At 65.7% G+C, this 113,889-nt stretch carries 101 protein-coding genes, 1 tRNA gene and 1 other RNA gene (2 of these 103 running past the window's edge); 67 read left to right on the top strand and 36 right to left on the bottom strand.

Features of this window, described 5'->3' with window-relative positions; genetic code table 11:
- From argB to ATF69_RS04390, 23 genes are all read left to right on the top strand, one after another.
- Positions 1 to 524, top strand: the 3' portion of a protein-coding gene (gene argB / locus ATF69_RS04500; protein WP_056059422.1) for an acetylglutamate kinase. The gene continues 367 nt to the left of window position 1, outside the view; 524 of the gene's 891 nt are visible here — the last part of the coding sequence; its start codon lies off the left edge, out of view; its stop codon occupies positions 522 to 524.
- Positions 525 to 541: 17 nt separating this feature from the next.
- Positions 542 to 1,234 (top strand): response regulator transcription factor, encoded by a 693-nt coding sequence (locus ATF69_RS04495; RefSeq protein WP_056059420.1) that lies wholly within the window; start codon positions 542 to 544, stop codon positions 1,232 to 1,234.
- Positions 1,235 to 1,311: 77 nt separating this feature from the next.
- Positions 1,312 to 2,763, top strand: coding sequence for a sensor histidine kinase (locus ATF69_RS04490; RefSeq protein WP_056745383.1), 1,452 nt, complete (start codon positions 1,312 to 1,314; stop codon positions 2,761 to 2,763).
- 207 nt (positions 2,764 to 2,970) lie between these two features.
- Positions 2,971 to 3,633: a nucleoid occlusion factor SlmA gene (gene slmA / locus ATF69_RS04485; protein WP_146870017.1), complete on the top strand. Its 663-nt coding sequence runs from the start codon at positions 2,971 to 2,973 to the stop codon at positions 3,631 to 3,633.
- 149 nt (positions 3,634 to 3,782) lie between these two features.
- A complete protein-coding gene (locus tag ATF69_RS04480; RefSeq protein ID WP_146870016.1) occupies positions 3,783 to 4,511 on the top strand; it encodes a TetR/AcrR family transcriptional regulator in 729 nt (242 codons plus the stop codon).
- 4 nt (positions 4,512 to 4,515) lie between these two features.
- The gene (locus tag ATF69_RS04475) at positions 4,516 to 6,312 is read left to right on the top strand and encodes an acyl-CoA dehydrogenase C-terminal domain-containing protein (protein WP_116748879.1); all 1,797 of its coding nucleotides are present in this window, start codon (positions 4,516 to 4,518) and stop codon (positions 6,310 to 6,312) included.
- A 45-nt stretch (positions 6,313 to 6,357) separates the two neighbouring features.
- Entirely contained in the window at positions 6,358 to 6,795 is a 438-nt protein-coding gene (locus tag ATF69_RS04470; RefSeq protein WP_056059410.1) for a DUF2147 domain-containing protein, read from the top strand.
- A gap of 66 nt (positions 6,796 to 6,861) precedes the next feature.
- A complete protein-coding gene (locus tag ATF69_RS04465; RefSeq protein ID WP_146870015.1) occupies positions 6,862 to 9,264 on the top strand; it encodes a 3-hydroxyacyl-CoA dehydrogenase/enoyl-CoA hydratase family protein in 2,403 nt (800 codons plus the stop codon).
- A 31-nt stretch (positions 9,265 to 9,295) separates the two neighbouring features.
- A complete protein-coding gene (locus ATF69_RS04460; protein ID WP_146870014.1) occupies positions 9,296 to 9,805 on the top strand; it encodes a DUF4442 domain-containing protein in 510 nt (169 codons plus the stop codon).
- A gap of 12 nt (positions 9,806 to 9,817) precedes the next feature.
- The gene (locus ATF69_RS04455) at positions 9,818 to 11,017 is read left to right on the top strand and encodes an acetyl-CoA C-acyltransferase (RefSeq protein WP_116748882.1); all 1,200 of its coding nucleotides are present in this window, start codon (positions 9,818 to 9,820) and stop codon (positions 11,015 to 11,017) included.
- Between the two features lie 217 nt (positions 11,018 to 11,234).
- Complete coding sequence (locus ATF69_RS04450) at positions 11,235 to 12,125, top strand: alpha/beta hydrolase family protein (RefSeq protein WP_146870013.1); 891 nt, start codon at positions 11,235 to 11,237, stop codon at positions 12,123 to 12,125.
- Between the two features lie 27 nt (positions 12,126 to 12,152).
- On the top strand, positions 12,153 to 13,025 hold the full coding sequence (locus ATF69_RS04445; RefSeq protein ID WP_146870012.1) for an acyl-CoA thioesterase: 873 nt from the start codon (positions 12,153 to 12,155) through the stop codon (positions 13,023 to 13,025).
- A 74-nt stretch (positions 13,026 to 13,099) separates the two neighbouring features.
- Positions 13,100 to 13,876: an enoyl-CoA hydratase gene (locus tag ATF69_RS04440; RefSeq protein ID WP_146870011.1), complete on the top strand. Its 777-nt coding sequence runs from the start codon at positions 13,100 to 13,102 to the stop codon at positions 13,874 to 13,876.
- Positions 13,877 to 14,878: 1,002 nt separating this feature from the next.
- The gene (locus tag ATF69_RS04435) at positions 14,879 to 15,616 is read left to right on the top strand and encodes a TetR/AcrR family transcriptional regulator (protein WP_146870010.1); all 738 of its coding nucleotides are present in this window, start codon (positions 14,879 to 14,881) and stop codon (positions 15,614 to 15,616) included.
- A 28-nt stretch (positions 15,617 to 15,644) separates the two neighbouring features.
- Complete coding sequence (locus ATF69_RS04430; protein ID WP_146870009.1) at positions 15,645 to 16,574, top strand: SDR family oxidoreductase; 930 nt, start codon at positions 15,645 to 15,647, stop codon at positions 16,572 to 16,574.
- Positions 16,571 to 18,184: an acyl-CoA carboxylase subunit beta gene (locus tag ATF69_RS04425; RefSeq protein WP_146870008.1), complete on the top strand. Its 1,614-nt coding sequence runs from the start codon at positions 16,571 to 16,573 to the stop codon at positions 18,182 to 18,184. The genes ATF69_RS04430 and ATF69_RS04425 overlap by 4 nt, the downstream gene beginning before the upstream one ends.
- A gap of 23 nt (positions 18,185 to 18,207) precedes the next feature.
- On the top strand, positions 18,208 to 19,338 hold the full coding sequence (locus ATF69_RS04420; RefSeq protein ID WP_146870007.1) for a DNA alkylation repair protein: 1,131 nt from the start codon (positions 18,208 to 18,210) through the stop codon (positions 19,336 to 19,338).
- 53 nt (positions 19,339 to 19,391) lie between these two features.
- On the top strand, positions 19,392 to 20,570 hold the full coding sequence (locus ATF69_RS04415; RefSeq protein ID WP_146870006.1) for an acyl-CoA dehydrogenase family protein: 1,179 nt from the start codon (positions 19,392 to 19,394) through the stop codon (positions 20,568 to 20,570).
- A 1-nt stretch (position 20,571) separates the two neighbouring features.
- Positions 20,572 to 21,381, top strand: coding sequence for an enoyl-CoA hydratase/isomerase family protein (locus ATF69_RS04410; protein ID WP_146870005.1), 810 nt, complete (start codon positions 20,572 to 20,574; stop codon positions 21,379 to 21,381).
- A gap of 109 nt (positions 21,382 to 21,490) precedes the next feature.
- Positions 21,491 to 23,425, top strand: coding sequence for an ATP-binding protein (locus ATF69_RS04405; RefSeq protein ID WP_146870004.1), 1,935 nt, complete (start codon positions 21,491 to 21,493; stop codon positions 23,423 to 23,425).
- Positions 23,422 to 24,594, top strand: a complete 1,173-nt coding sequence (locus tag ATF69_RS04400) for an acyl-CoA dehydrogenase family protein (protein ID WP_146870003.1) — start codon at positions 23,422 to 23,424, stop codon at positions 24,592 to 24,594. The genes ATF69_RS04405 and ATF69_RS04400 overlap by 4 nt, the downstream gene beginning before the upstream one ends.
- 14 nt (positions 24,595 to 24,608) lie before the next feature.
- Positions 24,609 to 25,496: a beta-keto acid cleavage family enzyme gene (locus tag ATF69_RS04395; RefSeq protein ID WP_146870002.1), complete on the top strand. Its 888-nt coding sequence runs from the start codon at positions 24,609 to 24,611 to the stop codon at positions 25,494 to 25,496.
- A gap of 250 nt (positions 25,497 to 25,746) precedes the next feature.
- Positions 25,747 to 26,382 carry a LysE family translocator gene (locus ATF69_RS04390; protein WP_146870001.1) on the top strand — a complete coding sequence of 212 codons (636 nt, stop codon included), beginning with the start codon at positions 25,747 to 25,749 and terminating at the stop codon, positions 26,380 to 26,382.
- Between the two features lie 97 nt (positions 26,383 to 26,479).
- On the opposite strand, the gene ATF69_RS04385 is transcribed toward ATF69_RS04390, so the two are convergent.
- Positions 26,480 to 28,651, bottom strand: a complete 2,172-nt coding sequence (locus ATF69_RS04385) for a 3-hydroxyacyl-CoA dehydrogenase NAD-binding domain-containing protein (RefSeq protein WP_146870000.1) — start codon at positions 28,649 to 28,651, stop codon at positions 26,480 to 26,482.
- A gap of 23 nt (positions 28,652 to 28,674) precedes the next feature.
- Positions 28,675 to 29,880, bottom strand: coding sequence for an acetyl-CoA C-acetyltransferase (locus tag ATF69_RS04380; RefSeq protein ID WP_146869999.1), 1,206 nt, complete (start codon positions 29,878 to 29,880; stop codon positions 28,675 to 28,677).
- A gap of 146 nt (positions 29,881 to 30,026) precedes the next feature.
- Here ATF69_RS04380 and ATF69_RS04375 point away from each other — a divergent pair, with 146 nt between their 5' ends.
- On the top strand, positions 30,027 to 30,329 hold the full coding sequence (locus tag ATF69_RS04375; RefSeq protein ID WP_225581100.1) for a hypothetical protein: 303 nt from the start codon (positions 30,027 to 30,029) through the stop codon (positions 30,327 to 30,329).
- Between the two features lie 72 nt (positions 30,330 to 30,401).
- Here the strand turns inward: ATF69_RS04375 and ATF69_RS04370 are convergent, their stop codons facing one another.
- The 7 genes from ATF69_RS04370 to ATF69_RS04340 all read right to left on the bottom strand — a co-directional run bounded on the left by ATF69_RS04370 (position 30,402) and on the right by ATF69_RS04340 (position 38,466).
- Positions 30,402 to 31,565, bottom strand: coding sequence for an acyl-CoA dehydrogenase family protein (locus tag ATF69_RS04370; RefSeq protein WP_146869998.1), 1,164 nt, complete (start codon positions 31,563 to 31,565; stop codon positions 30,402 to 30,404).
- 127 nt (positions 31,566 to 31,692) lie between these two features.
- The gene (locus tag ATF69_RS04365; protein WP_057229165.1) at positions 31,693 to 32,859 is read right to left on the bottom strand and encodes an ABC transporter substrate-binding protein; all 1,167 of its coding nucleotides are present in this window, start codon (positions 32,857 to 32,859) and stop codon (positions 31,693 to 31,695) included.
- A 119-nt stretch (positions 32,860 to 32,978) separates the two neighbouring features.
- Positions 32,979 to 34,835, bottom strand: a complete 1,857-nt coding sequence (locus ATF69_RS04360) for an AMP-dependent synthetase/ligase (protein WP_146869997.1) — start codon at positions 34,833 to 34,835, stop codon at positions 32,979 to 32,981.
- A 6-nt stretch (positions 34,836 to 34,841) separates the two neighbouring features.
- Positions 34,842 to 35,660 (bottom strand): ABC transporter ATP-binding protein, encoded by an 819-nt coding sequence (locus ATF69_RS04355; RefSeq protein ID WP_116748900.1) that lies wholly within the window; start codon positions 35,658 to 35,660, stop codon positions 34,842 to 34,844.
- Entirely contained in the window at positions 35,657 to 36,496 is an 840-nt protein-coding gene (locus ATF69_RS04350) for an ABC transporter ATP-binding protein (RefSeq protein WP_146869996.1), read from the bottom strand. The genes ATF69_RS04355 and ATF69_RS04350 overlap by 4 nt, the downstream gene beginning before the upstream one ends.
- Before the next feature lie 14 nt (positions 36,497 to 36,510).
- Positions 36,511 to 37,587, bottom strand: a complete 1,077-nt coding sequence (locus tag ATF69_RS04345; RefSeq protein ID WP_146869995.1) for a branched-chain amino acid ABC transporter permease — start codon at positions 37,585 to 37,587, stop codon at positions 36,511 to 36,513.
- 3 nt (positions 37,588 to 37,590) lie between these two features.
- Entirely contained in the window at positions 37,591 to 38,466 is an 876-nt protein-coding gene (locus ATF69_RS04340) for a branched-chain amino acid ABC transporter permease (protein ID WP_146869994.1), read from the bottom strand.
- Between the two features lie 291 nt (positions 38,467 to 38,757).
- Between ATF69_RS04340 and ATF69_RS04335 the strand changes: the two genes are divergently transcribed.
- From ATF69_RS04335 to ATF69_RS04325, 3 genes are all read left to right on the top strand, one after another.
- Positions 38,758 to 39,555: a crotonase/enoyl-CoA hydratase family protein gene (locus tag ATF69_RS04335; protein WP_146869993.1), complete on the top strand. Its 798-nt coding sequence runs from the start codon at positions 38,758 to 38,760 to the stop codon at positions 39,553 to 39,555.
- 105 nt (positions 39,556 to 39,660) lie between these two features.
- Positions 39,661 to 40,146, top strand: a complete 486-nt coding sequence (locus tag ATF69_RS04330; protein WP_056059361.1) for a thioesterase family protein — start codon at positions 39,661 to 39,663, stop codon at positions 40,144 to 40,146.
- Between the two features lie 150 nt (positions 40,147 to 40,296).
- The gene (locus tag ATF69_RS04325; protein ID WP_146869992.1) at positions 40,297 to 40,854 is read left to right on the top strand and encodes a bactofilin family protein; all 558 of its coding nucleotides are present in this window, start codon (positions 40,297 to 40,299) and stop codon (positions 40,852 to 40,854) included.
- 60 nt (positions 40,855 to 40,914) lie between these two features.
- Here ATF69_RS04325 and ATF69_RS04320 read toward each other — a convergent pair whose 3' ends face one another.
- Entirely contained in the window at positions 40,915 to 41,337 is a 423-nt protein-coding gene (locus ATF69_RS04320) for an acyl-CoA thioesterase (protein ID WP_015012492.1), read from the bottom strand.
- A 127-nt stretch (positions 41,338 to 41,464) separates the two neighbouring features.
- Between ATF69_RS04320 and ATF69_RS04315 the strand changes: the two genes are divergently transcribed.
- The 3 genes from ATF69_RS04315 to ATF69_RS04305 all read left to right on the top strand — a co-directional run bounded on the left by ATF69_RS04315 (position 41,465) and on the right by ATF69_RS04305 (position 44,703).
- Positions 41,465 to 43,321, top strand: coding sequence for an ABCB family ABC transporter ATP-binding protein/permease (locus ATF69_RS04315; protein WP_146869991.1), 1,857 nt, complete (start codon positions 41,465 to 41,467; stop codon positions 43,319 to 43,321).
- A gap of 43 nt (positions 43,322 to 43,364) precedes the next feature.
- The gene (locus ATF69_RS04310; protein WP_146869990.1) at positions 43,365 to 44,297 is read left to right on the top strand and encodes a 2-hydroxyacid dehydrogenase; all 933 of its coding nucleotides are present in this window, start codon (positions 43,365 to 43,367) and stop codon (positions 44,295 to 44,297) included.
- A 73-nt stretch (positions 44,298 to 44,370) separates the two neighbouring features.
- The gene (locus ATF69_RS04305) at positions 44,371 to 44,703 is read left to right on the top strand and encodes a nucleotide pyrophosphohydrolase (protein WP_146869989.1); all 333 of its coding nucleotides are present in this window, start codon (positions 44,371 to 44,373) and stop codon (positions 44,701 to 44,703) included.
- Between the two features lie 177 nt (positions 44,704 to 44,880).
- Here the strand turns inward: ATF69_RS04305 and ATF69_RS04300 are convergent, their stop codons facing one another.
- The 3 genes from ATF69_RS04300 to ATF69_RS04290 are packed head-to-tail and all read right to left on the bottom strand — an operon-like array spanning position 44,881 to position 47,815.
- On the bottom strand, positions 44,881 to 45,918 hold the full coding sequence (locus tag ATF69_RS04300) for a DctP family TRAP transporter solute-binding subunit (RefSeq protein ID WP_099731254.1): 1,038 nt from the start codon (positions 45,916 to 45,918) through the stop codon (positions 44,881 to 44,883).
- Positions 45,919 to 45,956: 38 nt separating this feature from the next.
- On the bottom strand, positions 45,957 to 47,255 hold the full coding sequence (locus ATF69_RS04295) for a TRAP transporter large permease (RefSeq protein ID WP_056745317.1): 1,299 nt from the start codon (positions 47,253 to 47,255) through the stop codon (positions 45,957 to 45,959).
- Complete coding sequence (locus tag ATF69_RS04290; protein WP_056745316.1) at positions 47,252 to 47,815, bottom strand: TRAP transporter small permease; 564 nt, start codon at positions 47,813 to 47,815, stop codon at positions 47,252 to 47,254. The genes ATF69_RS04295 and ATF69_RS04290 overlap by 4 nt, the downstream gene beginning before the upstream one ends.
- Positions 47,816 to 48,032: 217 nt before the next feature.
- Here ATF69_RS04290 and ATF69_RS04285 point away from each other — a divergent pair, with 217 nt between their 5' ends.
- The 6 genes from ATF69_RS04285 to ATF69_RS04260 all read left to right on the top strand — a co-directional run bounded on the left by ATF69_RS04285 (position 48,033) and on the right by ATF69_RS04260 (position 53,372).
- A complete protein-coding gene (locus ATF69_RS04285) occupies positions 48,033 to 48,965 on the top strand; it encodes a LysR family transcriptional regulator (RefSeq protein WP_056745314.1) in 933 nt (310 codons plus the stop codon).
- Positions 48,966 to 49,146: 181 nt separating this feature from the next.
- On the top strand, positions 49,147 to 50,043 hold the full coding sequence (locus ATF69_RS04280) for an amino acid ABC transporter substrate-binding protein (RefSeq protein WP_099731252.1): 897 nt from the start codon (positions 49,147 to 49,149) through the stop codon (positions 50,041 to 50,043).
- 117 nt (positions 50,044 to 50,160) lie between these two features.
- Entirely contained in the window at positions 50,161 to 51,060 is a 900-nt protein-coding gene (locus ATF69_RS04275; protein ID WP_056059342.1) for an amino acid ABC transporter substrate-binding protein, read from the top strand.
- A gap of 108 nt (positions 51,061 to 51,168) precedes the next feature.
- The gene (locus tag ATF69_RS04270; RefSeq protein ID WP_146869988.1) at positions 51,169 to 51,927 is read left to right on the top strand and encodes an amino acid ABC transporter permease; all 759 of its coding nucleotides are present in this window, start codon (positions 51,169 to 51,171) and stop codon (positions 51,925 to 51,927) included.
- Between the two features lies 1 nt (position 51,928).
- Positions 51,929 to 52,594 carry an amino acid ABC transporter permease gene (locus tag ATF69_RS04265; RefSeq protein WP_056059987.1) on the top strand — a complete coding sequence of 222 codons (666 nt, stop codon included), beginning with the start codon at positions 51,929 to 51,931 and terminating at the stop codon, positions 52,592 to 52,594.
- 40 nt (positions 52,595 to 52,634) lie between these two features.
- Complete coding sequence (locus tag ATF69_RS04260) at positions 52,635 to 53,372, top strand: amino acid ABC transporter ATP-binding protein (RefSeq protein ID WP_056059339.1); 738 nt, start codon at positions 52,635 to 52,637, stop codon at positions 53,370 to 53,372.
- A gap of 108 nt (positions 53,373 to 53,480) precedes the next feature.
- Here the strand turns inward: ATF69_RS04260 and ATF69_RS04255 are convergent, their stop codons facing one another.
- Entirely contained in the window at positions 53,481 to 54,401 is a 921-nt protein-coding gene (locus tag ATF69_RS04255; protein ID WP_146869987.1) for a MurR/RpiR family transcriptional regulator, read from the bottom strand.
- Positions 54,402 to 54,500: 99 nt separating this feature from the next.
- Here ATF69_RS04255 and ATF69_RS04250 point away from each other — a divergent pair, with 99 nt between their 5' ends.
- The 6 genes from ATF69_RS04250 to ATF69_RS04225 all read left to right on the top strand — a co-directional run bounded on the left by ATF69_RS04250 (position 54,501) and on the right by ATF69_RS04225 (position 61,513).
- Positions 54,501 to 55,682: a M20 family metallopeptidase gene (locus tag ATF69_RS04250; RefSeq protein WP_056059337.1), complete on the top strand. Its 1,182-nt coding sequence runs from the start codon at positions 54,501 to 54,503 to the stop codon at positions 55,680 to 55,682.
- A gap of 43 nt (positions 55,683 to 55,725) precedes the next feature.
- A complete protein-coding gene (locus tag ATF69_RS04245) occupies positions 55,726 to 56,715 on the top strand; it encodes a Bug family tripartite tricarboxylate transporter substrate binding protein (RefSeq protein WP_146869986.1) in 990 nt (329 codons plus the stop codon).
- Positions 56,716 to 56,845: 130 nt separating this feature from the next.
- Positions 56,846 to 57,886 (top strand): dihydroorotase, encoded by a 1,041-nt coding sequence (gene pyrC, locus ATF69_RS04240; protein ID WP_146869985.1) that lies wholly within the window; start codon positions 56,846 to 56,848, stop codon positions 57,884 to 57,886.
- On the top strand, positions 57,871 to 58,644 hold the full coding sequence (locus tag ATF69_RS04235) for a DUF3025 domain-containing protein (RefSeq protein ID WP_146869984.1): 774 nt from the start codon (positions 57,871 to 57,873) through the stop codon (positions 58,642 to 58,644). Before pyrC ends, ATF69_RS04235 begins: the two co-directional genes overlap by 16 nt.
- Positions 58,645 to 58,830: 186 nt before the next feature.
- Complete coding sequence (gene htpX / locus ATF69_RS04230; protein WP_056745306.1) at positions 58,831 to 59,709, top strand: protease HtpX; 879 nt, start codon at positions 58,831 to 58,833, stop codon at positions 59,707 to 59,709.
- A gap of 229 nt (positions 59,710 to 59,938) precedes the next feature.
- Positions 59,939 to 61,513: a methyl-accepting chemotaxis protein gene (locus ATF69_RS04225; RefSeq protein WP_146869983.1), complete on the top strand. Its 1,575-nt coding sequence runs from the start codon at positions 59,939 to 59,941 to the stop codon at positions 61,511 to 61,513.
- A 182-nt stretch (positions 61,514 to 61,695) separates the two neighbouring features.
- On the opposite strand, the gene ATF69_RS04220 is transcribed toward ATF69_RS04225, so the two are convergent.
- Positions 61,696 to 62,760 (bottom strand): GlxA family transcriptional regulator, encoded by a 1,065-nt coding sequence (locus ATF69_RS04220; protein WP_146869982.1) that lies wholly within the window; start codon positions 62,758 to 62,760, stop codon positions 61,696 to 61,698.
- A gap of 123 nt (positions 62,761 to 62,883) precedes the next feature.
- Between ATF69_RS04220 and ATF69_RS04215 the strand changes: the two genes are divergently transcribed.
- On the top strand, positions 62,884 to 64,227 hold the full coding sequence (locus ATF69_RS04215) for an amidohydrolase (RefSeq protein ID WP_099731246.1): 1,344 nt from the start codon (positions 62,884 to 62,886) through the stop codon (positions 64,225 to 64,227).
- 34 nt (positions 64,228 to 64,261) lie between these two features.
- Here ATF69_RS04215 and ATF69_RS04210 read toward each other — a convergent pair whose 3' ends face one another.
- The 10 genes from ATF69_RS04210 to ATF69_RS04165 all read right to left on the bottom strand — a co-directional run bounded on the left by ATF69_RS04210 (position 64,262) and on the right by ATF69_RS04165 (position 75,160).
- Positions 64,262 to 65,980 carry an NAD(P)/FAD-dependent oxidoreductase gene (locus ATF69_RS04210; RefSeq protein ID WP_146869981.1) on the bottom strand — a complete coding sequence of 573 codons (1,719 nt, stop codon included), beginning with the start codon at positions 65,978 to 65,980 and terminating at the stop codon, positions 64,262 to 64,264.
- Positions 65,981 to 66,166: 186 nt separating this feature from the next.
- Complete coding sequence (locus tag ATF69_RS04205; RefSeq protein WP_146869980.1) at positions 66,167 to 67,237, bottom strand: putative bifunctional lysylphosphatidylglycerol flippase/synthetase; 1,071 nt, start codon at positions 67,235 to 67,237, stop codon at positions 66,167 to 66,169.
- Positions 67,238 to 67,254: 17 nt separating this feature from the next.
- Positions 67,255 to 68,493 (bottom strand): cardiolipin synthase ClsB, encoded by a 1,239-nt coding sequence (gene clsB, locus ATF69_RS04200; RefSeq protein WP_146869979.1) that lies wholly within the window; start codon positions 68,491 to 68,493, stop codon positions 67,255 to 67,257.
- Positions 68,490 to 69,263, bottom strand: a complete 774-nt coding sequence (locus tag ATF69_RS04195; protein ID WP_056059311.1) for an endonuclease/exonuclease/phosphatase family protein — start codon at positions 69,261 to 69,263, stop codon at positions 68,490 to 68,492. The genes clsB and ATF69_RS04195 overlap by 4 nt, the downstream gene beginning before the upstream one ends.
- A 187-nt stretch (positions 69,264 to 69,450) precedes the next feature.
- Complete coding sequence (gene cysK, locus ATF69_RS04190) at positions 69,451 to 70,368, bottom strand: cysteine synthase A (RefSeq protein WP_056059308.1); 918 nt, start codon at positions 70,366 to 70,368, stop codon at positions 69,451 to 69,453.
- 125 nt (positions 70,369 to 70,493) lie between these two features.
- The gene (gene rtcA, locus ATF69_RS04185) at positions 70,494 to 71,573 is read right to left on the bottom strand and encodes an RNA 3'-terminal phosphate cyclase (protein ID WP_244303646.1); all 1,080 of its coding nucleotides are present in this window, start codon (positions 71,571 to 71,573) and stop codon (positions 70,494 to 70,496) included.
- Positions 71,558 to 72,781 carry an RtcB family protein gene (locus ATF69_RS04180; RefSeq protein WP_146869978.1) on the bottom strand — a complete coding sequence of 408 codons (1,224 nt, stop codon included), beginning with the start codon at positions 72,779 to 72,781 and terminating at the stop codon, positions 71,558 to 71,560. Before ATF69_RS04180 ends, rtcA begins: the two co-directional genes overlap by 16 nt.
- A gap of 54 nt (positions 72,782 to 72,835) precedes the next feature.
- Positions 72,836 to 73,648: a hypothetical protein gene (locus ATF69_RS04175; protein WP_146869977.1), complete on the bottom strand. Its 813-nt coding sequence runs from the start codon at positions 73,646 to 73,648 to the stop codon at positions 72,836 to 72,838.
- Between the two features lie 9 nt (positions 73,649 to 73,657).
- Positions 73,658 to 74,791 carry a slipin family protein gene (locus ATF69_RS04170; protein WP_146870707.1) on the bottom strand — a complete coding sequence of 378 codons (1,134 nt, stop codon included), beginning with the start codon at positions 74,789 to 74,791 and terminating at the stop codon, positions 73,658 to 73,660.
- 296 nt (positions 74,792 to 75,087) lie between these two features.
- Positions 75,088 to 75,160: transfer RNA gene (locus tag ATF69_RS04165), tRNA-OTHER, on the bottom strand.
- 343 nt (positions 75,161 to 75,503) lie between these two features.
- Here ATF69_RS04165 and rtcR point away from each other — a divergent pair.
- Both rtcR and rnpB read left to right on the top strand, forming a co-directional pair.
- Positions 75,504 to 77,138, top strand: coding sequence for an RNA repair transcriptional activator RtcR (gene rtcR / locus ATF69_RS04160; protein WP_146869976.1), 1,635 nt, complete (start codon positions 75,504 to 75,506; stop codon positions 77,136 to 77,138).
- Positions 77,139 to 77,148: 10 nt separating this feature from the next.
- Positions 77,149 to 77,488, top strand: an RNA gene (gene rnpB, locus ATF69_RS04155) — RNase P RNA component class A.
- A gap of 66 nt (positions 77,489 to 77,554) precedes the next feature.
- Here the strand turns inward: rnpB and ATF69_RS04150 are convergent.
- The 6 genes from ATF69_RS04150 to ATF69_RS04125 form a co-directional block, all read right to left on the bottom strand.
- Positions 77,555 to 78,778 (bottom strand): M48 family metallopeptidase, encoded by a 1,224-nt coding sequence (locus tag ATF69_RS04150; protein ID WP_146869975.1) that lies wholly within the window; start codon positions 78,776 to 78,778, stop codon positions 77,555 to 77,557.
- Between the two features lie 2 nt (positions 78,779 to 78,780).
- Positions 78,781 to 80,046: a YjgN family protein gene (locus tag ATF69_RS04145; RefSeq protein WP_244303645.1), complete on the bottom strand. Its 1,266-nt coding sequence runs from the start codon at positions 80,044 to 80,046 to the stop codon at positions 78,781 to 78,783.
- A gap of 335 nt (positions 80,047 to 80,381) precedes the next feature.
- Entirely contained in the window at positions 80,382 to 81,176 is a 795-nt protein-coding gene (locus ATF69_RS04140; RefSeq protein ID WP_146869974.1) for an rRNA pseudouridine synthase, read from the bottom strand.
- Between the two features lie 31 nt (positions 81,177 to 81,207).
- On the bottom strand, positions 81,208 to 82,905 hold the full coding sequence (locus ATF69_RS04135) for an MBL fold metallo-hydrolase (RefSeq protein ID WP_146869973.1): 1,698 nt from the start codon (positions 82,903 to 82,905) through the stop codon (positions 81,208 to 81,210).
- Between the two features lie 80 nt (positions 82,906 to 82,985).
- Positions 82,986 to 83,738 (bottom strand): maleate cis-trans isomerase family protein, encoded by a 753-nt coding sequence (locus tag ATF69_RS04130; RefSeq protein WP_056059285.1) that lies wholly within the window; start codon positions 83,736 to 83,738, stop codon positions 82,986 to 82,988.
- Between the two features lie 92 nt (positions 83,739 to 83,830).
- Positions 83,831 to 84,793: a Bug family tripartite tricarboxylate transporter substrate binding protein gene (locus ATF69_RS04125; RefSeq protein WP_146869972.1), complete on the bottom strand. Its 963-nt coding sequence runs from the start codon at positions 84,791 to 84,793 to the stop codon at positions 83,831 to 83,833.
- 98 nt (positions 84,794 to 84,891) lie between these two features.
- On the opposite strand from ATF69_RS04125, the gene ATF69_RS04120 reads away from it, so the two are divergent.
- Positions 84,892 to 85,761: a LysR substrate-binding domain-containing protein gene (locus ATF69_RS04120; RefSeq protein WP_056059282.1), complete on the top strand. Its 870-nt coding sequence runs from the start codon at positions 84,892 to 84,894 to the stop codon at positions 85,759 to 85,761.
- A 7-nt stretch (positions 85,762 to 85,768) separates the two neighbouring features.
- On the opposite strand, the gene ATF69_RS04115 is transcribed toward ATF69_RS04120, so the two are convergent.
- Positions 85,769 to 86,971, bottom strand: coding sequence for an MFS transporter (locus ATF69_RS04115; protein WP_146869971.1), 1,203 nt, complete (start codon positions 86,969 to 86,971; stop codon positions 85,769 to 85,771).
- Positions 86,972 to 87,095: 124 nt separating this feature from the next.
- Between ATF69_RS04115 and ATF69_RS04110 the strand changes: the two genes are divergently transcribed.
- Positions 87,096 to 87,980, top strand: a complete 885-nt coding sequence (locus ATF69_RS04110) for a LysR family transcriptional regulator (RefSeq protein WP_146869970.1) — start codon at positions 87,096 to 87,098, stop codon at positions 87,978 to 87,980.
- Positions 87,981 to 88,005: 25 nt separating this feature from the next.
- On the opposite strand, the gene ATF69_RS04105 is transcribed toward ATF69_RS04110, so the two are convergent.
- Positions 88,006 to 88,203, bottom strand: coding sequence for a hypothetical protein (locus ATF69_RS04105; RefSeq protein WP_146869969.1), 198 nt, complete (start codon positions 88,201 to 88,203; stop codon positions 88,006 to 88,008).
- 120 nt (positions 88,204 to 88,323) lie between these two features.
- On the bottom strand, positions 88,324 to 89,028 hold the full coding sequence (locus ATF69_RS04100; protein ID WP_146869968.1) for a glutathione S-transferase N-terminal domain-containing protein: 705 nt from the start codon (positions 89,026 to 89,028) through the stop codon (positions 88,324 to 88,326).
- 95 nt (positions 89,029 to 89,123) lie between these two features.
- Here ATF69_RS04100 and dapF point away from each other — a divergent pair, with 95 nt between their 5' ends.
- The 4 genes from dapF (at position 89,124) to lepB (ending at position 92,512) form a co-directional block, all read left to right on the top strand.
- A complete protein-coding gene (gene dapF / locus ATF69_RS04095) occupies positions 89,124 to 90,005 on the top strand; it encodes a diaminopimelate epimerase (protein ID WP_146869967.1) in 882 nt (293 codons plus the stop codon).
- A complete protein-coding gene (locus ATF69_RS04090; RefSeq protein WP_056059265.1) occupies positions 90,002 to 90,691 on the top strand; it encodes a DUF484 family protein in 690 nt (229 codons plus the stop codon). The genes dapF and ATF69_RS04090 overlap by 4 nt, the downstream gene beginning before the upstream one ends.
- A 56-nt stretch (positions 90,692 to 90,747) precedes the next feature.
- The gene (locus ATF69_RS04085) at positions 90,748 to 91,725 is read left to right on the top strand and encodes a tyrosine recombinase XerC (RefSeq protein WP_146869966.1); all 978 of its coding nucleotides are present in this window, start codon (positions 90,748 to 90,750) and stop codon (positions 91,723 to 91,725) included.
- A gap of 118 nt (positions 91,726 to 91,843) precedes the next feature.
- Entirely contained in the window at positions 91,844 to 92,512 is a 669-nt protein-coding gene (gene lepB, locus ATF69_RS04080; protein ID WP_082522360.1) for a signal peptidase I, read from the top strand.
- Positions 92,513 to 92,559: 47 nt separating this feature from the next.
- Here lepB and ATF69_RS04075 read toward each other — a convergent pair whose 3' ends face one another.
- Together ATF69_RS04075 and ATF69_RS04070 are read right to left on the bottom strand one after the other, a co-directional pair.
- Positions 92,560 to 94,221, bottom strand: coding sequence for a methyl-accepting chemotaxis protein (locus ATF69_RS04075; protein ID WP_146869965.1), 1,662 nt, complete (start codon positions 94,219 to 94,221; stop codon positions 92,560 to 92,562).
- Between the two features lie 32 nt (positions 94,222 to 94,253).
- Positions 94,254 to 94,781, bottom strand: a complete 528-nt coding sequence (locus ATF69_RS04070; RefSeq protein WP_099731229.1) for a chemotaxis protein CheW — start codon at positions 94,779 to 94,781, stop codon at positions 94,254 to 94,256.
- A 228-nt stretch (positions 94,782 to 95,009) separates the two neighbouring features.
- Between ATF69_RS04070 and ATF69_RS04065 the strand changes: the two genes are divergently transcribed.
- From ATF69_RS04065 to murG, 16 genes are all read left to right on the top strand, one after another.
- Positions 95,010 to 96,245 carry a class I SAM-dependent rRNA methyltransferase gene (locus ATF69_RS04065; protein ID WP_099731228.1) on the top strand — a complete coding sequence of 412 codons (1,236 nt, stop codon included), beginning with the start codon at positions 95,010 to 95,012 and terminating at the stop codon, positions 96,243 to 96,245.
- Positions 96,246 to 96,357: 112 nt separating this feature from the next.
- Positions 96,358 to 97,419, top strand: a complete 1,062-nt coding sequence (locus ATF69_RS04060) for a CobW family GTP-binding protein (RefSeq protein ID WP_146869964.1) — start codon at positions 96,358 to 96,360, stop codon at positions 97,417 to 97,419.
- 197 nt (positions 97,420 to 97,616) lie between these two features.
- Positions 97,617 to 98,414, top strand: coding sequence for an RNA polymerase-binding protein DksA (dksA, locus tag ATF69_RS04055; protein ID WP_082564985.1), 798 nt, complete (start codon positions 97,617 to 97,619; stop codon positions 98,412 to 98,414).
- Between the two features lie 47 nt (positions 98,415 to 98,461).
- A complete protein-coding gene (locus ATF69_RS04050) occupies positions 98,462 to 100,201 on the top strand; it encodes an STAS domain-containing protein (RefSeq protein WP_056059240.1) in 1,740 nt (579 codons plus the stop codon).
- 157 nt (positions 100,202 to 100,358) lie between these two features.
- The gene (gene hslV / locus ATF69_RS04045) at positions 100,359 to 100,925 is read left to right on the top strand and encodes an ATP-dependent protease subunit HslV (protein WP_056059237.1); all 567 of its coding nucleotides are present in this window, start codon (positions 100,359 to 100,361) and stop codon (positions 100,923 to 100,925) included.
- A gap of 132 nt (positions 100,926 to 101,057) precedes the next feature.
- Complete coding sequence (hslU, locus tag ATF69_RS04040) at positions 101,058 to 102,383, top strand: ATP-dependent protease ATPase subunit HslU (RefSeq protein WP_146869963.1); 1,326 nt, start codon at positions 101,058 to 101,060, stop codon at positions 102,381 to 102,383.
- Between the two features lie 252 nt (positions 102,384 to 102,635).
- The gene (gene mraZ, locus ATF69_RS04035; RefSeq protein WP_015012546.1) at positions 102,636 to 103,064 is read left to right on the top strand and encodes a division/cell wall cluster transcriptional repressor MraZ; all 429 of its coding nucleotides are present in this window, start codon (positions 102,636 to 102,638) and stop codon (positions 103,062 to 103,064) included.
- An 8-nt stretch (positions 103,065 to 103,072) separates the two neighbouring features.
- The gene (gene rsmH / locus ATF69_RS04030) at positions 103,073 to 103,999 is read left to right on the top strand and encodes a 16S rRNA (cytosine(1402)-N(4))-methyltransferase RsmH (RefSeq protein WP_146869962.1); all 927 of its coding nucleotides are present in this window, start codon (positions 103,073 to 103,075) and stop codon (positions 103,997 to 103,999) included.
- Position 104,000: 1 nt separating this feature from the next.
- On the top strand, positions 104,001 to 104,330 hold the full coding sequence (ftsL, locus tag ATF69_RS04025; RefSeq protein ID WP_121941978.1) for a cell division protein FtsL: 330 nt from the start codon (positions 104,001 to 104,003) through the stop codon (positions 104,328 to 104,330).
- Positions 104,327 to 106,072, top strand: coding sequence for a peptidoglycan D,D-transpeptidase FtsI family protein (locus ATF69_RS04020; protein ID WP_116748936.1), 1,746 nt, complete (start codon positions 104,327 to 104,329; stop codon positions 106,070 to 106,072). The genes ftsL and ATF69_RS04020 overlap by 4 nt, the downstream gene beginning before the upstream one ends.
- A complete protein-coding gene (locus ATF69_RS04015) occupies positions 106,072 to 107,586 on the top strand; it encodes a UDP-N-acetylmuramoyl-L-alanyl-D-glutamate--2,6-diaminopimelate ligase (protein WP_146869961.1) in 1,515 nt (504 codons plus the stop codon). The genes ATF69_RS04020 and ATF69_RS04015 overlap by 1 nt, the downstream gene beginning before the upstream one ends.
- The gene (locus ATF69_RS04010; protein ID WP_146869960.1) at positions 107,577 to 109,055 is read left to right on the top strand and encodes a UDP-N-acetylmuramoyl-tripeptide--D-alanyl-D-alanine ligase; all 1,479 of its coding nucleotides are present in this window, start codon (positions 107,577 to 107,579) and stop codon (positions 109,053 to 109,055) included. Before ATF69_RS04015 ends, ATF69_RS04010 begins: the two co-directional genes overlap by 10 nt.
- Before the next feature lie 39 nt (positions 109,056 to 109,094).
- Positions 109,095 to 110,273 (top strand): phospho-N-acetylmuramoyl-pentapeptide-transferase, encoded by a 1,179-nt coding sequence (mraY, locus tag ATF69_RS04005; RefSeq protein ID WP_015012552.1) that lies wholly within the window; start codon positions 109,095 to 109,097, stop codon positions 110,271 to 110,273.
- Positions 110,270 to 112,246 (top strand): UDP-N-acetylmuramoyl-L-alanine--D-glutamate ligase, encoded by a 1,977-nt coding sequence (gene murD, locus ATF69_RS04000; protein WP_425291760.1) that lies wholly within the window; start codon positions 110,270 to 110,272, stop codon positions 112,244 to 112,246. The genes mraY and murD overlap by 4 nt, the downstream gene beginning before the upstream one ends.
- The gene (gene ftsW / locus ATF69_RS03995) at positions 112,243 to 113,511 is read left to right on the top strand and encodes a putative lipid II flippase FtsW (protein ID WP_056059212.1); all 1,269 of its coding nucleotides are present in this window, start codon (positions 112,243 to 112,245) and stop codon (positions 113,509 to 113,511) included. Before murD ends, ftsW begins: the two co-directional genes overlap by 4 nt.
- Positions 113,508 to 113,889, top strand: the start of a protein-coding gene (murG, locus tag ATF69_RS03990) for an undecaprenyldiphospho-muramoylpentapeptide beta-N-acetylglucosaminyltransferase (protein ID WP_146869959.1). 689 nt of this gene lie beyond the right edge of the window; only the first 382 of its 1,071 coding nucleotides appear in the window; the start codon lies at positions 113,508 to 113,510; its stop codon lies off the right edge, out of view. The genes ftsW and murG overlap by 4 nt, the downstream gene beginning before the upstream one ends.

Genomic DNA, 113,889 nt, shown 5'->3' with positions numbered 1-113,889 from the left:
AGGCCGTGGGCTTGACCGGCCGTGACGGCGGCATGATTCGCGCACAAAAGCTCAAGATGGTGGACAGCAAGGATCCCACCATCGAACACGACGTGGGCCAGGTGGGTGACATCGTTTCCATCGACCCCAGCGTGGTGAAGGCGCTGCAAGACGATGCGTTCATTCCCGTCATCAGCCCGATTGGCTTTGGCGAGAACAACGAAAGCTACAACATCAATGCGGATGTGGTGGCCAGCAAACTGGCCACGGTGTTGCAGGCTGAAAAACTGATGCTGCTGACCAACACCCCCGGTGTGCTCGACAAGGCCGGCAACCTGTTGACCGACCTGACAGCCCGCCGCATCGACGAGCTGTTTGCCGACGGCACTATCTCGGGCGGCATGCTGCCCAAGATTGCCGGTGCGCTGGATGCCGCCAAGGCGGGTGTAAATGCGGTGCACATCATTGACGGGCGTGTGCCCCATGCCATGCTGCTGGAGATCCTGACTGACCAGGCCTACGGCACCATGATCCGCTCTCACTGACCCAGCGTGAGGTCTCCATGCGTCTGCTGTTGGTCGAAGACGATGTGATGGTGGCCAGCGGCATCAAGCTGGGGCTCACCGATGCGGGTTATGCGGTGGACTGGGTGGGCAGTGGCGAGCGGGCCGAAGAGGTGCTGCGCGCCGAGTCGTTTGATGCAGCCATCATCGACATCGGGTTGCCCGCCATGGACGGCCTGGAGCTGACACGCCGCCTGCGCCGCCCTGACATGGCAAGCCCCGCGATGCCAGTTTTGATCCTGACGGCGCGTGACGCTCTGCATGACCGGGTGCAGGGGCTGGATCTGGGGGCGGATGACTACATGGTCAAGCCGTTCGAGCTGCCCGAGCTGCTGGCGCGCCTGCGTGCGCTGTTGCGCCGTTCCCAGGCCGCGACCACGGCCGTGCTGAGTTTTGGCCCGCTGGAGCTGGACACGGCCGGGCGCCGGGCCAGCATGCGCACACCGGCTGGAGAGCAGGTCATCGAACTGGGCCCGCGCGAGTGGACGGTGCTCGAATACCTGCTCATCAACGCCCCCAAGCCTGCTAGCAAAGACAAGCTGCTGCAAGCGCTGACGGGGTGGGACAAGGAGATCACCCCCAACGCGGTGGAGGTGTATGTCTCGCGCTTGCGAGGCAAGCTGGAACCCCACGGTGTGGCGCTGCGGTCCATACGGGGCTTTGGCTACCGGCTCGAACTGCAGGCAACCTGAGCAGGTGTTTTCCGCGCCCAGTTCGCCGCCTCGCCATGCTTTGGAAAAACTCCTCCCGGCGGCCCGGCCTGCGCGCCATGACATCAGACCTGCGCACCCGGCTGCTGCTGATGCTGGTACTGCCCCTGTGTGTGCTGGTGCTGGCGGGGGTCTGGCTGGACTACCGGTCGGCCGATGAGGCAGCTGGCCAGCACGACCAGCGTCTGGTGCGGCTGCTGCCCGCGCTGGCCGATTCGGTGCTGGCGCCGCCCATCCACGACAACGACCCACCGCTGCTGCTGCTGGCGCCGCCCATCGAAGAGTTTTTGCGCCAGAACGCGGGCTTTGCGGCCTACAGCGTGCGCGATACCTCGGGGCGCCTGTTGCTCGGAGAGGGCTGGGTACACGGCGCCGTGCCCACCACACAGGCCCCGGAGTTCCACAGCGTGGAGTTCGGCGGCGTGACGTACCGGGTGGCGGCGCAACGCGGGCGCACGGGGGCGGGCGAACTGGTCGTGGCCCTCGCCGACGGGTCGGACCCTCGCCAGAAATGGGCGCAGCAACTGCTCCTCAGGGTGTTGTTGCCCAACCTCGTATTGCTGATTGCCGCGGGTTTTGCGATCCATTGGGCGGTGCGGCAGGCCTTCAAACCCCTGGTGGGGCTTGCGGAGGCGGTGGAGCGCCGCTCTCCCCGCGATCTCAGTCCCATCGACGAGGCCGCCTCGCCCGACGAGGTGCGGCCCTTGGTGCACTCGCTCAACCGCCTGTTTGCGCTGGTCAACGCACAGGCCGAAGGGCAGCGGCGTTTTGTGGCCGACGCGGCGCACCAGTTGCGCACGCCGCTGGCGGGCTTGCAGGCCCAGGTGGAGGCCTGGGCCATGATGGCCAAGGCGGCAGCGCCGCCACGCACGTCTTTCCCGGATTTCGACCGAAAAATGCCGCTAGCGCATGAAGATCGTGCACAAGGCGCTATTGTTTTGGGAGCGGATCAAATCGAGAAGCTGCGCAACGCCACGCGCCGCACCTCGCAGCTGGCGCACCAGCTGCTGGCGTTGTCTCGCGCGGACGCCCGCAGCCTGGACGCGCAGCCGCCGCAGCGGGTTGACCTCAAGGATCTGTGCGAGTCGCTGCTGGAAACATTTTTGGACGCAGCAACCGGCAAGGGCCTGGACCTCGGGCTCGATGTCCAGCTGGTGCATGTGACAGGCCATGGCTGGCTGCTGCGCGAGCTGCTGTCCAACCTGGTGGACAACGCCATCAAATACACACCTGCGGGGGGCGTGGTGACCATCCGCTGCGGACTGCGCCAGGGGCGCGCGGGCCCGCCCCGGCCCTACGTGGAGGTGGAGGACGACGGCCCTGGCGTGCCGGAGTCTGAGCGTACGCGCGTGTTGCAGCGGTTCTACCGCGTGCCCGGCGCGGGAGGCGAGGGCACGGGCCTGGGCCTGGCCATTGCGGACGAGATTGCCCGGGTACACCGTGCCGCACTGACGCTGGGCACGGGCCCCCAGGGGCGCGGGCTGCTGGTGACGGTGGTGTTTCCGCTGTAGTCGTGCGGGGTCCCCGGGCCGTCCGGACCGACAAGGGGCCTGTGCGAGAATCATTTCCACACACGATTGACTTGTGCAAACAGGTGGCGGCCACGCCCCTCCTGGCTGCGGCAAGATGTGACATCGTGATCCACGCCCTGCCGTGATCCGACCATGCCCAGTGGCATGCGCACCGGGAGCAGGGCCCCACCGGAGTCCCTGTCCTGCATGTCTGAAATCTCGCCCCTCCCCGAGCCTGCCAGTACCGCCGAAGCGGGTGATGTTGCGGCTGCACGCAAGCGGCCCAAGCCCGGGGAACGGCGCGTCCAGATCCTGCAGGCCCTGGCCGCTATGCTGGAGCAGCCTGGGGCCGAGCGCATCACCACTGCCGCACTGGCCGCGCGCCTGTCGGTCAGCGAGGCGGCGCTGTACCGTCATTTCGCCAGCAAGGCGCAAATGTTCGAGGGCTTGATCGATTTCATCGAGCAGTCGGTGTTCACACTGGTGCAGCAGATCACGGGGCGCGACGTGCCTGACCCCACACAGCCTGCCGACATGGGCGCGCGCCAGGCGGCGCGCATCGTGGCGCTGGTGCTGCAGTTTGGCGAGCGCAACCCGGGCATGGTGCGGGTCATGGTGGGCGACGCACTGGTGTTCGAGCACGAGCGCTTGCAGCAGCGCATGAACCAGTTCTTTGACCGCATCGAATCCACCCTGCGCCAGTGTCTGCGTGCTAGCACCGCCGCATCCAGCACGCCCACAGTCGATGCCCAGGTGGCGGCCAGCGTGTTGACGGCCTTTGTGGTCGGGCGCCTGCAGTGCTACGCCCGCTCGGGGTTTCGGCGCCAGCCCACCGAGCACCTGGAAGCCAGCCTTGCGCTGATGTTGTAGCGGTCCGCGTTGTTGAGGCGGCGCATCACGGCGGGGGTGGCGCGGCTGCAACGGGTGGTTTGGATGGGTCTCCCTATTTTTTCCGGGGGCTTGGGGGCTGCAGGGAATTTGCTGCAGAATAGAACGAACGTTCGTTTTTATTCGTGCCTATGTCCTCCATCCCCGAATCCCGCCAGGTCACCCGCATCCCGCGCGCTCGCAGTGGTACCGGCCGTGCCTTGCAAAAAGGCCAGCAGACCAAGGCGGCCATCGTCGAGGCCGCGCTGGGCCTGGCCACGCACATCGGGCTGGAAGGCCTGTCCATCGGGGCGCTGGCAGACGTCACCGGCATGAGCAAGTCGGGCGTTTTCGCCCACTTTGGCTCCCGCGAAGAGCTGCAGATCTCCGTCATCCGCGAATACCACACCCGCTTCGAACAGGAAGTGTTCTACCCCGCCATGTCCGCCCCCCGTGGCGTGGCGCGTTTGTCGGCGCTGTTCGACAACTGGATGAAGCGCACCTCCATCGAAATCGACTCGGGCTGCATTTACATCAGCGGCGCGGTCGAGTTCGATGACCGTACCGGCCCCGTGCGCGATGCGCTGGCCAGTTCGGTGCTGACCTGGCATGCCGCCATGCGCCGCGCCATCGAGCAGTGCAAGGAACTGGGCGAGCTGCGTGCCGACACCAAGGAAGAGCAGATGCTCTTCGAGATCCACGGCCTGATCCTCGCGCTGCACTACGAGGCGCGGTTCCTGCAGACCCCGGGCTCCATCGACCGGGCTGTCGTGGGCTTTCACAACATTCTGGCGCGTTACAGCGCGCCGACAGTGGCAGCCAAGGCACCCACAGTGGCGCGCCGCAAAGTTTCCAACCAAACCACCACATCCAAGGAGTAAACCCATGCCTACCTATACGCCGCCCCTGCGCGACATGCAATTCGTCATGCACGAAGTGCTCAAGGTCAGTGATGAATTCAAGGCGATGCCACCCCACGCCGAAGTGGATGTGGACACCATCAATGCCGTGATCGAAGAGGCCGGCAAGTTTGCTGCCGAAGTCGCCTTCCCGCTCAACATCAGCGGCGACACCGAAGGCTGCGTGCTGAACAAGACCACGCACGAAGTGAAGACCCCCACCGGCTTCAAGGACGCCTATGCTAAGTACGTCGAGGGTGGCTGGGCGGCGCTGAGCTGCGACCCCACCTACGGCGGCCAGGGCCTGCCCTTCGTGCTGAACCAGTGCCTGTACGAGATGCTGAACTCGGCCAACCAGGCCTGGACGATGTACCCCGGCCTGTCGCACGGCGCCTACGAAGCCCTGCACGCCCATGGCACCGACGCCCAGAAGGCCCTGTACCTGCCCAAGCTGACCAGCGGCGAATGGACCGGCACCATGTGCCTGACCGAACCCCACTGCGGTACCGACCTGGGCCTGATGCGCACCAAGGCCGAGCCTCTGCCTGACGGCACCTACAAGATCACCGGCAACAAGATCTTCATCAGCGCCGGCGAGCACGACATGGCCGCCAACATCGTTCACCTGGTGCTGGCCCGCCTGCCCGATGCGCCCAAGGGCAGCAAGGGCATCAGCCTGTTTGTGGTGCCCAAGTTCAACGTGAATGCCGACGGCTCGCTGGGCGAGCGCAACCCGATCTTCTGCACGGGCCTGGAGCACAAGATGGGCATCCACGGCAACGCCACCGCGCAGATCGCACTGGACGGCGCCATCGGCACCATGGTGGGCCAGCCCAACAAGGGCCTGGCTGCCATGTTCGTGATGATGAACGCCGCCCGCCTGGGTGTGGGCAACCAGTCGCTGGGCCTGACGGAAGTGGCTTACCAGAACGCGCTGGCCTATGCCAAGGACCGCATCCAGTCGCGCAGCCTGTCGGGCCCCAAGGCCAAGGACAAGGACGCCGACCCCATCATCGTGCACCCCGATGTGCGCAAGATGTTGCTCACCGCCAAGGCCTACGCCGAAGGTGGCCGCGCCCTGCAGATCTTCTGCACGCTGTTGCTGGACAAGGTGCACAGCCACCCCGATGAAAAGGTGCGCAAGGATTCCGAAGAACTCGTGGCCCTGCTGACCCCCATCGTCAAGGCCTTCATCACCGACAACGGCCACATCAGCACCAACGCGTGCATGCAGGTCTTCGGCGGCCACGGCTTCATCAAGGAATGGGGCATGGAACAGTACGTGCGGGACAACCGCATCAACATGATCTATGAAGGCACCAACACCATCCAGTCGCTGGACCTGCTGGGCCGCAAGGTGCTGGGCAACAACGGTGCCACGCTGAAAAAGCTGGGCAAGCTGATTGGCCAGCTGGTGGAAGAAGAGGGCGTGAACGAGCGCATGGCCGAGTTCATCAACCCCGTGGCCATGCTGGGCGACCAGATGACCAAGTTCACCACCGAGATCGGCTTCAAGGGCATGCAAAACCCCGACGAAGTGGGCGCTGCTGCGGTGGACTACCTGCGCGTGGCCGGCCACCTGGTGTTCGGCTACCTGTTCGCCCGCATGGCCCAGGTCGCCCTGCGCGAGATCGCCGCCGGCAACACCGACCCGTTCTACGGCGCCAAGCTGCAGACCGCGCGCTTCTACTTCGCCAAGCTGTTCCCCGAAACCGCCACGCTGATGCGCACCGCCCGCGCCGGCAGCAAGGTGCTGATGGACACCGATCTGGCCCTGGCCTGATCGGTGCCGGATGCGGATTTCAAGCCTTTTTGCCAGGGAGCGCAGATGTTCAAAGCGGTAGCAGCTATTGTTTTGGTAGCGGGTGCGCTGCCGGCCTGGGCGCAGATGACGCCCGAAGGCCTGTGGCGCAACATCGATGACAAGACCGGCGAGGCCAAGGCCGAGATCCGCATCCGCGACATTGGTGGCGGCGTGCTGCACGGAGCGCTGGAAAAGCGCCTGTCCAAGGACGCCAAGCCCGAGGATGTCTGCGAGGAGTGCTCCGACGACCGCAAGGGCAAGCCCTTGGTGGGCTTGGAGATCATCCGTGGCGCCAAGAAGGCCGACGGCAAAGAGGTGTGGGAGGGCGGCAAGATTCTCGACCCTGAGAACGGCCGCAACTACACCCTGCGCATGACTCCCGTCGAGGGCGGCAAGAAGCTCGAAGTGCGCGGCTCGATCGGCCCGTTCGGCCGCACGCAAACCTGGATCCGCGTCCAGTAAACCCCATTCCCGTGGCCGCGCGCACCCCAGCGGTGTCGCGCAACGCCCCAACCAGGAACCCAACCCATGTCCCGATTCCAAGTGAAAAAAGTCGCCGTACTCGGCGCAGGCGTGATGGGCGCGCAGATTGCCGCCCACCTCGTCAACGTGAAGGTGCCCGTGGTGCTGTTCGACCTGCCCGCCAAGGAAGGCCCCAAGAACGGCATCGTCACCAAGGCAGTCGAAGGCCTGAAAAAGCTCAAGCCCTCGCCCCTGGGCGTGGCCGACGACGCGGCGCTGATCCAGCAGGCCAACTACGAAGAGCACATGCACCTGCTCAAGGAATGCGACCTCGTGATCGAGGCCATTGCCGAGCGCATGGACTGGAAGCTCGACCTCTACACCAAGATCGCTCCCCACGTGGCCAAGCACGCCATCCTGGCGTCCAACACCTCGGGCCTGTCGATCACCAAACTGTCCGAAGTGCTGCCCGAGAGCATCAAGCCCCGTTTCTGCGGCATCCACTTCTTCAACCCCCCGCGCTACATGACGCTGGTGGAGCTGATCAACACGCCCACCACCCAGCCTGAAGTGCTCGACCAGCTCGAAGCCTTCGTCACCAGCGGCCTGGGCAAGGGCGTGGTGCGCGCGCACGACACCCCCAACTTTGTGGCCAACCGCGTCGGCATCGCCGGCATGCTGGCCACGATGAAGGAAGTCGAGAACTTCGGCCTGACCTACGATGTGGTGGACGACCTCACGGGCAAGAAGCTCGGCCGTGCATCCAGCGGCACCTTCCGCACTGCCGACGTGGTGGGCCTGGACACCATGGCCCACGTGATCAAGACGCTGCAGGACAACCTGAGCATTGAGACCGACCCCTTCTACGAAAGCTTTGGCACGCCTGCCGTGCTGAAAAAGCTGCTGGAGCTGGGCAACCTGGGGCAGAAGACCAAATCCGGTTTCTTCAAGAAGGTCGGCCGTGATGTGATGCGCTTCGAGCTGGAAAGCGAAGAGTACGTGCCCGCCGGCCAGAAGGCCGACGAGGTGTATGCCCGCATGCTCAAGAAGCCCGCTGCCGAGCGCCTGCGCCTGCTGCGCAACGCCGAAGGCGCGCCCGGCCAGTTCCTGTGGGCCATTCTGCGCAACAGCTTCCACTACGCCGCCGTGCACCTGGCCACGATTGCCGACAACGCCCGCGATGTGGACCAGGCCATGCGCTGGGGCTTTGGTATGAAGCAAGGCCCCTTCGAGCTGTGGCAGGAAGCCGGTTGGCTCGAAGTCGCGAAGATGATCCAGGAAGACATTGACGCTGGCAAAGCGCTGTGCAAGGCACCGCTGCCTGAGTGGGTGTTCAAGGGCCCCGTGGCCGACGCCGGTGGCGTGCACACCGCGCAAGGTTCGTGGAGTGCATCGCAGAACAAGTTTGTGCCCCGCCGCCAGCTGCCCGTGTACGAGCGCCAGATCTTCCCCGAGGCCCTGCTGGGCGAAACCGGCCTGCCCGACTGGCGCACCGCTGGCACCACCATTGCTGAGTCGAAGGCCCTGCGCACCTGGACGCTGGACGGCCAAGTGCTCATCGCCAGCATCAAGAACAAGATGCACGCCATCAGCCCCGAGGTGATGGAAGCGCTGATGGAAGCGCTGGAACTGGCCGAGTCTGAGTACCAAGGCATGGTCATCTGGTCCGGCGACGCGCCTTTCAGCGTGGGTGCGGACCTGGAAGCCACGATGCCCGCCTTCATGGTCGGCGGCGCCGATGCGGTGGAAAGCATCGAGCAAGAGTTGCAAAACCTGATGATGCGCATCCGTTACGCGCAGGTGCCCGTGGTCGCTGCCATCCACGGCATGGCGCTGGGCGGCGGCTGCGAGCTGGCTGTGTATTCGGCCAAGCGCGTGGCGCACATGGAAAGCTACATCGGCCTGGTCGAAGTGGGCGTGGGCTTGGTGCCCGGCGCGGGTGGCCTGACCTATATCGCCCGCCGCGCGGCCGAGAACATGGCCGCTTCCACCAGCAAAGACCTGCTGCCCTTCCTGACCGAAGGCTTCACCGCCGCCGCGATGGCCAAGGTGGGTACCAGCGCACTCGAATCGCGCAAGCTGGGCTACCTGCTGGACAGCGACATCATCGTGCCCCACAAGGACGAGCTGCTGTTTGTGGCCATCAACGAAGCCAAGTCCATGGCTGCCAGCGGCTGGCGTGCACCGCACAAGCGCCTGTTCCCCGTGGCGGGCCGCAGCGGTCTGGCCACCATCAAGGCCCAGCTGGTGAACATGCGCGACGGCGGCTTCATCAGCGCCTACGACTTCAAGATCGGCGCCATGATCGCCGAGGTGGTCTGTGGCGGCGATGTGGATGCTGGCTCGATGGTGAGCGAGGAATACCTGCTCACGCTGGAGCGCAAGGTGTTCTGCCACCTGATCGCCCAGCCCAAGACGCATGAGCGCATCCTGGGCATGTTGTCCACCGGCAAGCCGGTTCGCAACTGATCCGGACGTCGATGGATACCGGTAGACCGACATGAGCGAACACGCCCCCAACAAATTGCAGCGCTCGCTGATGCGCCTGGACGAGGCCCCCGCCTTCATGCGCGGGTTCGTGCAGAACATCATCTTGCGCCGGGCTGTGCCCTTTACCGGCGCGGCCGGGGTGAAGTTCGTGTCGCTCACGCCTGAGCGGGTCGAAGTGCATCTTGCCAACGAGCACCGTGTGCAAAACCACATTGGTGGTGTGCACGCCTCGGCCATGAACCTGCTGGCCGAAACGGCCACCGGCATGGTCGTGGGCATGAACGTGCGCGACGACTGCCTGCCGCTGGCCAAGGAGCTCTCCATGGCATTCAAGAAGCGCGCCACGGGCGGCCTCAAAGCCGTGGCCACGCTCACCGCCGAGCAGCGCGCCGCCATGTTGGCCAGCGACAAGGGCGAGGTGCAGGTGAAAGTCACCGTGACCGACGAAGCCGGTGTGGAGCCGGTCGAATGTGTATTTACGTGGGCCTGGGTTCCTTCCAGCCGCCCCCCCAAGAATTGAAGGAGTTTCACCATGGCTCAAAAACAAGTCCAGGACGCCTACATCGTCGCCGCCACGCGCACGCCCATTGGGCGCTCGGGCCGCGGCTATTTCAAGAACACCCGGCCTGACGACCTGCTGGTCGCCGCCATCAAGAGCGCCATGCTGCAGGTGCCCACGCTGGACCCCAAGGCGATTGAAGACGCCATCATTGGCTGCTCCTTCCCCGAAGGTGAGCAGGGCATGAACATGGCCCGCATTGCCGTGGGCCTGGCGTTCGACCACCCCGTGGGCGGCGTGACCGTGAACCGCTTTTGCGCATCGGGCATCACCGCGCTGCAGATGGCGGCCGACCGCATCCGCGTGGGCGAGGCCGACGTGCTGATTGCTGGCGGCGCCGAGTCCATGAGCCTGGTGCCCATGGGCGGCAACAAGCCCTCGTTCAACGCCGAGATTTTTGCCAAGGACGAAAACGTAGGCATCGCCTACGGCATGGGCCTGACCGCCGAAAAGGTGGCCCAGCAGTGGAAGGTGAGCCGCGAAGCGCAAGACGCGTTTGCCCTCGAATCCCACCTGCGTGCCATCAAGGCGCAAAAGGCTGGTGAGTTCAGCGACGAAATCACGCCCTTCGAAATCGTGGAGCGTTCGCCCAACCTCGCTACCGGCGAAGTGGTGGAAAAGCGCCGCACCGTGAGCCTGGACGAAGGCCCTCGTCCTGATACGTCCCTGGAAGGCCTGGCCAAGCTCAAGCCCGTGTTTGCGGCGCGCGGCAGCGTCACGGCGGGCAACAGCTCGCAGACCAGCGACGGTGCCGGTGCCCTCATCGTGGCCAGCGAAAAGGCGGTGAAGCAGTTTGGCCTGACGCCGCTGGCGCGTTTTGTGAGCTACGCCGCGCGCGGCGTGCCGCCAGAGATCATGGGCATTGGACCGATCGAAGCGATTCCTGCGGCCCTGCGTTATGCGGGTCTCAAGAGCGATGACATTGGCTGGTACGAGCTGAACGAAGCGTTTGCGGCCCAGTCGCTGGCGGTGATCAATACGCTGGGCCTGAACCCTGCGAACGTGAACCCCATGGGCGGTGCCATTGCGCTGGGGCATCCGCTGGGCGCCACCGGTGCGATCCGTGCGGCGACGGTGGTGCATGCGCTGCGTCGGCACAAGCTGAAGTACGGCATGGTCACGATGTGCGTAGGTACCGGCCAAGGCGCCGCCGGCATCATCGAAGCTTTGTGAGTTAGCTGGCTACTGCGCGGCTTTCATGCGTCGTTGGGCGGTGCTCGCAATCCTCACGTACCGCAAGTACGTTCCGGTTGCTGCGCTCCGTCCGCCTAGCCTGAAAGCCGCTCGCTACGCCCTTGAGGGCGGGGTGTGAAGGCAGGGGGAAGTGCACTGCCTGTTTTTCTTTTCCATTCAAGCTGGCGCAGATCGGCATTGAACCTAGGAGACAGACATGAACAAGCAAACCTTGCAGGTCAACGGGGCAGTGTCTTTGGCGCTGCGTGTCTACGAACCTGAGGGCGCACCGCGCGCCAGCGTTGTCATCGGTGGCGCGATGGGGGTGCGGCAGTCGTTCTACGAGGCCTTTGCGCTGTGGATGGCGCAGCAGGGGTTTCGGGTCACCACGTTCGACTACCGGGGCCATGGCGACTCTCTGCAGGGCGCCATGCGCGATGTGAAGGCGGATCTGTTTGATTGGGCGCAGGACTACGAGGCGGTGATTTCTGCCGCCAAGGCCGCGCTGCCTGCGCAGCCGCTGTACTTGCTGGGCCACAGCCTGGGCGCGCAGTTGCCGGGCTTGCTGAAAAAGCCCGAGCAGGTGGCGGGCCTGCTGAGCGTGGCCGCAGGCAGCGGCTACTGGCGTGACAACGCGCCGCAGCTCAAGCGCATCGTTCCGTATTTCTGGTGGGTGCTGGTGCCGCTGGCCACACGGCTGTGCGGGTACTTTCCGGGGCGCACGCTCAAGAAGGTGGGCGATCTGCCTGCGGGGGTGATCCTGCAGTGGCGGCGCTGGTGTCTGGACCCCGCTTACAGCGTGGGGGCTGAGGGGCCTGCGGTGGCGCAGAGTTATGGCGCGGTGCGGTTCCCGGTGCTGGCGCTGTCGATGGCGGACGACGAGCTGATGACCTTGCGTGGCACGCACAACCTGGTGAACCTGTACGCCAACACCGAGCGCCGGGTGGAGAGCATCACACCGGCCGACCTGCAGGTGCGGCGCATTGGGCACTTTGGCTTCTTTCGCGACCAGTTCCGCCAAAGCCTGTGGCCGCGCGCAGCGGCTGCGCTGGCCGCACTGGGCGGTGGCGGAATGCCCCATGGCGAAGTCTCCGGTACGACGGCCTGAGCGGTCGTTTCGCGGCACACTTGCAGCATGACTTCCTCTTCATCCACTTCTTCGTCTGCGTCTTCGTCCTCCGCTACACACCCGCTGGACGAGGCGCTGCAACTGACGGCTTCGTCCGCTGCGACGGGCCAGTACGAAGGGCAGACCCACCCCGGCTACTGGAACATGGTCGGCCCGTTTGGCGGCATCACCGCTGCCACGCTGCTACAGGCCATCCTGAAGCACCCCGACCGGCTGGGCGATCCGCTGTCGCTCACTGTCAACTATGCGGGCGCTTTGACCGCTGGTGCGTTAACGGTGCAGGCAACTCCTGTTCGCACCAATCGCTCCACCCAGCACTGGACGCTGTCGATCCTGCAGGCCGGTGCCGACGGCGCGCAGGTGGTCACCACTACGGCCACCGCCGTCACGGCCGTGCGCCGCGAGACCTGGAGCGTGGGCGATGTGCCCATGCCGCAGGTGCCCCCACCTGCAGAGCAAAAAGCCATCGTTGCCCCCTTGGGCGCTGTGGAGTGGCTCAACCGCTATGAGATGCGCCCCATCGCTGGCTTCATCCCGCGCACCTGGGACGGCAGCGGCGACCACAGCCTGACGCAGCTGTGGATGCGCGACACACCACCGCGGCCGCTCGACTTCGTGGCGCTGTCCGCATTGGCCGATGTGTTCTTTCCCCGCGTGTGGCTGCGCCGTGCGCGCCAGGTGCCTGCGGGCACGGTGTCGATCACCGTGTACTTCCACGCCACGGCAGAGCAGCTGCAGGCCACGGGCACTGGCTTCCTGCTCGGCCAGGCGCGCGGGCAGGAGTTCCGCAACGGTTTCTTTGACCAGACCGTGCAGCTGTGGAACGAGGCTGGCACCATGCTGGCCACCAGCCATCAGATCGTTTACTACAAGGAATAGGAAGTCGGCCTGTCGCCCTGTGCCGTACCGCATTCCTCTCGTCCCAATCCATCCGACCCGGAACCTTCACCACCATGACCGAAGCCACCCAAGACATCCTCGTCCACTCCGAAGCGGGCGTGACCACCATCACCTTCAACCGCGTGGACAAGAAGAACTCCATCACGCGCGACATGTACGCCGCCATGGCTGATGCGCTCGACGCCGCCAAGGCGGATGCCAGCGTGCGCGTGGTGGTGTTCCAGGGCGACGTGGCGATCTTCAGCGCGGGCAATGACATTGGCGATTTTTTGCAGCAGCCGCCTGCCACGCAGGACTCGCCCGTGTTCCGTTTTCTGCGCGGCATCACCACCTTCCCCAAGCCCGTGATCGCCTCGGTGTGTGGCCCGGCCGTGGGCATTGGCACAACCATGCTGTTCCACTGCGACCTGGTCTATGCGGGCGACAACGCGGCGTTCTCCATGCCGTTCGTCAACCTGGGCCTGTGCCCCGAGGCCGCATCGAGCCTACTGGTGCCGCAGATGCTGGGGTACCACCGCGCTGCGGAAGCCTTGCTGCTGGGCGAGCCTTTCATGGCCGAGGCCGCGTTGGAAGTCGGCCTGGTGAACCGTGTGGTGCCGCCCACCGAGTGCAATGGGGTGGCGCAGGCGCAGGCGAAGAAGCTGGCTGCCAAGCCGTTGTCGTCGCTCATCGAAACCAAGCGGTTGATGAAGGGCGGGCAGACGGCGAAGGTGCTGGAGGTGATGGCGGAAGAGGGCGAGAGCTTTGGGCGCATGTTGCGTGAGCCTGCAGCGCGGGAAGCGTTCTCCGCTTTTATGGAGAAGAGAAAGCCTGATTTCAGCGCGGTTTGATTCGCTAGTTCTGAGGTATTTTGGGCTGCTGGCGCTTGTACATAAAGCGCTGGCTGCTATTGTTTTTATAGTTCGTTCTCGCCCCATCCGTTCGGGTTGAGCTTAGCGAAGTTTGTTTTGGCGGTGGCTACTGCATGCCCGTGTGAAGTGCGGGAGCCGGGAGTCGCCCGGCGTGCGAGTAACTTTCTTTTGCTTCGCCAAAAGAAAGTCACCAAAGAAAAGGCGACCCCCAGTCTGCGACCCCTGCGCTTCGCTCCGGGGCAAACCTGCGTCCGTGCGGTTGCGGGGTGTGCCGTGGAACTCGCTTTGCGCTGCCGCGCGCCGCTCAGACATCCACGGCGAGTCAGAGCACGAAGCATGGGCGCTCCGACGCCCATGCCACCCCGCAACCGCCCCGCCGCAGGCGCAGCCAGCAGGGGTGAGGAGCCGAACATCCAACATCCAACAGCCGAACAGCCGAAAAACCACACGGGCCATCGCTGCGCTCGGCCCAGCTTCCGCAGCGCGTGGCGCTTGCGCCCGCGAGACGGGGCCGAGCGCAGCAATGGCCCGAGTGGATGTCCCTCGGGTTCCCTTCTGCGCGTGCCGAGAAGCGCAAGGCAGGGGGTGTGTGCGTGTGCCGAAGGACACACGCACTTCGTGCACTGACTTGCCGCAGTTGTTTGAACGGAGCGCGTAGCGCGCAGTGAGTTCTGCGGCGCACCCTCTGTGCGAGCATCGCAGGTTGCCCGTAGCGCAGCGAAGGGACGCGCGCAGTAGGGTCGCCCTTTCTTTGGTGACTTTCTTTCGGCGACGCGAAAGAAAGTTACTCGCACGCCGGGCGACTCCCGGCCTCCGTCCTTCGCATAGGCACGCGATCTGCTTCGAAATGAGCAGCAAATCAGGCAGTGAATACCGGCGTTTCACCTCAAAAAGCACCCGTAGCAATCGCGATCAGACAAGCTATCTATTTTTACAAAGCACTTGCTTGCTAAAAATAAACAGTTTTGCTATCGTGCCTGCATGGATTCACCCGTGCCGCGCACCAGCGCCATCGCCCCCGCTCCCAAGAAACCACCGGCCCGCACTGGCAGCAAGGCGGTAGCTTCCTCCGACGCCAACGCAGTCGCTGCAGAGGCAACCCCCACCCGCCGCCCCCGCGGCCGCCCCCGCAAGACCGCCGAAGAACTCGACGACGGCAACCGCCGTCGCAAGCTCATGGACGGCGCGGCCAAGCTCTTTCGCACCCAGGGCTTTGCCGCCACCAGCACGCGCGACATTGCTGCGGCGGCAGGCATGCACAGTGGCTCGCCCTTCTACCACTTCGAAAGCAAAAGCGCGCTGCTCTACGCCGTGATGAGCGAAGGCATGACCATGGCCACGCAAAGCCAGCAGCAGGCACTCGATGCACTACCCGCCACGGCCACACCGCGCGAGCAGCTGCGCACGCTCATTCGCCACCATTTCGAGATCCTGCTCGGGCCCCGCAGCAGCTTCATCCCGGTGATGCTCTACGAATGGCGCTCGCTCACGCCTGCGCAGCGCAAGGGCATTGCCCGCATCAAGGACAGCTACGAGGCCACCTGGATGCCTGTGCTGGAAGCGCTGGCAAAGCAGCGTGCGCTGCAGGCTGAGCCCGGTGTGGCGCGGCTGTTCATCTTTGGGGCGCTCAACTGGGCGGTGCAATGGTTCTCGCCCAAGAAGGGCAAGTCGCTCGACGCGCTCACCGACGAGGCACTCGCCTTGTTTATCCGTTCATAACAAACAACCCCATCAAGGCAGAGTCACCATGGCCCCCACTGCGCGCAACGCCTACCAGTCTGTGTTTGCTCCGGGCCTGTTCCTGGGCCAGGTGGTGGTGGTCACCGGCGGTGGGTCCGGCATTGGCCGGTGCACGGCACACGAACTGGCGCACCTGGGCGCGCATGTGGTGCTGGTGGGGCGAAAGCCAGAAAAGCTGCTGGCCGTGGCCGAAGAGATCACCGCCGATGGCGGCCACGTGTCGTGCCAGGTGTGCGACATCCGCTCTGAAGAAGCCGTGGTCGCGCTGGTGCAGCAGGTCCTTGCTGCGCAGGGGCGCATCGATGCGCTGGTCAACAACGCGGGCGGGCAGTTCATGTCGCCGCTCGAATCCATCAGCGCCAAGGGCTGGGAGGCCGTGCTGCACACCAACCTCACCGGCGGCTTTTTGATGGCGCGAGAGTGCTACCGGCAGTGGATGGCGCAGCACGGCGGCTCAGTAGTCAACATCGTGGCCGACATGTGGGGCTCCATGCCTGGCATGGGGCACAGTGGCGCTGCCCGTGCGGGCATGGTCAGCTTCACCGAAACCGCTGCGCTGGAATGGGCACACAGCGGTGTGCGCGTGAACGCCGTGGCGCCGGGCTACATCGCCTCCAGCGGCATGGACAACTACCCGCCCGAGGCGGCAGACATGCTGCGTGCCATGCCGCGCACGGTGCCGCTCGGGCGCTTTGGCAACGAGGCCGAGGTGTCGGCGGCCATCACCTTTTTGCTCAGCCCGGCAGCCAGCTTCATCAGCGGCGCCACGCTGCGGGTGGACGGCGCACGGCCCCAGGTGCGCATGGGCTGGCCGCAGCGCCCGCCTGGTGCCACCGCCGCAGCACACCCGGCCGTGCGGCCGTTTGACGGCTTTCACCGCGCGCAGGTGCCGCAGGTGTTTGCACCTTCCCATACCCCCAAGACCGAGGCCGCATGACCGCCGTCTTCACTTCCCGATTCAACCCAGGCAGCGCCGAATCCACCCAGCGCCGCGCGGCGCTGCAGGTCCGCCTTCATGCCCTGCGCGCGTTGGAAGAGCGTGCCGCCGCCGCCTCGGCCCGCTCGCTCCCCCAGTTTGAAAAACGCGGCCAGCTGCTGCCGCGCCAGCGGGTGGCGCTGCTGCTGGATGCGGGTGCACCCTGGCTGCCGCTGTGCACCCTGGCGGGCTACCTGCAGGACGTGAAGGACCCCGAGAAGTCCGTGCCCGGTGGCGGCATGGTCGCGGGCATCGGCTTTGTCAGTGGCGTGCGTTGCATGGTGGTGGCCAGCGATTCGGGCATCGAGGCCGGCGCCATCCAGCCCATGGGCCTGGAAAAGATCTTGCGCGTGCAGGAAATCGCGCTGCAAAACCGCTTGCCGTTCATCCACCTGGTGGAGAGCGCGGGCGCCAACCTCATGCGCTACCGGGTGGAGGGCTTCGTGCACGGTGGCACGCTGTTCCGCAACCTTGCGCGGCTGTCGGCGGCGGGCATTCCGGTGATCACTGTGCAGCACGGCTCGGGCACCGCGGGCGGCGCCTACATGCCCGGCTTGTCGGATGTGGTGATCATGGTGCAGGGCCGCTCGCGCGCCTTTCTGGCCGGGCCGCCGCTGCTCATGGCTGCGACGGGCGAGATTGCGACGGAAGAGGAACTGGGCGGTGCCGAGATGCATACCGCCGTCTCGGGTCTGGGTGAATACCTGGCGCAGGACGACCGTGAGGCCATCGGCCTGGCGCGCGATGTGGTGGCGCAGTTGGGGTGGGGCGTAGCGCCGCGACCCAGCGCACCCGGGCCCACCTTGCCCGCCGAGGACCTGCTGTCCCTGATGTCTGCCGACCTGCGCCAGCCCGTGGACATGCGCGAGGTGATGGCGCGGCTGGTCGATGGCTCGGAGCTGCTGGAGTTCAAGGCCCGCTACGGCATGGCCACCCTGTGCGCGCAAGGCCGCATTGGCGGCCATGCCGTGGGCTTCATTGGCAACAACGGCCCCATCGACGTGGCGGGCGCCAACAAGGCCACGCACTTCATCCAGTGGATGTGCCAGCTGGGCCACCCCATCATCTACCTGCAGAACACCACGGGCTACATGGTGGGCAAGGACAGCGAGCAGGGCGGCATGATCAAACACGGCAGCAAGATGATCCAGGCCGTGACCAACGCCACCGTGCCGCAGATCACCATCCAGTGCGGCGCCAGCTTTGGCGCGGGCAACTACGGCATGTGCGGGCGGGGTTATGCGCCGCGCTTCCTGTTCAGCTGGCCGGGTGCCAAGACGGCGGTGATGGGCGGCGAGCAGGCCGCGCGCACCATGCAGATCGTGACCGAGGCGGCGCTGGCGCGCAAAGGCATCACGCCCGACCCGGCCGAGTCGCAAGCCCAGTTCGACAAGATCGTCGCCATGTTCGAGGCCCAGGCCGATGCGTTCTACACCAGCGGCCTGCTGCTGGACGACGGTGTGATCGACCCGCGCGACACGCGCGCCGTTCTGGCGTTTTGCCTGGACACCTGCGCCGAGGCACAGGCCCGCACGCTGCGGCCCTTGAGCTTTGGCGTGGCGCGGATGTAAGCGCTTCGCGCGCAACTTCCACAATGGCCGAGCCTCTCAAACACCTGCTGAACGACACCGTGCCGCCGCGCATTGCGGCCATGGTGCGGCGCGCGTGGCGGTCCTTCGACTCAAAAGCCTTCTTGCGCCAGATCGAGCCCGGCTACGAATCGCTGGAGTTGATGGCGCGCGGTCAGCGCATTGCGCAGGCCCTGCAGACCCACCTGCCGCAAGACGTGCCACGCGCGCTGGGTGTGCTGGTCGATTCGATGGACCCACCCATGGGCCTCGATGCGGCGGGTGAGCCCGATGCGGGTGACCGCCCGTACAGCGCCTTCCTGTACCTGCCGCACAGCATGTACATCGGCGCACACGGCCTGCAGCATTTCGAGGCAGCGATGGCTGCGCAGCATGCACTCACCCAGCGCTTTACCGCCGAGTTCTGCATCCGCCCCTACCTGCTGCACCACCAGGGCGCCACGCTAGCGCGGCTGCGCGACTGGGCGCAGGATGACAACGCCCATGTGCGCCGCCTGGTGAGCGAAGGCACGCGGCCCCGCCTGCCCTGGGCGCCGCGTTTGCCTGCATTCCAGAACAACCCGCAACTGGCCCTGCCATTGCTCGATGCACTCAAGGACGACCCATCGTCGTACGTGCGTCGCTCCGTGGCCAACCACCTGGGCGATATCGCCAAGGACCACTCCGACCTCGCCGTAGGCACCGCGCGCACCTGGCTGCAGGGCGCACCCGCCCCGCGCGAGGCCCTGGTGCGTCACGGCCTGCGCTTTCTCATCAAACGCGGCGACGCCGCTGCGCTCGATGCCCTGGGCGTGGGCCATGCCGTGGCGCTGGACGTGCGGTCCGCGCGCGTGCTTCCCGCCCGCGCACGTATCGGCGACAAGGTGCGCATCGAGGCCGAACTGCACAACCCCACACCCCTGCCCCAGCGCGTGCTTGCGGACCTGAAGGTGCACTACGTCAAGGCCCACGGCGGCGCGGCGCCCAAGGTGTTCAAGCTGCAGACGCTGGACATCGCCCCCGGCGCCACCGTGGCGGTGGGCAAGACGCTGTCGCTGCAGCAGATGACCACACGCACCCACTACCCCGGCGCGCACCAGGTGGAGCTGGTGCTCAACGGGCGGCCACAGCCGCTGGGGCAGTTTCAGCTTTCGTGATCGAGGTTTGCAGGCAGACAAACATACAAACGCAACAGCAGGAGACAAGCACCATGCAGTTCACACACGAGCACCGCGAGATCCAGAAGACCCTCAAGCGTTTCATCGACGAAGAGATCAACCCCCACGTGGACGAGTGGGAAGCGGCCGAGATCTTCCCCGCGCACGAGGTCTTCAAGAAGATGGGCAACCTGGGCCTGCTGGGCTTGTGCAAGCCGGAGGAATACGGCGGTCAGGGGCTGGACTATTCGTACAGCCTGGCCATGGCCGAGGCACTGGGCCACATCCACTGCGGCGGCGTGCCCATGGCCATTGGTGTGCAGACCGACATGTGCACCCCGGCGCTGGCGCGCTACGGTAGCGAAGAACTCAAGCGCAACTTTCTGGCCCCTGCGATTGCGGGCGACATGGTGGGCTGCATCGGCGTGAGCGAGCCTGCGGCGGGCAGCGATGTGTCGGGCATCAAGAGCGTGGCGCGCAAGGACGGCGACGACTACGTGATCACCGGCCAGAAGATGTGGATCACCAACAGCCTGCAGGCCGACTGGATGTGCATGCTGGTGAACACGGGCGAAGGCCCTGTGCACAAGAACAAGAGCCTGGTGATGGTGCCCATGCGCGACGGGCCCGGCGGCAAGCTCACCAAGGGCATCGAGGTGGCGCAGAAGATCCGCAAGATCGGCATGCACAGCAGCGACACCGGCTTGATCTACTTTGACGAGGTGCGTGTGCCGCAGCGCTACCGCATCGGTGCGGAGGGGCAGGGCTTCATCTACCAGATGCAGCAGTTCCAGGAAGAGCGCCTGTGGTGCGCCGCCAGCACGCTCGAATCGCTGACCAACTGCATCCAGTGGACCATCGACTACGCGCAGGAGCGCAAGCTGTTTGGCGCCACGCTGGCCGACCAGCAGTGGGTGCAGTTCAAGCTGGCCGAACTCAAGACCGAGGTCGAAGCGCTGCGTGCACTCACCTACCGCGCCTGCGACCTGTACGTGAACGGGCAGGACGTGCTGGAGCTGGCCAGCATGGCCAAGCTCAAGGCTGGCCGCCTGAACCGCGAGGTGCCCGACACCTGCCTGCAGTTCTGGGGCGGCATGGGCTTCACGCTGGAGAACAAGGTCTCGCGCATGTACCGCGACGGGCGGCTGGCGTCCATCGGCGGCGGGGCGGACGAAGTGATGCTGGGCATCCTCGCAAAGCTCATGGGCATCGCCAAGCGGCCCGCGCACTGACATGGCCGATTCGCTGTTGATCGACCGCGCGCCGCTGGCCTGCGGCTGTGTGGAAACCTGGACGCTCGATGACCCGGCCAGCCGCAATGCGCTGTCAGAAGCCATGGTGGACGCCCTGCTAGCCGCGTGTGAGCGGGCTGCGGCCGATGCCGACCTGCGCGGCGTGGTGCTGCGGGGTGCCGGTGGGCATTTCTGCGCGGGTGGCAGCCTGGGCGGCTTTGCCAAGACCATTGGCCAGCCCCTGGCTGAGGGCGAGGCTGACCCGCTGGTACCGCTGAACCGCCGATTCGGCACGCTGCTGCAGGCCCTGTGCGCGCTGCCGCAGTGGCTCATCGTGGCGGTGGAAGGGGCGGCCATGGGTGGCGGCTTTGGTCTGGTGTGCTGCGCCGACCATGTGCTGGCCCACACCAGCGCGCAGTTCGCCACGCCCGAGGTCACGCTGGGCATCGTGCCTGCGCAGATCGCGCCCTTTGTGGTGCGGCGCCTTGGCCCGTCTGCTGCGCGGCGGTGTTTGCTGACCGGCGAGCGCTGGGATGCCGCTGCCGCCCAGCGCTTGGGCCTGGTCGATGACCTGGTGGAGGGCGACATGAATGCTGCTTTGCAGGCCGCCATTGCACGCCACGCTGCCGCAGCGCCGCAGGCAGTGGCCGCCACCAAACGTTTGTTGCTGGCACAGCCCGAGACGGCGTTGCCCGCGCTGCTCGATGACGCCGCCCTCGCCTTTGCGCAAGCGCTGCGTGGCCCCGAGGCGCCGCAAGGGCTGGCAGCGTTTGCTGCGCGCAAGGCGCCGCCGTGGAGTGCGAACTCATGAAGAAAATCCTCATTGCCAATCGGGCTGTTCATGCCGCAGGCATGGCGAAGCAGATTGCCCGTGCACGCGCAGCGTGCTGGCGGGCGATGGAGCCGCGAGGGCACAGCCTATGAAAAAGATACTGATCGCCAATCGCGGCGAGATCACTCGCCGGGTGATTCACACCGCCCACCGCATGGGCATCGAAACCGTCGCGGTTTACTCCGACCCCGATACCAACGCCCTGCACGTGCGTGAAGCCAACCAGGCCGTGGCGCTGGGTGGCGCGGCCAGCGCCGACACCTACCTGCGCACCGACAAGCTGCTGGCCGCCGCCCGTGCCACCGGCGCCGATGCCGTGCACCCCGGCTATGGCTTCCTCAGCGAGAACGCCGACTTCGCGCGGGCCGTGGTCGATGCGGGCCTGACCTGGATTGGCCCGCCGCCCGCCGCCATCCGCACATTGGGCAGCAAGGCGGGAGCCAAGGCCCTGGCCCATGCGCACGGCGTGCCCTGCTTGCCCGGGTACTCCGGCGACGACCAGAGCGATGAACGCTTTGCCGCCGAGGCTGCGCGCATCGGCACGCCCCTTATGGTCAAGGCCGTGGCGGGTGGGGGAGGGCGCGGCATGCGCCTCGTCACCGACCTGGCGCAGTTGCCCGCCGCACTGGCCAGTGCCCGGTCGGAGGCGCTAGCGGGCTTTGGCTGTAGCGACCTGCTCATCGAACGCGCACTGTTGCAGCCGCGCCATGTGGAGGTGCAGATCTTTGCCGACGCTCACGGCGGATGCATCCACCTGGGCGAGCGCGATTGCTCGGTACAGCGCCGCCACCAGAAGATCATCGAAGAGTCCCCCAGCCCCGCCGTGGACGCCGCGCTGCGCGAGCGCATGGGTGCCTGCGCCGTGGCGCTGGCACAGGCCGCTGGCTATGTGGGTGCGGGCACGGTGGAATTCCTTCTGGATGGGGCTGAATTCTTCTTGATGGAGATGAACACCCGCCTGCAGGTGGAGCACCCGGTGACCGAAGCGCTCACGGGGCTGGACCTGGTGGAATGGCAAATCCGCGTGGCACGTGGCGAGCCGCTGCCGCTCACGCAAGATGAGGTGCATCTGCAAGGCCACGCCATCGAAGTGCGCCTGTGTGCCGAAGACGCGCACTTCCGTCCCCACACCGGCCGCGTGCTGCAGTTCAGCGCGCCACCGGCCACCGCGTTTGAACGGGCTGCGCCGGGCGCGCTGCGCTTTGACCATGCGCTGGAAGAGGGCGCCGAAGTCACACCCCACTACGACGCCATGCTGGGCAAGCTCATCGTGCACGCGCCCACGCGGGCCGAGGCCATCGCCGCGCTGGTGCGTGCGCTGCAGGGCACCCGCGTGCTGGGCCTGTCCACCAACCGCGCGTTTCTGGCGGCCTGCCTGCAGCACCCCGTGTTTGCCAGCGGCCATGCGCTGGTGCCGTTCCTGGCGGAGCATGCCCAGGAGCTGCAGCGGTTGCTATTAAATAATGAGCTATTAGTGCATATTCCTTCGGCGCTATCGGCCATTTTTGCTTCAAATACGCCGTCGGACCTGCCTTGTGCGATGGCCAGGCCCCTGCGGCTGCGCCACCAGGGCGAGGTGCACTCCGTCGCCGTGCGCGAGCTGGGCGGTGGGCGGCTGCTGGTGGAACAGGCCGGGGCAGAGCCTGTGACTTTGCAGCTGCCCCAGCGCGGTGTGCATTGCGTGGCGGTGGGCCCCCGGCGCTGGCACTGGCAAACCGGCGGCGTGGACGGCTGGGTGGAAGACGCATCGTGGGAGCCCGCTGCGCGCGCGGGTGCGGCGGGCGGTGCGACGGAGTTGCGCGCCCCCTTCAACGGCAAGGTGGTTGCGCTGCCTGTGGCAGCAGGCCAGGCGCTGGCGGCGGGCGATACGGTGGTGGTCATCGAATCCATGAAGCTCGAACACAGCCTGGCCAGCCCCGCCGCCGCCACCGTGGCCGAGCTGCTGGTGGCCCCCGGCCAGCAGGTGTCGCCCGGCCAGGTGCTGGCCCGCTTTGCACCCGCCACGCAAGGAGCGCCCGCATGACCGCCACATCCGACGCAACCCCTGTGAGCGACGAAGACCGCACCGCCCTCACCGACACCGTCACCCGCTTTGCCCGCACCGAGATCGCGCCGCATGTGGACGCGTGGGATGCCGCCGGTGAATTCCCCCGCAGCCTGTACCGCCGCGCGGCCGACCTGGGCCTGCTGGGCCTGGGCTACCCAGAGCAGTACGGCGGCACACCCGCCAGCTACCTGCTGCGCCTGCCGCTGTGGCGCGCGCTCAGCCGCCACGGTGCCAGCGGCGGTGTGCTGGCCAGCTTGCTGTCGCACAACATCGGCCTGCCGCCCGTGTTGGCCCATGGCAGCGACGCGGTGCGTGCCGAGGTCATTCCACCGGTGCTGGCGGGCGAGCAGATTGCCGCACTGGCGATCACCGAACCCGGTGGCGGGTCCGACGTGGCCCAACTCAAGACCACAGCGCGGCGCGAGGGCGATGAGTACATCGTCAACGGCGAAAAGGTGTTCATCACCTCCGGCATGCGTGCGGACTGGATCACGGTCGCTGTCAGAACGGGAGAGGCTGGAAGCAAGGGCAGTGGCGGCATCTCCATGCTGCTCATCCCCGGCCACAGCGCAGGCCTGTCGCGCAGCAAGCTCGACAAGATGGGCTGGCTCTGCTCCGACACCGCCCACCTGCGCTTTGACAACGTGCGCGTGCCCGCCCGCTACCTGCTGGGCGAAGAGGGCGCGGGCTTTCGCATCATCATGGCCAACTTCAACGGCGAGCGCTTTGGCCTCGCCGCGTCGGCCCTGGGCTTTGCCGAGGCCTGCTACGACGAGGCCCTGGCCTGGGCCCGCCAGCGCAAGACCTTTGGCGCCGCGCTGGTGGAACACCAGGTCATCCGCCACAAGCTGGTGGACATGCAGATGCGCATCCAGTCCACCGCCGCGTGGTGCGAGTCCGTGGCCGCGCAGGCCGACGCGGGCCGCACCGGACCGGAATGGGTAGCGAGTGTGTGCCTGCTCAAGAACCACGCCACCCAAACCATGCAGTTCTGCGCCGACCAAGCCGTGCAGATCCTGGGCGGCATGGGCTTCATGCGTGGCACCGTCAGCGAGCGCATCTACCGCGAGGTCAAGGTCATGATGATCGGCGGCGGTGCGGAAGAAATCATGAAGGACCTGGCTGCACGCCAGCTCGGCATTTGAAGGAGACAGGCATCATGCACACCACCGACCACGGCAACAAAGCCATCATCACCTGCGCCATCACCGGCGTGCTGACGGACCCCGGCCAGCACCATGTGCCCGTCACGCCCGAGCAGCTGGCCCAAGAGGCCCGCCGCGCCTGCGACGCAGGCGCCGCCGTGGTCCACGTGCACTTTCGCGACCAAGAGCCCGGCAAGGGCCACCTGCCCAGCTGGGACCCTCAGGTGGCGCGCGACTGCGTGCAGGCCATGCGCGAGGCCTGCCCCGGCCTGATCATCAACCAGACCACCGGCGTGGTCGGCCCCAATTACCAGGGCCCGCTCGACTGCCTGCGCGCCACTCGACCCGAGATGGCAGCGTGCAACGCTGGCTCGCTCAACTACCTGAAGGTGCGCAGCAACGGCACCTGGGCCTGGCCGCCCATGCTGTTCGACAACCAGCCCGCCAAGGTCAAGGACTTCATCGACGTGATGCTGGAAACCGGCACGCTGCCCGAGTTCGAATGCTTCGACGTGGGCATCGTGCGCTGCGTGGAGATGTATGTGCAGACCGGCATGTACACCGAGCGCCTGCCCGAATACAACTTTGTGATGGGCGTCGAATCCGGCATGCCTGCGGACCCGGACCTGCTGCCCATCCTGCTCAAGCTGAAAATCAAGGACGCCCCCTGGCAAGCCACCGTCATCGGCCGCAGCGAGATCTGGCCCGTGCATCAGCGCGTGGCTGAGCTGGGTGGGCACCTGCGCACGGGGCTGGAAGACACGTTCTATCTGCCGGATGGGACCAAGGCGGATTCGAACGGGCCGCTGATTGAGAAGCTGGCGGAGTACGCGCGCAACGCGGGGCGGGAGGTGGCTTCGCCGCAGGAGGCGCGGGGGATGTTGGGGCTGAAGGTCTCTTAGGTCTGTGGGCTTGCCCCTCGGGCGTGATGTGCAGCTACTCGCGCCGGAGCGTGAGGTACACGGTGTGCGCCTTCACATCTCCTAGAATTAGGGTGATTTCGCTTTCAGGTGCTTGTTCAATAAGCGCCAATAGCTATTAATAAGATAGCAATTGCATCGCCAGGTCAGCTTCGGCGGTGCTACTGCACAGAGTCCTTCCGCTCCGGGCATCCCCGTCTCTTCGCGACGCCTGGGCTAGCAAACCCGGCCCATGTTGACCACCACCCAAATTCTTGCCTTTCTGCTCACCGCCGTGATGCTGACCGCCACGCCCGGCCCCGACAACCTCATGGTGCTGAGCGTCGGTATGTCCAAAGGGCGACGCTCTGGCATCGTGTTTGGATTGGGCTGCGCGCTGGGCTGCCTTAGCCACACTGTGCTGGCGGTCGTCGGCGTGGGCGCCATCCTGGCCGCATCGCCCCTGGCCTTCACCGCGCTGAAATGGGCGGGCGGTGCGTACCTGATCTGGCTCGGCATCCAGGCCCTGCGCCACGCAGGCGCTGTACGCATTGAGGGAAGCAGCAACAGTCCGGCACCGGTCGATTCGCTGCGCCACACCTTCTCCAAGGGTTTGGTCGCCAACGCGATCAACCCCAAGGTTGTGCTGTTCTTCCTGTCGTTCCTGCCCCAGTTCGTTGATGCGTCGCGCGGCAGCATGGAGTTGCAACTAGGGCTGCTGGGCCTGCTGTTCACTGCGCAGGCGGCTGTGCTGTTTGGCCTCCTCGGCTACTTCTCCGGCAGCGTCGGCGGGTGGATCAACCGCAAGCCGAAGGTGGGCAAATGGCTCGACCGCCTGGCCGGTACCGTGTTCGTCGCGCTGGGTGTTCGGATGATTGCGGTACGTTAGGCACCGAGCGAAGATCTCGCCGTAATACGCTCTGGGCTCTGGCGGGAGCCTAGGGGTGAGGTCACCGAGTGAATGGCGACCCTACACCGCTAGTCCTTCAGTAGGACGATTTGAATTTCTCGATCACGGCTCGCACTGGCTCGGTGATCTCAAAACCCGGGCCGTGGCGTCCAGCCAGTTCCTTGGCCTTCGCGGCGAAGGTGCCGATGCCAGTTCCGTAGATGAACTGCGCGGCCCCTCCCGTCCACGCCGGAAACCCAATCCCAAAAATCGACCCGATGTTCGCGTCATGCACGCTGGTCAGTACGCCCTCGGCCAGACAGCGCGCGGTTTCGATGGCTTGGCGGTAGAGCAAACGGTCCTGGATCTCCTGCACGCTCCATTCCACGCCGGGCTTTTCGAACAGAGGTTTCAGCTCCGGCCACAGGTGCTTCTTGGCGCCTGCGGGGTAGTCGTAAAAGCCGCCACCACCCGCGCGGCCGGGGCGCTTCAGTTCCTTGACCATGCGCTCCACCAGCAGCTCGCCGGGTGTGGCGGTGTAGGTCTGGCCTTCGGCGGCGTAGTCGGCGCGGGTCTGGTCCAGCACGTGCACGCTCAGGGTCAGCGCGGTTTCATCCAGCACGGCCAGCGGGCCCACGGGCAGGCCCGCCTGCATGGCGGCGTTTTCAATGGCGGCGGCGGGGATGCCTTCGCCCAGCATGGCGGCGCCTTCCATCACAAAGGTGCCGAAAGTGCGGCTGGTGTAGAAGCCGCGTGAGTCGTTGACCACGATGGGCACCTTGCCCAGGGCCTGCACGTAGTCGAAGGCGCGGGCCACGGTTTCGTCATCCGTTTGTTTGCCGCGGATGATTTCCACCAGCTTCATCTTGTCCACGGGGCTGAAGAAGTGGATGCCGACAAACTTCTCGGGCTTGCTGCTGGCCGTGGCCAGGCCACTGATGGGCAGGGTGGAGGTGTTGCTGGCAAAGAAGCCGCCGGGCGCGAGTTGCGGCTCGGCTTCTTGTGTGACCTTGGCCTTGAGGTCGCGGCTTTCAAACACGGCTTCGATGATGAGGTCGCAGCCTGTCAGATCGGCCGCGCTGGCGGTGGGCGTGATGCGGTCCAGCAGTGCCTGCTGCGCATCGGCCGTCATGTGGCCCTTGTCCACGCGGGCCTGGGTGAGTTTGGCGCTGTAGGCCTTGCCGGCCTCGGCCTTCTCCGCGCTCACGTCCTTGAGCACGGTAGCGATGCCCCGGCTGGCCTGGGCCCAGGCGATGCCAGCGCCCATCATGCCGGCGCCCAGGATGCCGACCTTTTGGGGTTTGTAGCGTGGTGCCGAGCCCGGGCGCGACTTGCCGCTCTTGATCGCGTTCATGTCGAAGAAGAACGTGTTGATCATGTTGCGCGCCACGGGGCCGGTCATCAGGCGGGCGAGGTAGCGGCTTTCGATGCGCAGGGCGGTGTCGTAGTCCACCATGGCGCCTTCGACCATGGCGGCCAGCGCAGCCTCGGGTGCGGGGTAGCGGCCGCGCGTGGTCTTCTTGAGCATCGCGGGCGCGACGGTGAGGGCGCCTGCAATCTTGGGGTTGGCGGGTGTGCCGCCGGGCATCTTGTAGTTCTTGTCGTCCCACGGCTGCACGGCGTGTGGGTGGGTGGCGATGTGGGCCAGGGCTGCAGGCAGCAGCTGCTCCCGCGTGGCCACCAGCTCGTGCACCAGTTGCAGCTCCAGCGCTTCGGCGGGGTTGAAGAGCTTGCCCTCCAGGATGTAGGGCTGCGCGCCCATCAGGCCCAGCAGGCGCGTCATCTTGGTCACGCCGCTGGCGCCAGGCATCAGGCCCAGCGTGACTTCGGGCAGGCCGAACTGGATCTTGGGGTCGGCCACGGCGATGCGGTAGTGGGCGACCAGCGCCACCTCCCACCCACCGCCCAGCGCTGCGCCATTGAGGCAGGCCACCACGGGGATACCCAGCGTTTCGAGCGTGCGGAAGTGCTTCTTCATGCGCTCGATCTCGCCAAACACGTTGGGCGCATCGGCGGGTGTGAGGCGCATGGTGGCCCTGAGGTCGGCGCCCGCAAAAAAGCTGGTCTTGGCCGATGCGAGCACGATGCCTTTGAGCGCAGTGCCCAGGCGTTCGCGGTCGCCCAGCACCTGGGCGGTGACCTCGCCCAGCTCTTGCTGCCACTGGCGGCACATGGTGTTGACGGGGGAATTGGTTTCGTCAAACGTGATGACGGCGACCTGGCCTTCGGTGCCCTGGGCGGGGATGAGTTCGTAGCGGATGGTTTGCATGTTCTTGTCTCCTTCCCAGTCAATCAGATTCGCTCGACGATGGTGGCAATGCCCATACCGCCGCCCACGCACAGCGTGGCCAGGCCATAGCGCTGGCCCCGGCGGTGCAGCTCGTCAATCAGGGTGCCGAGGATCATGGCGCCCGTGGCGCCCAGCGGGTGGCCCATGGCGATGGCGCCGCCGTTCACGTTGACCTTGTCGTGCGGTACGCCAAGCTCGCGCATGAATCGCATGGGCACGGCGGCAAAGGCCTCGTTCACTTCGAACAGGTCGATCTGGTCGATGGTCATGCCCGCGCGGGCCAGCGCCTTCTTGGCAGCGGGCACGGGGCCGGTGAGCATGATGGTGGGGTCGGCGCCGCTGAGCGCCGTGGCCACGATGCGTGCGCGCGGCGTGAGGCCGTGGGCCTTGGCGGCAGCCTCGTTGCCGATGAGCACGGCGGCGGCGCCGTCCACAATGCCCGACGAGTTGCCCGCGTGGTGAACGTGGTGGATACGCTCCACCTGCGGGTAGCGCTGCAGCGCCACGGCATCAAAGCCCATGCCGCCCAGTTGCTCGAACGATGCCTTGAGCGCACCCAGGCCTTCCAGCGTGGTCTTGGGCTTGATGAATTCGTCTTCCTCCAGGATGGTCTGGCCGATGAAGTCGCGCACGGGCACGACCGAATTCTTGAAGTAGCCCGCTGCGCGCGCGGCGGTGGCGCGGCGCTGCGATTCGAGCGCGAAGGCGTCCACATCGGCACGGGTGTAGCCGTCCAGCGTGGCGATCAGGTCGGCGCCGATGCCCTGGGGCACGAACAGCGTGGCGGAGTTGGTGGCGGGGTCTTGCGCCCAGGCGCCACCGTCGGAGCCAATGGGCACGCGGCTCATGCTTTCCACGCCGCCGGCCACCACCAGGTCCTCCCAGCCGCTGCGCACCTTTTGCGCGGCCAGGTTCACGGCTTCCAGGCCCGAGGCGCAGAAACGGTTGACCTGCACACCCGCGCAGCGAAAGTCCCACCCGGCCTTGAGCGCCGCGACCTTGGGCAGCACCGAGCCCTGTTCGCCCACGGGCGAGACGATGCCCATGACCACGTCGTCCACCGCCGCCGTGTCGAAGCGGTGGCGCGCTTGCAGCTCCGTCAGCAGGCCTGCCAGCAGGTCGATGGGCTTGACCTCGTGCAGGGTGCCGTCCTTCTTGCCCTTGCCGCGCGGGGTGCGCAGCGCATCGAATACATAGGCTTCGGTCATGAATGGTCTCCGGTGGTTTCTCTAAACTTCAAGCGGGTATCGTGGTGAAGCAGCTGGGCTGGCCCACGCCACTACAAGGTGCTTTCTGACGCGGGTGCAGTGGTTTTTGCACTATCTTTCGGCGGTTGGTATCTACATTTCTGGCTATGGAACGAAATACATCCCCTGCATTGCAGCGCATCGCTCGCAGCGCCATCGAATACGACGACACGCGCGAAGGGTTTGCGCTGGAGCACCATGTGGTTCTCGCCGCTTCCAGCGCGCTGGCGGTGGCGGCCTTCATGGCGCCCAGCCGCAGCTCGGCGGCCATTCGCGGCATTGGCGCAGGCTTGCTGCTGATGCGCGCGCTGAGTGGCAGCCAGGGTGTTCGCTCCTGGCTGAATGTCACCGACCGCCGCCCCGGTGCGCCGCTGAGCCCCGAAGAAGCCCGCGCCGCCTGGTACCTGTAGCGGCATTCGGCGTCCACTGCGGCGTGGTGCAGGGCGTCATGCACTGCGTTGTTCATGGCGCGGTGCATGCGGCTATTTGCCCAGGCCCATGGCCCGTGCAATCACTTCTTTCATGATCTCGTTGGTGCCGCCATAAATGCGCTGCACGCGTGCGTCGGCATAGGCGCGGGTGATGGGGTATTCCCACATGTAGCCGTAGCCTCCAAACAGCTGCACGCATTCGTCCATCACCTTGCACTGCAGGTCGGTCGTCCAGTACTTGGCCATGCTGGCGGTTTCGGTGTCGAGCTGATCGCGCACGATCAGCTCACAGCATTTGTCCACGAACACGCGGGCCACCTGCACCTGCGTTTGCAGCTCGGCCAGGGTGTGGCGGGTGTTCTGAAATGACGCCACGCTCTGGCCAAAGACCTTGCGCTGCTTGACGTAGTCCACCGTCCAGTCGATGGCGGCCTGCGCGGCCGCCACGGCGGTGATGGCGATCTGCAGGCGCTCCCACGGCAACTGCTCCATCAGGCAGATAAAGCCGCGCCCTTCCATGGCGGGGCCGCCCAGCAGGTTGTCCACAGGCACCTGCACGTCGTTGAAGAACAGCTCAGACGTGTCCTGCGCCTTCATGCCCATCTTCTTGAGGCGCTGGCCTTTTTCAAAACCGGGCATGCCGCGTTCCACCAATAACAGGCTGGTGCCCTTGGCCCCGGCCGCCGGGTCGGTCTTGGCGACCACGATCACCAGGTCGGCATGCCAGCCGTTGGTGATGAAGGTCTTGCTGCCGTTCAGCACATAGTGTGATCCGTCCGCACTTTTGATGGCCGTGGTCTTGATGCCTTGCAGGTCGCTGCCCGCAGCCGGCTCGCTCATGGCGATGGCACCCACCACGGCGCCGCTGGCCATCTGCGGCAGGTACTTCTGTTTCTGGGCTTCAGTGCCGTAGTGAAGGATGTACGGCGCCACGATCTCGCTGTGCAGACCAAAGCCGATGCCGGTGGTGCCTGCACGCGCCAGCTCTTCCATCTGCGCCACCGAATACAGCTTGTCGGCCCCGGCGCCACCGTATTCCTCGGGCAGGCTCATGCACAGAAAACCGTTGGCGCCCGCCTGGCTCCACACCTCGCGCGCCACATAGCCCTGGTCTTCCCAGGCGGCGTGGTGGGGCGTCACTTCCTTGTCGATGAAGCGGCGAAAGCTGTCGGCAAAGGCCTGGTGGTCGGGCTGGAAGAGGGTGCGTTCGATCATGGTGGGGCAACCAGGTTATTTATGCAAAGTTACTGCTTGGTTAAATTCTGCCACCGACTGAGCCCGGATGCACCCCCTGAAACGCAAAAGCCGCCCGAAGGCGGCTTGAAGGAGGCGGGTCAGGCGCTCATGGCTTGACGTAGTCGGAGACCACCTTCCACTTGCCATCGGTGATCTGCGACAGGCGAGAAAGATCGCTGCCCAGGCGCTTTTGCGGCCCAAAGGTGCCCTCGGCGCTGCCGAACATGTCGGGCGGAATCACCATGGTGTCCATGGCCTTGATGAAGCTGTCGGTGCTCAGGTTGGGACCTGCCTTCTGGGCCGCCTTGATGAAGGCGTCAATGGCGTTGTAGCCGTAGACCGAGAACACGGTGGGGTCTTCGTTGAACTTGGTCTTGTACTTGTTGGCCCAGAAACGGATGGGCTGGCTGGCTTCATCCAGGTAGGGGTGTTGCACCGTCATGGTGGCGTACAGCCCGTCCATGGGCTTGCCGCCCAGCTTGTGGATGAGGTCGGTGTAGGCGGCGCTGGAGCCCAGGAAGGTGGGGTTGAAGCCCGTCTTGCGCGCCTCGCCAATCGTGCCGATGGTCTCGCGGATGATGGTGCCCAGGATCACGAAGTCGCATTCGGACGACTTCATCTTGGCGACCTGTGAAGAGAAGTCGGTGGCGCCGCGCTTGTAAGAGGTCTTCTCGGTGAAGTCCATGCCCATGGACTTGAGTGCCGCCTCGCCCCCGCGCATCACCTCCAGGCCAAATTCATCGTCCTGGTAGATGGTGCAGATCTTCTTGGCGCCCTTTTCCTTGATGAGCTTGGGGGCGGCAAGGCGGATCTGGTCGTAGTAGGTGGCGGCAAACGAATACTTGAGCTTGTGGAAGGGCTCGTACATTTCCCGCGCGGCCGTCACCGGGAAGAAGTTGATCACGTTCTTGCTGAATTGCACGGGCATGGCGGCCAGGTTTTGCGCCGTACCGATGTGCGCCACCATCATGAAGATCTTGTCCTGGTTCACGAGCTTTTGCGCGGCCAGCACGGCTTTCTTGGGGTCGTAGCCCGAGTCCTCCACCTTCAGGTCGAGCTTGCGGCCATTGACGCCGCCTTGCTCGTTGGCCTCGTCCACGCGCAGCATCATGCCCAGCCGCACCTGCTTGCCAAAGCCCGCCAGCGGGCCGGACAGATCCTGGATGGAACCCAGCGTGATGGTGTCCTTGCTCACGCCCTGGCTGGGCTGCGCCTGTGCAGCACCTCCGGCCATGGCCACGATGGCCAGCGCGGCAATGTGATGAAGTTTCATGGCACGTCTCCTTTGGTTGGATCGAACTCGGTTGCTCGTTATAGAACGATGCCCGGGGTGGGGCACCAGCACTTTCCCTATCCTGATGGGCGTGGCCTGTGGTTGCGTGACGTGCGCACCTACCGGTACATCGCCTCAATCTGCGGTGCGTACTTCTGCTGCACCAGCTTGCGCTTGAGCTTCATGGTGGGTGTCAGCTCTTCATCCTCGGCCGTGAGCTGGGTGTCGAGCAGGAAGAACTTCTTGATCTGCTCCACGCGGGCGAACTTGGCATTGACGCGGTCAATCTCGGCCTGGATCAGCTCCTGCACCTCGCGCGTGCGGGTCAGGCTGGCGTAGTTGGAGAACGGCACGTCGTTGTCCTGTGCGTACTTCTCCACGTTCTCCTGGTCGATCATGATGATCACCGTGAGGTAGGGCAGCTTGTCGCCGATGACCACCGCATCGGTGATGTAGGGGCTGAACTTGAGTTCGTTCTCCAGCTCGCTCGGCGTGATGTTCTTGCCGCCCGCCGTGATGATGATGTCCTTCATGCGGTCGGTGATGCGCAGGTAGCCATCAGCGTCGATCAGGCCCACATCGCCCGTGTGCAGCCAACCTTCGGGGTCGATGGTTTCAGCGGTTTTCTCGGGCTGGTTGAGGTAGCCCTTGAACACATTGGGGCCACGCACCAGGATCTCGCCCGTGGCGGGGTCGATGCGCACCTCGTTGTAGCTGGCCGCGGGGCCGATGGAGCCGGGTTTGATGCGGCTGGCCGGCACACCAGTAGAGGCGCCGCAGGTCTCGGTCATGCCCCACACCTCCAGCATGGGAACGCCCAGCGCCAGATACCACTTCACCAGATCGGGCGAAATGGGCGCTGCGCCCGTGACCAGAAAGCGCGCACGGTGGATGCCGATGAGCTTGCGCACATTGTTGAGCGCCAGAAAGCGCGCCAGCATGAACTGCGCCTTCAGCATCCCGCCCACCGGCTGTCCGGCCAGCACCCGATCTGCGATGCGGGTGCCCACGCCAATCGACCAGGCATAGGCCGCCTGCTGCATGCGTGTGGATTCCTTGAGTGCGATCATCACGCCCGAATAGAACTTCTCCCATACCCGCGGCACGGCGGTGAACACCGTGGGCGCGATCTCGCGCACGTTCTCGGGCACGGTGTCGGGGTTCTCCACAAAGTTCAGGCGCGCGCCGGTGTAGAGCGAGAAGTATTCGCCCCCCATGCGCTCGGCGATGTGGCACAGGGGCAGAAAACACATGGTCTCATCCGCCTCGCTGCGCGAGATCAGCGTGTTGTAGCCGCGCACGGTGTAGGTGAGCGCGGCGTGCGTGTGCATGGCACCCTTGGGCTTGCCGGTGGTGCCCGAGGTGTAGACCAGGATGGCCAAGTCTTCGGGTCGGCAGGCCTTGACGCGCTGCATCAGCGCGTCGGGGTGTTGTGCATTCCAGGCCCTGCCCAGCTCGCGCAGGCCCGCAAGGCTCAGCACATCGGGGTCGTTCAGGCTGCGCAGGCCTTCCATGTCGAACACCACCACCTTGCGCAGCAGGGGCAGGCTGCTGCGCACTTCCAGGGCCTTGTCGAGCTGTTCATCGTCTTCCACAAACAGCACGGTGGTGCGGGAGTCTTCGCTCAGGTAGTGCACCTGCGCCGCTGCGTCGGTGGGGTAGATGCCGTTGGCCACGCCGCCGCAGCTCAGCACGGCCAGATCGGCCAGCACCCATTCGATGTTGGTGTTGGACAGGATGGATGCGCATTCGCCAGGCGCAAACCCCAGCGACATCAGGCCGCCCGCAATCTCCCGCACGGCTTCGGCCGTCTGGTCCCAGGTCCAGCTCTTCCAGATGCCCAGCTCCTTCTGGCGCATCCACACGCGCGGGCCGCGCTCGGCCACGGCGTTCCAGAACATGGCGGCGATGGTGTCGCCCGCGAGCACGTCGGTGCCTGCGGGCTGGATGTGATCGAGGTCCCAGAGGTTAGACATTTGCGCTTATCTCCAGGTCTTCTTTTTCTTCCAGCGCCGCTCTCCGCGCACGCCGACATCTTTCATCCCAAGGTAGAACTCCTTGATGTCGTCCTTCTCGCGCAGGCGCTCGCAGCTGTCTTCCATCACGATGCGGCCGTTCTCCAGCACATAGCCGTAGTCCGATGCGTTGAGCGCCATGTTGGCGTTCTGCTCCACCAGCAGGATGGTGGTGCCGCGCTCACGGTTGATGCGCACCACGATCTCGAAGATCTCCTTGGTGAGCTTGGGGGACAGGCCCAGGCTGGGCTCGTCCAGCAGGATGAGCTCGGGGTTGGCCATCAACGCGCGCGAGATCGCCAGCATCTGCTGCTGCCCACCCGAGAGCAAACCAGCATCCTGCGCGGCGCGCTCCTTCAGGATGGGGAAGTAGCCATACACCGTTTCGATGTCGCGGGCCACGGCGTCCGCATCGCTGCGCGTGTAGGCACCCATGAGCAGGTTGTCGCGCACCGAGAGCAGCGCAAACACCTCGCGCCCCTCGGGCACATGCATGAGGCCCCGGCGCACGATGGCCGCCGGATCGTTGGCGGTGATGTCGGCACCCTGGAATTCGATGGAGCCCTTGCGGGGGTCGATGATGCCGCTGATGGTTTTGAGGATCGTCGTCTTGCCCGCGCCGTTGCTGCCCAGCACGGCGGCGATCTCGCCGCGCCGCACCTGCAGGCTCACGCCGCGGATGGCCTTGATGGGGCCGTAGGCGCTCTCCACGTTCTGCAGGCGCAGCAGGGGTTGGTCAGCGGCTGCAGCAACTGGTGTGCTGGTGGCGGCAAGTACGGCGCTCATGCCCGAACCCCCAGGTTGGAACCCGCCGGGCGGCGCAGGTTGCTCACATCGTCGATGGTGCCCAGGTACGCTTCGATCACCCCGGGGTGCGACTGCACCTCGCGCGGCGTGCCCATGGCAACGACCTCGCCCTGGTTCATGGCCAGCACGCGGTCGGACACCTTGGAGACCAGCGACATGTCGTGCTCCACCATCAGCACGGTGATGCCCAGCTCGTGCTGGATGTCCTGGATCCAGAAGGCCATGTCGTCAGTCTCCTCCACGTTCAGGCCCGACGAGGGCTCGTCGAGCAGCAGCAACTGCGGCTCGGTGCACAGCGCGCGGGCCAGCTCCACCACCTTGCGCACGCCGTAGGGCAGGCCGGCGACCATGGTGTCGCGGTAGTGCTGCAAGTCGAGAAAATCGATGACCTGCTCGGCCTTCTCCCGGGCCTGAATTTCCCCTTCGCGCACCTTGTGCGTGAAGAACATCTCGGCCCACAGGCTGCTGTGCTGTCGGGTGTGGCGGCCGATCAGCAGGTTGTGCAGCACACTCGCGTACTCGAAGAGTTCGATGTTCTGGAAGGTGCGTGCAATGCCCAGGCCTGCTACCTTGTGCGGCGGCTGGTCGGTCAGTGGCAGCAGGGACCCGCCCGGGCCCGCGTAGGCGATGGTGCCGGTGGTGGGCGTGTAGATGCGGCTGATGAGGTTGAACACCGTCGTCTTGCCCGCGCCGTTGGGGCCGATGAGGGTGAACACCTCGCCGCGCCGCACGTCAAAGCTCACGTTGTTGACCGCCAGCACGCCGCCGAAGCGGACGCTGAGGTTCTGCGCCGAAAGCAGCACGTCTTGGTTCATAGTGGTCGCCGCGCTCATTTCAAGCGATCCGATTTCTGGAACGACTTCTGCCGCTTGAACAAGCCCTTGCGGTAGAACGGGAACATCTGCAGCCAGGTGCGCACCTTGAGCCAGCGGCCATACAGCCCCATGGGCTCGAACAGCACAAACGCGATCAGCACGACGCCGTACACCACCGCCTGCAGGCCGGGTGACTGGCCGATGGAGTCCGGCAGCCAGTCCTTGCCCAGGGAGATGAGCTGTGGCATGGAGATCAGGAAAATTGCGCCCAGAAAGGCGCCATGCACCGAGCCCAGCCCGCCGATCACGATCATCAGCAGCAGGTCGATGGACTGCAGGATGTTGAACTGGTCGGGCGAGATGAACTGCAGCTTGTGCGCGTACAACGCACCGCCGACGCCTGCCAGTGCGGCCGATATGGAGAACGACAGCGTCTTGTAGCGCGCGAGGTGGATGCCCATGCTCTGTGCGGAGATCTCTGAATCACGGATGGCGACAAACGCGCGGCCCGTGGGCGAGCGCAGCAGGTTCAGGATGGCCAGCGTGCTGACCACCGCAATCACGAGGCACAGAAAGTAGAACGACTCCGTGGTCTCGAACGAGTAGCCCGCGATTTGTGGCGGTACCAGGTGCTTGCCGGAGTTGCCGCCGGTCACCGACTCCCAGCGCGCAAAAACTTCTTCCACAATGAACCCGAACGACAGCGTGGCCATGCCGAGGTAGATGCCCTTGACGCGCAATGCGGGCAGGCCCACCACCACGCCCACAGCGGCCGACAGCCCCGCCGCGCAGGCCAGAGACAGCGCAAACGGCCAGCCCATTTCCGTGAGCACGGCCTGCGTATACGCCCCCACGCCCAGAAACGCTGCGTGCCCCAGCGAGAACAAGCCGGTGAAGCCCGCCAGCAGCATCAGCCCCAGGCCCACGATGGCGTAGATGAGCACAAAGGTGAGCTGCGCCAGCCAATACTCCGGCGCCACCCAGGGCGCGGCGACCAGCGCCAGGCACAGCAGGCTGTACCAGAACACATGCCCGCCATGCTTGGCGAGGCGAATGTCTTGCTCGTACGAGGTCTTGAAGAGAAAGCGCATGGGTCAGACTTTCTTTCTCAGCTTCTCGCCGAACAGTCCGTTGGGTTTGACCATCAGCATGATCAGCACCACGATGTACGCGGCCGTGTCCTTGAACCCATCGGGCAGATAGAAGCCCGAGAGCGATTCGACGATGCCGATCACCAGTCCGCCGACGATGGCGCCCGGCAGGCTGCCAAAGCCGCCCACCACAGCGGCCGGAAATGCCTTGAGGCCGATCAGCCCCATGTTGGCGTGCACAAAGGTAATGGGCGCCAGCAGCAGGCCTGCCACCGCCGCCACAGCGGCGGCAAGGCCCCAGGCCAGGCCGTTGAGCCGCTGCACCGGAATGCCCATGTAGTAGGCGGCCAGCTGGTTCTGCGATGACGCCTGCATGGCGATGCCCAGCTTGCTGTAGCGGAACATGGCAAACAGCAGCACGCACAACACGCCCGTGGCGCCGATCACCACCAGCTGCTCGGCGTTGAGCACCAGCGCACCGAGGCGAAACGACAGGTCCTTGTAGGGCACGGGCAGCGTGTGAGTTTCCGTGCCGATGTTGGGGATCATGGTCACCAGCCCACGCAGCACGTAGCCGATGCCGATGGTGAGCATGACGATGGAGAACGCGGGCTGGCCCAGGATGGGGCGGATCACTGCACGCTCTAGCACCGTGCCAAACAGCCCCATGGCCAGGATGCTGGCGAGCACCGCCACCCAGAAGGGAAAGCCCAGCACGGTCATGAGCGCTAGGCCACAGAAAGCGCCGAGCATCATGAGTTCGCCCTGGGCAAAGCTCACGGTCTCCGTGGCTTTGTAGATAAGCACGAACCCGAGCGCGATCAGCCCGTAGATGCACCCCTGCGAGACACCGCTGATCAACAGTTGCACAAATTGCACACTGGCTCTCCAGAATAAGTGATACGCAAAGCGGGTAAATGCGGGGTGGATGCCTCGTGGGCATGGGATGGCCGCATCGTCGCTTGCGCAGGTCCTGCAGAATATTTATACAAAGCGATTGCTTTGTATAAATAATGGTGCACGCGTGCTGTGCATACCGCACTCGGGGCTAACCCTGATGGGGTGGGCGAGCGGGTAGCGGCGGATATTGACGCAGCGCTGCACCCTGCGCAATAGGAGTAACGTCGGGTGGGTGAACAGGTTCTGAGCACCGGACCACAGGAGAGCCGCATGTCCGTAGAGGTTGAAACGCAAGGCGGTGTCACGCTGGTGACATTGCGCCGGCCTGATGTGCGCAACGCGGTGGACGCCCACACCGCCCGCGCGCTGCATGCGGCCTTTCTGGCCTTTGAGCGCGATGAAAGCGCCAATGTGGCGGTGTTCCAGGGCGCTGGCGGGCATTTTTGTGCGGGCTGGGATCTGCAGTCGGGCGCGCGTCTGCTGGCCGCCGGCGTCACGCCCGAGGCGCTGGCAGAGACGCTGGACTTCACGGCCGATGCGGTCCACCCACCTGGGCCCATGGGGCCGAGTCGCCTGCATCTGTCCAAGCCGGTGATTGCGGCGATCGAAGGTGCCGCTGTGGCCGGCGGCATGGAGCTGGCACTGTGGTGCGACCTGCGCGTGATGGCGGAGGACGCCTACATGGGCGTGTTCTGCCGCCGTTTTGGCGTGCCGCTGATCGATGGCGGCACCGTGCGCCTGCCGCGCCTTGTCGGGCTGTCGCACGCGCTCGACCTGATCCTGACCGGGCGCAAGGTGGAGTCTGCCGAAGCCCTGCGCATGGGGCTGTGCAACCGCGTGGTGCCTGCCGGGCAGGCACTGGAGGCAGCCCTGGCCCTGGCACATCAGTTGGCCGCCTTCCCGCAGGCCACCCTGCGTGCAGACCGCGCCAGCGCGCTGGCCGCCGAGGGCTTGCCTTTGCAGCAGGCCTTGCTGCAGGAGTGGGCGGGTGGCCGCGAATGCCTGGCCGACGCGCTGCGTGGCGCCTCGCGGTTTGCGGCTGGGCAGGGACGCCACGGACAGTTTTAAGTCAAAATGCCTCCAGGTGCTGGTGTATCAAGCGCCAGCAGCTATAAAAACAGGAGTCATCGGACCGGTGGGCGCAGCGCGCTGCAGGTCCGCACACAGCACACCATGAGCAAAACCATTTCCCCCCAGCCACAGGCTTTTGAGCCCGAGTTCATCGCCGGGCTCAAGTCCATCTTTGAAGAAAAGATCGTGTTCAACCAGGTCCTGGGGCTCAAGGTCACCGCCCTGGCGCCTGACGGCGTGGTGGGACGCATCGACATGAAGCCCGACCTGGTGGGTCACTACGCCTACAACCGCATCCACGGTGGCGTGATCAGTGCGGGGCTCGACGCCATGGGCGGCCTGGCCGTGATGGCTGCGATTGGCGCCAAGCACCTGGACGAGCCGCCCGAGCAGCGCCTGCACCGCTTTGCCAAGCTGGGCACCATCGACCTGCGCATCGACTACCTGCGCCCGGGCATTGGCAGCCACTTTGAGCTGCGCGCGCAGGTGTTGCGGCTGGGCTCGCGTGTCGCCACGACACGCATGGAGTTTCTGGGGCCGGACGGGCAGATCATGTCGGCGGGGGCTGCGGCGTACATCGTTTCTTGATCCGGGCGTGCTGCCGTGCGCGGGATGTGTGATCCCGCAAGCCTTGCAAGCGCATGCTACGAGAGAACCGTTTGGTTACCGTTCTTGCGTAACGAAGGCATCTTTCCAGGGGCACGAAACCTACGATGACTCTCTTTTCAAGGAGATCTGATGGCCGTGCAAAACCCTTTCTTTGGCAAGCGTGAACCCGAGTCGTTCCAACCCCGCAGCAGCACCACCTCAGGCTCCGTATTGGGCGGCACGGCGGCCAGCAGCGCCGCATCTGCGCAGCCGGTGCCTGCTCCGGCTGCCCCCAAGTCGGCCAGTGCCAGCGACAGCTCGGGCAGCAAGCTCACGGTGGGCCCGAACATCAAGCTCAAGGGCGTAGAGATCACCGACTGCGACACGCTCGTGGTCGAAGGCACGGTCGAGGCCACGATGGATTCGCGCGTGATCCAGATCTCGGAGCACGGCGCCTTCAAGGGCTCGGCTGAAATCGACATTGCCGAGATCCACGGCGAGTTCAACGGCACGCTCACCGTGCGGCAAAAGCTGGTGATCTACAGCACCGGCAAGGTCAACGGCAAGATCCGCTACGGCAAGCTGGTGGTGGAAGAGGGTGGACAGCTGGCGGGAGAGATCGAGGCCGGTTTTTCCGCATCGTCGTCCAGCAGCACACAGCGGGCAGCAGCCCCCTTGAGGGCTGAGCCAGCCGCGCTGGCAGCCTGACCTGCACTCACAGCCGCGCCCCGATAGGCGCGGTCAGTCCGTTCGATTCCGTTCGGCGGCTCACGCAGGCGCGTTGTGCTTGGGCACCGGGCGCGGCCTGCCCTGGTGGTCGATGGCCACATAGGTCAGGCGCGCCTCCGTCACTTTAACATACTGCCCCTGGGCAGAAAAACGCTCGGCATACACCTCCACCTCCACGGTGACCGAGGTGTTGCCCACGCGCGTGATGGCCGAGAAGAACGACAGGATATCGCCCACGCGTACGGGCTGTTTGAAGATGAATTCATTGACCGCCACCGTGGCCATGCGGCCCTGGATGTAGCGCGCGGGCAGCACGGAGCCCGCCAGGTCGACCTGCGCCATCACCCATCCGCCAAATATGTCGCCATTGCCGTTGGTGTCGGCGGGCATGGGGATGACCTTGAGCACCAGCTCTTTGTCGGTGGGCAATGCGGCGGGTGGTGGGCTGAAAACGGCAGACATGGGCACAATCTCGGTTGGGGCTGAGCCAATCCTTGGGGAAACCGGTGGTTTCACAAGGCCTCGCGCCCTGAAAAAGCCACCTGGGCAGCAGCCAGGTCGGGAAAAACAACAACCGGAATTGTCCCTCATGCGCCACCACGGCGAAACCTCCCCCCCTGCCGCCGCCAACGCGCCCGGTGCCACCGTCAGTGGCACGGCCGCCAGTCCCGCACCGGTCCAGTCGGACTGGGCCACCCTGCACCGATTGCTGCCCTACCTGTGGCAATACAAATGGCGCGTGATAGCCGCCATCGTCTTCATGGTGGGCGCCAAGTTCGCCAACGTGGGCGTGCCCATCCTGCTCAAGACGCTGGTCGATGCCATGAGCCTGAAGCCGGGCGACCCCGCCGCGCTGCTGGTGGTGCCGGTGGGGCTGCTGGTGGCCTACGGCGCGCTGCGGCTGTCCACCTCGCTGTTCACCGAGCTGCGCGAGCTGGTGTTTGCCAAGGCCACGCAGGGCGCAGCGCGCTCGATTGCGCTGCAGACCTTTGAGCACCTGCACGCCCTGAGCCTGCGGTTTCACCTGGAGCGCCAGACGGGTGGCATGACGCGTGACATCGAGCGCGGTGTGCGCGGCATCGAGTCGCTGATCTCGTTCACGCTGTTCAACGTGGTCGCCACCCTGGTCGAGGTGGTGCTGGTGCTCTCGGTGCTGGCCATCAAGTTCGACGCCTGGTTTGCGTGGATCACGCTGGCGGCGCTGGCGCTGTACATCCTCTTCACGGTGCTGGTGACCGAGTGGCGCACCCAGTTCCGCCGCGAGGCCAATGAGTTCGACTCGGCCGCGCATTCCAAGGCCGTGGATTCGCTGCTCAACTACGAGACGGTGAAGTACTTCAACAACGAAGGCTTCGAGGCCCGCCGCTATGACGAAAGCCTGGAGCGCCTGCGCCGCGCGCGGCTGAAAAGCCAGACCACGCTGTCGCTGCTCAACACCGGCCAGCAGCTCATCATTGCCGTGGGCCTGGTGGCCATGCTCTGGCGCGCAACGCAGGGCGTGGTCGATGGCCGCATGACGCTGGGCGACCTGGTCATGGTCAATGCCTTCATGATCCAGCTGTACATCCCGCTCAACTTCCTGGGCGTGATCTACCGCGAGATCAAGCAAAGCCTCACCGACTTGGACAAGATGTTCACGCTGATGGACAAGGAGCGCGAGGTGGCTGACGCCCCGGGCGCCCAGTCGCTGGCGGGGCTGGATCAGCCCACCGTGCGTTTCGAGGACGTGGTGTTTGCCTATGACGCCAAGGGCGGGCGCACCATCCTGCAAGGCATCAGTTTCGAGATCCCGGCGGGCAAGACGGTGGCGGTGGTGGGGCCCTCGGGCTCGGGCAAGAGCACGCTGGCGCGGCTGCTGTTCCGCTTCTACGACATCCAGCAGGGGCGCATCACCATTGCGGGGCAGGAGATCCGCAGCGTGACGCAGGCCAGCGTGCGCCAGGCCATTGGCATCGTGCCGCAGGACACCGTGCTGTTCAACGACACCGTGGCCTACAACATCGCCTATGGCCGCCCTGGCGCCACGCAGGACGAGATCGAATCCGCCGCCCGCGCCGCGCGCATCCACGACTTCATCGCCAGCACACCCAAGGGCTACGCCACCATGGTCGGCGAGCGGGGGCTCAAGCTTTCGGGCGGTGAAAAGCAGCGCGTGGCGATTGCCCGCACCTTGCTCAAGAACCCGCCCATCCTGATCTTTGACGAGGCCACCAGCGCGCTGGACTCCGCCAACGAGCGCGCCATCCAGGCCGAGCTGCAGGGCGTGGCGCAGAACAAGACCACGCTGGTGATTGCCCATCGCCTGTCCACGGTGGTGGACGCGCACGAGATCCTGGTCATGGACGCGGGCCGCATCATCGAGCGCGGCACGCACGCGCAGCTGCTGGCCCTCGGTGGCCGCTACGCCAGCATGTGGTCGCTCCAGCAAAGCGATGCTGCCGCCTGAGCGGCATCCCTCTCTCTTTTATTTGTTTCGCGATTTTTGATCCATGAAGCCCGTCCTTCTTGCCCTCATGTTTTTGTCTGAAGAGCACATCGCGCAGATGGCCCAGACCTTTGAAGTGATCTACGCCCCTGATGCACCGCAGGCCGCCACCGCCATCGCGCAGCACGGCAGCCGCGTGCGTGTGGTGCTCACCATCGGTGCGGTGGGCCTGAGCCCGGCGCAGATCGATGCGCTGCCCGCGCTCACACCCATCTGCGCACTGGGCGCAGGCTACGAGAACGTGGCGGTGGCCCATGCCAAGGCGCGCGGCATTGTGGTGGCCACCGGTGCAGGCACCAACGACGACTGCGTGGCCGACCACACCTGGGGCCTGCTGATCGCGGCGCAGCGCCGCATCCTGCCGCTGGACAAGGCCACCCGCGCCGGCATCTGGCGCACGGCCTTGCCGCTGCCGCCCAACGTGTCGCACAAGCGGCTGGGCATCATCGGCCTGGGGACCATCGGCAAGAAGATTGCCCAGCGCGCGCTGGGCTTCGAGATCGAGGTGGGCTACCACAACCGCAGTGCACGCACCGATGTGCCTTACCGCTACTTTGCCGATGTCACCGCGCTGGCCGAATGGGCGGACTTCCTCGTGGTCGCCACGCCGGGCGGTGCGGGCACCAGGCACCTGGTCAACGCAGACGTGCTGAAGGCGCTCGGCGCGCGGGGCGTGGTGGTCAACATCGCACGCGGCAGTGTGATCGACACCACCGCCCTGGCCGCAGCGCTGCGCGACGGCCGCATTGCCGCCGCAGGGCTGGATGTGTACGAGAGCGAGCCCGCCCCTCCGGCCGAGCTGCTGGACCTGGACAACGTGGTACTCACGCCCCATGTGGCAGGCTGGTCGCCCGAAGCCGTGCAGGCCTCGGTGGACCGGTTCATGGAGAACGCCCGGCGCCATCTGGCAGGTGAGGCGCCGGTCACGCCGGTGTGACCGGTTTGGGGTTGTACAGGTCGATAGCGCTAGTGGAATATGCGCTGTTAGCTATTGAATCAGGAGCAATGGAATGTCTGTCGATCTGACGGCGCTGCAGACCCGGTTGCGCGCGTTTGCGGCGGAGCGGCAGTGGCAGCCGTTCCACACCCCCAAGAACCTGGCGATGGCGCTGATGGTCGAGGCGGCCGAGATGGCCGAGATCTTCCAGTGGATGACGCCGGAACAGTCGCTCGCCGTGCGTGAGGACCCGGCGCTGAAGGAGCCCATTGCCGATGAGGTGGCCGACGTGCTGCTGTACCTGCTGCAGCTCGCGGACCATGCGGGCGTGGACCTGGCGGAGGCCGTGGAGCACAAGCTGCGCAAAAACGCGGTCAAGCACCCAGTTCCTGATGGTTTGAAGTGAAAGTGGCTGGTAGCGCTAGTGCAATATGCCTTTGATGCTATCAAATAGATAGTGAAATCGCGGGCGCGTCCCCAGCTGTCGCTTTCGCGCACGCCCAGCAAAAAGCCCCGCCATGGCGGGGCTTTGGCAAACACCGGGCGATTGCTCGCACCGGTGACGGACGGGCCCACTCAAGGGTCACTTCTTGCGTGCAGCAATGGCCTTCTCGGCAGAGCCCACGAGGTCGGCGCCGATCTGGCCCTTCCACTTTTCGTACACGGGGCGCGTGGCCTTCACGAACGCGTCGCGCTCGGCGGCGGACAGCTGCGTGACGGTCACGCCGTTGGCGGCGATTTCCTTGAGCAGGGGCTTGTCGGCCTCGACCATGCCCTTGCGGGCGATGGCGATTTCTTCCTTGCCAGCGTCGATGGCGGCCTGCTTCACGATCTCTCGGTCCGCAGGGGTCCACGAAGCCCAGATGTCCTTGTTCACCACGAACACCAGCGGGTCGTTCACGTAGCCCCACATGGTGATGTGCTTCTGCGCCACGGTATGCAGCTTGGCGGCCTGGTACACGGCGATGGGGTTCTCCTGGCCGTCCACCGCGCCGCTGGCAAAGGCGGGCTGTGCGTCGGCCCAGCTCATTTGTGTGGGGTTGGCGCCCAGCGCGGTGAAGGTGTCCAGGAACAGGGGCGAGCCCACCACACGGATCTTCAGCCCCTTGAGGTCGGCGGGGCTCTTGATGGCCAGCTTGGAGTTGGAGATTTCGCGGTAGCCGTTCTCACCCCAGGCGAGCGGCACGACACCTGCCTTCTCCAGCGTGGTGAAGATCTGCTTGCCCACGTCGCCTTGCGTCACTGCATCGACCGCAGCGTAGTCGGGGAACAGGAAGGGCAGCGAGAAAAGGTTGAGCTGCTTGACCTGGGGCGACCAGTTGATGGTGGAGCCCACGGCCATGTCGATCACGCCCTGGCGCAGGGCACTGAACTCGCGCGTCTGGTCGCCCTGGATCAGCGACACGCCGGGGTAGAGCTTGATGTTGATGCGGCCCTGGGTGCGCTCGCGCACCTTGTTGGCCCACAGCTCGCCGCCCTTGCCCCAGGGAAAGGCCGTGCCCAGCACCAGCGACATGCGGTACTCGCTCTTGTACGCGGTCTGCGCGATGGCGGCAGGGGCGGTGAACGCCAGGGCGGCGGCAGCGGCCACGGCGGAAGTGAGGAAGGTGCGCAGTTTCATTGTTTCAGTCTCCTGGTTAGAAATTCGTCGGCAAGGGGTCAGTAGCCCAGTTTGGCGGGCAGCCACAGGGCCAGTTGCGGGAAGGCGATCACGGCCACCATCACAAGGAACATGGCGAACAGCATCCAGCCCACCCAGCGCACGGTCGATTCCATGCGCACACCGGCAATGCGGCAAGACACCATCAGGTTCACGGCCAGTGGAGGGGTGAACTGGCCCAGAGCGACCTTCAGGGTCAGAATGACGCCGAACCAGACGGGGTCCCATTTGTAGTGCTGCATGATGGGCAGCAGCAGCGGCACAAAGATCAGGAAGATCGAGATGCCGTCAAGGAACATGCCCACCGTGATCAGCAGCACGATGAGCAGTGCCAGCACGCCGTATTCGCCCAGGCCCGAGTTCACGATGGCGTTGGCCACCGGGTCGATCACGCCCAGCGTGGACAGCGAGTAGGCAAAGATGCCCGCGAGCGAGACCACGATGAGGATCACCGCCGACAGCTCCCCCGATTCGCGCAAGATGGGGAACAGGTCGCGCACAGAAATCGTGCGGTGGATCACCATGCCCACGAACAGGCCGTAGAACACCGCGACCACGGCGGCTTCCGTCGGCGTGAACCAACCGGCACGCATGCCGCCCAGGATCAGCACTGGCGCGGCCAGGCCCCAGGTGGCCTCGCGCAGGCTCTTCCAGAATGGGGGGCGGGGCATGGTGGCTTCGAGCGCGCCCATCTTGTGCTTGCGCGCCATCCACACGGCGGGCACGATCAGCGCCACGCCCGCCAGGATGCCCGGGATCATGCCGGCCGCAAACAGCGCGGGCACCGAGGCGCCGGGCACGAGCACCGAGTAGATGATGAACGCGACCGAGGGCGGGATCAGGATGTCCGTGGCCGCAGCAGCCCCCACCACGCTGGCCGAGAACGAGGGCGGGTAGCCCGCGCGCGACATGGCCGCGATCATCACCCCGCCCACAGCAGCGGCATTGGCCGGGCCCGAGCCCGAGATGCCGCCCAGGAACATGGCCACCGCAATGGCCACCAGCGGCAGCATGCCCGGTCCACGCCCGACGATGGCCACGGCAAAGTTCACGAGGCGCAGCGCCACGCCCGAGCGGTCGAAGATGGAGCCGACCAGCACGAACATCGGGATGGCCAGCAGCGGGTATTTGCCCAGCCCGGCGTAGAAGTTCTGCGGCACGGCCAGCAGGCCGAACCACTGGCTGTCGGCGTTGGCCAGCGCGATGGCGGCGGCACCGGCCAGGCCCAGCGCGGCGCCAATCGGCACGCCCACAAACATCAGGCCCAGAAAGGCCACAAACAGCAGCGTGGCGATCATGGTTGCGCATCCTTGTGCGCCGGGGCGGCATCGCTGACTGTCCCGCGGCTGCGGCGGATGAACAGCCCGATGGCGCGTGCCGTGATGAGCGCGGAGAACACAGGCAGCCAGATCGAATACCACCACTGCGGCACGCCGATGCCGGGGGAGGTTTCGCCAAAGCTGTAGTCGTCCCACACCACGCGCACGCTCAGGACGGCGATGACGCCAAACAGCAGGGCCACGGTGGCCGCGCCCAGCATGGACAGGCGCTTGCTGCGCAGGGCAGAGCCGCCCTCGGCAAAGTACTCGATGCGGATGTGCTGGTCACGTGCCACGGCGGCTGAGCCTGCGATGAGCGCCAGCGCGATCATCAGGAACACCGAGATTTCTTCGGTCCAGGCGAACGAGGAGTTGGTGAAGTAACGCACCAGCACGTTGGCAAAGGTGATGAGTGCGAGGGCCGCCATGACGATGACGGTGAGCCAGTCTTCAAGGCGCAGCGAGCGGGGCTCGGCCTCGGGACTCGCGGCGCCGGGCAGTGCGTCGGTCGCAGGCCCTTGGGGGGAGGAGGAGGACATGGGGCAGGGGAAGGAGGAGAACGAACACGGGAGCATGCGGGTCGCCCTGCCCGGCAGTGTTGTGCACCAGGGGCCTCGACGCGGAGCGCTGTAGGCGCCGCTTTCTATTATGCGATGGGTTGCTATGCATGCACACCATTGGTGCGCCGCGTCAGCACTGTGTAAACCCTCATGCCAGCGGCCAGCACGGTGTAGCCCGCGCGCGGATAATGCACCGATGGAAACCAAGTGGCTTGAAGATTTCGTCAGTCTTGCGGAAACCCGCAGCTTCAGCCGGTCAGCGCAGCTGCGGCATGTGACCCAGCCAGCGTTCTCGCGGCGCATCCAGGCGCTGGAGGCCTGGGCCGGCACCGACCTGGTGGACCGCAGCTCCTACCCCACCCGGCTGACCCCGGCCGGCAAGACCCTGTACGACCAGGCCCTGGAAATGCTCCAGTCGCTGCAGAACACGCGTGCCATGCTGCGCGCGCACACCAGCGCAGGCAAGGACATGATCGAGTTCGCCGTGCCCCACACGCTGGCGTTCACGTTCTTCCCGGCCTGGGTGTCCAGCCTGCACGACAAGTTCGGCCCGTTCAAAAGCCGCCTGATTGCGCTGAATGTGCACGACGCGGTGATGCGCCTGGTCGAAGGCGGGTGCGACTTGCTGATCGCCTACCACCACCCCTCGCAGCCCTTTCAGCTCGATGCCGATCGGTATGAGATGGTCAGCCTGGGTCAGGAAGTGTTGTCGCCCTACAGCAAGGCCGACGCCGATGGCCAGCCCGTGCACCGCCTGCCCGGCCGCGCAGGCCAGCCGCTGCCCTACCTGGGCTATGCGCCCGGCGCCTACCTGGGGCGGGTGACCGAACTCATCCTCAAACAATCGCAGACGCCCATTCACCTGGAGCGCGTGTACGAGACCGATATGGCCGAAGGTCTCAAGGCCATGGCGCTGGAAGGGCATGGCGTGGCCTTCTTGCCCCACAGCGCCGTGAAGAAGGAGCTGCGCTCGCGCCGCCTGGTCAGCGCCGCGCCCCCCGATACCGAAGGCCTGCAGATGACCATGGATGTGCGTGCCTACCGCGAAAAGCCCAATGGCAAGGACACCCCCAAAGGCACGGCGCAGGCGCTGTGGACCTACCTGCAGGCCCAAGCGGCCTCATGCTAAGGGTAAATACGGACATAAACACTTTGCATAGTTGTGCGCGCAAACGGCATTGGAATTTCACCGTAACGACACGTACAGTCTGCGCCATCGCCGGATCGGTGGATAGCAGCGTGTGCCTTGGCAGGGCCCCACGGTGGCACGAAGATTGCAAACCCGGTTCATTCCTTCACAGAGGCATCGTATGAAAGTTCAGCATTGGGGATTGGCCTGGGGCCTCGCAGCACTGTGCTGTGCGGTCGGTGCGTCTGCGCAGGCCAGCGTGCTGGAGCGCGTGGCTGGCGGTGGCAAGCTGGTCATTGCCTACCGTGAATCCTCGGTGCCTTTCTCGTACGTCGACAGCCAGTCGGGCAAGCCTGTGGGCTATGCGCTGGACCTGTGCCTGCGCATGGCCGAGCTGGTGCGCAAGAAGACCGGCAAGAAGGACATGGAGATCGAGCTGGTGCCTGTCACGCCGGCCAACCGCATCGCCATGATCGAGCAGGGCAAGGCCGACATGGAGTGTGGCTCCACCACCAACAACGCCGAGCGGCGCCAGAAGGTGGCCTTCACCATCCCCCACTTCATCACCGGCGCGCGGCTGCTGGTCAAGTCCTCCAGCACCATCGACAGGGTGGAGGATCTCAACGGCAAGAAGCTGGTGTCCACCAAGGGCACGACGCCCCTGAAGGCGGCCGACCAGGCCAACCGCGAGCGCCTGATGGGCATCACCATCGTCGAAGCCCCCGACCATGCCAAGGCGGTCGAGATGGTCGAGAAGGGTGAGGCCGATGCGTTTGTGATGGACGACGTGCTGCTGTACGGCCTGGCGGCCGGGCGGCCCGACCCCAAAGCGCTCAAGGTGGTGGGCCGCTTCATGACCACCGAGCCACTGGCCATCATGCTGCCCAAGAACGACCCTGAGTTCAAAAAGCTGGTGGACGAGGAAATGCGCCGCCTGATTACCAGCCGCGAGATTTACCCGATTTACGACAAGTGGTTCAACAAGGCCATTCCGCCCAACAACACCGTGCTGAGCCTGCCGGTCAGTTACTTGTTGCGCGACTTCTGGAAATACCCTACCGACCAGGTCCCGTTCTGACTAATATCCCTGGTTGCGTGCTACCCCTTTTTGGAGTGCGGTCCTGACCGGTTACCCCCGGCTGGCCCCTGTCTCTAAAATCCCCCCCTTTTTCGTTTTCAACACAAGGAGATCCCTATGAAGAAACATTTGCTCGCGGTTGCCGTGACCGCCTTGGCTGCAGGCAGCGTATTTGCCCAGGCCAATGACACTCTGGCCAAGATCAAGGCCTCCGGCAGCGTGACGCTGGGCGTGCGCGAGTCTTCAGGTCTTTCGTACACGCTGGGCAACGGCAAGTACGTGGGTTTCCACACCGAAATGGGCGAGATCGTTCTGCACGACATCCAGAAGCAACTGGGCTTGCCCAAGCTGGATATCAAGTACCAGCCCGTGACCTCGCAAAACCGTATTCCGCTGGTGACCAACGGCACCGTGGACCTGGAGTGCGGCTCCACCACCAACAACGCTGCTCGCCAAAAGGACGTGGCGTTTGCCGTGACCACCTATGTGGAAGAAGTGCGCACCGTGGTGAAGGCCAACTCGGGCATCACCTCGATCAAGGACCTGAACGGCAAGACCGTGGCCACCACCACCGGCACGACCTCCGTGCAGACCCTGCGCAAGCACGAACGTGCTGGCGGCATCGACTTCAAGGAAGTGTTCGGCAAGGACCACGCCGACAGCTTCCTGATGCTGGAAACCGGCCGTGCTGACGCGTTCGTGATGGACGGCTCCATCCTGGCTGCCAACGTCTCCAAGTCCAAGAACCCTGCCGATTACAAGATCGTGGGCGAAGTGCTGTCGGTGGAACCCATCGCCTGCATGTTGCGCAAGGACGACCCTGCGTTCAAGAAGGCCGTGGACGACTCCATCAAGCGCCAGATCGCCGACGGCTCGCTGGCCAAGCTGTACGACAAGTGGTTCATGCAACCCGTGCCACCGACCAACACCAAGATCGGCCTGCCGATGTCCGACGCTACCAAGGCAGCTTGGGCATCGCCTAACGACAAGCCCATGGAAGACTACGCCAAGAAGTAAGCTCTGCAACGCTTGTGCCCCTTCGGCCAGCCGGTTTGAAGGGGCTTTTTTGTTGGGTCGGCCAAGGGTGGCCCCCAGCGCAAAACCAAAAATTAAAGGGGTGCTCCTATGAGTTGGGATTGGCAGGTGTTCTGCCAGGACACCATGGACCGGGAAGTTGTGCAGAGCTGCTTTGGCAAAGGCGGCGAGATCACCTACCTGGACTGGATGCTGTCGGCCTGGGGCTGGACGGTGTCCGTTTCGCTGCTGGCCTTGCTGCTGGCGCTTGTGTTGGGTTCATTCATCGGTACGCTGCGCACCTTGCAGGACCGCCCGATGATCGTTCGCCTGGGCAATGCCTGGGTCGAGCTGTTTCGCAATATTCCGCTGCTGGTCCAGATTTTCCTCTGGTACCACGTGCTGCCCAGCCTGTTCCCTGTGCTGCGGGGCGTGCCCGGTTTTGCGCTGGTGGTGCTGGCGCTGGGCTTTTTCACCTCGGCACGTATTGCCGAGCAGGTGCGCTCGGGCATTCAGGCCCTGCCACGCGGCCAGCGATATGCCGGCATGGCCATGGGTTTCACCACCTTCCAGACCTACCGCTATGTGCTGCTGCCCATGGCGTTTCGCATCATCATTCCGCCGCTGACCAGCGAGACGATGAACATCTTCAAGAACTCGTCCGTGGCGTTTGCCGTGTCGGTGGCCGAACTCACCATGTTCGCCATGCAGGCGCAGGAAGAAACCTCGCGCGGCATCGAGGTCTATCTGGCGGTGACCACGCTGTACATCATCTCGGCGTTTGCGATCAACCGCATCATGGCCTTCATTGAAAAGCGCGCACGCATCCCTGGCATGGTCGTGAGTGGCGCGGCCGGAGGGGGGCATTGATATGAATCTCGATTTCTCCTTCTACAACTGGGACCTGATCTCCAACTTCGTGCTCAAGGGGCTGTACTTCAGCCTGATCCTCACGCTGGTGGCCACCATCGGGGGCGTGCTGTTCGGCACCGTGCTGGCACTCATGCGCCTGTCGGGCAAGAAGTGGCTGGATGTGCCCGCCACCATCTACGTCAACGGCATGCGCTCCATTCCGCTGGTGATGGTGATCCTGTGGTTCTTCCTGCTGGTGCCCGCCATCATCGGCCGCCCCATTGGCGCGGAAGTGTCGGCAGTCATCACCTTCATTGCCTTTGAGGCAGCGTACTTCAGCGAAATCATGCGCGCTGGCATCCAGTCCATCCCACGCGGCCAGGTGTACGCCGGCCAGGCATTGGGCATGACCTACGGCCAGAACATGAAGCTGGTGGTGCTGCCCCAGGCGTTCCGCAACATGCTGCCCGTGCTGCTCACCCAGACCATCATCCTGTTCCAGGACACGTCGCTGGTTTACGCCATTGGCGCCTACGACATGCTCAAGGGCTTTGAAGTGGCGGGCAAGAACTTTGGTCGTCCGATCGAGGCGTACCTGGCCGCTGCGGTTCTGTACTTCATCATGTGCTATGCGCTGTCCTGGGCGGTCAAGCGCCTGCACCAGAAGATCGCGATCATCCGCTGATCGAGGCTGGTGCAAAAGAGATTGGATTGAGGAAAAAGAAATGATCGAACTCAAAAACGTATCCAAGTGGTATGGCCCGGTGCAGGTGCTCAACGAGTGCTCGGCCACCATCAACAAGGGTGAAGTGGTCGTGGTCTGCGGGCCCTCGGGCTCCGGCAAGTCCACACTCATCAAGACCATCAACGCGCTCGAACCCTTCCAGAAGGGCGAGATCACGGTCGATGGCGTGAAGCTGCATGACCCCAGCACCAACCTGCCCAAGCTGCGCAGCCGCGTGGGCATGGTGTTCCAGCACTTCGAGCTGTTCCCTCACCTGTCGGTGACGGACAACCTGACCATTGCGCAGATCAAGGTGCTGGGCCGCAGCGCGGACGACGCCAAGAAGCGCGGCCTCAAGATGCTGGAGCGCGTGGGCCTGATCGCCCACAAGGACAAGTTCCCCGGCCAGCTCTCGGGCGGTCAGCAGCAGCGTGTGGCCATTGCGCGCGCGCTGAGCATGGACCCCATCGTGATGCTGTTCGACGAACCCACATCCGCGCTTGACCCCGAAATGGTCGGTGAAGTGCTGGACGTGATGGTGGGCCTGGCCAACGAAGGCATGACCATGATGTGCGTGACCCACGAAATGGGCTTTGCCCGCAAGGTGAGCAACCGCGTGATCTTCATGGACGTGGGCGGCAAGATCCTGGAAGACTGCTCCAAGGACGACTTCTTCAACAACCCCGATGCACGCCAGCCGCGTACCAAGGACTTCCTCAACAAGATCCTGCAGCACTGAACAATGCTTGCACTCCCGTGCCGCAAGGGTTGGGGGCTACAAAAAAAGCGCTCTCCGGAGCGCTTTTTTCATGGGGCCACCCAGGGCTGAACGTCTGCTGTGCGCAGGCTAGCGCTTGCTCCGCCGACCGGCTGGCGAGGGGCTTTCTACGATGAGTTGCGACTCGAAATCCGTCCACAGATCGTCGCGCCGCTTCAGTGCCTCGGACACCGCCTTGTGCCGCAGCTGGGCCACGGCCGACACCAGCGCATTGCACAGGAAGAACGCGGCGGTGTAGGAGTCGAACGGCGACGCATTGGATGTGCGCACCTGCAGCCGGTGGTGGGACAGCGCGGCCAAGGGCGCAGCGGCGCTGTCGGTGATGGCCAGCACCTGGGCCCCTGCGTCGCGAAAGCGCTGCGCCACTTTCACCGGCCCGCTGGCGTAGCGGCGGATGCTGAAGACCAGCAAGGCATCTTCGGGCTGGATCCACAGCAGCTGGTCGGTGGCGTCCACCGCGCCAGCCCCCAGTTCGTGCACGCCCGGGCGGCACATGTTCAGGTGCAGCGCCAGCCAGGCGGCCACCGGGGCGCTGTTGATCTGCGCCAGCACAAAGATGCGTCCCTTGCCCTGTGCGATACGTGCCGCCATGGCCTCGAAGGCCGCCATGTCCAGTCCGTCGCGCGTGGTGGTGAGGTTGTGCTGGTCGTGCAGCAGCGCGTCATCCACGCACTGCTGCAGGCTGCGCCGGGTGCCGATGGTGACCGGCGCGCGCTGCCCCGCCGTTTGCAGCAGGGCGGTGACCTCGGCCCGCGCCTCGCGCTGGGCCTCGGCATAGCTGCCGTAGCCCAGCTTGGCAAACAGCCGCACCACGGTCGATGCACTGGTGCCAGTGCGCGCAGCGAGGGCGGTGGCGGACTCCAGCAGGGCGTGGGGGTAGTCGCGCCCCAGGGCCTCGGCCAGCGCCCGTTCGCTGGCGGTCAGGTCGGCGTCCTGGCGGGCCAGCCGCTCGGTCAGCAAGGCGCTGGATTCGTGCAATGATGATTTCATAAAATTCTCATTCGTGCAAAATACGTTGCAGAACCCCGGGTCGCGTGCAACACTGCGAGCCAAATTTTGCCCCTACCTGGGGCTTGCCCAAGGACAACGATGCTCAATACCCTGAACGAAGGTCTGCTGCCGGTGCGTGCGCAGGTCCTGGACTGGCTGGCCAGACAGCAGCAGTCCATGCAAGACCTGTTGCAAAAAGTGGTCAATATCGAGAGCGGCAGCCGCAATGAGGCGGGTGTGACAGCCGTGGCCCATGCCCTGGCCGAGCGCCTGCAGGCGGCCGGTGTGCCGGTGCAGTTTGAGCCCGTGCCTGGCTATGGCGTGCTGCTGCATGCGCAGGTCAACCCGGCAGAGGGCGCTGCAGCCGGTGGAGCGCCCATCATCCTCATGGGGCACATGGACACGGTGTTTCCCGATGGCACCGTGGCCAAGCGCCCTTACCGCGAAGAAGCGGGGCGCGCCTACGGCCCCGGCGTGGCCGACATGAAGTCCGGCCTGGTGCTCAACGTGTTTGTGGCCGAGGCCTTTGCGCGCTGCGGCGGCCTGCAGGCGCCGCTGCACCTGTTCTTCTCGTGCGATGAAGAGATCGGTTCGCCCGCCACGCGTGACCTCATCATGGCCCGCGTGCGGGGGGCGCGTGTGGTGTTCAACGCCGAGCCGGGCCGTGTCAGCGGCAACGTGGTCACCAGCCGCAAGGGCTCGATGGTGGTGGAGTTCGAGGTGCAGGGCGTGGCTGCGCATGCAGGCATCAACCACGCCGCTGGCGCCAGTGCCATCGAAGCCCTGGCTCGCAAGACCCTTGCGCTGCATGCGCTGACCGACCCGGCTACGGGCGTCACCTGCAATGTGGGCGTGGTGCAAGGGGGCATCGTGCCCAACATGGTGGCCCCCCACGCCCGCGCTGAGGTGGACCTGCGCTTTACCGCCGACACCAACCCCGACGAACTGCTGGAGCGCGTGCGTGCCATCGTCGAAGAAGAGTCCGTGCCCCGCACCCAGGGCCGCATCACCACCACGCGCCGCACCCTGCCCATGAAGCCCACCCCGGACGACCTGCTGGCGCTGTACCAGCAAGGCGCGCGGTCGCTGGGCTTTGAGGTGCAAGGCGAGTTCACCGGCGGCGCGGCCGACAGCGGCCTGACCGCATCGGTGGGCGTGCCCACGCTGTGCGCCACGGGCCCGGTGGGCGGCCACGCACACACCGAACGCGAGTACTGCGAGCTGTCCACCTTTGTGCCACGCGCGCAGGCCGTGGCGCTGGCCGTGCTGGCACACCCCTGATTTTTTGTACCTTCCCGCCCCATTTTTGAGTTCTTTGATCGTCATGCACACCACACCTTCCCGCCGCCACCTTCTGACCACCGGACTGGGCCTTGCCGGCCTCGCCGCGCTGCCCGCCATGGCGCAAGACAAGTTCCCTTCGCGCCCGATCACGCTGGTGGTGCCCTTCCCGCCGGGTGGGTCGGTGGACATCATGGCGCGCCAGTATTCCGAGCCGCTGTCGCGCGTGCTGGGCGTGCCCATCGTGGTGGAAAACCGCGCCGGCGCGGGTGGCTCGGTGGGCGCGCAGTATGTGGCGCGCTCCAAGGCCGATGGCTACACCCTGGTCGTGTCGTCGCAAAGCAGCCACCTGGCCAACCCGCTGACCCAGCCCAAGATCGGCTACGACCCGGTCAAGGATTTTGAGAACATCGCCATCCTGGGCCGCCAGCCCAACGCGCTGGTGGTGCACAGCAGCCTGCCGTTCAAGACCTTCAAGGAGTTCATCGACTACGCCAAGAAGAACCCGGGCAAGCTCAACTACGGCAGCGGCGGCGTGGGCAGCATGGGCCAGCTCAATGTGGAAATGCTCAAGGTGTCCACGGGCGTGTTCACCACGCACATTCCCTACCGTGGGGGCACGCCGCTGATCACGGGTGTGCTGGGCAACGAGGTGCAGTTCATCCTCGACAACCTGGTCATCATGCTGCCGCACATCCAGGCGGGCAAGGTGCGCGCCCTGGCCGTGGCGGCCGACCAGCGCCTGCCGCAGCTGCCCGATGTGCCCACCATGGCCGAGGTGGGCCACCCCGAGCTCAACCTCACCTCCTGGACAGGCCTGGCCGCGCCTGCGGGCACACCCGATGCGGTGGTGCAGACGCTGTACAAGGCCGCGCGCCAAGTGGCCACATCGCCCGCCATGATGGCCAACCTCAGGGACCGTGGCGTGATCGTGCCGGAAGAGATGTCGCCCGCCGCGTTCGAAAAAATGATGGCGGACCGGATGGTGAAGTTCGGCGCGGTCGTCAAACGCGCAGGGATCACCGCCGAATAAACCGGCAGATCTGCCCCTGGCGCTACCGTGATGAGCCGTTTCATGCGGTAGCGCTACGAACATATGCCTCGCTAGCTATGAAAACGAGAGCATTTGGAGGCGGCATGTCCGCAATGGGACAATGACGCCCATGACTGCAGCCCCCCAAACCCTCACCATCACCCGCCCCGACGACTGGCACCTGCACGTGCGCGACGGCGAGCCTTTGCACACCGTCGTGCCCCACACCGCCGCCCAGTTCGGGCGCGCGATCATCATGCCCAACCTGCGCCCGCCGGTCACCACGGCCGAGCAGGCCCTGGCCTACAAGCAGCGCATCCTGGCCGCCGTGCCCGCAGGCATGAGCTTTGAGCCGCTGATGACGCTGTACCTGACCGACAACCTCCCGCCCGAAGAAATCGTGCGTGCCAAGGCCGCAGGCGTGGTGGCCTGCAAGCTCTACCCCGCAGGCGCCACTACCAACAGCGACGCGGGTGTGACCGACCTGCGCAAAACCTATAAAACGCTGGAAGCCATGCAGAAGGCCGGCATGCTGCTGCTGGTGCACGGCGAAGTGACCAGCAGCGACATCGACCTGTTCGACCGCGAGGCCGTGTTCATCGAGCAGCAGCTCATCCCGCTGCGCCGCGACTTCCCCGAGCTGAAGATCGTCTTCGAGCACATCACCACCAAGGACGCGGCCGACTACGTGCAGGCATCCGACCGTTTTACCGCCGCCACCATCACCGCGCACCACCTGCTGTACAACCGCAACGCCATCTTCATCGGCGGTGTGCGCCCCCATTACTACTGCCTGCCAGTGCTCAAGCGCGAGACCCATCGCGTGGCCCTGGTGCAGGCCGCCACCAGCGGCAGCAGCAAGTTCTTTTTGGGCACCGACAGTGCACCGCACCCGGCGCACCTCAAGGAGCACGCCACCGGCTGCGCGGGCTGCTACACCGCCCACGCGGCCATCGAGATGTATGCCGAGGCGTTCGACAATGCCGGGGCGCTCGACCAGCTCGAAGGCTTCGCCAGCTTTCACGGCCCGGACTTCTACAGCCTGCCGCGCAACACCACCACCATCACCCTGCGCCGCGAGTCGTGGACACCGCCCGACAGCTTTGCGTTTGGCGAAGCCGAACTCAAGCCCCTGCGCGCCGGTGAAGCCCTGCCGTGGCGGCTGGTGTAAGTCCGCCCTTCGACGCCATCGACTGGAGTGCTCCCTGGCTGGCGCCGTGGCGCGGCCTGGGCCAACCCCTGGCCCAGCAGCTGTTGCAGGATGACCCATCGGTGCACCAGGCATTGCAGACCGCAGCGCCGCAGGGTGCTCCCGTGGTCTTTGTGCCCCAGTCCGCGCTGCCCGAAGGCACCGCCTACGAGCAGTACATCTGGGACACCCGCCGCGTTCCCACGCGCGACAACCTGCACGACTTTTTCAACGGCCTGGTCTGGCTGCGGTTTCCGCACACCAAGCGGCGTCTGAACCAGCTGCAGGCCCAGGCCATCGCCGCCGATGGCGTGCAGGCCGTGCGCGGACCGCTGCGCGATGCACTCACGGTGTTTGATGAAAACGGAGCGCTGTTGCAGGCGCCGGATGCCCTGTGGGATGCGCTCCGGGCGAGGGACTGGCAGCGCCTGTTCACCGACTTGCGCCCGCTGTGGGGCCAGGCCCGGCTGGTGCTGTTCGGGCACGCACTGCTCGAAAAGCTGGTTTTTCCGCGAAAACCCATGGTGGCGCACGTATTTCATGCGCCGGCAGCTATTGATTCCATAGCGGAGGTGGATGCGTGGCTGGCAGGGCAGGTGGAGGCCTCGGCATGGTCCAGCAAGCCCTTCACGCCGCTGCCCGTGCTGGGCGTGCCCGGCTGGTGGCCGGCCAATGCAGCGCCGGGCTTCTATGCCGATGCGCAGGTGTTCCGGCCCTTGCGGGCTGCGGCGGTTTCGTAATTCCCGCCAAGGCTTGTGTGATAAGGCCCCGGCCGGGGTTTGCACCTACCATAGCGCGATGAAATCGCGGCCATGGGGGGCTGCCACGGCCTCGCCGCCTGGAGACTGGCGCTTGAAGCGGCGCCCCCGGCCCCCATCTGAGCCAGCAAACACTCGTTGTTGTTTACCCCACGGAGAAACCATTCCATGAAGCGGATCCTTTTGTTTGTGATGACCAACCTGGCCGTCGTTGTCGTGCTGGGGGTGGTGGCCAGCCTGCTGGGCGTGAACCGCTACCTCACGGCCAACGGGCTCAATCTGGGCGCGCTGCTGGGCTTTGCGCTCATCATGGGTTTTGGCGGTGCGATCATCTCGCTGCTCATCAGCAAGCCCATGGCCAAGTGGACCTCGGGTGTGCGCGTGATCGACGGCTCCGGCTCGCCGGACGAGCGCTGGATCGTCGAGACCGTGCGCAAGTTCGCCGACCAGGCCCAGATCGGCATGCCCGAAGTCGGCATCTTTGAAGGCGACCCCAATGCCTTTGCCACGGGCGCGTTCAAGAACTCCGCCCTGGTGGCGGTGTCCACCGGCCTGCTGCAGGGCATGACCCGCGACGAGGTCGAGGCCGTGATCGGCCACGAAGTGGCCCACATCGCCAACGGCGACATGGTGACCATGACGCTGATCCAGGGTGTGATGAACACCTTCGTGGTGTTCCTGTCGCGCGTCATCGGCTACGCGGTGGACAGCTTCCTGCGCAAGAACGACGAGAACAGCTCGGGCCCCGGCATCGGCTACTACGTGACCACCATCGTGCTCGACATCGTGCTGGGCTTTGTGGCCGCGATGATCGTGGCCTGGTTCAGCCGCCAGCGCGAGTTCCGCGCCGACGCGGGCGCTGCCCAGCTGATGGGCCGCCGCCAGCCCATGATCAACGCGCTGGCCCGCCTGGGTGGCATGCACCCCGGCGAGCTGCCCAAGAGCGTGGCGGCCATGGGCATCGCCGGTGGCATTGGCAAGCTGTTCAGCACCCACCCGCCCATTGAAGAGCGCATTGCTGCGCTGCAAAACGCACAGCAGCAATAAACCGAACCGCCTCAGGCGCAACGCCTGATCAGCCCCGAGGGCCGCCACAGTCTTGCACTGTGGCGGCCTTTTTGATGGTGCGTTGCGGCTGTTGCTTTGGCGCTCCGGCAGGGTGTGGCCTGTTGTGGGCCGGCTCAAGGACTTGTAACCTTTTGTCGATACATTCCCAACGCCTGCCACCCCCAGCGGCTGTCCCGCGTTGCCCCATTCACCCTCACGAGAGCCTCCCATGTCCATCTCCCACGCACGTGTTGCTGTCCGCCTGGCCCTGGCCTTTGGTGTGGTCTGCCTCGTCATGTCCCTGTCGGCGGCGGTGGGCATCTGGCGGCTGGCCGGGCTGCAGGACATTGCGGACGACCTGGGGGGCGCATCGTCCGAGCGCGCGTTGCTGGCGCGCGAGCTGCACGCCATCGTGGTGCTCAGCTCCGCCCGCGCCGAAACGCTGCTGGAGATCGACAACAACCCCACCTATGCGGCACGCATCGACGCCGACCGCAAGACCACATCAGCCCGCTCGTCCGAAGTGCGCAAGCGCCTGGACGAGCTGGCGGCGGACCCGGAATCGCAGGCCTTGTTCGATGCCATTGACAAGGCCGGCAACGGTTTTCGCACGGTGCGGGACGACCTCGTCAAGCGCCGCAAGGCGGGCGAGGCCTTGCCGCCCGACGCCATTGCCAAGCAGCTGCGTCCTGCGGCAGACGCCTACGCCGCTGCTGTAGACAAGCTGGCCGAATACCAGCGCCAGCGTGTGGCCGAAGCGCGTGCCGCTGCCGCCCGCAGCGAAAGCCAGGGCATCACGCTGCTGGCGGCGGGCTCGTTGGTGGGCTTGCTGCTGAGCTTGGCCTGCGCCTGGCTGCTGTCGCGCTCCATCCTGCAGCCCCTGGCCCATGCGTCCGAGGTGACCGACCGCATTGCCGAAGGCGACCTCACTTCCCCCGTGCCCGCGCCGCAGGCGGGCAACCGCGACGAACTGCAGGCCCTGCTGGCGCGCCTGGGCGGCATGCAGGCACGGCTGGCCGAGCTGGTGGTGGGCATGCGCCAGGCCAGCACCTCGGTGGCCGGTGCCAGCAGCGAGATCGCGGCAGGCAACAGCGACCTGTCGGCCCGCACCGAGCAGACCGCCTCCAACCTCGAAGAGATCGCCGCCAGCATGGAGGAGCTGCTGGCCACCGTGCGCCACAGCGCCGACGCGGCTGCGCAGGCCAGCACCCTGGCCACTGGCGCCAGCAGCGTTGCCCAGCGCGGGCGCGAGGCGGTGGACCGCGTGGTGGGCACCATGGACGGCATTGCGCTGTCGTCGCGCCGCATTGCCGACATCACCAGCGTGATCGATGGCATCGCCTTCCAGACCAACATCCTTGCGCTGAATGCGGCCGTGGAAGCAGCCCGTGCTGGCGAACAAGGCCGGGGCTTTGCGGTGGTGGCCAGCGAAGTGCGGAGCCTGGCGCAGCGTTCCGCCACGGCGGCCAAGGAGATCGGGAGCCTGATCAGCGACAGCGTGCGGCAGGTGGACGAGGGCACTCAGCTGGTCCACGCGGCAGGCGGCACCATGGGCGAGATCGTGAACTCGGTGCAGCAGGTGGCCACCATCATTGGCGAGATCAGCACTGCGGCGCGCGAGCAGACCACGGGCCTGAGCCAGGTGGGTGAGGCGGTCTCGCAGCTCGACCAGATGACGCAGCAGAACGCCGCGCTGGTGGAGGAGTCCTCGGCCGCCGCGCAGGGGCTGCGGGTGCAGGCGCAGCAGCTGGCCGAGCTGGTGGAGGCGTTTCGCCTGCCTTCGGGCAACGCGCTGCCTCGCTAGTGTGCTATCCCGCAAATAACTGCACATGAAGTCGCGTCCTCACCCCCAGGGCTGCGTTGCAAATCCTCGCGATAGCTACGGCTATCACTGCGGTTTGCTCCTTGCCCTGGGCGCGATGCCATCGATTTCATTTCGTGTAGCTATTTGCGGGACAGCACACTAGGCGAGAGTACACCGGGCTTTCACGTCAGATCCACCCGCCAGCGCCTGCGCGGCGCGCGCAGTGCATGGCGCTTGCGGTACTCGGCCGGTGCCATGCCGGTGTAGCGCACAAAGATGCGCCGGAACGCCGCCGGGTCGGCATAGCCGCAGGCCGTCGCAATGCTGGGCACGCTCTCCAGCGTCACCTCCAGCAGCACCTTGGCGCGTGCGCAGCGCAGGCTGTGCAGGTGGTCCAGCGGCGACTGCGACAGCTCCAGCTGAAAGTGCCGCAGCAAAGTGCGCGGGCTCACCGCCGCCGCCTCTGCCAGCCGGGCCAGCGAATAGGGCTCGTCCAGATGGGTCTCCATCCAGGCCATGGCGCGGGCCAGGGTGCTGTCGCGCGTCGCGGGGATGTGTTGCTGCGCATTGGCCTGCAGCGCAGCCCGGGCGCGTTCGTGGTCGGGCCGCAGCACGCTGGCGCAGGTCTGGGCCAGCGCGTCGCCCAGTGCGTGGCGCACCAGGGCGATGGCCATTTCTCCCAGGCTGTGGGGCAGCGCACAGCTCAGCCAGGGGCCGTCATCGGTGAGGTCGTGGCCTGCATCGAGGTCGATGTCGGGAAAGTCGCGCTCAAACCCGGCCAGGTAGAACCACGGCAGGCCGCAGCGGCGGCCCTGCAGGCGCCCGCTCTGCGCCGCCAGCCAGGCCCCGTTGCCGACGGTGAGCACCTTGTGCCCGGCATCCAGCGCAATGCCGATCTGGCGCGAGAGGGCGCGGTGGCGCGACGCCACGCTGCGGATGGCGGGGATGTCGGCGGCGTGGAAGGAGGGAATGAACCAGGCGAATGCCGGCCCCTCGGCAGGTGCCGCCGTGGGCTGCGTGTAGGCCGCCAGCGGGCCCGGCTGGTGCGCCAGCGGCTGGCCTTGGGCGTCCAGCAGCCGCCAGGCCAGGCGGGGCGAGCCGACGCCGCCCCGCAAGCCGGCCAGCAGATTGGCGCTGCGCAAGAGGTCGATGAACTGCAGTGCGTTGCCCACCGCCGATTCGGGCAGCAGCGGGATGTCGATGCGAAAAACCGGCGCCGTCGCAGATGGGACAGAAGAACGGGGCATGGCGATATTGGCTCTGTGGATGGCCATTTTCGCTTGTCTGCAGCGTGGGGTGGGCTCTTAGCATGAACGTGCGTTTTTTTGCCGCGTTCCTTTTTGTTTTCACTTCCTGCACGGATCTGTCTCATGCACAAACCCCTCTCTGCCATCTCGCTGGCCACCGGCCTGCTTCTCAGCGGGCTGACGTTCGCATCGTCCGCCCAGGCCCAGGCCCTGGACGCCGCCGGCCTGCAGGCCATCGATGCCGCCGTGACGGCCGTGGCGCCCAAGATGGTCAACTGGCGCCGCGACATCCATGCCCACCCCGAACTCTCGGGCCAGGAAGTGCGCACGGCCAAGCTCGTGGCCGAGCACCTGAAGAAGCTGGGCATGGACGTGCAGACCGGCGTGGGCGGCACCGGCGTGGTGGGCACGCTCAAGGGAGGCCTGCCCGGCAAGGTGGTGGCCCTGCGCGCTGACATGGATGCCCTGCCCGTGCCCGAGAACACCGGCCTGCCGTTTGCGAGCAAGGCCAAGGCCAACTACCTGGGCAAGGAAGTGCCCGTGATGCACGCCTGTGGCCATGACGCCCACACCGCCATGCTGATGGGCGCGGCCGAGGTGCTGGCGGGCATGAAGGCGCAGCTGCCGGGCACGATCAGGTTCATCTTCCAGCCCGCCGAAGAGGGCGCGCCCGTGGAGCCCGACGCCAACGGCAAGGTGCCCAGCTTCGGCGCCAAGGCCATGATCGAAGCCGGTGCGCTCAAGGACGTGCAGGCCATCTATGGGCTGCACATCACCTCCAACCTGCCTGGCGGCGTGGTGGGCTACCGCAGCGGCCCGCTGATGGCCGGGTCGGACAACATCACCATCCATGTGGAAGGGCGTGGCGGCCATGGCTCGTCGCCGTGGGCCACCATCGACCCCATCGTGGCCGCCAGCCAGGTGGTGATGGGCCTGCAGACCGTGGTGAGCCGCCAGCTCAACATCAGCCAGGAGCCGGCCGTGGTCACCATCGGCCAGATCCAAGGCGGCACCCGCTACAACATCATCCCCGACAAGGTGGAGATGATGGGCACGCTGCGCACCTTTGACGAAGACATGCGCCAGGAAGCGCTCAAGCGCATCACCACCACGGCCGAGTCGATTGCCGCCGCCAGCGGTGCCAAGGCCAGCGTGCGTTTTGGCCCCGTGGCCTACCCCGTGACCACTAACCCCGCGCCGCTCACGCAGGCCTCGCTGCCCGCGCTGAACCTGGCCATGGGCGGCAAGACCATGGTGATCCCGAAGGTGGCAGGGTCGGAGGACTTCTCGGAGTTCCAGAAGGTCGTGCCGGGCTTCTTCTACTTCCTGGGTGCGCCACCCAAGGGCAAGGATTTTGCCAAGGCCCCGCCCAACCACTCTGCGCTGTTCGACATCGACGAAGACCAGTTGCCCGTGGGCGCCCGCTCGCTGGCGGCGCTGGCCGTGGACTTTTTGCAGCGCAAGTAAGCGGTGCCCCGGGCCGGCACCGCCAGGAGGCAGGTCAGCCCGTTGCGCCCAGCAGGCTCCGGGCCACGGCCTCGCCGACCTTGATGCCATCCACGCCGGCGGACAGAATGCCGCCCGCGTAGCTGGCGCCTTCGCCCGCCGGGTACAGGCCCGGCGTGTTCAGGCTTTGCAAGTTGTCGCCACGGCCAATCTTGAGCGGCGACGAGGTGCGTGTCTCCACGCCCGTCAGCACCGCGTCGTGCATATCAAAGCCCTTGATCTTGCGGCCGAACACGGGCAGCGCCTCGCGCAGCGCCTCGATGGCATAGCCGGGCAGGGCAGCGTGCAGGTCGCCCAGGGCCACGCCGGGCTTGTACGAGGGCTCCACGCTGCCCAGCTGGGTCGAAGGCTTGCCCGCAATGAACTCGCCCACCAGTTGGCCCGGTGCGCTGTAGTCACGGCCGCCCAGCACAAACGCATTCGATTCGAGCTGGCGCTGCAGCACGCTGCCCGACAGGGGGTGGAACTGCCCGGCAGGCAGGGCCTCCACGCCGTAGGTCTGGCCCAGGTGGGTTTCAAACGCCTGCGCGTCCTGCGGGTAGTCGCGCGGATCGATGCCCACCACCATGCCCGCGTTGGCATTGCGCTCGTTGCGTGAATATTGGCTCATGCCGTTGGTCACCACGCGGTGGGGCTCGCTGGTGGCGGCCACCACCGTCCCACCGGGGCACATGCAAAAGCTGTACACCGCGCGGCCATTGGCGGCGTGGTGCACCAGCTTGTAGTCGGCTGCGCCCAGCAGCGGGTGGCCTGCGTGGCGGCCCCAGCGGGCGCGGTCGATCACGCCCTGCGGGTGCTCGATGCGGAAACCGATGGAAAACGGCTTGGCCTCCATGGCCACGCCGCGCTGGTACAGCATGGCAAAGGTGTCGCGCGAGCTGTGGCCCAGCGCCATCACGACGTGGTCGGCGCGCAGCTCGGTGGTCTCGCCCGTGGCCTGGTTGAGCACCTTCAGGCCGCGCAGGTGGCGCGCACCGCCTGTGCCTTCGATGACCACGTCCGTCACGCGCTGCTCAAAGCGGATCTCGCCGCCCAGCGCAATGATCTGCTCGCGCAGGTTTTCCACCACCTTCACCAGCTTGAAGGTACCGATGTGCGGGTGGGCGACATACAGGATTTCTTCGGGCGCACCGGCTTTGACGAACTCGTTCATCACCTTGCGGCCCAGGTGACGCGGGTCCTTGATCTGGCTGTAGAGCTTGCCGTCGCTGAAGGTACCTGCGCCGCCCTCGCCAAACTGCACGTTGCTTTCGGCATGCAGCTCGCGCTTGCGCCACAGGCCCCAGGTGTCCTTGGTGCGTTCACGCACGGTCTTGCCGCGCTCCAGCACGATGGGCTTGAAGCCCATCTGAGCCAGCACCAGTGCCGCAAAGATGCCGCAGGGGCCAAAGCCCACCACCACGGGGCGCAGGGGCAGGTCGGCAGGCGCCTGGCCCACGGGGTGCCAGGCCATGTCGGGCGTGGGCTGGATGTGCGGGTTGCCTGCAAACTTTGCGAGCAGCGCGGCTTCGCGTTCAGGCTGGGCGAGCGTGATGTCCACGATGTAGACCGCCAGCAGGTCGGCCTTGCGTGCGTCAAAGCTGCGCTTGAAGACGTGCAGGTGGGCAATGTCGGCGTCTGCCAGGCCCAGAATGTGGGCGGCAGCGGCGCGCAGGGGCGCCTCGGGGGCTTCGGCCACGGTGAACGGCAGCCGGATTTCGGAGAGTCGGATCATGGTCTTGCGGGCCCGTGTCGATCGGGCGAAAAGCAATAGCGTGGGGCCGGGATGATACGGGGTCCGCGCAGCGGGCGGAACCCCTGTCGGACCGAGTTACCGGGGTATCGGGCGGCAGGGCTATATAAAAATGATAGCAACAAGGCCAATATGCACTAGCGCATCTGGCACTTTTGGCTGAAATTCTCACTGCAGAGTGCGCTGCATGCCTTGCGCAGGCCCCTGGCGCCAGCGCAGCTCGGCCACACCCAGTGCCACGGCGGCCAGCACCAACGGCCCAAAGTAGTACAGCGCCCGGTAGGCCAGCAGTGCCGCCAGCACCTGTTCTTGCCCCAATGCGTCGGTGGCCAGCAGCGCCACGCCCACGGCCTCCAGCACGCCCAGGCCCGCAGGCACGCGCAGCACCAGCCCGGCCACGGCGCCCAGCAGCACTGTGGCCAGGGCGGCGGGGTAGGCCACCTGGTGTTGCAGCACCGTCCACAGTGCGGCGCCCATAAGCATCCAGTTGGTGGCCGATGCCGCGATTTGCCACAGCGCCACGGGCCAGTGCGGTAGCGGAAACGCATGGCCGCGCAGCGTGAGCGCGCGGCCCCTGCGCACCGCGCACAGTGCCAGGTAGGCCAGCGGCAGGCCGCCCAGTACCGTGCCGCCCAAGTGCCATTGCCAGGGCGCTACCGTCCACCCGGCCACTGCTGGTGGCTGCCACAACCATGACAGCACGCCTGCCAGCATCAGGTAGCCCACCCAGTTGGTCACGATGCTGGTGCCCACCACCTGGCCGATGGTGCCGGGGTCCACACCGCGCCGGTCGTACAGCCGGTAGCGCACGCCCACGCCGCCAATCAGCGAGCCCAGGTTGAGCGTGAACGGATAGCTCGTCATGGCAATCGCCAGCGTGGTGCCGCGCGTCAGGCGGTGGCCGCTGCAATGGCGCCCCACCCAGTCAAAGCTGCCGTAGGTGAAGTGGCTCAGCAGCGCCAGCGCGCCGCCCAGCGCCAGTGCAGTGGTGGGCAGGTCGCGCAGCGCCTGCAGCACGGCGGGCCAGTCCACCGAGCGCGCCTGCCGAAAGATCAGTCCGGCCACCACCGCAAAGAAGGCGAGGGCGAGCCCCCGGGTGAGCCAGGGCCACCAGGCCTGCTGCGGCCAGTGGCGCCAGCCGCTGGCGGTGTGGCGGTTGCTGCTTCTGCGGGATGGCGCCTGCAGGGCGTCGGTGGCGCCGCCCGCCTGGGTGTCCGCGTGCAGCGTGGGGGTGGCCATGGTGGGCGCCTGCCAGTTCAGGTGGCGGGGCTGCCGGCGGGCTCTGCCGCATCCGCCCCCGGGTTCGCGAGCGTGATGTGGGGCTCGTGCCGGGGCAGCCAGCCCGCCCATGCGGGGAACCAGCGCAGCAAGTGGAACACCGCATAGCTGCGCAGCAGGCGCAGACCGTTCCAGCGGCTGGGGGCTGTGGCTTCCACCTGCTTGCAGCTGTGCTCCATGAGGTGCGACAGGCGGCGGTGCAGATGGGCGTTGAAGGCACGGTCCTGGATGATCACGTTGGCCTCGAGGTTCAGCGACAGGCTCAGCGGGTCAAGGTTGCTGGAGCCCACGGTGGACCAGTCCTCGTCCACCAGCGCCACCTTGCCGTGCAGCGGGCGGTCGCAGTATTCGTACACCCGCACGCCTGCGCGCTGCAGGTGGTCGTACAGCAGGCTGGCTGCCGTCTTCACGATGGGCATGTCGGGCTGGCCTTGCAGGATGATGCGCACATCCACCCCCCGTTTCGCGGCGCGCCGCATCTCGCGGATGAACCGGTAACCCGGGAAGAAGTAGGCGTTGGCAATCACCACCCGGCTGCGCGCTGCGCGCAGGGCCACGCGGTAGTGGCGCTCGATGTCGTTGGTGTGCTGCTGGTTGTCGCGTGTCACGAACATCGCGTGCGCCGTGCCCGCGTGCGGGCGCCCTGTGATGCCTGCGGCCTGGTGGCGCTTGCGGTCCTGGCGGCTGAGCACGGCCTCGCGGGTGAAGTGGTGCATCTGCGCCACGATGGGGCCGCGCACCTGCACGGCATAGTCCTGCTTGGCTTCGGGGCCAAAGTCGGCCACATGGTCGGCCGAGTAGTTGATGCCACCAATGAACCCCAGGTGCCCGTCCACCACCACGATCTTGCGATGCATGCGGCGCAGCAGGTTCAGCCGCTGGCCCAGGAAACGGCGGCCCGGGTCAAAGATGCGAAAGTGCACGCCGGCCTCCACCAGGCTGCCGACAAACTGGTCCGACAGATCGGGCGAGCCAAAGCCGTCCACCAGCACATGCACCTCCACGCCCCGCCGGGCGGCCGCCAGTAAAGCGGCGTGCAGCTGCTGGCCGATCTTGTCCTCGAACAGGATGAAGGTTTCCAGCATGACCTCGCGCCGGGCTTCGGCAATGGCCTGGAACACGCGGGGAAAGAACTCCTCGCCGTTTTCGAGCAACTCGAAATGGTTGCCGGGCACCCAGCGGGACGAGCGTGGCGCGCGGAAGGTAGGGCGTTTCATAGCAGGATCTCCGCAGCCAGGGGCGCATGGTCCGAGAGCTTGTCCCAGGGTTTCTTGGGCAATGCCAGTGGCGAGTGAACCGTCGCGTTGCGCACATAAATGCGGTCCAGCGCCAGCAGCGGCATGGCCGCCGGAAACGTGCGCACCGCCCGGCCAAAGGCCTGCACAAACACTTCCTGCAATCCCGCCTCGTGCTGAAGCACCCGGTGGGCACGGTGGCGCCAGTCGTTGAAGTCGCCCGCCAGCACCACGGGCTCGTGGGCGGGAAAGCTGTTGACCAGGTCGCACACGCGGCGCAGCTGGTGCTGCCGGTGCGACTCCTGCAGGCCCAGGTGCACACATACGGCATGCACCGGCAGGTGGTGCCCGGGGGGCTGCAGCATGCAGTGCAGCATGCCGCGCCGTTCGGGCCCGCTCACCGAGATGTCGTGGTTCTCGTAATGCGTGATCGGAAACTTGGACAACAGCGCATTGCCGTGGTCGCCGTTGTCATACACCGCATTGCGGCCGTAGGCGTATTGCGACCAGATTGTGTCGGCCAGAAACTCGTAGTGCGGCACCTGCGGAAAGTTGGCGAACCGGCTGGCGTGCCGGTGGTGCGTGCCCAGCACCTCCTGCAAGAACACCAGGTCGGCCGCCACGCCCCGCACGGCCTCGCGCAGCTCGTGCAGCATGAAGCGCCGGTTGAAGGTGGTGAAGCCCTTGTGCACGTTCACGGTGAGCACCTTGAACGCAATAGGCTGGGAGTCTGTCGCGGAGTTCGGGGCCATGGGCAGTTGCAATCGTTGGGAGGGGCTCCGGCGAAATCACCGCAGAGGTGGGCCGGTGCGAACACTGATTGTTCTGGCCTGCGTGCCCCGCCGCTGTAGGACGGCTGGCCGTGGCTTTGTGCTGCGCAGCCCAAAAAAAAAGGGCCCCGAAGGGCCCTGGTGTGAGTGCGCTGCGTGCCAGCGGCCATCAGGCCGGCAGGAAACCTTCCACCGACAGGTAGCGCTCGCCCGTGTCGTAGTTGAAGCCCAGCACCTTGGCGCCTGCGGGCAGCTCGGGCAGCTTCTGGGCAATGGCGGCCAAGGTGGCGCCGGACGAGATGCCCACCAGGATGCCCTCTTCGCGCGCAGAGCGGCGGGCGTATTCGCGGGCCGGTTCGGCATCGACCTGGATCACTCCGTCGAGCAGGCTGGTGTCGAGGTTCTTGGGGATGAACCCCGCGCCAATGCCCTGGATGGGGTGGGGCGACGGCGCGCCGCCCGAGATCACCGGCGAGGCCGTGGGCTCCACCGCAAACACCTTGAGTTGGGGGAACTTGGCTTTGAGCACCCGCGCCACGCCCGTGATGTGACCACCCGTGCCCACCCCCGTGATCAGCACATCAATGCCGTCGGGGAAATCTGCCAGGATCTCCTGCGCCGTGGTGCGCACATGGATGTCGATGTTGGCGGGGTTCTCGAACTGCTGCGGAATCCACGAGCCGGGCGTCTGCGCCTGCAGCTCTTGCGCGCGGGCGATGGCACCCTTCATGCCTTTTTCGCGCGGGGTCAGGTCGAACTGCGCGCCATAGGCCAGCATCAGGCGGCGGCGTTCGATGCTCATGCTGTCGGGCATCACGAGGACGAGCTTGTAGCCCTTGACGGCCGCCACCAGCGCCAGGCCAATGCCGGTGTTGCCGCTGGTGGGCTCGATGATGGTGCCGCCCGGCTTCAGCGCGCCGGACTTTTCAGCGTCTTCCACCATCGCCAGCGCAATGCGGTCCTTGATGGAGCCGCCGGGGTTACTGCGCTCCGACTTCACCCACACATTGGCGCCAGGGCCGAACAGGCGGTTGATGCGCACGTGGGGCGTGTTGCCAATGGTCTGAAGAATGTTGTCAACTTTCATGGCGTCTCCTGTGAGGTGTCGGATGGGTCAAAGGGAAGGGGTGTGGTGCGCATTCTGAACCACTTGTTCTACGGCCCTGGTCATATGGATATAGCCAGGGTATGGGTCCATGCCGCGCTGGCCGTTCAGGGCACGGGAGATATCTCAACGCGCATGGCATCCTCTGAGGGGGTGATCTGAACCTGAACCGGCAAGCCTAGCGCGATGGTCTGCGCATTGGTAACCGTGTGCTGCGTTACCTTGGTGCAGGTGTAGCGCGCGGCCTGCCCACTGCGCCACACAGACAGGGCCAGCGGCAGCATCCACTGGTCCGCCAGGTGCGGGCCCAGCGCGCCGGTGCTGCGCTGGTAGGCGCGCACCTCGTCCACCAGCCGCTTGGCTACCTGCTCGGCCGACAGGCTGCGCTCGCCCAACTGGCAAAACACCTCGGTCACCTGCGCATACTCCAGCGTGGCGATCAGCGCATTGCCCGGGCCCTCGTTCTGGCGTGTGGATGGCTGGCGCAGTTGGCCGGACTCGAACGTCCACCCCATGCGCTGGCCCAGCGCCTCCAGCTCCCGCGTCGCTATGTGGCGCGCCAGGCCGGGTGCCAGTGCCTCGCCCCAGCCGTTTTGCAGCGGGCCGCGCTCCAGCACATCCACCGGCGCCAGCGGCTGCGTGGTGGCGGTGGCGGGCACGATGTGCGCCACCAGCTCGCCGCCCCCGGCGGGGTAGAAGCCCCGCCGCTGCAATTGCAACTCCAGCCCCACACCCAGCCGCCGCACCAGCGGCGCAAAGGCGCGTTCCAGAAAGTCAAACGGCGGCGCCATCGGGTTGTGCGTGCCACCCGCCAGCTCGACCTTGCTCGGGCCATCGGCCAGCATCAGCGCGGGCAGCACCGTCTGCAGCACCAGCAGGCAACTGCCTGCCGTCGCGATCTGAAAACGGTAATCACCTGCACGCACGTTGCCGGGTGTGAACACCAGCGTTTGCGAATTCAGCTCCGCGCCTTCGGCCTGCCCGCCGCACACGGCCACCGCCGCTTGCACGCAGGCCAGGTGCTGGCGCATCAGCCCCGGCTTGGGCCGCCCCACACGGATGCGCGTGATGTGCAGTGGGCGGCCGGTGACCATGGACAGGGCCAGGCCGGTGCGCAGGATCTGGCCGCCGCCTTCGCCGGTGGAGCCGTCTAAGTCCAGTTGCTGCACGTTCATCCCTTCACGCATACGACTTGCTTGAGCGTGTAAACCACCTCCACCAGGTCTTCCTGCGCCGCCATCACCGCGTCAATGTCCTTGTACGCCATCGGAATCTCGTCGATCACGTCGGCGTCCTTGCGGCATTCCACGCCCTCGGTGGCCTTGATCTGATCTTCGACCGTGAACAGCTTCTTGGCCTTGGTGCGGCTCATGGTGCGGCCTGCGCCGTGGCTGCAGCTGTTGAAGCTCTCGGGGTTACCCTTTCCGCGCACGATGAAGCTCTTTGCCCCCATGCTCCCAGGGATGATCCCCAGCTTGCCTTGCTCGGCACTCACCGCGCCCTTGCGGGTCACGAACACGTCTTGCCCGAAGTGCGTTTCGCGCTGCACGTAGTTGTGGTGGCAGTTCACGGCTTCCACGTGCGTCTCGAATGGCTTGGTGATCACCTTGCGCAGCGCGGCAATCACGCGGCCCATCATCACCTCGCGGTTGGCGGCGGCAAACTTTTGCGCCCACCCCACGGCCTTCACGTAGTCGCCGAAGTACTGCGCGCCTTCCTCGAAGTACGCTAGGTCCTTGTCCGGCAGGTTGCGCTGGTTCATCTCGGCGTCCTTCTTGGCCAGCTCGATGAAGTGGGTGCCGATGGCGTTCCCCACCCCGCGCGAGCCCGAGTGCAGCATCACCCACACGCTCTGGTGATCGTCCAGGCAGATCTCGATGAAGTGGTTACCCGTTCCCAGCGTTCCCAGGTGCTTGTAGTTGTTCGTGTTCTTGATGCGCGGGTGCGCCTCGCAAATTTCCTCGAACTCATCCACCAGCCCCGCCCAGGCGCGGTCGGTTTCAGCGGGCGGCGTATCCCAGCTCCCCTTGTCGCGGCCAAAGCGCTTGGGCGTCATGCCTACTGGAACGGCGCGCTCGATGGCGGCTCGCACGCCTGACAGGTTGTCGGGCAGGTCGCTGGCCGTGAGCGTGGTCTTGCACGCCATCATTCCGCATCCCAGGTCCACCCCCACCGCTGCGGGGATGATGGCCTTGAGTGTGGGAACCACCGAGCCGATGGTCGCGCCGATTCCCAGGTGCACGTCGGGCATCACCGCCACGTGCTTGAACACGACGGGCAGGCGCGCGATGTTGCGCAGCTGGTTCTTCGCGTCTTCCTCCACGGGTACTCCGTTGGTCCACATCTTCACGGGAACGCCGTTTGGTATTTCGAGTTGTTCGTAGTTATTGGCCATGGTTCTTTTCTCGTTGTTTCTTCGTTGTGTTGTTCGTTTTTAGGGCGACGGGCGTTATGCGGTCATTGCGTCAAAAACTGCGCTGATCCGCTCCGGGAGCGGGTAGCGCTGATGGTCCACGGCCCCCGCTGGCAACCAGGAACTGGTGGGGCCTGTGTCCACCAGGCGCATGAGCTTTTCCGCCCAACGTGCCTTGGTGGCGGGCCTGTTCAGCCATTCCTCCATGGTGCGTTTGTATTCGGCTTGGTCAGCGGCAAACGCATTGCCCATCTGGTTGGCATTCCACACATAGTCCCAATAGCACGCGTCCACAAAGTGCAGGGTCGATGCGTCGCTGTCGCTATCGAGCCAGTGCTGTAGCAAGGTCTCCAGCGGCACGCGGGCATAGGCCCACATGAGCAAGATGGTGAAGGCGTTATCCCCCTGGAAAAGCGAATCGCTGCCCGCAGGCCATTGCTCCAAGCCTTGTACAAAGTACGCCAGCGCAAAGCCCTGCAGCGCAGCCTGTTCTGTTGCTGAAAAGGAGCCGGGCTCGCAGCGGCCCAACCGGTCCAGATACAGCTCGGTGGAGTGGTGCAACCGGGCGCCTTCGGCCAGCAGTTCCAGCAGCCGTGGGGCCAGGTATTTGATTTCATCCGCAGGCTGCACCTGGCTCTTGGCCGAATCGTTGTATTGGTAGAAGTGCTTCTCGGTCAGTTGGGGCAGCGGCAGGTGGCTCATTTGCAGTGCCAGGTCAGCATCCATGCAGCAGGCAGTGCAGACATCCAGGGTGCCCACCTCTGGTGCGCTGTATTTGGCAAATGCCTGGTAGACCGCCTGTGTGGCTGCTTCCAGCGGTGTGGTTACAGGTGTCGGTTGCTTCTTCATAGGGTTCTTTCATCTCATCTTCACCAGGCCATTGAGCACCTGGTCCAGGCCGCCAAAAACCGAGATCTTGTCGATGCGTTCAGCCACGCGCTCCAGCGTCTCCAGCTCCTTCATGCGCAGGGCGACAGGGTTGTCCTCCATCACTTTCGCGGTGTTGAGCAGCGAGCGCGTGGCGGCAGTTTCCTCGCGGCGGCGGATCACGTTGGCCTCGGCCTGCTTCTGTGCCTGCACCACCTGGGTCAGGATGGTCTTCATCTCGCCCGGCAGCACGATGTCCTTCACGCCCACGCTCTCCAGTTGCATGCCGTAGGGCAACAGCTTGGCGGCCATGTGTGCGGTCACCACGTCGTCGATCACCGTTTTGTTTTCCAGCAGCTCGTCGAGCGTGCGGGTGCCCACGGCGGCGCGCAGCGCAAACTGCAGCTCGCGGTACAGGTGGTCGGCAGGCTTTTGCAATTGGGCAAAAGCGCGCAGCACATCGGTGTAGCGGTAGGTGGCGCACAGGTTCAGGCGCAGGCTAACCTTGTCGCGGGTCATGATGTCTTGGCCCGATACTTCCACGGCTTGCAGGCGCAAATCCACCATCTCCACGGCCACGGTGCGGCCGTACTTCCAGAAGGCGTAGGTGCCAGCCGTGAGCAGGCGCTCCACCTTGCCGTCCACCGTCAACAGCGCGCACTGGCCCTCGGGCACCTGCACCTGCAGCACACCGGTCAATCCGGTCACGCTGCGCTGGCGCAGCTGGGTTTGCGTCAATCGCGCCACCAATGCGGTGGGTAACTCAGCGCCCGCTTGCAGGTCCACCACTTGCACGCTCACCTCCACCAAACCTTTCCAATAAAGGCGGCGGGTGCCGGGGGGCAGGATCTCGACCAGCACGCCGTTTTCGCTGCGCAGGCCCACGTCGGTTTCCGACAGGTTGACCTGCACAAACTCGGCGGCCACCACGGCGGGCTCCTGCGCCATCAGGTACTCGGCCAGGCCGTGGGTGAAGGCGGGTTGTTCCAGGGCGAAGGTCTCCACGCGCAACTGGTCGGTGCCCGCAAACAGCCAGTAGGTGCCGCTGCGCAGCACGCGGTCAAAGCTGCCGTTGCGCAGCAGTAGGGCGCGTTCGTTCTTCTTGACGGTGGCGCGTTGGAACATCTTCGTCAGCATCTCTTTTTCCTCTCTCTTCTTCGTTGTCGTATCGGGTTGCCGTTACAGCGATGGCGGGGTGCCAGGGGGTGCAGCCTGGGCCGTGCAGTGCGCCGTGGTGGCTGCCCCCATCCCCAGCGGGAATGGCGGCAGCGCGGCTGGCTGCGGGCGCGGGCTGTGCCGGGTGCTGGCACAAACCGCCACCGGCTGACGGGGTGAATCCCTTGCGGTCGCTGCGCAACCTCGGGGCCTCTCCCCGCGTTCGGCGGGTGGTCTTTCGACCGGTACTTCCAAACAAGGTCTTGCGACCGTGGGCAGGAATCGAACCTGCGACAACCGCCTTTCGGCGGGGCTCTACCAGACTGAGCTACCAGTGGTGGCACGCCTGGAGTCGAACCAGACACTTCCTTTCGGAGTGGTCACCACGACCGTGCCGCTACCCAGCGTTGGCGATGTGCGGCATGCAGAACATCAACAGAACCCGAAGGCCCCGGACGCCCTGCACCGGTGGGGCGAACATTTGTCCTAACCCCAGCCTGTGAGCGGTCACCGCTTGCGCTGGATGCTTCTTCTATTGCCAGATGTGTGCCAGCTTGTGGTGAGTGGTATTCAACTTGCCCAAGCTGTTGATTTGTATGGTGATATTTTTGTTTTACGAAATTGGTGTGGTGTGCGTTTGTCGGAATAATTAGAATGAAAGCTAGTTAAATAGACAAAATAAATGCGCAAAAACAAGGTGGTCATGGGGTTCCTTGGCACCCAGCTCGATTCCGGCCGGGGCGCCGGGCGGTGGGAGAAGTGGCGCCCCACCGTATCGCTGGTGCAGCATGAGGACGTGGTGATCGAGCGGCTGGAGCTGCTCTACACACCACCGCACCGCGAGCTGGCCCACCAGGTGCGCACTGACATGGCGACTGCCTCGCCCGAGACCACGGTGAACCTGGTGCCGCTGCCCATTGCCGACCCGTGGGACTTTGGCGAGGTCTATGCCCAGCTGTACGACTGGACGCAGGCCTACCGCTTTGACACCGAGCGCGAGGAGTACTGGACGCACATCACCACCGGCACGCACGTCGCGCAGATCTGCCTGTTCCTGCTGGTGGAGTCGCGCCGCATTCCGGGTGTGCTGGTGCAGACCTCTCCGCCCAAGCGCCAGCAGATGGGCAACCCTGGCAGCTACACGCTGATCGACCTGGACCTCTCGCGCTACGACGGGATCGCGCAGCGCTTCGGAGCGGAGCAGCAGGATGCGGTGCAGTTCCTCAAAAGCGGCATTGCCACGCGCAATGCGCGCTTCAACGCGCTGATCGACGAGGTGGAGCGGGTGGCGGTGCGCTCGCGCGCGCCCATCCTGTTCACCGGGCCCACGGGCGCAGGCAAGTCGCACCTGGCGCGGCGCATGTATGAGCTGAAAAAATCCCGCCACCAGGTCGAGGGCGAATTTGTGGAGGTGAACTGCGCCACGCTGCATGGCGACGGTGCGGCGTCCACGCTGTTCGGCCACAAAAAGGGCGCCTTCACCGGCGCTGCGGCCGACCGTGCGGGTTTGCTGCGTACTGCGCACAAGGGGGTGTTGTTCCTCGACGAGATTGGTGAGCTGGGCCCGGACGAGCAGGCCATGCTGCTCAAGGCCGTGGAGGAAAAACGCTTCTACCCCCTGGGCAGCGACCGCGAGGTGGAGAGCGACTTTCAACTGGTGGCTGGCACCAACCGTGACCTGCGCACCGAGGTGGCGGCAGGGCGCTTTCGTGAGGACCTGTTTGCGCGTATCAACCTCTGGAGCTATGTGCTGCCGGGCCTGGCCCAGCGACCCGAAGACATCGAGCCCAACGTGGAGCACCTGCTGGTGCGTGCGGGCACGGAACTGGGACGCAGCGTGCGCTTTTCCAACGAAGCGCGCGCCGCCTACCTGCGCTATGCCCAGTCGCCTGAAGCGTTGTGGACCGGCAACTTTCGCGACCTCTCGGCCAGCGTGACACGCCTGGCCACGCTGGCTGACAGCGGTCGCATCGGCCTGCCCCTGGTCGAGGCCGAGATCGCCCGTTTGCGCTGGCTGTGGCAGCCCGCCAGCGATGCGCGCAGCGGGCTGGCATCTGCAACAGGGACGGTGGGACGCGACGAACTCGCGGCCCTGCTGGGCGCCGAGGCGGTGGAATCCATGGACCTCTTCGACCAGCTCCAACTGGCGGCGGTGCTACAGGTCTGCCGCCAGTCGCGCACGCTGTCGGACGCGGGGCGCCTGCTGTTCCAGGCCTCGCGCACGCAGCGCACGGTGGTCAATGACGCGGACCGGCTGCGCAAGTATCTTGTGCGCTTTGGTCTGGACTGGGATCGCGTCGCGGCCGCTGGGCGATAATCCTACCCGTGAAGCACGCCAGACCGCCGCTGGTGCAATCTGGGAAACCAGGCACTGGAGGAACGTCCGGACTGCACAGGACAGCGTAGCAGCTAACGGCTGCCCACCGTGAGGTGAGGATCAGAGCAACAGAGACGAGTCCCGGGGGAGTGCCGCAAGGCAAACCACCGGGGGTGAAACGGGCAATCTCTACGCGCAGCAATACCAAGTAGGCCAGCGTTGATGTGGTTCCGCAGAGCTGGCGGGTAGGTAGCACCGAGCCGTGGTGGCGACACCCGGCCCAGATTAATGGCGGTCACACTGCGGGCAACCGTGGTGCACAGAATCCGGCTTATCGGCGCGCTTCACACTTTATTTCCACCCCGACTCGCCAAGGGTCGTGTGGTGACCACGCAGCCCCTGTGGCGCGGCTGTGTTCAGTTTTTTGCGCAATGGGGTGCTTGCCCCCGCTCCAGCTCTGTCGCACGCTCCACCGTGTCGGGGTGGCTGCTCAGCAGCGACCAGACAGGGTGCGAGCCGATCTCCTGAGCCACCTTGCGCTGGCGTGCTGCATCGGGTGTGCTGGCCCCGGAGGAGGGCGCCGATGCTGCGGCGGTCGGGCCCTTGCCCTGGTCCTTTTTCTGGGCCTCTTCGTTGTCCTCATCGCGCGCAATCGCCAGCAGCAGCTGGCCCATGGGCGCTGTGGGCAGTGCGGCGTGGCGCATGACGGCGATGGCGTAGCAGTCGGCCTCGCGCTCATGGCTGCGGCTGTAGGCCAGGCCGGTCAGCAAGGATGCACCCGTAGAGACGATGCCAGACACATCGCCCAGCGCCAGCCCCAGGCCCATGTTGAGCACGCCCTGCTGCACCACCATGCGCGTGGTGTGGCGCTGCACAACGTGGCCGACCTCGTGGGCCAGCACGCCCATCAAGGCGTTGTCGTCCAGGCCCTTGTCGGCGGCTGCCTTCACGATGCCGTCGGTCATCACGATTTTGCCGCCGGGCAGCGCAAAGGCATTGGCGCCCATGCCGGATCGGAACTCCAGGGACAAAGGCGGCCGGTAGCCGGAGTAACGCTGCAGGCCAGGGGGCGTTTGCTGCACCAGGGCATCAAAACGCGCCTTGAGCTGGTCTTGTCGGGCCGAAGGCAGCTTGCTGGGCTTCAGGGTGCCGTTGTCCATCTGCTGGAGCACGTTCTCGGCCACGCTGGTCTCCCAGCTGATGGGCACAAACCGCGTGAGCTGCGTTGCCGCCCAGGGTGTGCCGTAGCGGTAGAACAGCGTGAGGCCAATGACGGCGGCGGCCGTCACGCCCAGCAGCACGGGCCAGCGGGTCTGCATGCGTTGTGCGATGCCGGGGCGCTCGCCCGCCACGGCCAGTGCGGCGCGCCATTCGGCCACGGCATCGATCTCCACGCTGCCATGGTCGCGCAGATCGACGACCACGCGGGGCTGCGGTTTGCGCTCGTTCCAGGCCTCGGGCCAGCCCACCTGTTTCCAGGCAAAGACGACAGGCTCGGCCCCGGGCTGTGAGAGCAGGTGCAGCACCAAGGAGGGGCCTTGCGGCGTGGGCCGCAGGCTCACCACCACGGGCCGGGCCTTGCTGCTCTGGCCATCGAACCAGCGCCCGGGGACGAGGGCTGGGTGCGCAGATGCCGACATGTTCAACCGATAAGGTCGAGGCCAGCCGCATCCGCCAGCGCATCGCCCAGGCCCCCCTGCTGCTGGCGCACCATGGCACCGGTCACCTGCTCCACGCCGCCCTTGACGTGCAGGGTGACGGACTCGCACTTCATGCGGTACTCGCTGACCCGCGCAAACGGGCGGTACAGCCCCAGCGTCAGCAGGGTAAGCAGCATGTTCTTGATGCGCCGCCACACGTAGCGGCCGCTTTTCAGGTGGCACTTGAAGCGGGCCACGTGGCTCACGCCGATGTTGTTCCACATCAGCTGGAACATGCGCGCCTCGCGGTATGCGCGGGCCGGTGCCGACGCCAGGATCAGCATGAAGATGCCCGCGATGATGGACACGATGATCACCACAAACATCCACAGGCCCAGGCGGTCGCTCTGGCTGGCCACCAGGGCGATGGAGCTGCCTGCGAGGATGCCGATCAGCGCCGAGAACCCCACCACGCACAGGATGAACACAGCCACGGTGGCCATCCACACCTTGACGAAGTCCATGTACACGGGTTTCCAGCGGCCTCGCTCGGCACCCACCTGGGCCTTGAGCACCAAGAGGCTCTTGAAGTTGTATTCGGTGCGGATCACGCACAGCACCGACAGCACCAGGCCCAGCAGTACCAGGCCGCCCATGGCGGGCGTGAAGCGGGGCATGGGTTGTTTCTTGCCCTCTTCTTCGATGGCCTCCAGCGCCTGGGCCAGGTCGGGCGACAGCAGCTGCAGACCATAAAACACGCCAAACCACACCAGCGCCAGCGCAAACACAGGCCAGCTGGCGATGTAGACCTCTTTCCAGCTGGCCGTGAACTGTAGTCGCAGCCCGCGCCAGCGCGTGGCGCCCAGGCGAAACCGCATGGCGCTGGCCCAGATGAAGGGCGCCAGCGCCGCGCCCGCCAGCAGGAACAGGCCCACCGCCGTGTCCTGCCCGGTGTTGGCGGCCAGGTTGTAGGCAATGGTCAGCAGCATCAGCAGCACAAAGCCCATCACCATCTTGCGCTGCTGCGCGGTGAATTCGAGGGGGCTGCCGGCCACCAGCGTGTGGCTGTAGAAATACTGGGCGGTGCGGCGGCGCGCCCAGGGCGTGTAGATGCCCAGCGTGACGATGGACAGCAGCACGTTGACGATCCAGACCCGGAAATACTCGCCCCCGCTACCCGTGAACTCGAGCGGGTGGGCATCGATGTTCATCGGCATGAAGGTGGACATCGGCCCCGCAGCGCCGCCAGACGATTGGTTTGTGTTCATGAACTCCCTCCAGAGTGCTGCGCAGTGTAGCAGCGGTGCGGATCGAAGGAATTCAAATGAAAAAGGCTTGAAGCGCTTGTTGTAAAAGCGCTGGTAGCTATGTTTTCAGGAGCATATGTGCTTGACTTGTCCGGTGCGCATCGGCAGGGTGCGGCTGGGCCCGCAAGCCCTTAGGGCAACGCTGAACAAGTCCCTCGCGCACCGCGCACCCCTGCTTTGGGCGGTCTGCCGCGTTGCAAATCCTCGCGATAGCTACGGCTATCGCTGTGGTTTGCGCCTTGCATCCCATCCCAAATCAGGGCGCGCGCCACTGCGGGGACTTATTCAGCGTTGCCTTAGAACTTCTCCCAAGGCTGCAGGTAGCGCCACTGCCCCTCGGGCACCTTGGCCAGCGGCACGCGGCCGATGCGGATGCGCTTCATGCCCACCACCGTCAGGCCCACCGCTTCGCACATGGCCGGGATCTGGCCGGGGCGGATGCCCTTGAGCGCAAAGCGCAGCTTGGTTTCGTTCTGCCAGCTCACCTTGATGGGGGGCAGGGGGCGGCCATTGAACGTGAGGCCATGGCACAGGCGCTGCAGGCCATTGGGCGCGATGTCGCCCTTGACCTCGACGATGCACTCCTGCTCCAGCGACTCGATGTCTTCGGCCAGCTTGCGCGCGATGCGCTTGTCTTGCGTGTACACCACGAGGCCGCTGGCCTCGGTGGGTAGCGGGGTGAAGCATTCGAGCTGCTTGAAGTGGCGCTGCAGCACGCGGATGCCCGAGGCGTCTTCCGGCAGGTGGGACGCCGCGCTGAGCAGCGTGAGCGCCTGTTGCGCACCCTGACTGCGGCTGGCGTGGGCCGCCTGCCCTGTGGGTGAGCCAGGCAGGCCCAGGCCTGCTTCAAACCCTGCGGGCTTGTGCAGCAGCAAGGTCACTGGGGTCAGCTCCAGCAGGCTGGCATCGGGTGCAACCGTCACGGCCTGATCGGGGCGCACGCGCGCGCCGGGGGCTTCCTCGATCTGGCCGTCCACGCTCACAAAGCCGCCCTCGATGAATTGCTCGGCCGTGCTGCGCGAGCAGCTCAGCTGTTCGGCCACGCGTTTGGCCAGGCGGATGTGGGTGGGGTCAGGGTTCTTGTCGGTCATTGAATGAAGGCGGTCTTGGTGTTCTTGTGGCTCAGTTGTTGCCGGGTTGCAGCGAGCGAATGCGCTCCACATGCGCCAGCAGCGAGCGCTGGGCCACGGGCCACATGCGCTGCGGTACGTCGTCGTACGCGTGGCGCACCCAGTCGTCCATGCTGCCCTGGGGCAGCGCCTGCATGGCGGCCAGCACCTTGGCCTCGCGCGCCAGGCGGTGGGCCCTGAGCTTGGCGATGGCATTGCGGGCACCGAGGACCGGGCCCCCCAGCACGTAGCCATGCGCGGGCAGGATGAACTCCACGCTGTGCTCGGCGCAGACCGCATCCAGCCGGTCCAGCGAATCCAGGTAGTCGGCCATGTTGCCGTCCGGCGGGTCGATCACCGTGGTGCTGCCGTTCAGGATGTGGTCACCACTGAACAGCAGCGCGTCTTCCACCAGCAGCAGGCACAGGTGGTTGGCCGCATGGCCTGGGGTGTGGATGACCTGCAGGGTATGGGTGATTTTGCCTTCAGGTGCTAGTCCCTCAAGCACGAGTAGCTCATTATTTTGTAGCGCCCGGTCGGGAGTGAACTGGCTGGCCGCGCGGGCCGTGGGGGCCGACGGCAGGCCCAGAACGGGCGGGCGCGCCTTGCCGGCCTGCACACACATCGCCTGCAGCGGCGCCGCGCCGGGAGAATGGTCGGCGTGCGAGTGGGTGCACACAATCATGCGGATGTCGCCCCCCGCTGCACGCCAGAGCTTGTCCAGGTGCTCGGCGTCGGCCGGGCCAGGGTCGATGGCGATGAAGCCCGTGGCCGGGTCGCCCACCAGATAGCTGTTGGTGCCAGGGCCGGTCATCACGCCGGGGTTGGGGGCGGTCAGGCGCATCACGTTGCGCAGCAGCGGCACGGGGCGCTCAGTCTGCCAGTCCAGTGGGTGCACGATCTGCCCGTCGGGGCAGACCAGCGCCAGCTCGCCAAACGGCATGTCGTCCTCCATGTAGCGCGCTTCCTTGCCTGCCAGCAGGCCGGCGCGCGGGCAGCTGACCCACAGGGGCTGCTCGTGCGCCACGGCGTCCAGCACTGCCTGGGTGCTGGCAAATTGGGCCAGGCGCTGCAGCGTGCGGATGGTCGGGAAGATCATGAAGAACTGCCCCGCCTCGTGCCGCGCCAGCGCGTCGGCAGGGCGCACCCACACGGGCTCGAACTGCTCTGCCTCGTCGGCCACGGGCTCCTGGCCCTCGGGCATGCGGGCCACCAGAAAGGGCACTTCAAAGCGGCGCGCCAGATCACGATCGGCCGTCCAGTGGGCCAGCAGATACACCCCATCTGCCGCCAGGCGCAGTCCGCGTGCGGCGCACTGTGCGGCAAACGGCTGGTGGCGGTCGATGGCGGCAATGTCCTGCGCATCGGCCATCTGCCCTTGGCGGGGGCCTTCTGCATGGCGCGCCAGCAATACGCCCAGCTCTTCAAAACTCTCGCGGATGGCGGCAATCGCCTGGGTGAGGTGCAGGTCGCTTTGGGTGGGGCGGCGGTCGGCGGCGGCGTGCGTCGCGGGTGCTGCATCCAGCGCATCAATGCCACCGCCGGGGAACACATACGCGCCAGGCGCAAAACTGGCCGTGGCCGAGCGCCGGGTCATGAGGACTTCGAGCCCGCCGCCGCCAGGCACATCGCGCAGCAGCAGCACGGTGGCAGCGGGGCGGGTGGCTACCGGTTCTCGGTGGGGGTGGAGTTGTTGGCTGGAGCGGGGCATCGGGCCATTATCCGGCGTTGCCCTGCAGCCTGCCCGCCAGCTGCTTTCGTCAACGGACCGGCCTCTTGCCCTTGGGGAGGTCAGTAGGCGCCAGAGAGCAGGGCCCCTGCGTTGGGTACCCGCGTTTCCAGCCCCAGGCGCTTGAGCATCGCCCAGGTGGTGCAGGCTGCAGCGGACACGACAGGAATGCCCAACTGGTCCTGTGCCATCTGCACGGACGCCAGCGAGGGCATCTGCACGCAGGCCGAGATCACCACCACATCCACGCCGCGCGTGTCCAGCCGTTGCACCAGCTGGGCCGGGGCGGCGGGGTCCTGCGCGCCCACCTGCAGGTTGTCGGCAATTTCCAGCGACAGGCTGTCGTGCACGGCAATGCCCTCGTGCTCGATGTAGTCCACCACCAGCTGGGTCAGCGGCTTCATATAGGGCGTGAGCACCGAGACCTTCTTCGCGCCCATGGCCTCGAGCCCTTCGACCAGCGCGCCTGCGCTGGACACCACGGGCGCTGGCTTGCCATTGGCCACGGTGACCTCATGCAGCCGCTTTTCGGATGCGCGGTGGTAGCCCAGGCCCATGCTCATGATGGCCACGAGGCAGGCATAGCCCATCACGTCCATCTTGCCGTCCGACAGCTCCAGTGCGCAGCGGTCGGAGTCGCGGTCCATCGCGGCCAGCTCTTCCTTGGTGACCTTCTGCATGCGCATGCGGCTGGCGTGGAAGCTGAAGCGCTCGGGCAGGATCTGCTCGCGGGCGCGCAGCATGGCCGGGATCTCGGTCTCCATGGTGGTGTTGGAGCTGGGCACGATCTGCCCGATGCGGTAGGTGCGTTGCATGGTGGTCTTTCAGGAGTCAATGGGCAAAGCGCTGCCCGCCCGGCGCGCGGAGCGCCGGAAATGGGATCGCGCAGGGGATGTCTGTGGGCCGGTCAGTCGGCCTTGATACCGGCGGCCTTGATGGTCTTGGCCCAGTAGGCGGTTTCGGTCTTCACCAGCTCACCGAGGGCGTCGGGCGGCAGGTAGCGCAGTTCGATGCCCGCCGCGTCGGCGCGCTGGCGCGTCTCGGGCATGTCGAGCGCCTTCTTCACATCGGCCGTGAGCTTGGCCACCACGGCGGGTGGCGTGGCGGCCGGGGCGAACAGGCCCACCCAGGCTTCGAGCTTGAAGTCGGGCATGCCGGCCTCGGCCACGGTGGGCACGTTGGGAAGACCGGGGTGGCGCTTGGTGCCGGTCACGGCAAAGGCCTTGAGCTTGCCACTCAGCACATGCTGCATGACCGACGGTGGCGTGGTGATGAACACCTGCACCTGGCCCGCCAGCACATCGGCCACCGCAGGGCCCGAGCCACGGTAGGGGATGTGGGTCATGAAGGTGCCGCTCTGCTGCTTGAAGATCTCGGTGCCGATGTGCGACAGCGAGCCGTTGCCCTGCGAGGCGTAGTTCACCTTGCCCGGGTTGGCCTTGAGGTACGCGATGAATTCCTTGAGGTTGCTGGCTGGCACCGAGGGGTGGGCTGCAATCACATTCGTCGCCACGGTGAGCAGCGCGACGGGGGCAAAGTCCTTGGCCTCCCAGGGCAGGCTGGGGGTGAGCGCCGGGTTGCCCACGTGGTAGGCCGAGTACGAGATCAGCAGGTTGTAGCCATCGGCCTTGGCGCGGGCCACGGCGCCATAGGCCACGTTGCCACTGCCGCCTGCCTTGTTGTCGATCACCACGGGCTGGCCGATCACACGGGCCAGCGGCTCGTTGAGCAGGCGGGCCGAGGTGTCCACCACACCGCCGGGCGGGTTGGGCACGGTGAGCGTGATGGCTTTGCTGGGGTAGTTGTCTTGCGCCATGGCCAGGCCCGAGAGGGCCAGCGTGGCGGCCAGCAGGCTGTGCTTGATCGTCATGTTCGTCTCCACCAGATGTTGTAGTGAAGGTATTGTGGAAACAAGCGAATCAGCAGTCCAATATATTGTTGGTCTTGATCAAGACCTGAAAAGTATCAATGGAACTGCGCCATCTGCGTTACTTCGTCGCCCTGGCGGAAGAGCTGAGCTTCACACGCGCCGCGCAGCGCCTGCATGTCTCGCAGCCGCCGCTGAGCCTGCAGATCGCCCAGCTGGAACAAGAACTGGGCGCCCAGCTCTTCGTGCGCACCAGCCGGCGCGTGGAGCTGACGCTGGCAGGCCAGGCCTATCTGGTGGATGCACGCGCTGTGCTGGAGCGGCTGGACACGGCGCGCCAGCGTGTGGCGGCCATCGGCCAGGGGCAGGCGGGGCGCATTGAAGTGGGGCTGTCGGGCTCGCACTTCCTCGGGCCGTTTCCGGCGGCGCTGGCGCGCTACCGACAAAGCCATCCGGGCGTGGATGTGGTGCTGCACGAGATGCAGCCTTCGCTGCAGCAGGCTGCCCTGCGCGACAAACGCATCGATGTGGGCATCTCGCGCACGGCCGTCAACGACGACCAACTCGCCAGCACCCTGCTGTGGCCCGACCCTGTGGTGGCGGCTTTGCCGCCCGGCCACCCGCTGGCGGCGCGCAAGGCACTGGCCTTGAAGGACCTGCGCAGCGAGGCCTTCGTGATGCTGCGCCGCGACTCGTCGGCCCATGCTGAGCACATGGTGCAGTGCTGCGTGCAGGCCGGCTTTGCGCCCCGGGTGGCGCAGACCACGGTGGAGCTGGCCGCCGTGCTGAGCCTGGTGGCGGCCGGGCTGGGCGTGGCCCTGGTGCCGTCGTCCCTGGGCATGCTGTTCGGGCCGCGCGTGGTGTTCAAGCCCCTGGGCGCCAAAGCGCCGCGCGCCGATGTGCATGCGGTGCAGCGGCGCGACGACCTGCTGGGCGTGGTGCCGGCTTTCGTGCGGGTGATGGCGGGCTGACGTGGGCTCAGTGCCCCACAGGCACCACACCAGCGGCACGCACGGGGATGCCGCTGCGCCGGTCCAGCACACCGCTCCAGTGCGTGAGGGCCAGCGACACCAGCACCACCAGCGCACCGATCCACGGCGTGTGCTGCAGGCCCAGGTGCGTGACGATCAGGCCCCCGGCCCACGCGGCGCCGGCGATGCCCAGGTTGAACGCTGCGATGTTCAGGCCCGATGCCACGTCCACCGCCTGCGGCGTGAAGCGCTCGGCCTGCTTGACCACATACACCTGCAGCCCCGGCACATTGCCGAATGCCACGGCACCCCACAGCAGCACGGTGCCCACAGCCAGCCAGGGGTGGGGCGCGGTGAACTGCAGCAGCAGCAACACGGCCGCCAGCAGCGCAAAGATGATGTGCAGCGCCGGGATGGGGCCCAGCCGGTCGGCCAGCTTGCCGCCCCAGAGGTTGCCCACGGCCACGGACACGCCGTACACCAGCATCACCCAGCCCACCGAACCCGCGCTGAACCCCGAGATGTCGGTGAGGATGGGCGCGAGAAAGGTGAACGGAATGAAGGTGCCGCCGTAGCCGACGGCCGTCTTGGCATATACCAGCAGCAGGCGCGGCTCGGCCAGCACCTTGGCCTGCTGCAGCAGCGAGGCGGGCGGGGTATGCGCCAGGTTGCGCGGCACGAAGAGGGCGCTGCCGATGAAGGCTGCCGCGCCCAGGGTTGACACGGCCAGGAAGGTATCGCGCCAGCCAAAGTGCTGGCCGATGAAGGTACCCAGCGGCACGCCCGTGACCAGGGCCACCGTAAGGCCGGTGAACATGATGGCAATCGCACTCGCGGCCTTTTCGCGCGGCACCAGGCCGGTGGCGATGGTCGAGCCGATCGAGAAGAACACGCCATGCGCCAGCCCGGTGAGGATGCGCGCGGCCACCAGTGTCTCGTAGCTGGGGGCCTGCCAGGCCAGCAGGTTGCCGGCGGTGAACAAGGCCATCAGCGCCAGCAGCAGCGCCTTGCGCGGCAGCTTGCCGGTGAGTGCGGTGAGCACCGGGGCGCCGACGGCGACCCCGAGGGCGTACAGGCTGACCAGCAGGCCCGCCGAGGGGATGCTGATGGAAAGGTCTGCCGCCACGGTGGGCAGCAGGCCAACGATCACGAACTCGGTCGTGCCGATGGCAAAAGCGCTGAGCGTCAGCGCGAGCAAGGCAATGGGCATGGGAACACTCCAGTTTTCAGGCTTTCGGGCTCTGGAGTGTGGGGGTTTGGGTATTGCAGAAAAAGAGGGTGAGGCGCCATTGATAATTGACTGAAAATCAACAATCAAAGCGCCAGGAGCACCCATGAAAACCACGCTGGAAGAACTGCAGGCCTTTGTCGCCGTGGTGGATGGCGGTTCGATCACGGCCGCAGCCGACGCACTGGGCCAGACTGTCTCTGGCATCAGCCGGGCACTGGCGCGGCTGGAGAAAAAGCTGGACACCACGCTGCTTCGCCGCACCACGCGCCGCACTGAGCTGACCGAGGAGGGCCAGGCCTTTTTGCAGCGCACGCGCGCCATCCTGGCCTCCATCGACGACGCCGAGGAGCACATGGCTGCGCGCCGCCAGCAGCCCGCAGGCCGCCTGCGGGTGAATGCCGCCACGCCTTTCATGCTGCATGCCGTGGTGCCCCTGGTGCCAGCGTTTCGCGAGGCGTATCCGCAGATCACGCTGCAACTGGACACGGACGAAACGTACATCGACCTGCTGGAGCGGCGCACGGACGTGGCCATTCGCATCGGACAACTCCAGGACTCCAGCCTGCATGCGCGCCCCCTGTGCACCAGCCGCCTGCGGGTGCTGGCCAGACCCGACTACCTGGCGCGGACGGGCAGGCCCAAGAGCGTGGCGGACCTGGCGCGGCACACGCTGTTGGGCTTTCACCAGCCTGAGTCACTCAACCACTGGCCGCTGCGGGGCGAGCATGGCGATGCCTGGCCCATCGTGCCCAGCCTCACCGCGTCGAACGGCGAAACGTTGCGCCAGCTTGCGCTGCAGGGGGTGGGCATCGTGTGCCTGTCCGATTTCATGACGGCCGGTGACCGTGCGCGTGGCCACCTGGTGCAGGTGCTGGCCAAGGACACGGTGGAGGTGCGCCAGCCCATCAGCGCGGTGTACTACCGCAACACGCAGCTGGCGGCACGCATCGCGTGTTTTCTGGATTTTCTGCAGGAGCGTCTGGGCTGAGCAGGCCTGCCTTGCAGGCCCGCCGTTAGCGCAATGCGCGCAGCTGCTGCAGGCGAAGCAGCACCGCGTCGATGACGGCATTGGCACCCTCCACATCGCAGCTCCACAGCATTTCCAGCAACTCGATCAAGGCGATGGCGTTCGTTTCCTGCAGCGCTGCACGGGCGGCAGCCTGGAGGTCGTGCAGGTCCAGTTCCTGAAGAACATCAACGGTCAATCCCATGGGGCACTCCCTGTTTTTTTGAGGAGGCCCATGGTAGGTGCGTGGCGGCCGGGTGCCGGGCTGCGCGGCATGATCAAGATCAAGGGCCGATGAGAAACCCAGGCGCACTGGCGCCCGCCGTCAGCCGCGTGCCGGAATCGCCAGGCCCCTGGCCACCGCCGGGCGGGCCGCAAACGCATCGAGCACGCGCTGCACTTCCTTGAACTGGCCAAACTCCACCAGGTCGCCCGCGCCATAGAAGCCGATGAGGTTGCGCACCCAGGGCAGGATGGCAATGTCGGCGATGGTGTACTGGTCGCCCATCACCCATGGGCGACCTGCCAGGCGCTCGTCCAGCACCTTGAGCAGGCGCTTCGACTCAGCGACATACCGGTCGCGCGGGCGTTTGTCTTCGTAGTCTTTGCCCGCAAACTTGTGGAAGAACCCGAGCTGGCCAAACATGGGGCCCACGCCGCCCATCTGCCACATCACCCACTGCAGGGTCTCGTAGCGCCCGGCGGTGTCCTGCGGCATCAGCTGGCCGGTCTTGCTGGCCAGGTACACCAGGATGGCGCCGGACTCGAACAGCGCCAGCGGCTGGCCGTCCGGGCCGTTCGGGTCCAGGATGGCCGGGATCTTGTTGTTGGGGTTGAGCGAGAGAAACTCGGGGGAGGTCTGGTCGTTGGTCTCAAAGCTCACCAGGTGGGGCTCGTAGGGCAGGCCCAGTTCTTCCAGTGCAATCGACACCTTCACGCCGTTGGGCGTGGGCAGGGAATACAGCTGGATGCGGTTGGGGTGCCGGGCGGGCCATTTGCGGGTGATGGCAAAAGCGGAAAGATCGGTCATGCGAGGTTCCTGAAAAAGCCGGTGGAATCGAGAGAAGCTGCCAAGCGTAAGCCCGCACGTGGTTTGGCGCAGGGGCGGGGCCATAATCCCATCCCATGCAGATTCGCTTCACCAAAATGCAGGGCGCGGGCAACGATTTTGTGGTGCTCGACGAGACCCAGGGCCGCCTGGGGCTGAACACGGCCCAATACCGCTTCCTGGCAGATCGACACTTCGGTGTCGGGGCCGACCAGATTCTCACCGTGCGGCCTTCTCCTGGTGACGGCATTGACTTCGAATACGTGATCCACAACGCCGACGGCGGCGAGGTGGAGCAGTGTGGCAACGGCGCGCGCTGCTTTGCGCGCTTTGTGCATGACCGGGGCCTGTCGGGCAAGGACACCATTCGCGTGCAGACCAAAAGCGGCGTGATCGCGCCCCGCCTCGCGGGCGACGGCCGCGTCACGGTGGACATGGGGCGTCCCGAGTTCGACCCCGCCCAGGTGCCGTTCGACACCACCGGTCTCACGCCCGTGCAGCAGGGTTTGGGGCAAAAATGGCCGCTGGCGCTAGAAGAATATGCCCCTGGTGCTTCTGTTTTGATAGCTGTTACCTCCATGGGCAACCCGCATGCGGTGCAGTTGGTGGACAACGTGGACACCGCTCCGGTCGCGCAGACCGGGCCGCTGATCGAGCGCCATGCGCGCTTCCCCCAGCGGGTGAACGCCGGCTACCTGCAGATCGTGGACCGCTCCCATGTGCGCCTGCGCGTGTTCGAGCGCGGCGCAGGCGAGACCCTGGCCTGTGGCACCGGCGCCTGCGCGGCAGTGGCCAGCGGCATCCGCCTGGGGCTGCTCGACCCCGAGGTGCAGGTGGACACGCGCGGCGGCCGCCTCACCATTGCGTGGAGCGGTGCCGACACCGATTCCGTTTTCATGACAGGCCCCGCCACCACGGTGTTCGAGGGCCAGATCGACATTCCCGACACGCTCGTATGACTACCCACATCCCACCGATCACCGAAGACGACATCGCCCAGTTCCTCACCAACACGCCCGGCTTCTTCGAGCGCCATGCCGAGGTGCTGGCCAGTGTGCAGATCACCAGCCCGCACGGCGCGCGTGCGGTGAGCCTGCAGGAGCGCCAGGCCGAGATGCTGCGCGAGAAGATCAAGGGTCTGGAGCACCGCATCATGGAAATGGTGCGCAACAGCACCGAAAACGCGGCCATTGCCCAGAAGGTGCACCAATGGACTGGCAGCCTGCTGCAGGTGCGCGACCCGTTCGACCTGCCCCAGGCCGTGGTCGATGGCGTGCGCACCCTCTTCGACGTGCCCCAGGCGGCGGTGCGTGTATGGGAGGTGGCAGCGCCTTATATCGACGCCGACTTCACCCAGGGCGCGAGCGAGGACGCGCGGGCCTTTGCGTCGTCGCTGACCATGCCGTTCTGCGGGCCCAACCTGGGTTTTGAGCCTGCGGGCTGGCTGGCGCAAGAGGCCGGTGAGCCTGCACAGTCGCTGGCCCTGCTGCCGCTGCGCGCTGGCGCCATCGACAGCGCCACGCCTGCGTTTGGCCTGCTGGTGCTGGGGTCGCACGATCCACAGCGTTTTGATGCCACGATGGGCACCGACTTTTTGTCGCGCATGGCAGAGCTGGCGAGCGCAGCCCTTCTGCGGCTTCAGTAAGCAGTCGCAAGCCCCGCCGCCATTGCCAACCCAGCGGCGTCTCAGCCACGGCCCCCATGCCTGAAACGCCCGCGGCACCTACCACGCTCGACCCCCATGTCCTGCGGTATCTGGAACATGTGCGCGTCGAAAAGCGGCTGGCCGCGCGCACGCTCACGCTCTACACCCTCGACCTCGAAAAACTGGCGCAGTTTGCGGCCGGCGTGAATGTGCCGATGCTGCAGTTGCAGACCGCTCACATTCGCCGCTTTGTCGCGCAGATGCACAGCGGCGGCCGCAGCGGGCGGGGCATCGCGCTCATCCTGTCGGGCTGGCGCGGCTTTTTCATCTGGGCGGGGCGGCAGGGGCTGATCCCGCACAACCCGGTGCAGGACGTGCGTGCCCCCAAGGCGCCCAAGCCTTTGCCCAAGGCGCTGGGGGTGGACGACGCCGTGCGGCTGGCCGAGTTCGACAACACTGGCGCCGACCCCTGGCTGGAGGCGCGCGATGCAGCCATGGTAGAGCTGCTGTACGGCTGCGGGCTGCGCGTGGGCGAACTGGCGGGGCTCGATGCCATCCCCAACGCCGACACCCAGCGCCAGGGTCGTGGCTGGGTGGACCTGCAAGCGGGCGAGGCCCATGTGTTCGGCAAGGGCAGCAAGCGGCGCAGCGTGCCGGTGGGCGCGGCTGCCACGGCCGCGCTGCAGGCCTGGCTGCAGCTGCGGGCCACACCGTTTGGGGGCGAGGGCTCTGTGCGGCTGGACACCGCCCTGTTTGTGGGCCAGCGTGGCAAACGGCTCACGGCCCAGTCCATCTGGCTACGCCTGCGCCAGCGCAGCCAGCAGGCGGGGCTGACCACGCCGGTGCACCCGCACATGCTACGCCACTCGTTTGCCAGCCACCTGCTGCAGAGCAGTGGCGACCTGCGTGCGGTGCAGGAGCTGCTGGGCCACGCCAACATCACGACCACGCAGGTGTACACGCGGCTCGACTTTCAGCACCTGGCCAAGGTGTATGACGCGGCCCACCCGCGCGCGCGAAAGAAGTCCCCCTGAGTTGCCGTGCGGCGTCCCTCCAAAGGGCGGCGCGCCTGCTGGCCTGGCGGAACCAAGTGACAACCAGGCGCCTCCGAGCAACGTGGCGCCCGCTGTGGAGCGCCCTGGAGTTGTCCTCATGCTGCTGAAATGGATCCAATCGAACCGGTGGTTCATCGTGTTGCTGTTGTGCTTTGGCGTTTTTCGCACTGCAGTGGCCGACTGGAATCCCATCCCTTCGGGCTCGATGCGGCCCACGCTGCTGGAGGGGGACGTGGTGCTGGTCAATCGCCTGGCCTACGACCTCAAGCTGCCGCTCACGGACATGATCCTGGCGCACATTGATGATCCGCAGCGCGGCGATGTGGTCACCTTCTCCTCTCCACTGGATGGCACCCGCCTGATCAAGCGCATTGCGGCCTTGCCCGGAGACACGGTTGAGATGCGCAACGAGGTGCTCTACATCAACGGCCAGGCGGCCGAATACGAGATGCCCGATTCTGTGCAGGAGCCGGTGCTGCCAGGCCACACGCTCACGGCCACGCGCTGGACAGAGCGCCTGCTGGGGCATGAGCGCCGCGTGCAGTGGCTGCAGGGCGTGACTGCGCGCAGCAGCTTCGATCCGGTGCAGGTGCCCGAGGGCGAATACCTGGTGCTGGGTGACAACCGGGACAACAGTGCCGACTCGCGCTACATCGGCCTGGTGCCACGCCATCTGCTCATCGGGCAGGCGCACCGCGTGCTGCTGTCGGCCGATGTGCTGGGCCACTGGGCGCCGCGCCTGGAGCGCTTTGGCAAGGCGCTGTAGTCCCTCCAGTTCATCAGGGGCGCGGCCGGCACGCCTGGCCGCGCGGCTCAGGCGGCCGCCATCGGCAGATGGGCGTGACCCAGCAGGGGGCGGCGTACCGGCCGGTGTTGCACGACAGCGCGTGGCTCTTGCACGGGGACCTGGGCTTGGTCCTGGCCATCAGGCAGCTTGAAGGTGGCGACCGACTGGACCAGTTCGCCCGCCTGCTGGTTCAGGCTGGCAGCGGCTGCGGCCATTTCTTCCACCAGGGCGGCGTTTTGTTGGGTGGCGTGGTCCATCTGCGTTACCGCTTCGTTGATCTGATCCACTCCTTGGCTTTGTTCGGTGCTGGCGGCGCTGATCTCGCCCATGATGTCGGTGACACGGCGGATGGAGGCAACGACCTCACTCATGGTTTGACCGGCGCGGTCCACCAGGGCCGACCCGGCTTCCACGCGCTCCACACTGGTCCCGATCAGGCCCTTGATCTCGCGGGAGGCCTCGGCCGAGCGGCTCGCCAGCACGCGCACCTCGGTGGCCACCACGGCAAAGCCCCGGCCCTGGTCGCCAGCGCGTGCGGCCTCCACCGCCGCGTTCAGAGCCAGGATATTGGTCTGGAATGCGATGGAGTCGATGACGCCAATGATCTCGGAGATCTTGTTGCTGCTGTCGTTGATGTCCCTCATGGTGCGCACCACGTCAGCCACCACCTCGCCACCCTGCACTGCGATCGAGGTGGCGGTCTGGGCCAGCTGGTTGGCCTGGCGGGAGTTCTCGGCGTTCTGGCGCACAGTGGCGTTGAGCTGCTCCATGGAGGCGGCGGTCTCTTCGAGCGCGCTGGCTTGCTCTTCGGTGCGCGAAGACAGGTCGTTGTTGCCCTGTGCGATTTGTTCCGAAGCGCTGGCTACGTTGATGGAGCTCTGGCGCACCATGGCTACCATGGTGGCAAGGCTGTCCTGCATGCGCTTGAGTTGCGCCATCAGGCTGGAGGTGTCGCCGGGCCTGAGGTCAATGGCCACGGTCAGGTCGCCGTGCGCCACGCTGCGCGCCAGTGCGGCAGCAGTGCCCGGCTCGGTGCCCAACTGGCCCACGATGCTGCGGGTCACAAGGTAGCCAAAGCCCAGGGCGAATAGCACACCACTGGCAATAGCCAGCGCCACGAACCATCGCGTATGGGCATAGGACTCGACCGCTTGGTCATACTCCTTGCGCGCAGTGTCCAGTTGCACCTGCACCAGAGCGCCGAGCACGTCTTGCAGCGGATCGAGTGCGGGGTACATCTCTCGTGCGGCATAGTCGGTCAGGCCCGGCAGATCCTTGTTACCGATCAGGTTTTCCAGCGCTTGGACGGCGCCATCGGCTTTGGGCTGCAGCTCTTTGAATTGGGCTGCCAGGCGCACTTCGTCGGCCACCAGCTCGGTTGCCAGATAGGCGTTCCAGTTGTCACTGATGTCCTTCTTGGCTCTGGCGATCGAATCCAACCCTTGCTGCGGGGTGAGCGCGCCGTCGCGCACCTTGTGTGCGGTATCCACTACGTTCACGGCGTACGCGTCTGACACCAGCTTGATCTGTTTGAGTGGCACCACGCGGTCCTGGTACACGGTATTGAGCCCCGCGTTGGCGCGCTGCATGCCGGTGAGGCCTGCGCTGCCGATCACAACGGTCAGCACGCAAAGTACGGCCAGCAGCAGAGACAGGCGGGTAGAAATCTTCAGGTCATTGAAGTTCATGATTAGCAGTTCCTTGTGGGTGATGCAGCCGTTCAGTGGCTGGTGGCAGGTGTATCACTCGCTACCGATTTGGCAAGAAATTTCTCGATATCGAGCAGGATCAGCATGCGCGGGCCGACCGAGCCGATGGCCAGCAGGTGTTCGGGCTTGACGTTGCCGCGCAGGGCGGGCACGGGGCGCAGCTGTTCGCGCTCCAGCGTGAGCACGTCGGACACGCCGTCCACCACCACACCCACCGTCCGCTGGCCGATGTGCAGCACGATCACCACCTTCAGGTGGTCGTACTGCACAGCGGTCTGGCCCAGCTTCAGGCGCAGGTCGAGGATGGGCACGATCACGCCGCGCAGGTTCATCACGCCCAAAAGCTCACCGGTCGCGTTGGCGATGGTGGTGGGCTTCTCGTACGACCGGATCTCCTGCACGCGCAGGATGTCCACCCCGTATTCCTCGTTGCCTATCTTGAAGGCCAGAAATTCGCGAAGGTCGGTCATCACGGCCTGGGCCGTGCCGGGCGCGGGGGCTAGGCGGGTGATGCTGGGGCGTGTGGCAGAGGTGGTCATCGGAGTGTTTGTGATAAAAATGATAATTTAAGCAATTCTATCGATTAAAAATCATATTTGTCAAATATGCGATTTCAATGCGGCAGATCGGCTGCGTTCCTGCCGGGCTGGGAAGGGCTGGCTGGGCCTGCCTGATGGGGGTGTGACCAGGGGCGTGGGTAGCTTTTGCGCGCAGTTTTCCATCGGCGGGTGGCTCACCCGTGCCCGCCAGCACGCACAATCCGGGTCATGAAAACCCTTCGACTCCGCGCGGGCAAAGAGCGCTCGCTGTTGCGCCGCCATCCCTGGATCTTTGAATCGGCCATCGCCAAGGGCGGCGGCGACAGCGGCGAGACCGTGCGCGTGGAATCGCACGAAGGCCAGTTTCTGGCCTGGGCTGCGTACAGCCCCAGCTCGCGCATCCGCGCGCGGGTGTGGAGCTTTGACGAGGCGCAGCGCATTGATGCTCCGTTTTTTATAGCTGCTTGCGCACGTTCCATCATCGCCAGAGCCCGTTTTGATGTGCAAAGTGATGGCGTGCGCCTGGTGCACGGCGAATCCGACGGTCTGCCGGGGCTCATCGTGGACCGCTATGGCGATACGCTGGTGGCGCAGTTCACCAGCGCGGGCACCGAGCGCTGGAAGGGCGTGATTGCCGATGCGCTGCTGCGCGAAACGGGGCTGACCAAGCTCTACGAGCGCTCGGATGCCAGCGTGCGTTCGCTGGAGGGCTTGGAGCCCGCCACCGGCTGGCTGCGCGGCGGGCCCACGGGTGCTGCAGGTGATGGCGAGGGGCCGCCGCTCGAACTCACGATCCGTGAACACCAGTGGCGTCTGACGCTCAACATCGCTGAGGGCCACAAGACCGGCTTCTATCTGGACCAGCGCGACAGCCGCCAGCGGTTTGCTGACTACACCCAGCGCCTGGGTTTCAAGCATGTGCTCAACTGCTTTTGCTACACCGGCGGCTTCAGCGTGGCGGCACTGGCGGGTATGCGTGCAGCGGGCACCGTGGCCGACGGGCACGTGACCTCCATCGATTCCTCGGGCCCGGCCCTGGAGCGCGCCCGCGCCCATGTGGCGCTCAACGGGTTCGATCCGAACCGGGCCACCTTCCTCGATGCCGACGTGAATGCCTCGCTGCGCCAGTTCCTCAAGGAAGGCCAGCGTTTTGACGCCATCATCCTGGACCCGCCCAAGTTCGCCCCCACGGCGGCCCACGCCGAGCGGGCCGCGCGCGCCTACAAGGACATCAACCGGCTGGCGCTGCAGTTGCTGTCGCCCGGCGGGGTGCTGTTCACCTTCTCGTGCTCGGGCGGCATCAGCGCCGACCTGTTCCACAAGATCGTGGCCTCGGCCGGAGCGGATGCAGGGGTGGACGGCTACATCCTGGAGCGCCTGGGCGGCGCGCCCGACCACCCGATGACGCTGGAGTTTCCGGAGGGCGAGTACCTCAAGGGGCTGGTGGTGATGCGCAAGGGGTGAGCTTTCCGGTGCCAGCAGGGGCTTGACAGCCTCGGTACACTGAAAAAGATGCCCCTGGGTGGGGCACTGCGCCGCGCAGCGCAAGTATTTGATTCCCTTGAAAGACAGATTTATGGCACTGATCCCCGTCACCATCCTCACCGGCTTCCTGGGCTCGGGCAAAACGACGTTGCTCAAGCGCCTCTTGAGCGAAGCCCATGGCCAGAAGATCGCCGTGATCGAGAACGAATTCGGCGAAGAAAACATCGACAACGACATCCTGGTGACCGAGTCCAAGGAGCAGATCGTACAGATGAGCAATGGCTGCATCTGCTGCACCATCCGCGAAGACCTGCGCGAGACGCTGCAACTGCTGGCGGCCAAGAAGCGCAAGGGCTTGCTTGACTTTGACCGCATCGTGATCGAGACCACCGGCGTGGCCGACCCGGGCCCCGTCGCACAGACCTTCTTCATGGACGAAGAGATCGCCGAAACCTACCTCATCGACTCGATCATCACGCTGGTGGACGCCAAGCATGCGCCACAGCAGCTCAACGACCGGCAGGAGGCGCGCCGCCAGGTGGGGTTTGCGGACCAGATCTTCCTGTCCAAGACCGACCTGGTGTCCAAGGACGAGACCGAAGCGCTGATCCATCGCCTGAAGCACATGAACCCGCGCGCGCCCATCAAGGCCGTGCATTTTGGCGAAGTGCCGCTCAAGGAGGTGCTGGACCTGCGCGGCTTCAACCTCAATGCCAAGTTGGACATCGACCCGGACTTCCTCAAGGAAGAAGGGGATGGGCATGACCACCACGACCATGACCACGAACATGGCGAACACTGCAGCCACCCCTCCCACCAGCATGAGCACGGCCATGGCCATCACCATCACCACGATGACGATGTGAAGAGTTTTGTGTACCGATCGGACCGCCCGTTCGATCCGGCCAAGCTCGAAGACTTCCTTGGCGCCATCGTCAATATTTACGGCCCGCGCATGCTGCGCTACAAAGGGGTGCTGAATATGAAGGGCACTGAACGCAAGGTCATATTCCAGGGCGTGCACCAGCTCATGGGCAGCGACCTGGGCCCCCAGTGGGCCGAGGGCGAGGCGCGTACCAGCAAGATGGTCTTTATTGGCATTGACCTGCCCAAGGACATCTTCCTGCAGGGGCTGGAGCAAAGCCTGGTTTGACCTGTTCGCCGGTTCCGAGGGGGCGATGGAGCCCGATTTGTGTTGTATCTGCAACGTTTCCGTTTGCGTCAGCCCAGGTCGATACAATCGCGCCCCGGCAAGAACCTGTGAACAGGTTCTAGACCCCGGAAGGCTTGCCACACGCCCTTGGCTGCGAATGCAGCTGGGGCCCGCCCGTACTGCGAGGAGACCAGGAAGTGAAAGCCGACACCAGCAAATCCAAGGGGGCCACCAAGGCACCCCCTGCCGCGGCGAAAAGCGCCGCCGCCCCAGCGGCACCCAAAGTTGCTGCGAAGGCCACTACCAAGGCTGCTGCGGCACCCAAGGTGGTCGCGCCCCCGGCCGTGGCGGCACCCGCTCCGGCGCCCGCACTGCAAGCGGGCTCGCAGGTACCCGTGCGCACAACCCGGCCTTCTTCCCGATTGGCCCAATTGACCGTACCATCCATGGCACAGACGGTGGCTTCGACAGCTGCCAAAGCCAGTTATCAACACACCATGCCCACGACCGCGCAAGCGCAGCCCACTTACACGGCTGCCAAAAAAGACCCCAAGCTGGCGAACAACTGGAAAACCAAGTCCGTCGCCGAGCTGACCGACGCTGAAGTCATGGCCATGCCCGACAGCGAGTACATGAACGAAAAGCAGATGGCGTTCTTCCGCCTCAAGCTCGTTCAGCTCAAGCAGGACATCCACAACAGCGCCGGCGAAACCACTGAGCATCTGCGTGAGGACACCGTGGTGGTGCCCGACCCGGCCGACCGCGCCACCATCGAAGAAGAGCACGCACTGGAGTTGCGCACCCGCGACCGGGAGCGCAAGTTGCTCAAGAAGATCGAACAATCCATTGCCCGCATTGATGCAGGTGACTACGGTTACTGCGACGAAACCGGTGAGCCCATTGGTGTGGGCCGCCTGATCGCACGTCCCACCGCCACGCTGTCGCTCGAAGCGCAGCAACGCCGCGAACTCAAGCAGAAGATGTTTGGGGATTGAGCAGGCAGCCGCCTGTTGATCAACGAGCGCACTCTGCACCCTGAGCCATGAGCAAGGAAGAATCGACCCCTGGCGGCCTGCTATCGAAGGTTGTGCGGTTCGTGAAGAATCCGACCGTCAATTGGACGGAGCTGGACTCCCTCCAGGACGACCGGGAGAGCCAGTACAGCAAGCAGATGCTCAAGGAGATGATCGAGCGCAAGCGCCGCAACGATTTTGTGCGGCGCCGCGAGTTCGATCAGCTGCGCAAGCTGCGCCAGCGCGAGGTCTTGCACGGGCAGCGGGTGGAAGATGCCGCAGGGCGCCCCTCGTTTTTCCAGAGCAGCATGGCATCGCCCGACGAGCGGGCCGTGACGCTCAAGAAGATCGACGAGATCGAAGCGCAGATGTCCCAGCAGTGGTGGAAGAGCAAGCAGGGCGCCGACGCACCCACCCAACCAGGGGTGATGCCGGATTCCAGCACGGAGGCGTCTGCGGAAGAGCAAGCCCGTGCCTATGCGCCCACGGTGCCCGGGAGCCTGTCTGCCCCGCTGGATACCAAACCCGCCGTTCAGCCTCTGTTCGCTGATGACAGCATGGCCATTGGCCGCTTTGGTGGCACGGACGCCACCATGCTGCCCGGCAGCACCCCACACGTCGAAGCATCCTTCAGCCCTGCGGCTCCCACGGCTGCGCCCGCGCCCGCATTCGAACCGGAGGAATTCGTGCACGAACCCGATCTTGAAGAAGCCGCCATCCGGTTTGCCAATGGTGACCATGCAGGGGCCGAGTCTGGCCTGCTGGAGGTGCTGGCCCAGCACCAGCAGGACGATCCAGCGCAGCAGCTGGAAATCTGGATGACGCTGTTCGACCTTTACCGGGCCACCGGGCAGCACGACCGTTTTGACACCCTGGCCATCGACTTTGCCGCGCAATATGGCCGCTCGGCGCCGCTGTGGTTTTCCATCCCGGCGCAACTGGGCCTGGCCGTTGAAGTGGCTCCCGCTGCCGAGCCTGCCGCCGCCATGCGCCGTGATTTCAGCTGGAACGCTCCGCCCACCGTGGCGGTTTCTTCGGTGGCCGCACTGCAGGCCTCGCTGGCCCGTGCGGCGTCCCCCTGGACGCTGTCCTGGTCACGCCTTGCTTCGATTGACGAGGCGGCAGTGCCCCTGTTGGCTGACCAGTTCAGCCTTTGGGCCGACCGCGATGTCCAGATCGTGTTTTCGGGGGTTGAAAAGCTCCATGCCCTGCTCGATGCCAAGACCCAGTCGGGCGACCGCTCGAACAGCCCCGAGTGGTGGCGTTTGCGCATGGCAGCCATGCGCCTCATGGGCAAGCCCGACGAGTTTGAACTGGTGGCGCTCGACTACTGCGTGACCTACGAAGTCTCTCCGCCCTCCTGGGTGTCGCCACGTTGCGGATACTCGGACAACGAGGGTGTGTCTTCGGGCTCTGCGCCTCTGGCCGCTGACAGCGACTTCATGGCGTCCGATCTCGGTGAGTCGTCGGTCCCCGCTCCCTTGGAGACCGGACCCGTCGCACAGCTCAGCGGCCATATCGACGGCGATGCCACGCCCCTGCTGCAGCCGTTCGAGGCGCACTTCAAGCCCGGCGTGCCGCTGACCATTGCCTGCGACAAGCTGATCCGGGTGGACTTTGCGGCTGCAGGCTCCGTGCTCAACTGGGCGGCCGAGCAACAGGGCCACGGCCATGTGATCCAGTTCCACAACTTGCAGCGGCTGGTGGCGATCTTCTTCAACGTGATCGGAATCAACGAGCACGCCTGGGTGGTCCCCCGGAAGAACTAGCAGCACCTCTCCTGGGGGGGGGGGGGCTGTTCCGGTCCAGATTCCAGTCTTGCGGGCGTTGGGTAATGGCGTGTCGCGTGGTTAGCCAGGCTGCGTGTGCGGCATCCGTCCCGAGGGCGGCTTGCAAAATGCCTGGTGATCCCCATCTGCCGCAGCTATGGATTCATCTCAAGACAACCATCCGGTGTTCCACGGCACCACCATCCTCAGTGTGCGTCGTCAGACGCCTTCCGGCATCCAGGTCGCCATCGGCGGCGATGGGCAGGTCACGCTGGGCAACATCGTGGTCAAGGGCACGGCGCGCAAGGTGCGCAAGCTCTACCACGGCAAGGTGCTGGCGGGCTTTGCGGGCGCCACGGCCGATGCGTTCACGCTGTTCGAGCGCTTCGAGGCGAAGCTGGAAAAGCACCAGGGCCACCTGACGCGCGCTGCCATCGAACTCACCAAGGACTGGCGTACCGACCGGGTCTTGCGCCGCCTCGAAGCCATGCTGGCCGTGGCCGACGCCAGTGCGTCGCTCATCATCACCGGCAATGGCGACGTGCTGGAGCCCGAGCAAGGCATCGTGGCGATTGGCTCGGGGGGCGCTTATGCGCACTCGGCGGCCAAGGCGCTGCTGGTGAATACCGAGTTGTCTGCCCAAGAGATCGTGAAAAAGTCGCTCGAAATTGCGGGCGAACTCTGCATCTACACCAACATGAACCACACCATCGAGACGCTCTGAGCGTGCGACGGTGGAACAGGCCCCGCGCTGGCCTCACGGTCAGCGCATCGGGGGCTAAATGCTCTGTTTTTTATAGCTGCTGGTGCATGATTCACTAGCGCTACAGTCCCATTTGATACCAGGAAGACCTGTATGTCGTCCATGACCCCCCAGGAAATCGTCTCCGAGCTGGACCACCACATCGTGGGCCAGGCCAGCGCCAAGCGTGCCGTGGCCATCGCTCTGCGCAACCGCTGGCGCCGCCAGCAGGTGGAAGGCAGCCTGCGCCAGGAGATCACGCCCAAGAACATCCTCATGATCGGCCCCACCGGCGTGGGCAAGACCGAGATTGCACGCCGCCTTGCAAGACTCGCCGATGCGCCCTTCATCAAGGTCGAGGCCACCAAGTTCACCGAGGTGGGCTACGTGGGCAAGGACGTGGATTCCATCATCCGCGACCTGGCCGAGATGGCTGTGAAGCAGACGCGCGAGGCCGAGATGAAGAAGGTGCGCACCCGCGCCGAAGATGCCGCCGAGGAACGCATCCTGGACGTGCTGATCCCCCCGGCCCGCGCAGCGGCAGGCAGCGAACCCGCCGCTGACAACACGGCCCGCCAGGTCTTTCGCAAGAAGCTGCGCGAAGGTGCACTGGATGACAAGGAGATCGAGATCGACGTGGCCGAAGGCCGCCCCCAGCTCGAAATCATGGGCCCCCAGGGCATGGAAGAGATGACCGAGCAGCTGCGTGGCATGTTCAGCCAGCTGGGGCAGGACAAGCGCAAGACCCGCAAACTCAAGATTGCCGAGGCCCTGAAGCTCATCGCCGATGAAGAGGCGGCCAAGCTGGTCAACGAAGAGGACATCAAGACCCGCGCGGTGGTCAGCGCCGAGCAAAACGGTATCGTCTTCATCGATGAGATCGACAAGGTGGCCGCGCGGCAGGAAAGCAGTGGCGCCGACGTATCGCGCCAGGGCGTGCAGCGCGACCTGCTGCCGCTGGTGGAGGGCACCACGGTGTCCACCAAGTACGGCATGATCAAGACGGACCACATCCTGTTCATCGCCTCGGGGGCGTTCCACCTGTCCAAACCCAGCGACCTGATCCCGGAGCTGCAGGGACGGTTCCCGATCCGGGTGGAGCTGGAATCGCTGTCGGTCAAGGACTTCGAAGCCATCCTCACCCAGACCCATGCGTCGCTGGTCAAGCAGTACCAAGCGTTGCTGGCCACCGAGGGCGTCACGCTGGAGTTCGCGCCCGAGGGCATCACCCGCCTGGCGCACATCGCCTTTGAGGTGAACGAACGCACCGAGAACATCGGCGCGCGCCGCCTGTCCACGGTGATGGAGCGCCTGCTGGACGAGGTGAGCTTTGACGCCACCCGCCTGGCCGGCCAGACCATCACCATCGACGCCGCCTACGTCGATACCCGCCTGCAGACCCTGAGCCAGGACGAGGACCTGTCGCGCTACATCCTGTGACCACTCGGTCAAGCCTTGAGAGGTCACTTTCATAGGCCTCTCTAAGTGCTTCTTTTTCAACGACTTTTGGCGTTCTGGTGTCTGAAAAAACGCATCTAAGTCGTTGATTTCATTGAAAAGTTTGTGGGACAACCCCCTTGTTCGGTGTGCTTTTCCTGCTACAGTGCAAAAAAGTGCAATTAAGTGGTGAAAAGTGCCCTCAAGGTCCGTTTCTGGACCTGCGAGGCGCAAAACCGAACTGGGAATCTGTCCGTGTTTCAAGGTGCCTCGTCGCTGAGTCTCGATGCGAAGGGTCGGCTGTCCGTGCCGACCCGGCATCGTGACGTCCTCGCGGCCACGGCATCCGGTCAGCTCACCATCACCAAGCACCCGCACGGCTGCCTCATGGTCTTCCCCCGCCCTGAATGGGAGAAGTTCCGCGAGCGCATCGCCCAGCTGCCCATGTCCGCCCAGTGGTGGAAGCGCATCTTCCTGGGCAATGCCATGGATGTGGACATGGACGCCACCGGCCGTGTGCTGATCTCCCCCGAGCTGCGCGAAGCCGCCGGTATTTCCAAAGACACCATGCTGCTGGGCATGGGCAACCATTTCGAACTCTGGGACAAGGCCACCTACGACGAGCAGGAAGCCAAGGCCATGCAGGGTGAGATGCCGGATGTCTTCAAGGACTTCTCCTTTTAAGGCGCGCTGTGACATCCCCCTTGCAACACACCACCGTCCTGCTGAATGAGGCCGTGGACTCTCTCCTGGGCGGCGCAGGCACGGAGCCTTCCGGCACCTGGATCGATGCGACCTTCGGGCGCGGCGGGCACTCCCGCCTCATCCTGCTCCGGCTAGGCCCCCAGGGGCGCCTGGTGGCCTTTGACAAGGACCCCGAAGCCATCGCCGAAGCAACGCGCATCACCGATGCGCGTTTTTCCATTCGGCACGAAGGTTTTCGCCATCTGGCCGACCTGCCGCCCGCCAGTGCTGCGGGCGTTCTGATGGACCTGGGCGTGAGCTCGCCCCAGATCGACAGCCCCGAGCGGGGCTTCAGTTTCCGTTTTGACGGTCCGCTGGACATGCGCATGGATACCACGCGCGGCGAAAGCGTGGCCGATTGGTTGGCCACGGCCGAAGTCGGTCAGATTGCGGAGGTGATACGTGACTACGGTGAAGAACGGTTTGCTGGCCCCATTGCAAAGGCGATTGTTGCTCGGCGCGAAGAACGGGGTCCTCTTGCAACCACCGCAGAATTGGCCGACCTCGTGGCTGGCGCGGTCAAAACCCGCGAGCCGGGCCAGAACCCTGCAACGCGCACATTTCAAGCTCTTCGGATTTTCATCAACGCCGAGCTTGAAGAGCTGCAACAGGCGCTAGAGGCCAGCCTCTCGGTGCTGCAGCCCGGTGGGCGGCTGGTGGTCATCAGCTTCCATTCGCTCGAAGACCGCATCGTCAAGCAGTTCATCGCCAAACATTCCAAGGAGGTCTACGACCGCCGCGCACCGTTTGCTGCGCCGCAGGCCATGAAGCTCATCGCGCTCGACCGCATCAAGCCCAGTGCGGCCGAGGTCGAGGCCAATCCCCGCTCGCGCAGCGCCATCATGCGCGTGGCCGAGCGCACGGCAGTCGTCTGACATGACGCGGCTCAACGTGGTCCTGTTGCTGGCGGTGCTGGCCAGTGCGATCTATCTGGTGCACACCCAGTACGAATCGCGCCGCCTGTTCACCGAGCTGGACCGCGCCGTGGCCGAGGCCCGCCGTCTGGAGACGGAGCACCAGCGCCTGCAGGTGGAAAAGCGCGCCCAGGCCACGCCGCTGCGGGTGGAGAAGATCGCGCGTGCGCAGCTGAACATGCGCACCGCCACCCCAGCGATCACCCAGTACGTGTCTGACCCGCAAGGCGTCGCAACTGCCACCGCAGCGGCAACAGCCGCCGCTTCGCAACCCGCCGGGGTGCAGCCATGAGCCGCAGCGTGCTCTATACATCCAGCCCTTTGCTGGCCAGCAAGACGCCGGTCTGGCGCAGCAAGTTCATCGTGGCGGTGATTGGGCTGGGCTTTCTGGGGCTGGCTGGGCGGGCGGCCTATGTGCAGGTGTTTGGCAACGCGTTCTTCCAGCGTCAGGGCGAGGTGCGTTTTGCGCGCACGCTGGAGTTACCTGCCAACCGCGGCAAGATCGTGGACCGCAATGGCCTGATCCTCGCGTCCAGCGTGCCGGCTGCCAGCATCTGGGCGATCCCCGAAGACGTGGACCAGGACAAGCCCGAGGTTCGCGCCAAGCTCAAGCAGCTGGCCAAGCTGCTGGACATGCCGCAGGCCGACCTGCTGAAAAAACTGGCGGATGAGGACAAGACCTTCGTCTGGATCAAGCGTCAGCTTGACTGGGATGTGGGCCAGCAGATCGCAGCCCTGGACATCAAGGGCATCTACCAGCGCAAGGAATACAAGCGCCAGTATCCCGAGGGCGAGGCTGCCGCACACGTGGTGGGCTTCACCAACGTGGAAGACCACGGCCAGGAAGGCATGGAGCTGGCGTTCGATAAGGAGCTGGCGGGCAAGCCCGGTTCGCGCCGCGTGATCAAGGACCGATTGGGTCGTGTGGTCGAAAGCGTGGGCGAAACCGTGCCCCCGGTCGATGGCAAGGACATGCAGTTGTCCATCGACAGCAAGGTGCAGTTCTTTGCGTACCAGAAGCTGCGCGACCAGGTCGCCGCGCACAAGGCCAAGGCGGGCAGCGTGGTGGTGCTCGATGCCCACACGGGTGAGCTGCTGGCGCTGGCCAACTACCCGAGCTACGTGCCCGACAAGCGCCAGAACCTGACTGGCGAGCAGTTGCGCAACCGTGCGCTGACCGACGTGTTCGAGCCCGGCTCGACCATGAAGCCGTTCACCATCGGCCTGGCGCTGGAGACCGGGCGCGTGCGCCCCGAGACCGTGGTGGATACCAACCCCGGACGCATCACCATCACAGGCTCCACGATCTCGGACACGCACAACTACGGCGTGCTCACGGTCGAAGGCGTGATCCAGAAGTCCAGCAACGTGGGCACCACCAAGCTGGCCATGCAGATGCCCGCGCGCGAGATGTGGGAGACCTTCTCGGCCGCCGGTTTTGGTCAGAAGCCCCAATTGCACTTCCCGGGCGTGGTGACGGGCCGCCTGCGCCCCTACAAGAGCTGGCGCCCCGTGGAGCAGGCCACCATGTCGTACGGCTACGGCCTCTCGGCCAGCCTGTTCCAGATGGCACGGTCGTACACCGTGTTTGCCAATGGCGGTCGGGTGATTCCCGCCACCATGCTCAAGACGGCCGAGCCCGCCGTGGGCGTGCCTGTTTTTTCCGAGCGCACGGCCGACCAGGTGCGCAAGATGCTGCAGATGGCCGCAGGCCCCGGCGGCACGGGCCAGAAGGCGCAGACCGTGGGCTACTCCGTGGGCGGCAAGTCGGGCACGGCACGCAAGCAGGTGGGCAAGAACTACGCCTCGGGCAAGTACCGCGCGTGGTTCACCGGCATGGCACCCATCGACAAGCCCCGCATCATCGTGGCCGTGATGATCGACGAGCCCAGCAACGGCGTGTTCTACGGCGGTGCCGTGGCCGCGCCGGTGTTCAGCGAGGTGGTGCAGCAGACCCTGCGCATGATGGGTGTGCAGCCCGACATGGCCGTCAAGCCGCAGATCGTGGCCAATGCCGTGGAGGAGTCGCTGTGATGCAAGCGCCGCTCCACACCCTCCAGACTGCCAGCGACGCGGTGCAATGGCTGCGCACGCGCGTCACCGGCGCCCTGCACACCGACAGCCGCCAGATCACGCCCGGCGACGGCTTTATTGCCTGGCCCGGTGCCGCCACAGACGGCCGCGCGCATGTGGCCGACGCCATGGTGCGTGGCGCCACGGCCTGCCTCGTCGAACAGGCGGGGGTCGAGGCCTTCGCTTTTGCGGGCGACCACATGGCGGCGCTGCAAGGTCTCAAGGCCGCCACAGGGCCCATCGCCGCCGAATGGTTTGCACAACCCACGCAGCAGCTGAAGGTGCTGGCGGTGACGGGAACCAACGGCAAGACCAGCACGGCGTGGTGGCTCGCAGGTGCTCTGAATGCGCTATCGAATGAGGAGCAATCAGGGCAAGATCAATGTGCGCTGGTGGGCACTTTGGGCATGGGACTGCCACCCGCGCTCACCTCCACCGGCATGACCACGCCCGACCCGGTGCGGTTGCAGCGCGCGTTTGCCCAGTTTGTGGCGCAGGGCCTCGGTGCCTGCGCTATCGAGGCTTCGTCGATTGGATTGGCCGAGGCCCGGCTTGACGGCACGCACATCCACGCGGCCATCTTCACCAACTTCACGCAAGACCACCTGGACTACCACGGCAGCATGGCCGATTACTGGCTGGCCAAGCGGGCGCTGTTCGACTGGCCGGGCCTGCAGGCTGCCATCATCAATGTGGACGACCCCGCAGGCGCCCAATTGCATGGCGAGCTGAACGGCAGTGCCCTGGATCTGTGGAGCGTCTCGGCCCAGGGGGCTGCGCGCTTGGCTGCGCAGGACATCACCCTGGGCGACCAGGGGCTGTGTTTCACGGTGGCCGAGGGCTCTGACCGGCAGCTGCTGCAAACCCGCGTGATCGGCCAGTACAACGTGCTGAACCTACTGGGGGTGCTGGCCACGCTGCGCAGCCTGGGTGTGCCGCTGGGCCGCGCTGTGCGCGCCTGCGCAAGCCTGCAGCCCGTGCCGGGCCGCATGCAGCGGCTGGTGGCGGTGGGCCAACCCCTGGTGGCCGTGGACTACGCCCACACTCCCGACGCTTTGGACAAGGCCCTGCAAGCCCTGCGCCCCCTGGCCACCGAGCGTGGCGGGCGGCTGTGGTGTGTGTTCGGCTGCGGCGGCGACCGCGACGCGGGCAAACGCCCGCTGATGGGTGCCGTAGCCCAGCAGCAGGCCGACCAGGTGCTGGTGACCAGCGACAACCCCCGCAGCGAAGACCCGGCCGCCGTCCTGCACCAGATCCTGCAGGGCACGATTGCCGGTGGCACCGTGCGTGCTGAGCCTGACCGTGCGGCCGCCATCGCCCAAGCCATTGCCGAAGCCGCACCTGCCGACGTGGTGCTGATTGCCGGCAAGGGCCACGAAGACACCCAGGAGACGGCAGGCGTGCGCGTGCCGTTCTCCGACATGGCCCACGCGCAGGCTGCGCTGCAGGCCCGAGGAGCCCACACATGGGCATGAACACCATTGCACCCGTCATGACACTGCAGCAAGCCTGGGCACTGCTGCAGCCGCGCATTCCCGCCGCCCGCTTGGTGGGCGATGGCGCCACGCCGCTGGCGCGTGTGCATACCGACACGCGCACCCTGCAGCCGGGCGATCTGTTTGTGGCGCTCAAGGGGGAGCGTTTTGATGCCAACGCCTTCCTGGCCGATGCCCGTGCTGGCGGCGCCGCTGCAGCCATTGCACACGGTGGCCTGGAGGCAGCCGGTTTGCCCGGCATCGAAGTGCCCGACAGCCTGGCTGCGCTGGGCGCACTTGCCACCGGCTGGCGTACGCAGTTCCACCTGCCGCTGATCGGCGTGACGGGCAGCAATGGCAAGACCACGGTGACGCAGATGATCGCGTCCATCCTGCGTGCCTGGCAGGGTGAAGCTGCGTTTGCCACGCAGGGCAATTTCAACAACGACATCGGTGTGCCGCTGATGCTGATGCGCCTGCGCGCCAGCCACCGCGCCGCCGTGATCGAGATGGGCATGAACCACCCTGGCGAGATCGCCACGCTGGCCGCCATGGCCCAGCCCACGGTGGCCTTGGTCAACAACGCGCAGCGGGAGCATCTGGAGTTCATGCATACCGTCGAGGCGGTGGCCCGCGAGAACGGCTCGGTGTTTGCCAGCTTGCCGGCCGATGGCGTAGCCGTGTTCCCCTCAGGGGATTCCTACACGGGCCTCTGGCAGTCACTGGCTCTGGGGCGGCCCGGCCGCCGCACGGTGACCTTTGGTGATGGCGGCGATGTTCGCTGTGCGCAGGCCACGTGGGAGCGCGGCGCCTGGGCGGTCACCCTGACTACACCACGCGGCGAGATCACGACCCGCCTGCACATCGCTGGCCGCCACAACGTCACCAACGCGCTGGCGGCCACGGCGTGCACGCTGGCAGCGGGTGCACCCGTCGCGGCCATTGCCCAGGGGCTGCGCGACTTCACACCGGTCAAGGGCCGCTCGCGCGCTTTCAGTGTGACCGTCGCGGGCCGCGACATCACGGTGGTGGACGACACGTACAACGCGAACCCCGACTCCATGCACGCTGCCATCCAGGTGCTGGCCGAACTGCCAGGCCCGCAACTGCTGGTGATGGGCGACATGGGCGAGGTGGGCGACCAGGGGCCACAGTTCCACACCGAGGCCGGCGCACTGGCCCGTGAGGCTGGTATCCCCACGATGTTTGCGCTGGGCGCGCAGTCGGTGCACGCCGCGTCGGCGTACGGCGACGGGCAGGGTGGTGTTGCCCGGCATTTCAACGATATGAGCGCACTGCAGGATGCGGTGCGCAACGCCCTGCCCACGGTGGGCAGCGTGCTGGTCAAGGGATCGCGATTCATGAAGATGGAACAGGTGGTCGAGGCGATCAGCGCCGCCGCACTGCCCCCAGAACAACAACAAAAGCCGATCAACCCACGGGAGGGACACCATGGCGCAACGCATTGATATTGCCCGTACGGTGTCAGCCCATGCCGGAGGTGCCACATGCTGCTGATGCTCTCGCAATGGCTGCAGGGCCTGTCGCCCGAGTTCGGCTTCTTTCGGGTGTTCCAGTACCTCACGTTCCGTGCAGTGATGGCCGCCATGACGGCGCTGCTCATCGGGCTGGTGGCCGGCCCCAAGGTGATTCGCATCCTCACCTCGCTCAAGATCGGCCAGCCCATCCGCGGCTATGCGATGCAGTCGCACCTGTCCAAGAGCGGCACGCCCACCATGGGCGGTGTGTTGATCCTGTTGTCGATCGCCATTTCCACCCTGCTGTGGTTTGACCTGTCCAACCGCTTTGTGTGGATCGTGCTCATCGTCACGCTGGGTTTTGGCGCCATCGGCTGGGTGGACGACTGGCGCAAGGTGGTCAACAAGGACCCCGAAGGCATGCGTTCGCGCGAGAAGTACTTCTGGCAGTCGGTGATCGGCCTCATGGCCGCGCTGTACCTGGTGTTCAGCATTTCTGAAAGCTCCAACGCCAAGGTGTGGGAACTGTTCGTGGGCTGGGTGCAGTCGGGCTTTTCGCTGGACCTGCCGCCCAAGGCGGGGCTGCAGTTGCCCTTCTTCAAGGAAGTGAGTTACCCGCTGGGCGTGCTCGGCTTCGTGATCCTCACCTATCTTGTCATCGTGGGCTCCAGCAACGCGGTGAACCTGACCGACGGCCTGGACGGCCTGGCCATCATGCCCGTGGTGATGGTGGGCTCGGCGCTGGGCGTGTTTGCTTATGTCACCGGCAGCTCGGTGTATTCCAAGTACCTGTTCTTCCCGCACATTCCGGGTTCGGGCGAGTTGCTGATCTTCTGCGCTGCCATGGCGGGCGCGGGCCTGGCTTTCCTCTGGTTCAACGCGCACCCCGCCCAGGTTTTCATGGGCGACGTGGGGGCGCTGGCGCTGGGCGGAGCCCTGGGCACCATCGCCATCATCGTACGCCAGGAGATCGTGCTGGCCATCATGGGCGGCATCTTTGTGGTCGAGGCCCTGTCGGTGATGCTGCAGGTCACCTGGTTCAAGTTCACCAAGAAGCGCTATGGCGAAGGCCGCCGCCTGCTCAAGATGGCGCCCCTGCACCACCACTTTGAAAAGAGCGGCTGGAAAGAAACGCAGGTGGTCGTGCGCTTCTGGATCATCACCATGCTGCTGTGCCTGATTGGCCTGTCCACGCTGAAACTGCGATGAACCCGAACGATCCTCTTGTCCCTGACCCCCTCGGCACGTCCGAGGCCATGCCCCCGTTGGCAGGGGCTGGGGTGGATGCTGCCGGTGCTCCAGAGGTCGACCCTGGCAGGCAGGATGCTGCGCCCGCGGTGCCCGATGTGAATCCAGGGCAGGACACTGCGGCATCGGGCAGCGAGGTGCCAGACGGCATGCCTCCCGCAGAGGTCACTGAGGCGGCCCCAGGTGCGCCGGCAGGAAAGAGCACCAGCACTGCCTGGAACCCCGAGGCCGTGCCTGCTGTCTCCGCCGCGAAGGCCGCAGCGGATTTTGTGGCGCAGATCTTTGCCGAGGTGGCGGCTCCTGAGTCGGTAGCCGCTGACAGTGCGGGCGCCGCAGACACCGCAGAGGTCGACGAGCCTGCGACGCCGGACGTGCCTGCAGGCCCGGCGCGCGAGGGCGTTGCGAACCTGCTGCAAGGCCAGCACATCCTGATCCTGGGCCTGGGCGCCTCGGGCATGGCGATGGCACGCTGGTGCGTACGTTGCGGCGCGCAAGTCACTGTGGCCGACACGCGCGCCGCCCCGCCGCAACTGCCCGCACTGCAGCGAGAGCTGCCCCTGGTCCGCTTTGTGTCGGGCGCATTCGATGCCAGCTTGGTACAAGGGCAGAATCTGCACGCGGTCTATCGTTCGCCAGGGTTGAGCCCCGAGGCAGTTGCTCCTGTTTTCGAAGCGGCTCGTGCAAACAACATCAGCGCTGGCGGTGAGCTGAGTCTTTATGCCATGGCCCTGACAGCGCTGCGCGAATCGCACGCGTATGCCCCGGCCGTGCTGGCTATCACCGGGACCAACGGCAAGACCACCGTGACCTCGCTCACCGGACAGTTGGTGGAGCGCTCTGGCAAACGCGTGGCCGTGGCCGGCAACATCGGTCCGACCCTGCTCGACACACTGGCAGAACACCTGGATGCAGACACCTTGCCCGACGTGTGGGTGCTGGAACTATCGAGCTTTCAGCTGGATGGCGTGAATGGGGGTGAAGGGGGCTTCGAGCCCACGGCCGCCACGGTGCTCAACATCACGCAGGACCACCTGGACTGGCACGGCAGCATCGAGGCTTACGCTGCGGCCAAGGCGCGCATCTTTGGCCAGACGGGCTTGATGATCCTGAACCGCGAAGACGCTGTGGTGATGGCCATGCTGCCGCCACCCGTCAAGGTCAAGCTGCAAAAGCCGCAGGTGCGCGCGCACCTCACCTTTGGTGGCGACATGCCCCGGCGTCCGGGTGACTTTGGTATTGAGGTGGTGAGCGGCATGCCCTGGCTGGTGCGCGCCATGGACGCGGACGAAACCCGCAAGCGTGGCCGCAACGAGGTCGAAGAGGACCTGCACATCCAGCGGCTCATGCCGGCGGATGCCCTGCGCATCCGGGGCCGCCACAACGCCACCAACGCATTGGCCGCGCTGGCGCTGGCCACGGCGGCGGGTTGCCCGCTGGCGCCCATGCTGTACGGCCTGCGCGAGTACCGGGGCGAGCCGCACCGTGTGGAGCCCGTGGCCATCATCCACGGCGTGGAATATTTTGACGACAGCAAGGGCACCAACGTGGGCGCCACGGCGGCTGCGCTGGTGGGGCTGGGCACGGAGCGGCGTTTGGTGGTCATTCTGGGCGGAGAAGGCAAGGGGCAGGACTTTGCGCCCTTGGCAGCCCCCGTCGCACGTTATGCACGTGCGGTGGTGCTGATTGGCCGCGACGCACCGCTAATCCGCGCTGCGCTCCAGGACGCTGGCGTACCGTTGCTCGATGCGGACACCTTGCCTGAGGCCGTTGCACTGGCCGCGCAGCGCGCCCACTCTGGCGATGCGGTGCTGATGTCGCCCGCCTGCGCCAGTTTCGACATGTTCAAGGGCTACGAGCACCGCGCCCAGGTCTTTTGCGAGACCGTGCGGGCGATGGCCGACGATGCGGGCCAGTCGGTGGAGGGCATGCAATGACGGCACCCGCCAGCACCCTGTTGCAACGCGTGACCGGCTGGTTCGGTGGCCTGCCCGGCAAGGCGGCCGACGTGTTGCCCGTGCGCGTGGGCGGCACCGAGTACCGGCAGTCGTCCAGCACGCCCGCGAGCGTGCTGGGCTTTGACCAGGCCTTGCTCTGGGTGGTGGTGGCACTGCTGGCGTGGGGGTTGGTGATGGTGTATTCGGCGTCGATTGCCATGCCGGACAACCCGCGCTTTGCCAACTATGCGTCCACCCATTTCCTGACCCGTCACATGATGTACCTGGTGGTAGGGTTTGTGGCGGCGCTGCTGGCGTTCCAGGTGCCCATGGCGCTGTGGGAGCGGGTGGCGCCCTGGTTGTTCATCGTGGCCTTGCTCATGCTGGTGGCGGTTCTGATCCCCGGCGTGGGCAAGGTGGTCAATGGCGCGCGCCGCTGGCTGTCCATCGGCCCCGTGGGTTTCCAGCCCTCCGAGGTGGCCAAGTTTGCGGTGCTGATCTATGCCGCCGACTACATGGTGCGCAAGATGGAGGTGAAGGAGCGCTTCTTCCGCGCCGTGCTGCCCATGGGCGCTGCGGTGGCCATCGTCGGCGTGCTGCTGCTGGCCGAGCCCGACATGGGCGCCTTCATGGTGGTGGCCGTGATTGCCATGGGCATCCTGTTCCTCGGCGGTGTGAATGCCCGCATGTTCTTCCTGATCGCAGGGGTGCTGGTGGGTGCCTTTGCGCTGATGATCGCCAGTTCGCCCTGGCGCCGCGAGCGCGTGTTTGCGTACCTGGATCCCTTCAGCGAACAGCATGCACTCGGCAAGGGCTACCAGCTATCGCACTCGCTGATTGCCATCGGGCGCGGCGAGGTGTTTGGCGTGGGGCTGGGGGGCAGCGTGGAGAAGCTGCACTGGCTGCCCGAGGCGCACACCGACTTCCTGATGGCCGTGATCGGCGAAGAGTTTGGCCTGGTGGGCGTGGTCGCGCTCATCGTGCTGTTCCTGTGGATGACCCGCCGCATCATGCACATCGGCCGCCAGGCCATTGCGCTGGACCGCGTGTTCGCGGGGTTGGTGGCGCAGGGCGTGGCGATCTGGATCGGTTTTCAGGCCTTCATCAACATGGGCGTGAATTTGGGCGCGCTGCCGACCAAGGGGCTCACGCTGCCACTGATGAGTTTTGGCGGGTCGGCGATTTTGATGAATCTGGTGGCGCTGGCGGTGGTGCTGCGGGTCGATTACGAGAACAAGCTCCTCATGCGGGGAGGTCGCGTATGAGCACGCAGAAGACCGCCCTCATCATGGCTGGTGGAACCGGCGGCCACATCTTCCCCGGCTTGGCCGTGGCCGAGGAACTGCGCGCACGCGGCTGGCGTGTGCACTGGCTGGGCGCGCCCGGCAGCATGGAGTCGCGCATCGTGCCGCAGCACGGCTTTGCGCTGGAACTCATCGATTTTTCGGGTGTGCGCGGCAAGGGGCTCGTCACGCTGGCGCTGTTGCCGCTGCGCCTGATGCGTGCGTTCTGGCAGGCGCTGCAGGTCGTGCGCCGCGTGAAGCCCGACGTGGTGGTGGGCCTGGGTGGTTACATCACCTTTCCGGGCGGGATGATGGGCGTGCTCGCGGGCAAGCCCCTGGTGCTGCATGAGCAGAATTCGG

It is taken from the genome of Acidovorax delafieldii, from assembly GCF_007993815.1.
Taxonomy (GTDB): Bacteria; Pseudomonadota; Gammaproteobacteria; order Burkholderiales; family Burkholderiaceae_C; genus Acidovorax; species Acidovorax delafieldii.
The sequence above is the reverse complement of the archived record's forward strand: the minus strand, read 5'-3'. Positions and strand labels throughout refer to the sequence as shown.

Coding starts and splice junctions, on each gene's coding strand:
- ATF69_RS04495 (WP_056059420.1), top strand. CDS start 542: ATGCGTCTGCTGTTGGTCGAAGACGATGTGATGGTGGCCAGCGGCATC.
- ATF69_RS04490 (WP_056745383.1), top strand. CDS start 1,312: ATGACATCAGACCTGCGCACCCGGCTGCTGCTGATGCTGGTACTGCCC.
- slmA (WP_146870017.1), top strand. CDS start 2,971: ATGTCTGAAATCTCGCCCCTCCCCGAGCCTGCCAGTACCGCCGAAGCG.
- ATF69_RS04480 (WP_146870016.1), top strand. CDS start 3,783: ATGTCCTCCATCCCCGAATCCCGCCAGGTCACCCGCATCCCGCGCGCT.
- ATF69_RS04475 (WP_116748879.1), top strand. CDS start 4,516: ATGCCTACCTATACGCCGCCCCTGCGCGACATGCAATTCGTCATGCAC.
- ATF69_RS04470 (WP_056059410.1), top strand. CDS start 6,358: ATGTTCAAAGCGGTAGCAGCTATTGTTTTGGTAGCGGGTGCGCTGCCG.
- ATF69_RS04465 (WP_146870015.1), top strand. CDS start 6,862: ATGTCCCGATTCCAAGTGAAAAAAGTCGCCGTACTCGGCGCAGGCGTG.
- ATF69_RS04460 (WP_146870014.1), top strand. CDS start 9,296: ATGAGCGAACACGCCCCCAACAAATTGCAGCGCTCGCTGATGCGCCTG.
- ATF69_RS04455 (WP_116748882.1), top strand. CDS start 9,818: ATGGCTCAAAAACAAGTCCAGGACGCCTACATCGTCGCCGCCACGCGC.
- ATF69_RS04450 (WP_146870013.1), top strand. CDS start 11,235: ATGAACAAGCAAACCTTGCAGGTCAACGGGGCAGTGTCTTTGGCGCTG.
- ATF69_RS04445 (WP_146870012.1), top strand. CDS start 12,153: ATGACTTCCTCTTCATCCACTTCTTCGTCTGCGTCTTCGTCCTCCGCT.
- ATF69_RS04440 (WP_146870011.1), top strand. CDS start 13,100: ATGACCGAAGCCACCCAAGACATCCTCGTCCACTCCGAAGCGGGCGTG.
- ATF69_RS04435 (WP_146870010.1), top strand. CDS start 14,879: ATGGATTCACCCGTGCCGCGCACCAGCGCCATCGCCCCCGCTCCCAAG.
- ATF69_RS04430 (WP_146870009.1), top strand. CDS start 15,645: ATGGCCCCCACTGCGCGCAACGCCTACCAGTCTGTGTTTGCTCCGGGC.
- ATF69_RS04425 (WP_146870008.1), top strand. CDS start 16,571: ATGACCGCCGTCTTCACTTCCCGATTCAACCCAGGCAGCGCCGAATCC.
- ATF69_RS04420 (WP_146870007.1), top strand. CDS start 18,208: ATGGCCGAGCCTCTCAAACACCTGCTGAACGACACCGTGCCGCCGCGC.
- ATF69_RS04415 (WP_146870006.1), top strand. CDS start 19,392: ATGCAGTTCACACACGAGCACCGCGAGATCCAGAAGACCCTCAAGCGT.
- ATF69_RS04410 (WP_146870005.1), top strand. CDS start 20,572: ATGGCCGATTCGCTGTTGATCGACCGCGCGCCGCTGGCCTGCGGCTGT.
- ATF69_RS04405 (WP_146870004.1), top strand. CDS start 21,491: ATGAAAAAGATACTGATCGCCAATCGCGGCGAGATCACTCGCCGGGTG.
- ATF69_RS04400 (WP_146870003.1), top strand. CDS start 23,422: ATGACCGCCACATCCGACGCAACCCCTGTGAGCGACGAAGACCGCACC.
- ATF69_RS04395 (WP_146870002.1), top strand. CDS start 24,609: ATGCACACCACCGACCACGGCAACAAAGCCATCATCACCTGCGCCATC.
- ATF69_RS04390 (WP_146870001.1), top strand. CDS start 25,747: ATGTTGACCACCACCCAAATTCTTGCCTTTCTGCTCACCGCCGTGATG.
- ATF69_RS04385 (WP_146870000.1), bottom strand. CDS start 28,651: ATGCAAACCATCCGCTACGAACTCATCCCCGCCCAGGGCACCGAAGGC.
- ATF69_RS04380 (WP_146869999.1), bottom strand. CDS start 29,880: ATGACCGAAGCCTATGTATTCGATGCGCTGCGCACCCCGCGCGGCAAG.
- ATF69_RS04375 (WP_225581100.1), top strand. CDS start 30,027: ATGGAACGAAATACATCCCCTGCATTGCAGCGCATCGCTCGCAGCGCC.
- ATF69_RS04370 (WP_146869998.1), bottom strand. CDS start 31,565: ATGATCGAACGCACCCTCTTCCAGCCCGACCACCAGGCCTTTGCCGAC.
- ATF69_RS04365 (WP_057229165.1), bottom strand. CDS start 32,859: ATGAAACTTCATCACATTGCCGCGCTGGCCATCGTGGCCATGGCCGGA.
- ATF69_RS04360 (WP_146869997.1), bottom strand. CDS start 34,835: ATGTCTAACCTCTGGGACCTCGATCACATCCAGCCCGCAGGCACCGAC.
- ATF69_RS04355 (WP_116748900.1), bottom strand. CDS start 35,660: ATGAGCGCCGTACTTGCCGCCACCAGCACACCAGTTGCTGCAGCCGCT.
- ATF69_RS04350 (WP_146869996.1), bottom strand. CDS start 36,496: ATGAACCAAGACGTGCTGCTTTCGGCGCAGAACCTCAGCGTCCGCTTC.
- ATF69_RS04345 (WP_146869995.1), bottom strand. CDS start 37,587: ATGCGCTTTCTCTTCAAGACCTCGTACGAGCAAGACATTCGCCTCGCC.
- ATF69_RS04335 (WP_146869993.1), top strand. CDS start 38,758: ATGTCCGTAGAGGTTGAAACGCAAGGCGGTGTCACGCTGGTGACATTG.
- ATF69_RS04330 (WP_056059361.1), top strand. CDS start 39,661: ATGAGCAAAACCATTTCCCCCCAGCCACAGGCTTTTGAGCCCGAGTTC.
- ATF69_RS04325 (WP_146869992.1), top strand. CDS start 40,297: ATGGCCGTGCAAAACCCTTTCTTTGGCAAGCGTGAACCCGAGTCGTTC.
- ATF69_RS04320 (WP_015012492.1), bottom strand. CDS start 41,337: ATGTCTGCCGTTTTCAGCCCACCACCCGCCGCATTGCCCACCGACAAA.
- ATF69_RS04315 (WP_146869991.1), top strand. CDS start 41,465: ATGCGCCACCACGGCGAAACCTCCCCCCCTGCCGCCGCCAACGCGCCC.
- ATF69_RS04310 (WP_146869990.1), top strand. CDS start 43,365: ATGAAGCCCGTCCTTCTTGCCCTCATGTTTTTGTCTGAAGAGCACATC.
- ATF69_RS04305 (WP_146869989.1), top strand. CDS start 44,371: ATGTCTGTCGATCTGACGGCGCTGCAGACCCGGTTGCGCGCGTTTGCG.
- ATF69_RS04300 (WP_099731254.1), bottom strand. CDS start 45,918: ATGAAACTGCGCACCTTCCTCACTTCCGCCGTGGCCGCTGCCGCCGCC.
- ATF69_RS04295 (WP_056745317.1), bottom strand. CDS start 47,255: ATGATCGCCACGCTGCTGTTTGTGGCCTTTCTGGGCCTGATGTTTGTG.
- ATF69_RS04290 (WP_056745316.1), bottom strand. CDS start 47,815: ATGTCCTCCTCCTCCCCCCAAGGGCCTGCGACCGACGCACTGCCCGGC.
- ATF69_RS04285 (WP_056745314.1), top strand. CDS start 48,033: ATGGAAACCAAGTGGCTTGAAGATTTCGTCAGTCTTGCGGAAACCCGC.
- ATF69_RS04280 (WP_099731252.1), top strand. CDS start 49,147: ATGAAAGTTCAGCATTGGGGATTGGCCTGGGGCCTCGCAGCACTGTGC.
- ATF69_RS04275 (WP_056059342.1), top strand. CDS start 50,161: ATGAAGAAACATTTGCTCGCGGTTGCCGTGACCGCCTTGGCTGCAGGC.
- ATF69_RS04270 (WP_146869988.1), top strand. CDS start 51,169: ATGAGTTGGGATTGGCAGGTGTTCTGCCAGGACACCATGGACCGGGAA.
- ATF69_RS04265 (WP_056059987.1), top strand. CDS start 51,929: ATGAATCTCGATTTCTCCTTCTACAACTGGGACCTGATCTCCAACTTC.
- ATF69_RS04260 (WP_056059339.1), top strand. CDS start 52,635: ATGATCGAACTCAAAAACGTATCCAAGTGGTATGGCCCGGTGCAGGTG.
- ATF69_RS04255 (WP_146869987.1), bottom strand. CDS start 54,401: ATGAAATCATCATTGCACGAATCCAGCGCCTTGCTGACCGAGCGGCTG.
- ATF69_RS04250 (WP_056059337.1), top strand. CDS start 54,501: ATGCTCAATACCCTGAACGAAGGTCTGCTGCCGGTGCGTGCGCAGGTC.
- ATF69_RS04245 (WP_146869986.1), top strand. CDS start 55,726: ATGCACACCACACCTTCCCGCCGCCACCTTCTGACCACCGGACTGGGC.
- pyrC (WP_146869985.1), top strand. CDS start 56,846: ATGACTGCAGCCCCCCAAACCCTCACCATCACCCGCCCCGACGACTGG.
- htpX (WP_056745306.1), top strand. CDS start 58,831: ATGAAGCGGATCCTTTTGTTTGTGATGACCAACCTGGCCGTCGTTGTC.
- ATF69_RS04225 (WP_146869983.1), top strand. CDS start 59,939: ATGTCCATCTCCCACGCACGTGTTGCTGTCCGCCTGGCCCTGGCCTTT.
- ATF69_RS04220 (WP_146869982.1), bottom strand. CDS start 62,760: ATGCCCCGTTCTTCTGTCCCATCTGCGACGGCGCCGGTTTTTCGCATC.
- ATF69_RS04215 (WP_099731246.1), top strand. CDS start 62,884: ATGCACAAACCCCTCTCTGCCATCTCGCTGGCCACCGGCCTGCTTCTC.
- ATF69_RS04210 (WP_146869981.1), bottom strand. CDS start 65,980: ATGATCCGACTCTCCGAAATCCGGCTGCCGTTCACCGTGGCCGAAGCC.
- ATF69_RS04205 (WP_146869980.1), bottom strand. CDS start 67,237: ATGGCCACCCCCACGCTGCACGCGGACACCCAGGCGGGCGGCGCCACC.
- clsB (WP_146869979.1), bottom strand. CDS start 68,493: ATGAAACGCCCTACCTTCCGCGCGCCACGCTCGTCCCGCTGGGTGCCC.
- ATF69_RS04195 (WP_056059311.1), bottom strand. CDS start 69,263: ATGGCCCCGAACTCCGCGACAGACTCCCAGCCTATTGCGTTCAAGGTG.
- cysK (WP_056059308.1), bottom strand. CDS start 70,368: ATGAAAGTTGACAACATTCTTCAGACCATTGGCAACACGCCCCACGTG.
- rtcA (WP_244303646.1), bottom strand. CDS start 71,573: ATGCGTGAAGGGATGAACGTGCAGCAACTGGACTTAGACGGCTCCACC.
- ATF69_RS04180 (WP_146869978.1), bottom strand. CDS start 72,781: ATGGCCAATAACTACGAACAACTCGAAATACCAAACGGCGTTCCCGTG.
- ATF69_RS04175 (WP_146869977.1), bottom strand. CDS start 73,648: ATGAAGAAGCAACCGACACCTGTAACCACACCGCTGGAAGCAGCCACA.
- ATF69_RS04170 (WP_146870707.1), bottom strand. CDS start 74,791: ATGTTCCAACGCGCCACCGTCAAGAAGAACGAACGCGCCCTACTGCTG.
- rtcR (WP_146869976.1), top strand. CDS start 75,504: ATGCGCAAAAACAAGGTGGTCATGGGGTTCCTTGGCACCCAGCTCGAT.
- ATF69_RS04150 (WP_146869975.1), bottom strand. CDS start 78,778: ATGTCGGCATCTGCGCACCCAGCCCTCGTCCCCGGGCGCTGGTTCGAT.
- ATF69_RS04145 (WP_244303645.1), bottom strand. CDS start 80,046: ATGAACACAAACCAATCGTCTGGCGGCGCTGCGGGGCCGATGTCCACC.
- ATF69_RS04140 (WP_146869974.1), bottom strand. CDS start 81,176: ATGACCGACAAGAACCCTGACCCCACCCACATCCGCCTGGCCAAACGC.
- ATF69_RS04135 (WP_146869973.1), bottom strand. CDS start 82,905: ATGCCCCGCTCCAGCCAACAACTCCACCCCCACCGAGAACCGGTAGCC.
- ATF69_RS04130 (WP_056059285.1), bottom strand. CDS start 83,738: ATGCAACGCACCTACCGCATCGGGCAGATCGTGCCCAGCTCCAACACC.
- ATF69_RS04125 (WP_146869972.1), bottom strand. CDS start 84,793: ATGACGATCAAGCACAGCCTGCTGGCCGCCACGCTGGCCCTCTCGGGC.
- ATF69_RS04120 (WP_056059282.1), top strand. CDS start 84,892: ATGGAACTGCGCCATCTGCGTTACTTCGTCGCCCTGGCGGAAGAGCTG.
- ATF69_RS04115 (WP_146869971.1), bottom strand. CDS start 86,971: ATGCCCATTGCCTTGCTCGCGCTGACGCTCAGCGCTTTTGCCATCGGC.
- ATF69_RS04110 (WP_146869970.1), top strand. CDS start 87,096: ATGAAAACCACGCTGGAAGAACTGCAGGCCTTTGTCGCCGTGGTGGAT.
- ATF69_RS04105 (WP_146869969.1), bottom strand. CDS start 88,203: ATGGGATTGACCGTTGATGTTCTTCAGGAACTGGACCTGCACGACCTC.
- ATF69_RS04100 (WP_146869968.1), bottom strand. CDS start 89,028: ATGACCGATCTTTCCGCTTTTGCCATCACCCGCAAATGGCCCGCCCGG.
- dapF (WP_146869967.1), top strand. CDS start 89,124: ATGCAGATTCGCTTCACCAAAATGCAGGGCGCGGGCAACGATTTTGTG.
- ATF69_RS04090 (WP_056059265.1), top strand. CDS start 90,002: ATGACTACCCACATCCCACCGATCACCGAAGACGACATCGCCCAGTTC.
- ATF69_RS04085 (WP_146869966.1), top strand. CDS start 90,748: ATGCCTGAAACGCCCGCGGCACCTACCACGCTCGACCCCCATGTCCTG.
- lepB (WP_082522360.1), top strand. CDS start 91,844: ATGCTGCTGAAATGGATCCAATCGAACCGGTGGTTCATCGTGTTGCTG.
- ATF69_RS04075 (WP_146869965.1), bottom strand. CDS start 94,221: ATGAACTTCAATGACCTGAAGATTTCTACCCGCCTGTCTCTGCTGCTG.
- ATF69_RS04070 (WP_099731229.1), bottom strand. CDS start 94,781: ATGACCACCTCTGCCACACGCCCCAGCATCACCCGCCTAGCCCCCGCG.
- ATF69_RS04065 (WP_099731228.1), top strand. CDS start 95,010: ATGAAAACCCTTCGACTCCGCGCGGGCAAAGAGCGCTCGCTGTTGCGC.
- ATF69_RS04060 (WP_146869964.1), top strand. CDS start 96,358: ATGGCACTGATCCCCGTCACCATCCTCACCGGCTTCCTGGGCTCGGGC.
- ATF69_RS04050 (WP_056059240.1), top strand. CDS start 98,462: ATGAGCAAGGAAGAATCGACCCCTGGCGGCCTGCTATCGAAGGTTGTG.
- hslV (WP_056059237.1), top strand. CDS start 100,359: ATGGATTCATCTCAAGACAACCATCCGGTGTTCCACGGCACCACCATC.
- hslU (WP_146869963.1), top strand. CDS start 101,058: ATGTCGTCCATGACCCCCCAGGAAATCGTCTCCGAGCTGGACCACCAC.
- ftsL (WP_121941978.1), top strand. CDS start 104,001: ATGACGCGGCTCAACGTGGTCCTGTTGCTGGCGGTGCTGGCCAGTGCG.
- ATF69_RS04020 (WP_116748936.1), top strand. CDS start 104,327: ATGAGCCGCAGCGTGCTCTATACATCCAGCCCTTTGCTGGCCAGCAAG.
- ATF69_RS04015 (WP_146869961.1), top strand. CDS start 106,072: ATGCAAGCGCCGCTCCACACCCTCCAGACTGCCAGCGACGCGGTGCAA.
- ATF69_RS04010 (WP_146869960.1), top strand. CDS start 107,577: ATGGGCATGAACACCATTGCACCCGTCATGACACTGCAGCAAGCCTGG.
- mraY (WP_015012552.1), top strand. CDS start 109,095: ATGCTGCTGATGCTCTCGCAATGGCTGCAGGGCCTGTCGCCCGAGTTC.
- murD (WP_425291760.1), top strand. CDS start 110,270: ATGAACCCGAACGATCCTCTTGTCCCTGACCCCCTCGGCACGTCCGAG.
- ftsW (WP_056059212.1), top strand. CDS start 112,243: ATGACGGCACCCGCCAGCACCCTGTTGCAACGCGTGACCGGCTGGTTC.